Genomic DNA, 115,343 nt, shown 5'->3' with positions numbered 1-115,343 from the left:
GACCTGCAACATGCCGAACTCGTCGAGGTGGGCGATCGAGCCGCCGCCGGCGCCGAGGGTCTCCACCTGGATCATCGGCACGCCGATGCGCTGGCGCAGGAAGTCGACGTCCTTGCTGAAGTTGGTGCGTCCGGCATTGGTCAGGGTGATGTCGAACGAGGTGCCGCCCATGTCGACGGTGATCACGTTGTCGATGTCGAACGGTTTAGCCACCGACAGGCCGGCCTGCGGCGCCGAGGCCGGGCCGGAGTTGATCGCGTTGACCGCGCGCTCGCGCATCATGCCGCCCGGCGCCAGGCCGCCGTTGGACTGGAAGTAGCGCACCGGCTGCTGGGCGCCGAGCTCCTCGAACAGCGCGTCGATGCGCTCGACGTAGCGCGCCATCACCGGGCTCAGGTAGGCGTTGACCACGGTGGTGGAGGTGCGGGTGTACTCGCGGATCTGCGGGAACACCTCGACGCCGGTGCAGACGAACACCCCGGGCAGGGCGGCGCGCACCATCTCGGCGGCGCGCAGCTCGTGGGCCGGGTTGCGCACCGACCAGACGAAGGAGATCGCCACCGCCTCGACGCCCTCGGCGCGGAAGTACTCGATGGCCTCGCGCACCGCGGCCTCGTCCAGCGGGCTGTACTCGCGGCCGTCGCTGAGGATGCGCCCGCCGACCGGGCGGCGCAGGTGGCGCGGCACCAGCATGTGCGCCGGCGGGTAGTGGGCGTCGTAGCGGTGGCCTTCCTCCTTGTGGCCGAGGCGGATCTCCAGGCTGTCCTCGTGGCCCTCGGTGCACAGCAGGCCGACCTTGACCCCGGTGCGCTCGATCAGCGCGTTGAGCGCCACGGTGGTGCCGTTGATGCACAGGTCGCAGTCGGCAATGATCTCGGCCGGCGAGCGGCCGACGGCGTCGGCGATCTGCGCCAGACCGGCGCGGATCGCCAGGGTGCCGTCCTGCGGGGTGGACGGCGCCTTGAACAGCTGCACGCCGCCGTCGCGGTCGGCGAGGATGAAGTCGGTGAAGGTGCCGCCGGCGTCGATGCCCAGACGATATTGGTTACGCATGTCGATGTTCCTCAGCAGTGCTCAGTGGGGGGCGCGGGCGGCGCGGGTGGCGGCTTCGTCGAGATGGCCGTCGGCGTCGACGATCACCCCGTACTCGAGGCGGGCGCCCTCGGCGGAGACCAGGCCGTTGCGCAGGTCGTCGAGGACCGCGGCGACCGGGCGGCGCAGCGGGTCGCCGTAGCCACCGCCACCGGGGTTGACGTTGATCACCCGCTCGCCGGGGCGCACGGTCAGCACTGGGTTCTGGATGTAGTGGGTTTCCTCGCCGTCGGCGCGGCGGTGGATCAGGCGGCCGAGCTTGGGCTCGATCAGCGCGTTGCGCGCGCCGGCCGCGCCGGCGGTGGCCAGCTGGCGGCCCTCGCCGAAGCCGACCACGGTCATCTCGTGCTCCAGCGGTTCGATCTCCAGGCGGGTGCCGGAGCCGCCGCGGAATTCGCCGGCGCCGCCGCTGTCGCTCATCAGGCTGTAGCGGTGGATGACGATCGGGTAGGAGTACTCGAGCAGCTCGATGTCGCCGCTCATCAGCGCGCCGAAGCAGCACAGCGGGCCGCAGGCGTGCCAGCCGTCCATCACCTTGTTGGCGCCGGCGCCGGAGATGATCGAGGCGAGCACCATGGTCACGTACTCGTCGCCCTCGCGGCGCGGGTCGTGGCCGGCGATGTTGATGCCGCTGGCGTGGCCCCAGGAGGCGGTGACGCGCTCGGGTGCGGCCTGCTCCAGCGCCTGGCGCACGGCGTCGGCCAGGGTTTCCATCGGCGTGGTGGTGCAGTTGACGTGCGGCGCCGGCTCCTCGGCGTTGCACAGGGTGCCCTTGGGCCCGAGGTCGACGCTGACGCAGCGGTACAGGCCCTCGTTGTAGGGCGGCGGCACCTGGGCGAACATCATCAGGCCCAGGTAGACGCCGGACACCGAGTTGCCCTCGTAGGAGTTGATGAAGTAGGGCACCTGCGGCGGGCTTTCGATGCGCACGTGGGCCTCGTCGCCGCGGATCTCGACGTGGGCGGTGATCGCCAGCTCGCCGAGGCCGTGGCCGGAGTCCTCGAGGATCGCGGTGCCGCTGTAGTGGCCGTCCGGCACGTCGCGCAGCAGGGCGCGCATGTGGCGGTCGGCCATGTTCTTCAGCTCGGCGATGCAGGCGCGCACCTGGGCGACGCCGTACTTCTCGACCAGCTCCAGCAGGTGGCGCTCGCCGACGCAGCAGGCGCCGTACTGGGCGTTGAGGTCGCCCTCCTGGTAGGGGCGGGCGCGCATGTTGGTGAGCAGCAGGTTGAACACGTCCTCGCGGCGCTTGCCGCCGGCCCACAGCTTGACCGGCGGGATGCGCAGGCCCTCGGCGTAGATCTCCTTGGCGTCCGGGTTGTAGCCGGCCGGCACCGGGCCGCCGATGTCGGTGAGGTGGCCCTTGCACACCGTCCAGAACACCAGCTCGCCCTGGTAGAACACCGGCTTGTACATGCAGCAGTCGAGGATGTGGCTGCCCTTGTAGGCCGGGTCGTTGTGATAGATCACGTCGCCTTCGGCGATGTCGCCGTCGAAGAACTCGGCCACGCATTTCATCGCCGGGATCAGCGAGCCGAGGTGGATCGGGATGTCCTGGCCTTGCAGGATCATTTCCGGGAAGTGGTCGAACAGCGCGTTGGAGTAGTCGTGGGCCAGGTTGAACACGCTGGAGCGGCCGGTCTTCTCCAGGGTCAGGGTCATCTCGCGCTGGGCCGTTTCCAGCGCCCCGCGCACGACCGCGAGGGTGATCGGATCTACTGTACTCATGGTTCACCACACATCTTGTTGTTGTCGGAGAGGCGGCCCCGCAAGGCTCCGCCCTGGCTTACAAGCTACGCGGCGCGCGGCGGGCGGGCTTGTCGCGGGGCGCACCCTTTGTTGCGTCTGCGTGCACTCGGCCGTGCGTGGGTTGCCGCTGGTGCAGACGAAAAAAAGGCCAGCGCGAGGCTGGCCTGAACAGGGGGCTAGATTTACACAACTAGGGGTTGGCGCTGCGGTGGCTCAGAAGTAGTAGCCGACGTTGCTGTACACCTGGTTTTCCCAGCGGTCGCTGCCGCCGGCACCGAGGCTCTGGGTGTAGCTGCCGCCGCCGATGTACGGGTCGTGCTTGCCGTGCAGCCATTCCAGGGCGATCCACAGCGGGCCGAAGGTGAACGAGCTGCCGGCGATGAAGCGCTGCGAGTCCTCGAAGCCGCTGGCGTCCTTGGTGAAGTGGCTGTAGTTGGCATAGAACTTCACCCCGGAGAACCAGCCGTACTGGCCGGGCAGGGCGTAGCTGAGGTCGGCGACGTACAGGTTGCCCTTGGCGGCGACGTTGAAGGTGCCGTCGAAGCTGCCGAAGGACACCAGGCGGTCGCTGCCGGGGTTCTCCGGGCTCATCGACTGGCGCGCGGCGAGCAGCTGCACGCCCCACGGGCCGTTCTGGCCGAGGTAGTGCACGGCGAAGGCGCGGCGGTCGCCGTCCTTGCCGGTGTCCTGGTTCTCCAGCGTCGAGGCCAGCGCCGACACGCCGACTTCCGAGGCCCAGTCGCCGAGCTGCAGGTTGCGCGCCAGGCGGGCGACGACGATGTTCTCCTCGTGGTTGTCGCTGCCGTCCACCACGTAGGCGTCGGCCGTCGCCACGCTGGTGCCGTAGGTGCGCCCGCCGCGGCTGGTGCCCTTGCCCTGTTCGGCGGGCATGGCGAACCAGGCGGCCTGCAGGTCCCAGTCGGCGTTCTTCTGGGTGTACTTGATGCCGATGTCCTGGGTGTCCTCGAGGCCGATCACGTTGCCCAGCGACTCGAAGAAGGTGCTGCCGAAGTAGGGCTGCAGGCCGAACGGAATCGGCATCAGGCCGGCCTGCACCTGGCGTTCGGCGTCGAACTTGTAGCCCAGCCAGGCGTACTCGGCGAAGGAGATGTCGCCGATCTTGTCGGTGTAGTCGAACGGGCGGTGCTTGCCGTAGAAGCGGTACTTGGCCGCGCCGATCCAGCTGTCCGAGGTGTAGGTGGCGGTGAGAAAGGCGGTGTCGAAGCCGAACTCGGCGATGTCGCGGTCCGGGTCGTAGTCCAGGCGGCCGCGGATCGCGCCGCCGAGGTCGAGGTTGTCGGTGACCTGCACGGCGGCGGCCGGCAGGGCAAAGGCGGTCAGCAGCGGCGCGGCCAGCAGCGGGCACAGCAGCAGGGAAGTGCGGCGGGTGAGCGGGTGACGCATCGGGTGTCTCCGGGTGTTGTCGTTGTTTTGCGGGCACACCGGAAGCGCGCCGCCGGCAGCGGCGCGTTCCGTGATGGGGGAGTCGGGCAGGCGGCGCCTGCGCGGGCTCAGAGGCTGTCGGCGCCGGCCGACCAGGCGCGCCGCCGGCCGCTGGCCAGCAGGCGGTAGCCGGCGAAGGCGACCACGAAGGTGACCGGCGCCGAGAAGGTCGCCAGGGTCGCGTCGCCGACCTTGAGCAGGACGATGCCGGTGGCCGCGGCGGCGAACCAGGCCAGCAGGCCGCGGGCGTTGAACGCCGGCAGGCTGGCGTCGGCGGCTGGCGGTGCGCCGCGGGCGGCGAGGATGTGCGCCAGGGCGATGGCCACCCAGGCGACGATGAAGATGCTCTGCCAGGCCAGCGCCTGCAGGATGTAGCTGAACACGTCGAAGCGCATCAGCAGGTAGACCGTGAGGCCGGTGAGCGCCGCCCACACCATGTAGGGTGCGCGGCCGCCGAGGCCTGCGCACAGTGCCTGCAGGTTGGTGGCGCCGAGGAAGAAGTTGCCGGTGTTGATGCGCGTCTGGGTGACCCAGACGAACAGCAGGCCCCAGAGACCCATCAGCTGGACGATCGACAGCACCACCGACACCTCGCTGACACCGCCCTCGGTGGGGATGGTGGCGGCGAGGAAGATCCCGGCCAGGCCGTTGAGCAGGAAGGCCACAGCGTAGAACGGCATGCCGAAGTTGAAGCGGGCGTGGTAGTCGCTGTCCTCGGGGCGGCCGAAGCGGGCGTAGTCCCAGGTGTACATCATCAGCACCCAGACACCCATGAAGTAGGTGAAGCAGTTCCACCAGCCGTACGCGGGCGCGCCGCCTTCCGGCGCCAGCTCCAGCCAGGCGGCGGAGTAGCCGTACTGGTCGACCGCCACCAGCAGCGCCGCGACCAGGCCGAGCAGGTACAGCGGCAGCAGCACGCCGTTGAGCTTGTCCAGCCAGCGCATGGCGCGGCCGAAGATCAGCAGCACGCTGTACACCACCACCAGCAGGTAGGCCTGCTCCAGGCTCACCGCGCTGGCGTAGTGGTTGAGCGCCACCGCCATCACCGAGCCCTCGAAGGCCGCGTAGTAGATGGCGGTGGCGCTGAACAGCAGGGCCGCCAGCGCCGCGCCGGCGCGGCCAAACAGATGGCGCGAGAACTGCGCCACCGACAGTCCGCTGGCGATGGCGTAGCGGCTGATCACCGCGTTGATCGCCCCGTAGCAGACCACCGACAGCAGCAGGCCGACGATCGCGTTGCGCGTGCCGAAGCCCATCGCCAGGGCGGCGCCGACCACCAGGTAGAACATCGCGCTGCAGATGCCCCACCAGGCCATGGTCAGCGAGCCGCGGCTTAAGCGTTGATCGAGCGGTACCGCGCTATCGGTACCCGAATGCTGGTTTGCAGGTTTTCCGGCCATGACAGATCTCTTGTTGTTGTTGGAAGAAACGAGAGGTCATGACAGTAGAAAAAACGCCGCCGCCGGGCTTGCCGCAGCGGGGCCGGGTTTTTGTCGAAGGGTGCACAGCGGCGGCGCGGCGCCTGCCGCGCCGGGGGTCAGCGCGGATACAGCGGCGGCAGCGAGCCGGCTGGCGGCGGGCCGGCGTTGCCGTTGCTGGCCGGCGGCAGGCTGCCGACGGCCTGCCACAGCGCCTCGCCCTGCCAGGAGTGGCCGCTGGCGCTGTACAGGGCGCCGTTGAGGCCGTCGAGGGCGTCGGAGAGCGGCACATAGCGCGCGGCCATGTCGGCGAGGGTCTCCGGCTGCTGGCGCGCCCAGGCGTCCAGCGCCTGGCGGGTGGCGTGGGGGTCGTTGCTCTGGCAGGCGCGGCGCAGGTCGTCCTGCAGGGTGCGCGGGCTGGGGCCGCTGGCGGCGGCGCGGATCACCGCCGGCAGGCGCCGCGCGCGCCACCACAGGCCGAAGCCGAGCGCGGTGGTGAGGGCGAAGATGGCGGTGGCCAGCTGCCAGGGCCACAGGCGCGCCTCGCGGCTCGCCAGCTCGCCGGGCACCACCGGCGGGGTATCGACCAGGTTCGGGTTGTCCTCCACCACCAGGGTGCGGCCGGGCAGGCGGCTGCGCATCAGGCGATCCTCGACGGTGTTCCACCACACCACCTCCAGCGCCGGCAGCTCGATGCGCCCGGGGGTGGTCGGCACCAGCGCGCTGCTTTCCTCGCGGCTGCCGGTCAGGCCGTGCTCGCCGACGCGGTTGTGCAGGCGCGGCTGCTCCGGGTAGCGGCGCAGCCAGTGCTCCTGCACCGGCATGTCCAGCACCGGCAACTGGGCGCTGGCCAGGCCTTCGGCGCGCACCAGCAGGTTGCGGGTCAGCGAGTCGCCGACCTGCACCCGCTGCTCCTCGGGACTCCAGTGCTCGCTGACGGTCAGCACCCGCGCCGGCAGCCAGGGCGTGCCGGCCGGATAGTCGGCCGGCTTGGGCTTGACCTGCAGGGTCAGCTCCGGCGAGCGCACCTGGACCGGCCGCCCGCTGCGCGGGCCGAACGGCTGCGCGCCGGCCTCGCCCGGGGCGAGGGCGGTGGCGCTGAACAGCAGGGCGGGGATGCGCAGTTCGCCGCTGTGCTGGGGGAACAGCGCGTAGCGGGTCTCGATCACCCCGTGGCGCACGCCGTCGAGCAGGGTCTCGTAGGTGCGCGTGGCGCCCAGCGGTTCGACCCGCGCATCGGCCAGCTCCAGCGGGCTCAGGCGGCTGTCGTCGTACAGCGCCAGCGAGTGGTAGACGCGCAGGGTGAGGATGGCCTGGGCCTGCACATAGACGCTGTCCTCGTCCAGGTGGGCATCGACGAACACCGGCGCCAGGGCTTCGCTGCCGGCGCGGGGGGCGGCTTCGTGCACCTCCAGCTCGATGGCGGGGGAGAACGCCTCGCCGACCTGCAGCGGCGGGATGCGCAGGCGCCCGGCCAGCTTCGGCTGCAGGCCGATCACCAGCAGGCTGTCGAGGTCGCCCGGCGCGCCGTTCTCGGCCGGCCGGGTCAGCAGGCGGGTGTCGAGCACCTCGAACTGCGCCTGCAGGACGCTCAGGTCGGGGCGGCCGAACAGGGTCGGGTCGTCGCTCTGCAGGGTCAGTTCGACGATCTCGCCGACCGTCAGCTCGTGGCGATCGACCTGCGCGCGCAGCTCGGCGGCCAGGGCGCCGCGGGCGAGCGACAGCAGGGCCAGCGCGGCGAGCAGGATCAGGGCGCGCAGGGCGCGGGGCGTCGGAAAGGTCATCGCGGTTTTTCCTGGTGGCGCTGCTGTTCGTACCAGAACTTGCGCCGCAGCAGTTCGGCCGGGTCGTCGGGGATCTGCCGCAGCCACTGCTCGAGGGCCTGGCGCTGCTCGCCCTGAATGGGGAGGGCGGGTTCGCCGACGGCGGCGGGCGTGGCGCCGGCGGACTCGAGCAGCTCCTCTTCGGCGCTGCCGCTGCCGAAGGCGCCGGCACTGGGCACGGCGCTGGCGGCCGGGCCGGCCTCGGCGGCGGTTGCGCCGGGCCCGCGCTCCTCGCCGGAGCGCTCGGCCCCGGCCTCGGGTTGCACGGGGCGCAGGCCGGCGGCCGGCTGATCGGGGCGCTCGGCCTCCGCGCGGCGCGCCGCGGCCTCCTGCTCGGCGCATTCGGCGGCCGCCTGCCGCTCGCTCAGCGCCTGCCCGACCAGTGCGCGGTTGCGCCGTGCCACGGCCAGCTGCGGGTTGCGGCGCAGCGCCTCGCCGTAGGCTTCCAGCGCGGCCTCCAGTTCGCCGCCGCGGGCCAGGGCGTTGCCGCGGTTGAAGTGGGCGGCGGCATCGTCGCCGGCGGCGAAGGCGGCCGCGGCGGCCGCGTAGTCGCCGGCCCGGTAGAGGGCGATGCCGCGCCACTGCGGGTCGCGGAAGCGCTGCGCGGCGGCGGCCGGCTGGTCGGCCTCGAGCAGGCGCATGCCCTGCTGGTCGGGGCGCCGCCAGAGGTCTTCGAGTTCGAAGGCCATGGCCGGCGGCGGCTGCACCAGCAGCAGGGCGAAGGCGAACAGCCAGCCGCGCCGGCCGGCGCAGGCGGCCAGCAGGAGCAGCGGCAGCAGCAGCCAGTGGCCCTGGTCGGCCCAGCCGGACAGCGGTCGCAGGCCCTCGGCCTGGTCAGCGCGCGTGGCGCGGCGCGCCAGCAGGCCGAGGCTGGCGAGGTCGCCGTCGTCCAGGCGCAGGGTGCTGTAGCCGCCGCCGAGTTCGGCGGCGAAGCCGGCCAGCTGCTCGCCACGCAGGCGCGGCAGCAGGATGGCGCCGCTGGCATCGCGCAGGAAGCCGCCGTCCTCCAGCTGCACCGGAGCGCCCTGCGGAGTGCCGACGCCGAGCAGCAGCAGCGGGTTGGCACGGCCGTCGAGGGCGGCGTGGATGCCGTCCTCCTCGCTCGGGCCGAGGGCGCCGGTGAGCAGCAGCAGGCGGCCGTGGCCGTTGGCGCCCTGGTCGAGCAGGGCCAGGGCGCGCTGCACGGCGAGGTCGGCGCGCTGGCCGGGTTCGGGCATCAGCGCGGGAGTCAGCGCGGCCAGCAGGTTCTGCGCGGTGGCCAGGTCGTTGGACAGCGGCACCAGCACGTGGGCGCTGCCGGCGTAGACGACGATGGCGGTGGGCGCCTCGCCGCGCGCGGCGAGCAGGTCGAGCAGCTTGCGCCGCGCCGCTTCCAGACGGTTGGGGGTGATGTCCTCGGCGAGCATCGCCGGAGTCAGCTCGAGGATCGCCACCAGCGGGTCGCCGCGGCTCTGCGCCGGCTGCTCCTCGGCGCTCCAGCCGGGGCCGAGCAGGGCGAGCAGGGCGAGCAGCCAGGCCAGGCCGAGCAGCAGCCAGGGCAGACGATCCTGGCGGCCGCGCCCGCCATGCAGCAGCCACGCCTGGAAGGCCGGCGGCAGCAGCGCCTGCCAGCGCCCGAGGCGGCGCTTGCGGTGCCACAGGCGCCACAGCAGCCAGGCCAGCAGCGGCACCAGCAGCAGCCAGGCGGGACGGGCCAGGTGCGGCAGCAGGCTGCTCATGGCCGCCTCCGGCGCAGGGGCGGCGGGCCGTGCGGCCACAGCTCGTGGGCCACCAGCAGCAGGCTGAGCAGCACAGCCGCGGCCAGCGGCCAGGGATACAGCGGGGTGGCGCGGTACACCGTGGTCGGCGTCTGCAGCACCGGCTGCAGGCGGTCGAGGGTCTCGGCGATGGTGCGCAGCTCGTCCTGGGAGCGGGCGCGGAAATACTGGCCGCCGGTGACTGCGGCCAGCTCGCGCAGCAGCGGCTCGTCAAGGTCGAGGCCGGGGTTGAGGCCGTACAGGCCGACCGCGCCGGCCTGCTCGGCGTCGGCGCCGATGCCGATGGTGTACAGGGTCACCCCCTCGCCGGCGGCCAGCCGCGCGGCGGTCAGCGGCGCCACCTCACCGCCGGTGTTGGCGCCGTCGGTGATCAGCACCAGCACGCGGCTGTCCGCCGGGCGCTGGCGCAGGCGCTTGACCGCCAGGCCGATGGCGTCGCCGATGGCGGTGTTCTTGCCGGCGATGCCGACCACCGCTTCCTCCAGCCACTGGCGCACGCTCTGGCGGTCGAAGGTCAGCGGCGCCTGCAGGTAGGCCTGGCTGCCGAACAGGATCAGGCCGATGCGGTCGCCGCTGCGCCCGGCGACGAATTCGCCGAACAGCCGCTGCACCAGGGTCAGGCGGCTGACCGTCTCGCCCTGCCAGTGCATGTCGCGGTAGTCCATGGAGCCGGACACGTCGACGGCGAGCAGCAGGTCGCGGCCGCTGGAGGGCAGCGGCAGCGGCTCGCCCAGCCACTGCGGGCGCGCCGCGGCCAGCACCAGCAGCAGCCAGAGCAGGGCGAACGGCGCCTGGCGCCGCCAGCCCGGCAGGCGCGGCCGGGCGCGCTTGCCGCCGAGGTTCTCCAGCTCGTCGAGGAAGGTCACCCGCAGCGCCGCCTCGCCGCTGTCGGCCGGCGGCAGCAGCAGGCGCAGCAGCCAGGGCAGCGGCAGGAGCAGGGCGATCCACGGCCAGGCGAACTCAAGCATGCTTGCGGATCCAGGTTTCCACCGCCTGCTGCAGGCCGTCGATGGCCTTGTCGTCGAGGCGGCAGTCGGCGCGGTAGGTGCCCTCGACGAGGATCATCCAGCGGGTCAGGCCGGCGGCGGGGCAGCGGTTGTCGAGGAAGGCCAGCCAGGCGCGCCCGCTCAGGGTGTGGCTGTGGCTGTCGGGATAGTGGGCGCGGCACAGGCGCTTGAGCAGGCCGTTGAGCGCCTGCAGCCAGGGGCCGGCCGGTGCGCGGTCGTAGGGCCGCGGCAGGCCGCGCAGTTCGTCGAGCGCCGCCTGGCGCTGCGGGTCGATCTCGCCGGCCGGCGACGGCGGCGGGGCGTCGAGGTCGCGCCACCAGGCCCGCAGGCGCCGGCGCTGGCGCCACAGCAGGGCGAACCCGCCCAGCAGCAGGGCGACGAGCAGCCACCAGCCGGGCGCCGGCGGCCAGAACGGCGGCGGCGCCGGCAGCAGCGGTTCGGCCAGGCGGTCGAGGGGACTCATGCCGGCTGCGCCTGCGGGTGCGGCAGGACCTGTTCGCGCAGCTGCTCGATCAGGTCGCGCTGGGTGGACAGCGGCAGCAGCAGCACGCCGAGCTTCTGCGCCAGGCGCTGCCAGCGCAGCTGGCGCGCCTCGCCGCGCTCGCGCCAGGCCTGGCGCAGCTCGGCGTCAGAGGTGTCCAGCTCCAGGCGCGCGTGCTCGTCGGTGAAGCGCAGCAGGCCGGCGGCCGGCAGGGCGTGGTCGAGCGGGTCGGACAGCGGCAGCAGGATCAGGTCGCAGTGGCGGGCGAGCAGGGCGAACTGCTGCTCGGCGCTGTCCACCAGGCTGCGCTCGTCGCAGATCGCCAGCACCAGGCTGCCCGGGCGCAGCACCTCGCGGGCGCGGCGCAGGGCCAGGCCGAGGCCGTCGCCGGCGGCGGGCTCGCTGCCGCGCGAGGACAGCTGCTGGTTGGCGCGCACCACCCGGCCGAGCAGCTGCAGCAGGCTCTGCTTGCTGCGCCGCGGGCGGATCTCGCTGCTGCCGGCATCGTCGAACACCAGGCCGCCGATGCGGTCGTTGTGGGCCAGCGCGGCCCAGCCGAACAGCGCGGCGACCTGGGCGGCGAGCACCGACTTGAAGCACAGGCCGCTGCCGAAGAACAGCCGCGGGCTCTGTTCGACCAGCAGGAACACCGGGCGCTCGCGCTCCTCGTGGAACAGCTTGGTGTGCGGCTCCTGGGTGCGCGCGGTGACCCGCCAGTCGATGTTGCGCACGTCGTCGCCGGCCTGGTAGACGCGCACCTGGTCGAAGTCGACGCCGCGCCCACGCAGCTTGGAGTGGTGCAGGCCGACCAGCGGGCTGCGCCGGCCGGGGCTGGAGAACAGCTGCACCTCGTCGAGGCGATGGCGCATCTCCAGCAGTTCGGCGAGGCTGACCATCACTCCCGGCGGCAGCATGTCGGCGTACATGGCCAGCGCCTCAGGCCACCGCGACCTGGTCGAGGATGCGCTGTACCACGCGGTCCTGGTCGACGCCGGCGGCTTCCGCCTCGAACGACAGGATGACGCGGTGGCGCAGCACGTCGAACAGCACCGCCTGGATGTCCTCGGGGCTGACGAAGTCGCGCCCGGCCAGCCAGGCGTGGGCGCGCGCGCAGCGGTCGAGGGCGATCGAGCCGCGCGGGCTGGAGCCCCAGGCGATCCACTCGGCCAGTTCGGCGTCGAAGCGCGCCGGGTGGCGGGTGGCCATGATCAGCTGCACCAGGTACTCCTCCACCGCGTCGGCCATGTACAGGCCGAGGATCTCGCGCTGGGCGGCGAAGATCGCCTCCTGGCTGACCAGCTGCTCGGGCTGCGCCTCGCCGCCGATGGCCTCGCCGCGCGCCTGCTGGAGGATCCGCCGCTCGACGCTGGCGTCCGGGTAGCCGATCTTCACGTGCATCAGGAAGCGGTCGAGCTGCGCCTCGGGCAGCGGGTAGGTGCCTTCCTGCTCGATGGGGTTCTGCGTGGCCATCACCAGGAACAGCCCGGGCAGCTCGTAGGTGCTGCGGCCGATGCTGACCTGGCGCTCGGCCATCGCCTCGAGCAGCGCCGACTGCACCTTGGCCGGGGCGCGGTTGATCTCGTCGGCCAGCACCAGGTTGTGGAAGATCGGCCCGCGCTGGAACTCGAAGGTGGCGGTTTCCGGGCGGTAGATCTCGGTGCCGGTGATGTCCGCCGGCAGCAGGTCGGGGGTGAACTGGATGCGGTGGAACTCGGCCTCGAGGCCGGCGGCGAGGTCCTTGATCGCCTTGGTCTTGGCCAGCCCCGGCGCGCCCTCGACCAGCAGGTGGCCGTCGGCGAGCAGGGCGATCAGCAGGCGTTCGACCAGCCGCTCCTGGCCGAGGATCTGGCTGGAGAGGTACTGGCGCAGGGCGATCAGCGCATCACGATGGGGCATGTCCGGACTCGGCAGGGGGTTATCGGCGCAGGGCGCCGGCTCGGCCTCCACTTTAATCCATCTGCCCCCGCCTCGACCAACGCCGCGCGGTCGCCGGCCGAACGGGTGTGCCGGCGCCGGCAGCCCTGCTAACGTGTCAGAAGGCAGCGGCCGGTGGCGGCCAGCGGAGAACAGTCATGGGTTTGTTCAGTGCAGTGGACCGGGACGATTTCCATCGCCAGTTGCACGAGGTGCTGGCGCGCCAGGTCGAGGAGCGCGGGCTCGGCCAGGTGGACCTGTTCGCCCGCCAGTTCTTCGCCAGCGTGGCCCTCGACGAGCTGGCCGAGCGGCGCCTGGCCGACCTGGCCGGCGCCTGCCTGTCGGCCTGGCGCCTGCTCGAGCGCTTCGACCCGGGCGAGCCGCAGGTGGTGCTGTTCAGCCCCGACTACGAACGCCACGGCTGGCAGTCGCCGCACACCGTGCTGCAGATGCTGCATGCCGACATGCCGTTCCTGGTCGACTCGCTGCACATGGAGCTGCGCCGCCGCGGCCACGCGGTGCACAGCCTGCAGAACTGCGTGCTGAGCCTGCGCCGCGGCGCCGACGGCGAGCTGCTCGAGCTGCTGGAGGCCGGCGCCGAAGGGCCGGAGGTGCGCCGCGAGGCGCTGCTGTGCCTGGAGATCGACCGCTGCGCCAACGCCGGCGAGCAGCACATGCTGGCCAAGGCGCTGCACGAGGTGCTCGGCGACGTGCGCCTGGCGGTGGGCGACTTCGCGCCCATGCAGGCGCGCGTGCGCGCCCTGCTGGACAATCTCGAGCCGGCCTGCCTGGCCGCGCACGTCGAGGACTGCGCCGAGGTGGCCGCGTTCCTCGACTGGCTGCTGGACAACCACTTCACCTTCCTCGGCTACGAGGAGTTCACCGTCGAGGCGCAGGCCGACGGCAGCGGCCTGCTGGTCTACGCCGAGGATTCGCTGCTCGGCCTGTCGCGGCGCCTGCGCCCGGGCCTGCCGGCGGCGCAGCGCTGGGTGTCGGCGCAGGCCATGGCCTGGCTGCGCGCGCCCTGCCTGCTGTCGTTCGCCAAGGCCGACCAGCCGGCGCGGGTGCACCGCGCGGCCTACCCGGACTACGTGTCGCTGCGCCAGTTCAGCCCGGACGGCCAGGTGCTGCGCGAGTGCCGCTTCATCGGCCTGTACACCTCGCCGGTGTACGTCGAGAGCATGCGCCACATCCCCTGCGTGCGGCAGAAGGTGGCCGAGGTGATCCGCCGCGCCGGCTTCGCCCCCGGCGCTCACCTGGGCAAGAGCCTGGCCCAGGTGCTCGAGGTGCTGCCGCGCGACGACCTGTTCCAGACCCCGGTGGAGGAGCTGACCGCCACCGCGGTGGCGATCGTGCAGATCCAGGAGCGCAAGCGCCTGCGCGTGTTCCTGCGCCGCGACCCCTACGGCCACTTCTGCTACTGCCTGGTCTACGTGCCGCGCGACATCTACTCCAGCGAGATCCTCCAGCGCATCGAGCGGGTGCTGCGCGAGCGGCTGGGCGCCAGCGACTGCGAGTTCTGGACCTGGTTCTCCGAGTCGGTGCTGGCGCGCGTGCAGTTCATCCTGCGCGTCGACCCGCAGCGCCCGGCGGCCATCGAGGCGCGCGTGCTGGAGCAGGAGGTGATCCAGGCCTGCCGCGGCTGGCAGGAGGAGTTCGCCAGCCTCTTGGTGGAGAGCCTCGGCGAGGCGCGCGCCACCGACCTGCTGGCCGCCGGCGGCTTCCCGGCCGGCTACCGCGAGCGCTTCGAGCCGCACGAGGCGGTGGTCGACCTGCGCCACCTGCTCGAACTGTCGCGCGAGCGGCCGCTGGTGCTGAGGTTCTACCAGGCGCCGCTGGAGCGCGGCCGCAACCTGCACTGCAAGATCTACCACGCCGAGACGCCACTGGCGCTGTCGGACATGCTGCCGATCCTCGAGAACCTCGGCCTGCGCGTGCTCGGCGAGTTCCCCTTCCGCCTGCGCCGCCACGACGGCAGCCAGTTCTGGATCCACGACTACAACTTCACCTACGCCGAGGGCATCGACGTCGACCTGGTGCAGCTCAACGACATCCTCCAGGACGCCTTCATCCACATCGTCCAGGGCGACGCCGAGAACGACGGCTTCAACCGCCTGGTGCTCGGCGCCGGGCTGCCCTGGCGCGAGGTGGCGGTGCTGCGCGCCTATGGCCGCTACCTCAAGCAGATCCGCCTGGGCTTCGACCTCGGCTACATCGCCGCCACCCTGAGCAACCACGCCGACATCGCCCGCGAGCTGATCCGCCTGTTCAAGACCCGCTTCTACCTGGCGCGCAAGCTGCCGGTCGAGGAGCTGGCGGACAAGCAGCAGCGCCTCGAGCAGGCCATCCTCGGCGCGCTGGAGCAGGTCCAGGTGCTCAACGAGGACCGCATCCTGCGCCGCTACCTGGAGCTGATCCGCGCCACCCTGCGCAGCAACTTCTACCAGAGCGGCGCGGACGGCGCGGCCAAGGACTACCTGAGCTTCAAGCTCGACCCGCACCTGATCAGCGAGATGCCGCGGCCGGTGCCGCGCTACGAGATCTTCGTCTACTCGCCCAGGGTCGAGGGCGTGCACCTGCGCGGCGGCAAGGTGGCGCGCGGCGGCCTGCGCTGGTCGGACCGCGAGGAGGACTACCGCACCGAGGTGCTCGGCCTGGTCAAGGCGCAGCAGGTGAAGAACGCGGTGATCGTGCCGGTCGGCGCCAAGGGCGGCTTCGTGCCGCGGCGCCTGCCGCTCGGCGGCACGCGCGACGAGATCCAGGCCGAGGCGATCGCCTGCTACCGCATCTTCGTCAGCGGCCTGCTCGACCTGACCGACAACCTGGTGGAGGGCGCCGTGGTGCCGCCACCGGGGGTGGTGCGCCACGACGAGGACGATCCCTACCTGGTGGTGGCCGCCGACAAGGGCACCGCGACCTTCTCCGACATCGCCAACGCGCTGTCCGCCGACTACGGCTTCTGGCTGGGCGACGCCTTCGCCTCCGGCGGCTCGGCCGGCTACGACCACAAGGGCATGGGCATCACCGCGCGCGGCGCCTGGGTCGGCGTGCAGCGCCACTTCCGCGAGCGCGGCATCGACGTGCAGCGCGATCCGATCACCGTGGTCGGCATCGGCGACATGGCCGGCGACGTGTTCGGCAACGGCCTGCTGCGTTCGGAGCAGCTGCTGCTGATCGGCGCCTTCAACCACCAGCACATCTTCCTCGACCCGAATCCCGATCCGGCGGCGAGCTTCGCCGAGCGCCAGCGTCTGTTCGCCCTGCCGCGCTCGAGCTGGGCCGACTACGACGCGGCGCTGATCTCGCCCGGCGGCGGGGTGTTCCCGCGCAGCGCCAAGAGCATCGCCATCAGCCCCGAGGTGCGCGCGCGCCTGGCGATCGACGCCGAGCAGCTCCCGCCCAACGAGCTGATCAGCGCGCTGCTGCGCGCGCCGGTCGACCTGCTGTGGAACGGCGGCATCGGCACCTACGTCAAGTCCAGCCACGAGAGCCACATGGACGTCGGCGACAAGGCCAACGACGCCCTGCGCGTCGACGGTCGCGAGCTGCGCTGCCAGGTGGTGGGCGAGGGCGGCAATCTCGGCATGACCCAGCTGGGGCGGGTCGAGTACTGCCTGCGCGGCGGCGCCTGCAACACCGATTTCATCGACAACGCCGGCGGAGTGACCTGCTCGGACCACGAGGTCAACATCAAGATCCTCCTCGGCGAGGTGGTGCGCGCGGGCGATCTGACCCTCAAGCAGCGCAACGAGCTGCTGCGCGAGATGACCGAGGCGGTGGCCGGCCTGGTGCTGGGCATCAGCTACCGCCAGGTGCAGGCGCTGTCGCTGGCCCAGCGCCACGCGCGCGGGCGCCTCGGCGAGTTCCGCCGGCTGATGCTCGACCTGGAGAGCCGCGGCCGCCTGGACCGGGCCCTGGAGTTCCTGCCCGGCGACGACGAACTCAACGCGCGGGTCGCCCAAGGCCAGGCGCTGACCCGCCCGGAGCTGGCGCTGCTGCTGTCCTACAGCAAGTTCGACCTCAAGGAGGCGCTGCTGCACTCGCCGCTGGTGGACGATCCCTACCTGCGCGAGGAGCTCGACCACGCCTTCCCGCCGCAGCTGCTGGCGCGCTTCCCGCAGGCCCTGGAGCACCACCGCCTGCGCCGCGAGATCATCAGCACGCGCATCGCCAACGACCTGGTCGACCACATGGGGGTGACCTTCGTGCAGCGCCTCAACGAGTCCACCGGCCTGTCGGCGGCGCACATCGCCGGCGGCTGGGTGGTGGTGCGCGACCTGTTCGACCTGCCGCACTGGTGGCAGCAGATCGAGGCGCTCGACCATCAGGTCGACGCCGAGCTGCAGCTGGCGCTGATGGAGGAGCTGATGCGCCTGGGCCGCCGCGCCACCCGCTGGCTGCTGCGCAACCGGCGCAGCGAGCTGGACATGGCGCGCGCCGTCGAGCACTTCGCGCCCTGCGTGAAGGTGCTGATCGACAACCTCGAGGAACTGCTCGAGGGGCCGGCGCGCGCCGCCTGGCTGGCGCGCCGCGAGGAACTGGAAGGCGCCGGGGTGCCGGCCGGACTGGCGCGCCGGCTGGCCAGCTGCGGCGACCTGTACACCCTGCTGCCGATCATCGAGGCCGCCGACGTCACCGGCCAGCCGCCGATGCGGGTGGCCGCCTGCTACTTCGCGGTGGGCGCCGAGCTGGAGCTGGGCTGGTACCTGCAGCAGCTCAACGCCCTGCCGGTGGAGAACAACTGGCAGGCGCTGGCCCGCGAGTCGCTGCGCGACGACCTCGACTGGCAGCAGCGGGCGATCACCATCGCCGTGCTGCAGATGGCCGAGGGGCCGGTGGAGATCGACAACCGCCTGACCCTGTGGCTGGCCCACCACCAGCCGCTGGTGGGGCGCTGGCGCCACCTGCTGGCCGAGCTGCGCGCCGCCAGTGGCAGCGACTACGCGGTGTACGCGGTGGCCAACCGCGAGCTGCAGGACCTGGCGCAGAGCGCCCAGGCGGGGGTAGGTATCCCGTAGGGCGAGAGTGGTTGAAATTGTGCACGGGCAGTGAGAGATTCTGCACGGATGAGGGTGGTGATGCACAGGGCATCGGTGTCGAGGCGTCAGGGAGGGAAACGATGAAGAGTCCGGAAGAGTTGCTGCAGTTCGCCGAGCGTCTGGCGGCGGTCGAGGAAATCGAGTGCGTGACGCCGGACCTCAACGGCATCCCGCGCGGCAAGGTGATGACCGCCGAGGGCTTCCTCTCCGGGCGGCGCCTGCAGCTGGCCCGTGGCGTGCTGCTGCAGTGCCTGATGGGTGGCTATCCGCCGGCCAGCTTCTACGGCGGCGACGACGGCGACCTGGCGCTGCGCGCCGACCCGCAGCAGGTGCACATCCTGCCGTGGAGCGACACGCCGCGCGCGCTGGCGATCTGCGACGCGCTGGAGGTCGACGGCCGGCCCTGCGGGCTGTCCACCCGCGGCCTGCTGCGGCGGATCCTCGCCGAGTACGCGGCGCTGGGCATCACCCCGGTGGTGGCCACCGAGCTGGAATTCTTCGTCTTCGCTCCCAACCCCGATCCGCGCGAGCCGTTCCTGCCGCCGGTGGGCCTGGACGGACGCCGCGAGGTCGGCGCCTCGGCGTTCAGCGTCGCCTCCAGCAACGGCCTGCGGCCGTTCTTCGCCGAGGTCTACCGCTGCATGGCGGCGCTCGGCCTGCCGCGCGACACTTTCATGCACGAGATGGGCGTCAGCCAGTTCGAGATCAACTTCCCCCACGGCGACGCTTTGCGGATCGCCGACCAGACCTTCCTGTTCAAGCACCTGCTGCGCGAGGTGGCGCTCCGCCACGGGCTGATCGTGGTGTGCATGGCCAAGCCGCTGGGCGGCGTGCCGGGCAGCTCGATGCACATCCACCAGAGCCTGGTCGACGAGCGCGGGCGCAACCTGTTCAGCGATGCCGCCGGCGAGCCGACCGCGGCCTTCGCCCAGTTCATCGGCGGTCTGCAGGCGGGGCTGGCCGAACTGACCCTGCTGCTGGCGCCCAACGTCAACTCCTACCACCGCCTGGCGCACCCCTACGCCTCGCCGAACAACGCCTGCTGGGCCTACGACAACCGCGCCGCCGGCCTGCGCATCCCGGCCAGCGGCCCGGAGGCGCGGCGGGTGGAGAACCGCCTGCCGGGCGCCGACGCCAACCCCTACCTGGCGCTGGCCGCCAGCCTCGGCGCCGGCCTCTATGGCCTGCTGCGCGGCCTGCAGCCGTCGCTGCCGGCGCGCGGCGAGTTCCAGGTGCCCGATGCGCTGCGCCTGCCCACCAGCATGAACGAGGCGCTGCACCGCCTGCAGCGCAGCGGCCTGGCCCGCGAACTGTTCGGCGACGAGTTCATCGACGGCTACCTGGCCAGCAAGACCCTGGAGCTGGCCGATTTCCTCGCCGAGATCACGCCCTGGGAGCGCCGCGTGCTGGCGCCGCAGTTGTGAACCCCGGCGGCGGGGCAGGGCGGCGCTGCTGCCGATCCCGCCCGCCGCCCGCCGGCGCGCCGGCCAACCCCCGGAGGATGCATGCCCCGCTCGATTTTCGCCTTCCCCTCGCTGTTCACCGCGACCCTGCTGATGCTGCTCGGCTCGGGCCTGCTGACCACCTACCTGGCCCTGCGCATGGCCGCCGAGGGCGCCGCCGGCCAGGCCGGCTGGCTGATGGCGGCGCACTATGCCGGCCTGGTGCTGGGCGGCAAGTTCGGTCACCTGATGATCAGCCGGGTGGGCCATGTGCGCGCCTATGTGGCGGCCGGCGGCATGGTCAGCGCCGCGGTGATCGCCCATGGCCTGCTGCCCTGGCTGGCCGCCTGGCTGCCGCTGCGCTTCCTGATCGGCCTGGGCATGATGACCCAGTTCATGGTGGTGGAAAGCTGGCTCAACGAGCAGGCCGAACCGCGCAAGCGCGGCCGGGTGTTCTCCATGTACATGACCGCCAGCTACCTCGGCCTGGTGCTCGGTCAGCTGGTGCTGGTGGTGCGCCCGGCGCTGGGCCTCGAGCCGCTGCTGCTGGTGGCGCTGTGCTTCTCGCTGTGCCTGGTGCCGGTGGCCACCACCCGGCGCATCCACCCGGCGCCGCTCAAGCCGGCGCCGCTGGAGCCGCGCTTCTTCCTCAAGCGGGTGCCGCAGTCGATGACCACGGTGGCCATGGCCGGCCTGGCGATCGGCGCCTTCTACGGCCTGGGACCGGTCTACGCCGGCGCGCAGGGCCTGGAAACCCGCGAGGTCGGCCTGTTCATGACCACCTGCGTGCTCGCCGGGCTGGTGGTGCAGGCGCCGCTCGGCCGCCTGTCCGACCGCTTCGACCGCAGCCTGCTGATCCGTCTGATCGCCGTCGCCCTGGCGCTCAGCGTGCTGCCGCTGGGCCTGCTGCCGCGTCCGCCGCTGGCGCTGATGCTGGCGGTGGGCTTCGTGGTCAGCCTGCTGCTGTTCGCCCTCTATCCGCTGGCGGTGGCGCTGTCCAACGATCACGTCGAGCAGGAGCGCCGCGTCGCCCTGTCGGCCATGCTGCTGCTGGTGTTCGGTGTCGGCGCCTGCCTCGGCCCGCTGATCGCCGGCGAGCTGATGAGTCGTGGCGTGCCCCGGCTGCTCTACCTGTTCATCGGCGCCTGCGCGCTGGTGCTGGTCTGGCGGGTGCGACCGCAGGATGTGCATGGCCTGCACCGTGTCGAGGAGGCGCCGATCCAGCACGTCGCCGTGCCGGTAGCGATGGCCGGCTCGCCGCTGTCGGTGGCGCTCGACCCGCGCGTCGACGAGGCGGTGGTGCAGGAGCAGATGCAGGGCGGGGCCGCCGGCGCCGGCAGCCCGCCGGAGCAGGAGGATGCAGCCGCTGTGGATACAGCCGCCGTGGATACGACCGACGTGGATACGGCCGCCGGGGATGCCGCCACCGGGGAGTCGGCGGGCAAGGGGGATGACGGAATATCGACGCAGCGCGAGGCGGCTAGCTAGCGGCTCGCAGTCTCGGGGTGATGGGAAAACGCCACATAAAATTGACTGACGTCAGTCTTTTGGCTTTACTGCGTGCAATTTTCCGGTGCCAGCACCGGCGGGGTGCTTCGTTTTCGTCCCCGTGGCCTCTTTCTGCCTCCCCAGCCGAGCAATCATGTGGCGTGAATCCCGAATCCTGCTGATCGACGACCTCCCCCAACGCCGCCATGATCTGGCGGTGATCTTCGACTTCCTCTGCGAGCCCTGCAGCGCTTGCACCAGCAGCGACTGGGCCGTCCAGCTCGAAGCGCAGCCGGATGTGCGTCTGTCCTGCGTGCTGCTCGGTCAGATCGACAGCAAGGGCGGCGCTCCGCGCCTGCTCAAGCAGCTCGGCGCCCGGGTGGATAACCTGCCGCTGCTGCTGTTCGGCGAGCAGAGCTGCGCCGACTGGCCGGAGGAGATGCGCCGCCGCGTGCTGGCGCGTCTCGACATGCCGCCGAGCTACAACCAGCTGCTCGACGCCCTGCACCGCGCCCAGGTCTACCAGCAGGCCTTCGACGCCGCCCGCGAGCGCGGTCAGCAGCGCGAGTCCAACCTGTTCCGCAGCCTGGTCGGCACCAGCCGGGCGATCCAGCAGGTACGCCAGCAGATGCAGCAGGTCGCCGGCACCGAGGTCGGCGTGCTGCTGCTCGGCGAGCCCGGCAGCGGCAAGGAAGTGGTGGCGCGCAACCTGCACTACCATTCCAGCCGTCGCGAGTTTCCCTTCGTGCCGATCAGCTGCACGGCCATCGATCCGGAGCTGCTGGAAAGCGAGCTGTTCGGCTGCGAGGCCGGCGCGCTGCCCGGCGCCATCGGCAGCCGCCAGGGTCGCCTGGAACTGGCCGCCGGCGGCACCCTGTACATCGACGAGATCGCCGACCTGCCGGCCGAGCTGCAGGTGCGCCTGCTGCGCGTGCTGCAGGAGGGCAGCTTCAAGCGCACGGGCAGCGACCTGGCGCGGCCGGTCGACGTGCGGGTGATCGCCGCCACCCGGCACGACCTCGAGCAGCGGGTGGCCGAGGGGCGGCTGCGCGACGATCTCTACTACCGGCTCAACCAGTTCTCCATCGAGCTGCCGCCGCTGCGCGAGCGGGTCGAGGACATCCCGCTGCTGATCAACGAACTGATCGCGCGCATGGAGCACGAGAAGCGCGGCTCGATCCGCTTCAGCTCGGCGGCGCTGATGTCGCTGTGCCGCCACGACTGGCGCGGCAACGTGCGCGAGCTGGCCAACCTGGTCGAGCGCCTGGCGATCATGCATCCCTACGGGGTGATCGGCGTCGCCGAGCTGCCGAAGAAGTTCCGCCACCTCGACGGCGAGGAAGGTCAGGCCGAGGAGGGCCCGCAGCGCGAGCCGGGCGGCGCCCTGCCGGGCATCGACGCCCCGGCGCTGCTGCCGATCGGTGGCCTGGACCTCAAGGACTATCTCAACAGCCTGGAGCGCTCGCTGATCCAGCAGGCGCTGGACGATGCTGGCGGGGTGGTGGCGCGCGCCGCCGAGCGCCTGCGCGTGCGCCGCACCACCCTGGTGGAGAAGATGCGCAAGTACGGCATGGGCCGGCGCGACGACGAGGAAGGGGGCGAGCTGTGAGCCCGCACATCGCGTCGCTGCGCGCGCAGCCGAGCGCCGTCGCGCCGGTACAGGTGATCGCGGTCGCCAGCGGCAAGGGCGGCGTCGGCAAGACCCAGGCGGCGATCAATCTGGCCTGGGCGCTGGCCGCCCGCGGCCGGCGGGTGCTGCTGCTCGACGCCAGCTTCGCCCTGCCCAACGTCGATGCGGCCCTGGCCCTGAACCCGCCGCGCACCCTCGCCGACGTGCTGGCCGGGCGCTGCCGCCTGGCCGATGCGCTGGTCGGCGGACCGGGCGGCATCCAGCTGATCGCCGGCTCGCCGGGCGAACCCCGCGAGCCGGACGCCCTGCAGCTGGGCGGGTTGATCCGCGCCTTCAGCGAGCTGCCGCGCGCGCCGGACGTGCTGCTGGTCGACTGTGCGCCGGGCATCGGCCGCGGCGTGACCACCCTGCTGCATGCCGCCAGCGAGGCGCTGCTGGTGGTCAACGATGAGCCGGCCGCCCGTGCCGATGTCCTGGCGCTGATCACCCGGCTGAACCGCGAGCACGGCATGAACCGTTTCCGCCTGCTGGCCAGCATGACCTTCGCCGCCCAGGAAGGGCCGGCCCTGCACCAGCAGCTGCTGCGTCTTACCGAGCCGCTGGGCGGGGTGTCGCTCGACTATGTCGGCGCCATTCCCTTCGACGACTCGCTGCGCCGGGCGGTGCAGCGCCAGCGTCCGCTGCTCGAGGTGTTCCCGCGCAGCCGTGCCGCCCAGGCCTACACGGCGCTGGCGGAAAAGATCGACGGCTGGCCGTTGCCGGCCAATCCGCGCGGCCATCTGGAGTTCTTCGTCGAGCGGCTGGTCGCGGCGCAGGGGCAGGGGCGTCAGCCCCGGCCTTGAAGTCGGGGCTGCGACAGCCGGTCGCATCTCCTCCTTAAGCCGGTCATAAGCTGTCGAAAATACGATCCACGGCCCTTCGGGGGCATATGTATAATGCCGCCCGACCTGGCCGGGACTAGTCCCGGCCGACGTTTTCGATCGCTCTGCCGACGGGTAGCCATGCAGTGACCAGTCCCTTCCTCGAAGCCGTTGCGCTCGCCTGCGAGCGGGACCTGCGCATGCTGTTCGAGCGGCTCGACTTCGCCCTGCATCCCGGCGAGATGCTGCAGATTTCCGGCCCCAACGGCAGCGGCAAGACCAGCCTGCTGCGCCTGCTGGCCGGGCTGATGCAGCCGACCGAGGGCGAGATCCGCCTGGCCGGCAAGCCGCTGAGCGAACAGCGCGGTGAGCTGACCCGCAACCTGCTGTGGATCGGCCATGCCGCCGGCATCAAGGGCCTGCTCAGCCCCGAGGAGAACCTCGCCTGGCTGTGCGCCCTGCACACCATGGAAACCCGCGACGCCATCTGGCAGGCGCTGCACGCGGTCGGCCTGCGCGGCTTCGAGGACGTGCCCTGCCATACCCTGTCCGCCGGCCAGCAGCGCCGCGTCGCCCTGGCCCGCCTGTACCTCGATCCGCCGCCGCTGTGGGTCCTCGACGAGCCCTTCACCGCCCTCGACAAGCACGCCGTGGCCCAGCTCGAGGAGCATCTGGCCCGCCACTGCGAGCAGGGCGGCATGGTGGTGCTGACCACCCACCACAGCCTGACCCGCAAGCCGGCCGGCTACCGCGAGCTGGACCTCGCCCGCGCAGGAAGCGTCGCCGATGAGTAACGTGTTCACCCAGCTGTTCACCCGCGAGGCGCGCCTGTTGTGCCGCCGTCCGGCCGAGCTGCTCAATCCGCTGGTGTTCTTCGGCATCGTGGTGGCGCTGTTCCCGCTGGCCGTCGGCCCGGAGAGCAAGCTGCTGGAAACCCTGTCGCCCGGCCTGGTGTGGGTCGCCGCGCTGCTCGCCGTGCTGCTGTCGCTGGACGGCCTGTTCCGCAGCGACTTCGAGGACGGCTCGCTGGAACAGTGGGTCCTTTCGCCGCACCCGCTGCCCCTTCTGGTGCTGGCCAAGGTGCTGGCACACTGGCTGTTTTCCGGCCTGGCGCTGGTCCTGCTGGCGCCGCTGCTGGCGCTGATGCTCGGCCTGCCGGCGCGCTGCCTGCCGGTGCTGCTGCTCTCCCTGCTGCTCGGCACGCCGATCCTCAGCCTGCTCGGCGCGGTCGGCGCGGCGCTGACCGTGGGGCTCAAGCGCGGCGGCCTGCTGCTGGCGCTGCTGATCCTGCCGCTGTACATCCCGGTGCTGATCCTCGGCAGCGGCGCCCTGCAGTCGGCCCTGCAGGGCCTGCCGTCGGCCGGCCACCTGCTGTGGCTGGCCAGCCTCACCGCCCTGGCGGTGACCCTGACCCCCTTCGCCATCGCCGCCGGCCTGAACATCAGTGTCGGCGAATAAGAAGTGAGCATCCTTCGATGAACTGGACGTGGTTTCACAAGCTTGGCTCGCCCAAATGGTTCTACGAGATCAGCGGCCGCTGGCTGCCCTGGCTGAGCGTGGCCGCGGCGCTGCTGCTCGCCGTCGGCACCGTGTGGGGGCTGGCCTTCGCGCCGCCGGACTACCAGCAGGGCAACAGCTTCCGGATCATCTACATCCACGTGCCGGCGGCGATCCTCGCCCAGTCCTGCTACATCATGCTGGCGGTGGCCGGGGTGGTCGGCCTGGTGTGGAAGATGAAGCTGGCCGACGTTGCCCTGCAGTGCGCCGCGCCGCTCGGCGCCTGGATGACCTTCATCGCCCTGGTCACCGGCGCGGTGTGGGGCAAGCCGACCTGGGGCGCCTGGTGGGTGTGGGACGCGCGCCTGACCTCGATGCTGATCCTGCTGTTCCTCTACTTCGGGGTGATCGCCCTCGGCCAGTCGATCAGCAACCGCGACAGTGCGGCCAAGGCCTGCGCCGTGCTGGCCATCGTCGGCGTGATCAACATCCCGATCATCAAGTACTCGGTGGAGTGGTGGAACACCCTGCACCAGCCGGCGACCTTCAAGATCACCGAGAAGCCGGCGATGCCGCCGGAGATGTGGGTGCCGCTGCTGATCATGGTCATCGGCTTCTACTGCTTCTTCGCCGTCAGCCTGCTGCTGCGCATGCGCCTCGAGGTGCTCAAGCGCGAGTCGCGGGCCAGTTGGGTCAAAGCCGAAGTGGAGCGCAGCCTGTGAGTTTCGAGTCCTTCGCCGATTTCCTCGCCATGGGCAAGCATGGCCTGTACGTGTGGACTTCCTATGGCATCAGCCTGGCGGTCCTGGCCCTCAACGTCGCGCTGCCGATCCTGGCGCGCCGCCGTTACCTGCAAGACGAGGCGCGCCGTCTGCGCCGGGAGAGCAAGCAATGAATCCTGTCCGCAAGAAGCGCCTGTTCATCATCCTCGGCATCCTCGCCGGCGTCGGCGTGGCCGTCGGCCTGGCGCTCAGCGCCCTGCAGCAGAACATCAACCTGTTCTACACGCCGACGCAGATCGCCGCCGGCGAGGCGCCGCAGGACACCCGCATCCGCGCCGGCGGCATGGTCAAGGAGGGCTCGGTGAGCCGCTCGGCCGACTCGCTGGACGTGCAGTTCGTGGTCACCGACTATGCCAAGGACGTGACCATCCAGTACCGCGGCATCCTTCCCGACCTGTTCCGCGAGGGGCAGGGCATAGTCGCCCTCGGCCGCCTCAACGCGAGCGGCGTGCTGGTCGCCGACGAGGTGCTGGCCAAGCACGACGAAAACTACATGCCGCCCGAGGTGACCAAGGCGCTCAAGGACAGCGGCAAGCTGCCGGCCGGCATGCCGCCGGCGGCCATGGGTAGCGCGGAGGGCAAGCAATGATTCCCGAGCTCGGCCATCTGGCCATGATCCTCGCCCTGTGCCTGGCCGCGGTGCAGGCGACCCTGCCGATGATCGGCGCCTGGCGCGGCGATGCGCAGTGGATGAGCCTGGCCCGCCCGGCGGCCTGGGGCCAGTTCGCCTTCCTGCTGTTCTCCTTCCTGTGCCTGACTCAGGCGTTCCTGGTCGACGACTTCTCGGTGGCCTACGTGGCCAGCAACTCCAACAGCGCGCTGCCCTGGTTCTACAAGTTCAGCGCGGTGTGGGGCGCCCACGAGGGCTCGCTGCTGCTGTGGGCGCTGATCCTCGCCAGCTGGACCTTCGCCGTGTCGGTGTTCTCCCGCCAGCTGCCGGAGGTGATGCTGGCCCGCGTGCTCGGCGTGATGGGGATGATCAGCGTCGGCTTCCTGCTGTTCCTGATCGTCACCTCCAACCCCTTCGCGCGCCTGCTGCCCAACGCGCCGCGCGACGGCGGCGACCTCAACCCGCTGCTGCAGGACTTCGGCCTGATCGTCCACCCGCCGATGCTGTACATGGGCTACGTCGGATTCTCTGTGGTGTTCGCCTTCGCCATCGCCGCCCTGCTCGGCGGCCGCCTCGACGCCGCCTGGGCGCGCTGGTCGCGGCCGTGGACCATAGTCGCCTGGGCCTTCCTCAGCATCGGCATCGTGCTCGGCTCCTGGTGGGCCTACTACGAGCTGGGCTGGGGCGGCTGGTGGTTCTGGGACCCGGTGGAGAATGCCTCGTTCATGCCCTGGCTGGTCGGCACCGCGCTGCTGCACTCGCTGGCGGTGACCGAGAAGCGCGGCGTGTTCAAGAGCTGGACGGTGCTGCTGGCCATCGCCGCCTTCTCGCTGAGCCTGCTCGGTACCTTCCTGGTGCGCTCCGGCGTGCTGACCTCGGTGCACGCCTTCGCCGCCGATCCCGAGCGCGGCACCTTCATCCTGATCTTCCTGCTGTTCGTGGTCGGCAGCTCGCTGACCCTGTTCGCCCTGCGCGCGCCGGTGGTCAAGAGCGTCATCGGCTTCGGCCTGTGGTCGCGCGAGACCCTGCTGCTGGCCAACAACCTGATCCTGGTGGTGACCTGCGCCATGATCCTGCTCGGCACCCTCTATCCGCTGGTGCTCGACGCCCTGTCCGGCGCCAAGCTGTCGGTCGGCCCGCCGTACTTCAACGCGCTGTTCCTGCCGCTGATGGCCATCCTCATGGTCGCCCTGGGCGTCGGCGTGCTGGTGCGCTGGAAGGACACCCCGCTGGGCTGGCTGGGCGGCATGCTGCTGCCGGTACTGGTCGCCAGCGGCGTGCTGGGCGTCGCTGCCGCCTTCCTGCTCGGCGACTTCCACTGGGCGGTGCTGGCCGCCTGCCTGCTGGCCGCCTGGGTGGTGCTCGCCGGGCTGCGCGACCTGCTCGACAAGACCCGCCACAAGGGGCTGGTCAAGGGCATCGCCGGCCTGTCGCGCAGCTACTGGGGCATGCAGCTGGCGCACTTCGGCATCGCGGTGACCGCCCTCGGCATCGTGCTGTCCAGCCAGTACAACGTCGAGCGTGACCTGCGCATGGCGCCCGGCGAGTCGGTGGAAGTCGGTGGCTACCGCTTCGCCTTCGACGGTACCCGTCACCACGAAGGCCCCAATTTCACCTCCGATCGCGGCACCGTGCGCGTGCTGGAGGATGGCGAGGAGATCGCCGTGCTGCATCCGGAGAAGCGTATCTACCAGGTGCGCGGCATGCCGATGACCGAGGCCGGCATCGATCCGGGCTTCACCCGCGACCTCTACGTCGCCCTCGGCGAGCCGCTGGAGAACGGCGCCTGGGCCGTGCGCCTGCACGTCAAGCCGTTCGTGCGCTGGATCTGGCTGGGCGGCCTGCTGATGGCCTGCGGCGGCCTGCTCGCCGCGCTCGACCGTCGCTACCGGGTCAAGGTGACCACCAGGGCCCGCGAGGCGCTGGGCATGACTGGAGTGCAAGCATGAAACGGGCAATCCTGCTGCTGCCGCTGCTCGGTTTCCTGGTGCTGGCCGGTTTCCTCTACAAGGGCCTGTTCCTCGATCCGCGCGACATCGGCACGACCATGATCGGCAAGCCGCTGCCCGGCTTCGCCCTGCCGTCGCTGGAAGACCCGACGCGCACCGTCAGCTCCGGCGACCTCAAGGGGCCGGCGCTGGTCAACGTCTGGGCGACCTGGTGCCCGACCTGCCGCGCCGAGCACGCGATGCTCAACCAGTTGGCCGGGCAGGGCGTGGTGGTCTACGGCGTCAACTACAAGGACAACGGCGAGGCGGCGCGCAAGTGGCTCAACGATCTGGGCAACCCCTACCGCCTCAACGTCGAGGACCCGCAGGGCAGCCTGGGCATCAACCTCGGGGTCTACGGCGCGCCGGAAACCTTCCTGATCGACAAGGACGGCATCATCCGTCACAAGTACGTCGGCGCCATCGACGAGCGCGTCTGGCGCGAACAGCTGGCTCCGCTGTACCAGCAACTGGTGGACGCGCGCTGATGAAACGACTGCTCTCCGCAGCCCTGCTGGGCCTGACCCTGTCGCTGGGCGCCCAGGCGGCCATCGACACCTACGAGTTCAAGGACGAGGCGGCGCGCGAGCGCTACCGCACCCTCACCGAGGAGCTGCGCTGCCCGAAGTGCCAGAACCAGAACATCGCCGACTCCGACGCGCCGATCGCCATGGACCTGCGCCGCGAGATCCACCGCATGCTCGGCGAAGGCAAGAGCAACCAGGAGATCGTCGACTTCCTGGTGGCCCGCTACGGCGACTTCGTGCGCTACAACCCGCCGGTCGATGCGCGTACCTGGCTGCTCTGGTACGGCCCGTGGCTGCTGCTCGGCGGCGGTCTCGGCGTGCTGGCGCTGATCGTCCTGCGTCGCCGCCGTCCCGCGGCATTCGGCCAGGGCGCCGACCTCTCCGCCGAGGAGCGCACGCGCCTCGACCAACTGCTGAAGAACGCTTCCGACAAGAGCAAGGCTGACCAATGACCGCTTTCTGGCTTGCTGCCGCGGTGCTGCTGCTGGCAGCGCTCGCCTTCCTGCTGATTCCGCTGCTGCGCGGCCGCCGCGCCCAGGCCGAGGAAGACCGCACCGCCCTCAACGTCGCCCTGTATCAGGAGCGCATCGCCGAGCTGGACGCCCAGCATGCCGCCGGCAGCCTGGATGCCGCCCAGCTGGAGGCCGGGCGCAGCGAGGCCGCCCGCGAGCTGCTGGACGACGCCGAGCAGGCCGAGGCGGCGCGTCGCCCGCTGGGCCGCTGGCTGCCGCTGACGCTGGCCGTGCTGGTGCCGGTCGCCGGCCTCGCCCTGTACCTGCACTGGGGCGCCAGCGATGCGCTGAAGCTGCGCGAACAGCTGGCCGTGGCGCCGAAGAACATGGACGAGGTGATCGCGCGCCTCGAGGAAACCGTGCGCCTGCAGCCGGACCAGGCCGAGGCCTGGTACTTCCTCGGTCGCAGCTACATGGCCCAGCAGCGTCCCGGGGACGCCGCCCCGGCCTTCGCCCGCGCCGCCGAACTGGCCGGCCGCCAGCCGGAGCTGCTCGGCCAGTGGGCGCAGGCGCTGTACTTCGCCGAGGGGCAGAAGTTCACCGAGCAGGTGCGCAGCCTCGGCGAGGAGGCGCTCAGGCTCGATCCGCAGGAGGTCACCACCCTCGGCCTGCTCGGCATCGCCGCCTTCGAGGAGCAGCGCTATGGCGACGCCATGGGCTACTGGCAGCGTCTGGTGGCGGTGCTGGAGCCGAACGATCCGTCGCGCCAGGCCATCGAGGGCGGCATCGAGCGTGCCCGCGAGCAACTGGTCGCCCGCGGCGAGAAGGTGCCCGAGGCACCGGTCGCGCCGGCCGCGGTGGAACTCAAGGTCCGGGTCAGCCTGGCCCCGGAACTGGCCGGCAAGGTGCAGCCGGACGATACGCTGTTCGTCTTCGCCCGTGCCGCCTCCGGTCCGCCGATGCCGCTGGCCGCCAAGCGCCTGAAGGTCTCCGACCTGCCGGTGGAAGTCAGCCTCTCCGATGCCGATGCGATGATGCCGCAGCTCAAGCTGTCCAACTTCGCCGAGATCCAGCTGGTGGCGCGCATCTCCCGTGCCGGCAGCCCGATGCAGGGCGAGTGGATCGGCCAGAGCGGCGTGCTGAAGACTGCCGAGGCGGGCGAGCAGGCGCTGGTGATCGACAAGGCGGAGCAGCCCTGACCGCCACGGCCGCTCCCCTCGGTGGAGCGGCCAGGCTCCCTGCGGCCGTCCTGGCCGGCTCGCGGCACTGCAACCAGTGGTCGGACCCGTTGTCTGAAGGATGACCCGGCTGCGACTGTCGCGCCGGGCGTCGACCAATGTCCGAGCAGGCCCGCGCCTGCCGTGGAGGCTAGCAAATGAGGCGTTGTGCCGTGGGGATCCTGATGGCCCTGATCCTGCCGCTGACGGCCTGCACCGTCGTCGAGGGGGATTACGGCTACGACGACTATCCCCGCTATGGCGACTATCCCCGCCATGGCGGCTACTACCCGCCGCCCCGCCATGGCCACTGGCGCTGGGACGACGACCTGCGCGTCTATGTGAGCACGGGCTATCCGCGCACCTACTACCATGACCACACCTACTACCGCTGGAACGACAACCACTGGTCGTCGGGACGGCAGTTCAACGGCCCGTGGCGGGTGATCGAGCATCGCCATGTCCCGCCGCGGCTGGGGCAGCGCTACCATTCGCAGCCGCGCTACGACAATCGCCACTACGACAACCGCCGCCACGACTACCGTGGTGACGGCCAGTGGGAGCGCCGCGACCAGGGCCGCTACTACGGCCCCGGCACGCCGCAGCGCGAATGGCGCAACCCGAGCGAGGGCGAGCAGCGCCTGCGCGCATGGCAACAGGAGCAGGAGCGGGAGCGGGACTGGCGCCGCCAGCGCGAACTGCAACAGCAGCAGCGTCAGTGGCAGCAGCAGCGTCTGGACGTCCGCCAGGAGCGCCAGTGGCCGCAGCAGCGCATCGAGACGCGCCCGCAGCGGCAGTGGCAGTCGCAGCGCCCCGAGCGCCAGCAGGAGCACCAGTGGCAGCAGCGTCCGCAGCGTCAGTGGCAGCAACGCGAACCGCATCGCCAGCAGCAGGTAGGCGAGCAGCGCCATGAGCGGCGCATGGCTTCGCCGTCCTCCTCGTCGCCGGATGACGCGGGTGGTCAGCGCATGGGGCCGGCGCGTCAGCGCGACGGCGGCCGTCAGTGGCAGGAGCGGGGCGAGAGTCGCGGTGAACGCTGAGGCGCTCCGGCGGTGGAACGGGCGCGGCGGCCTGCGGGCCCCGCGCCCTTCTTGTGCGGGCGGCGCCGGGGCTCAGTCCGCACGAGGGAACAGCGGGTGACCGCAGCGGCAGCAGAAGCTGGCACCAGCCTCGTGGCTGGGCTTGCCGCAGGTCGGGCATGGCCGCTGCAGGCCGCCCTCGCCGCTGCGCATGGCGCTGGCCAGCTCGGCGGTGAAGATGCCGGTCGGCACGGCGATGATCGAATAGCCGGTGATCATGATCAGGCTGGCCAGGCCCTGGCCCAGCGGTGTCTTCGGCGTGATGTCGCCGAAACCGACGGTGGTCAGGGTCACCACCGCCCAGTAGATGCTGGTGGGGATGCTGCTGAAGCCGTGGGCCGGCCCCTCGATCACGTACATCAGGGTGCCGAACACGATGACCAGGGTGCTGACGGTGAGCAGGAACACGATGATCTTCTGTCGGCTGCCCCGCAGCGCCACCAGCAGGAAATTCGCCTGGCTGAGGTAGGGCGTCAGCTTGAGCACGCGGAACACCCGCAGCATGCGCAGCACGCGGACGATGATCAGGAACTGGGCGTCGGCGAAGACGAGGGCGAGGATGCCGGGCAGCACGGCGAGCAGGTCGATCAGCCCGTAGAAGCTGAAGGCGTAGCGCAGCGGCCGGGGCGAGCAGTACAGGCGAGCCAGGTACTCGACGGCGAACAGGGCGGTGAAGCTCCATTCCAGCATGCCGAGCAGGGCGCCGTGCTCGCGGCCGACCGACTCCACGCTGTCCAGCATCACCACCACCAGGCTGGCGAGGATGGCCAGCAGCAGGAACTCGTCGAAACGCCTCCCGGCCGGGGTGTCGACCTGGAAGATGATCACGTACAGGCGGTGGCGCCAGCCGGACGGCGGGGGAAGGGACATGGGCTGCTCCTTGGTCTGTCGCCAGATTAGCAGCGTCCCCGGCGCCCTGTCCGCGTGCCGTGGCGCACACATCCGCGCGAGGTCGGCGGCGCTCCGTCCGCGCCCCTCCTGAGCCGCCCGGCCCCTGTGCTAGACTGCCGCGCCGCGCAACCCCGGTCAGACGCCCGCCCATGATTCCGCCGTCCGCCCCTCTTCGTCGCCCGTCTGGCCGCCGTGCCCGGAGCCTCCCGCCATGCGCCTGAAGTGCATCCGCCTGGCCGGCTTCAAGTCCTTCGTCGACCCGACCACGGTCAGCTTCCCCAGCAACATGGCCGCGGTGGTCGGTCCCAACGGCTGCGGCAAGTCCAACATCATCGACGCCGTGCGCTGGGTGATGGGCGAGAGCTCGGCGAAGAACCTGCGCGGCGAGTCGATGACCGACGTCATCTTCAACGGCTCCAACACCCGCAAGCCGGTGGGGCAGGCGTCCATCGAGCTGGTGTTCGACAACGGCGACGGCAGCCTGGGCGGCGAGTACGCGAGTTGGAGCGAGATATCCATCCGCCGCCGGGTGACCCGCGAAGGGCAGAACACCTATTTCCTCAACGGCACCAAGTGCCGTCGGCGCGACATCACCGACATCTTCCTCGGCACCGGCCTGGGGCCGCGCAGCTACTCGATCATCGAGCAGGGGATGATCTCCAAGCTGATCGAGGCGCGCCCGGAGGATCTGCGCAACTTCATCGAGGAAGCGGCGGGCATCTCCAAGTACAAGGAGCGCCGCCGCGAGACCGAGAGTCGCATCCGCCGCACCCAGGAGAATCTCGAGCGCCTGGCCGACCTGCGCCAGGAGCTGGAGCGCCAGCTCGAGCGCCTGCAGCGCCAGGCCCAGTCCGCCGAGAAGTACCAGCAGTACAAGGCCGAGGAGCGCCAGCTCAAGGCCGAGCTGGCCGCCCTGCGCTGGCTGGCGCTGGACGAGCAGGCGCGGGCGCGGCAGAGCGTGATCGGCGACCAGGAAGTGGCCATGGAGGCGCTGGTCGCCGAGCAGCGCAACGCCGACGCCAGCATCGAGCGCCTGCGCGACGGTCACCACGAGCTGGCGGAAACCTTCAACCAGGTGCAGGCGCGCTTCTACTCGGTGGGCGGCGACATCGCGCGCATCGAGCAGAGCATCCAGCACGGCCAGCAGCGCCTGCGCCAGCTGCAGGACGACCTGCGCGAGGCCGAGCGTGCCCGCGCGGAAACCGAGGCGCACCTGGGCAACGACCGCGACCTGCTGGCCAGCCTGGCCGAGGAACTGGCGATGCTCGAACCCGAGCAGGAGCTGGCCCGGGCCGCCGCCGAGGAGGGCGCTTGCGCGCTGGAGGAGGCGGAGGCCGCCATGCACGCCTGGCAGGAGCAGTGGGACGCCTTCAACCAGCGCAGCGCCGAGCCGCGCCGCCAGGCCGAGGTGCAGCAGGCGCGCATCCAGCAGCTGGAGCAGAGCCTGGAGCGCTTGGTCGAGCGCCAGCGCCGTCTCGAGGACGAGCGCCGCCAGCTGGCCGGCGATCCCGCCGATGCGCGCATGGAGGAGCTGGCCGAGCAGCTGGCGGCCGGCGAGCTGGAGCTGGAGGAGCTGCAGGCCGGCGACGAACAACTGGCCGAGCGCCTGCAGCAGCTGCGCGACGAGCTGCAGCAGGCCGGGCGCGAGCAGCAGCAGGCGCAGGGTGAGCTGCAGCGCCTCAACGGCCGCCTCGCCTCGCTGGAGGCGTTGCAGCAGGCCGCGCTGGACCCGGGCGCGGGCGCCGCCGCCTGGCTGCGCGAGCAGAACCTGCAGGGTCGGCCGCGCCTGGCCGAGGGCCTGCGCGTCGAGTCCGGCTGGGAGCTGGCGGTGGAGACCGTGCTCGGCGCCGACCTGCAGGCGGTGCTGCTCGACGACTTCGCCGGCCTGGCGCTGGACGAATTCGAGCAGGGCGAACTGCGCCTGGCCTGCGCCGCGGCCGGCGGAGCGCTGCCCGGCAGCCTGCTGGACAAGGTGCAGGCACCGCTCGACCTTTCCCCCTGGCTGGGCCGGGTGCGCCCGGTCGAGTCGCTGGGGGCCGCGCTGGCGGCCCGCGACGGGCTGGCCGAGGGCGACAGCCTGATCAGCCGCGACGGCTACTGGGTCGGCCGGCACTTCCTGCGGGTGCGCCGTGGCGGCGAGACGGACGGCGGCCTGCTGGCCCGCGGCCAGGAGCTGGAGCGCCTGGCCGGCGAGCGCGCGGAGCGCGAGGCCGCTCTGGCCCTGCTGGAGGAGCGCCTGCTCGAGCTGCGCGAGCGGCAGCAGACGCAGGAGCAGGTCCGCGAGCAGCAGCGCCGGCGCATCCAGGACGAAGGCCGCCGCCAGGGCGAGCTGCGCGCCCAGCTGTCGGCGCTGCAGGCGCGCCACGAGCAACTGGCCCTGCGCCGCCGGCGGCTGGAAGAGGAACTGGCCGAGCTGGCCGAGCAGCGCGCCCTGGAAGTGGAGCAGCTCGGCGAGTCGCGCCTGTACCTGCAGGACGCCCTGGACGCCATGGCCAGCGACACCGAGCAGCGCGAACAGCTGCTGTCCGCCCGCGATGCCCTGCGCGAGGGGCTCGACCGCATGCGTCAGGAGGCGCGCCGGCACAAGGACCATGCCCACCAGTTGGCGGTGCGGTTCGGCGCGCTGCGTGCCCAGCACGACTCCACCCGCCAGGCCCTGGAGCGTCTCGAGCTGCAGGCGGCGCGCCTGTTCGAGCGCTGCGAGCAGCTCGCTCTCAACCTGGAGGAGGGCGACGAGCCGCTGCAGGAATTGCGCATGCAGCTGGAGGGGTTGCTCGAGCGGCGCATGGCGGTGGACGAGGAAATGCGCCTGGCGCGCCTGGCCCTCGACGACGCCGACCGCGAGCTGCGGGAGGCCGAGAAGCGTCGCGGCAGCGCCGAGCAGCAGGCCCAGCTGCTGCGCAGCCAGCTCGAGCAGCAGCGCCTCGACTGGCAGACCCTCAGCGTGCGCCGCAAGGCGCTGGAGGACCAGCTGGCCGAAGACCGGCACGAGCTGTCGACCCTGCTGGCCGAACTGCCCGAGGCCGCCGCCGAGCGCGAGTGGGAGAGTCGGCTGCAGCAACTGGCCGCGCGTATCCAGCGCCTGGGGCCGATCAACCTGGCTGCCATCGAGGAATACCAGCAGCAGTCCGAGCGCAAGCGCTATCTGGATGCGCAGAACGACGACCTGGTCGAGGCGCTGGACACCCTGGAAAACGTCATCCGCAAGATCGACAAGGAAACCCGCAACCGCTTCAAGGAAACCTTCGAGCAGATCAACGCTGGCCTGCAGGCGCTGTTCCCCAAGGTGTTCGGCGGCGGTCAGGCCTATCTGGAACTTACCGGCGAGGATCTGCTCGATACAGGGGTGGCGATCATGGCGCGCCCGCCGGGCAAGAAGAACAGCACCATCCATCTGCTGTCCGGCGGCGAGAAGGCGCTGACTGCACTGGCCCTGGTATTCGCGATCTTCCAGCTCAATCCGGCGCCGTTCTGCATGCTCGACGAGGTGGATGCGCCGCTGGACGACGCCAACGTTGGCCGTTATGCGCGGCTCGTCAAGGAAATGTCGGAAAAGGTGCAGTTCATCTATATCACCCATAACAAGATCGCCATGGAAATGGCGGATCAATTGATGGGCGTGACCATGCACGAGCCGGGTTGTTCGCGTCTGGTGGCGGTAAATGTCGAGGAGGCCGTCGCATTGGCTGAAGCCTGACAGGAGCAACGGTGTATAGTTTGTGTCGACATGTTAATTTATGGGCTATTACAAGCCGCTCCGGTATATAAACGGTTCCAACCGACTGGAATGGCTGCAAGGCAATTGATTTACCCGGATTCTGATTAGGGGATTGTGTCTTTCATGGACATCGGTTTGCGCGAATGGCTGATCGTCATCGGCATCATTGTGATCGGCGGTATCCTGTTCGATGGCTGGCGCCGCATGCGCGGCAGCAAGGGACGGCTGAAGCTCAAGCTCGACCGCAGCGTCGCCAGCCTGCCGGATGACGACGAGGATGATCCGAGCCTGCTCGGCCCCTCTCGCGTGGTCAACAAGCACCAGGAGCCTTCGCTCGACGAGGAGGAGATCCCCGCCCCGCGCGCGCAGCGCCGCGAGGAGCCTTCGGCCGGCGACCTGGAGCTCGACCTCGACGAGTCGGGCCTCGCCACCGAGCCGGCGGGCTTGCGGGGCGAGGAGCGCGAGGCGCCGCGCGGCCGGGACAAGAGCCGCGACAAGGCTGCCGAGAAGACCGGCGAGAAGATCGTGGAAAAGCCGCTGGAGAAGAGCGGCAAGGCGGCCGACAAGGCCCCGGCGGCCAAGGCCGAGCCGCGCGAGCTGCCGCCGTTCGACGAGGTGCTGGTAATCAACGTGGTCGCCCGCGACCCCAACGGCTTCAAGGGCGCGGCGCTGGTGCAGAGCATCCTCGAGAGCGGCCTGCGCTTCGGCGACATGGACATCTTCCATCGCCACGAGAGCATGACCGGCAACGGCGAGGTGCTGTTCTCCATGGCCAACGGCGTCAAGCCGGGCACCTTCGACCTCGAGGACCTCGACCACTTCAGCACCCGTGCGGTCAGCTTCTTCCTCGGCCTGCCCGGTCCGCGCCATCCCAAGCAGGCCTTCGACCTGATGGTCGCCGCCGCCCGCAAGCTGTCCCACGAGCTCGACGGCGAGCTGAAGGACGAGCAGCGCAGCGTGATGACCGCGCAGACCATCGAGCACTACCGCCAGCGCATCGTCGAGTTCGAGCGCCGGGCGCTGATGAAGCGTTGATCTTCGTGTCTTGAGAAGCAGCCCTGCGTTCCGCGCAGGGCTGCTTTTTTCGTTTTATGGAACCCTGCCATGACCACTACCGCCGCCCAGCGCATCGCCGAACTGCGCGCCGAGCTCAACGAGCACAATCACCGCTACTACGTGCTCGACCAGCCGAGCATCCCGGATGCCGAATATGATCGCCTGTTCCACGAACTCAGGGCGCTGGAAGTCGAGCATCCCGAACTGGTGACGGCGGACTCGCCGACCCAGCGCGTCGGCGGGCAGGCGCTGGCCGAGTTCGGCCAGGTGCGTCACGAGATTCCCATGCTCAGCCTGGGCAACGCCTTCGCCGAGGACGACCTGCGCGACTTCGACCGCCGGGTGCGCGAGGGCCTCGGCGAGCTGCTGCCGGCCGGCGCCCTGTCCGGCGACCTTGCAGGCGACCTGTTCGGCGGCGGCGCCGAGGTGGAGTACGCCTGCGAGCCCAAGCTCGACGGCCTGGCGGTCAGCCTGCGCTACGAGGACGGCGTGCTGGTGCGCGGCGCCACCCGCGGCGACGGCAGCACCGGCGAGGACATCACCGTCAACGTGCGCACCGTGCGCAACATCCCGCTGCGCCTGCACGGTGCGGGCTGGCCGCGGGTGCTGGAGGTGCGCGGCGAGGTGTACATGTCGCGTGCCGGTTTCGAGGCGCTCAACGCGCGTGCCATCGAGAGCGGCGGCAAGACCTTCGCCAACCCGCGCAACGCCGCCGCCGGCAGCCTGCGCCAGCTCGACCCGAAGATCACCGCCAGCCGCCCGCTGGAGTTCTGCGCCTATGGCGTCGGCCAGGTGGAAGGCGAGCTGGCCGGCACCCAGGTCGGCGTCCTCGAGTCGCTCAGGGGCTGGGGGGTGCCGATCAGCCGCGAGCTCAGACTGGCGCGCGGCGTCGAGGCGGCGCTGGCCTACTACCGGGCCATCGGCGACAGGCGCGACGCGCTGGCCTACGAGATCGACGGCGTGGTGTTCAAGGTCAACCGCATCGACTGGCAGCGCGAGCTGGGTTTCCGTGCCCGCGAGCCGCGCTGGGCCATCGCCCACAAGTTCCCCGCCCGCGAGGAGCTGACCGAGCTGCTCGACGTCGAGTTCCAGGTCGGCCGCACCGGCGCGGTGACTCCGGTGGCGCGCCTCAAGCCGGTGCAGGTGGCCGGCGTCACGGTGTCCAACGCCACCCTGCACAACATGGACGAGGTGGCGCGCCTGGGGCTGATGATCGGCGACACCGTGATCATCCGCCGCGCCGGCGACGTGATCCCGCAGGTGGTGCAGGTGGTCGCCGAGCGTCGCCCGGTCGACGCGCGGCCGGTGAGCATTCCCGAGCATTGCCCGGTGTGCGGCTCGCACGTCGAGCGCACCCGGCTGATCAGGCGCGGCAAGGGCAAGGCGCAGGTCAGCGAGGGCTCGATCTACCGCTGCGTCGGCCGCCTGAGCTGCCAGGCGCAGCTCAAGCAGGCGATCATCCACTTCGTCTCGCGCCGCGCCATGGACATCGACGGCCTTGGCGACCGGATCGTCGAGCAACTGGTCGACGTCGGCCTGGTGAAGTCGCCGGCCGACCTCTACACCCTGACCTTCGACCAGGTGGTGGTGCTGGATGGCTTCGCCGAACTGTCGACCCGCAACCTGCTGGCCGCCATCGAGGCCAGCCGGCGACCGCCGCTGGCGCGCTTCATCTTCGCCCTCGGCATTCCCGACGTCGGCGAGGAAACCGCCAAGCTGCTGGCGCGCGCCCTGGGTTCGCTGGCACGCATCCAGGTGGCGCTGCCCGAGGTGCTGACCTGGCTGCCGGACGTCGGCCTGGAAGTGGCCCACGAGATCCACAGCTTCTTCGAGGATGAGCACAACCGCACGGTCATCGCCCGCCTGCTCGAGTGCGGCGTGGAGCTTGAGGAGGAGGGCGAGCTGCACGCCGAGTTCGCGGCCTGCGCGACCCTCCCCGAGCTGATCGACCGGCTGAACATCCCGGGCATCGCCGCCACCGGGGCGAAGAACCTCGCCGCTGCTGCGGGCGACAGCCTCGAAGGGGTGATCGCCCTCAGTCAGGACTGGCTGAGCCTCAAGGCCGCCAAGGGCCTCACCGAGAAGGCCCGCGAGGGCCTGCGCGCGTTTTTCGCCGAGCCGGCCAGCGTCGAGCGGGCCCGTGCCATCGAGGCGCAGCTGCGCGCGTTCGGCATGCACTGGCAGAGCGCGAAGGCCGTGGTGGCCGGCCTGCCGCTGGCCGGGCAGACCTGGGTGCTCACCGGCACCCTCGAGGCCATGAGCCGTGACGAGGGCAAGGCGCGGCTCGAGGGGCTCGGCGCCAAGGTCGCCGGCTCGGTGTCGGCCAAGACCCACTGCGTGGTCGCCGGTCCCGGCGCCGGCTCCAAGCTGGCCAAGGCCAACGAGCTGGGCGTGAAGGTGCTCGACGAAGAGGCTTTCCTCGCGCGGCTGGCCGAGCTCGGCGGTTGATCACACTCGATCGTGCCCATGCTCCGCGTGGGCACGTGCGTTCAGCCGCTCCTGCGGCTGGACGCGGAGCGTCCATGGCTCGGACTCCCACGCGGATCGCTCGTCGTTATACACAAGTTCAGTCACCATCTTAGGTTTTCCGAGGGAGTACAGGGATGTCATCCGCGAGCTGGGCTGAGGAAGAGATGCGCACGGCAAACCTGGGCGATGAGCGATTGAATGCGCGTGTCGCCAAACTGCTGGAGCAGTTGGGTGCACATCCACGCAACAGCATTCCTACCGCTTGCCGGAGCTGGGCAGAGACGATGGCGGCCTACCGTTTCTTCGATAACGAGAAGGCCACTTTCGAAACAGTTTTGGCCCCCCATCGGGATGCCACCTTGCAGCGCATGGAGTGCTGCCCCGTGGTGCTGTTAGCCCAGGACACGACCGAGCTAGACAAGTGGGTGAATCTGGGCCCCAAGGGAGTGGGCACCATCAAGGAGAGGCAGAAGCATCCCCGCCGACTCCATCCGACCGTGGCATTCACACCGGAGCGGGTTTGTCTGGGCGTGGTGGCGGCCGAGTGGTGGCAGCGTGATGAGCCAAGCCCACGCAAGGAGCGGCGCGGAAAAGGAGTGGACGAGAAGGAAAGTCGACGCTGGATCGACAGCTACCAGAGCAGTTGTGCGCTACAGGGGCAGCTCCCGCAAAGCCAGGTCGTCAATCTCGCCGACGCCGAAGGTGATCTGTACGAGTGGTTCGTCGAGTATGAAGACGTCGCTGCGACGACACGGGCGCAATGGATTGTGCGCGCAGCACAGGATCGCCGCGTGCTGGGCGGTGCTGCCGACAAGCTGTGGGCCTCTGTGGCGGCGACGCCAAGCCTGGGGCAAGTCGAGGTTGAGGTACGGGCGCGCCCGAAACGTCCCGCCCGCCTGGCGCAGGTCACTCTGCGCTCTGCCAGTCTCACGCTGCAACCACCGCCCCGCGTCGGGCATCGCTTGCCTGAGGTCATGATCAATGCCGTCCTGGCATGCGAGGAGCACCCGCCGGAGGGCGTTGAGCCGTTGGAGTGGTTGCTGCTGACAAGCCTGCCGGTGGGAAGCCTGGCCCAAGCCGTTACAGTCGTCGAATGGTATGCCGTGCGTTGGTGTATCGAGGTTTACTTCCACGTTCTGAAGAATGGTTGCCAGATCAATCGATTGCAGCTGGAGACCGAGGAACGACTACTGCCTTGCATCGGGCTTTACCTGGTCGTGACATGGCGGGTGCTGTACAGCCTGATGTTGGGGCGAAGCTGTCCAGATCTGAACTGCGAGCTGGTGTTCGAGGCTCGGGAGTGGCGGGCCGCCTACATGGTGGCCAAGCGTTGCATGCCGCCACAGACGCCCCCCTCGCTGGGTGAAGTCGTGCTGCTGATAGCCAGCTTGGGCGGCTATTTGGGGCGCAAGCACGATGGGCCGCCCGGCCCCAAGGCAATGTGGACCGGGCTGCAACGGTTGCGGGATTTTGTTATCGCTTTTGAAGCTCGCGATGCGCTCACCGAGACTTGTGTATAACGATGAGCGCGGAGCGTGGGAGCCATCAGGTCCTGTGCTTTGTCGCGGCGCTGCTGCCAGCGCGCGCCGACTGACGTATACTTTTGCGCTTTTCTCCAGTTCCGCCCGCGAGTGACGCCAGCCATGGAAATCAATCCGATCCTCAACGCCATCAAGGACCTGACCAGCCGCACCCAGTCTATTCGGGGGTATCTTTGACTACGATCAGAAGCATGACCGTCTGACCGAAGTCAACCGCGAGCTGGAAGACCCGAACGTCTGGAACAATCCGGAGTACGCCCAGAATCTCGGCCGTGAGCGCGCCATGCTGGCGCAGATCGTCGAGACCCTCGACGAGCTGACCGGCGGCCTGGCCGACTGCAGCGACCTGCTGGAGATGGCCGTCGAGGAGAACGACGAGGGCGCCGTGGCCGACGTCGAGGCCGAAGTGGCCCGCCTGCGCGAGATCCTCGAGAAGCTCGAGTTCCGCCGCATGTTCAGCGGCGAGATGGACGCCAGCAACTGCTACCTGGACATCCAGGCCGGCTCCGGCGGCACCGAGGCCCAGGACTGGGCCAACATCCTGCTGCGCATGTACCTGCGCTGGGCCGACAAGCACGGCTTCGACGCCGAGATCGTCGAACTGTCCGAGGGCGAGGTCGCCGGCATCAAGAGCGCCACCGTGCACGTGCGCGGCGAGTACGCCTTCGGCTGGCTGCGCACCGAGATCGGCGTGCACCGCCTGGTGCGCAAGAGCCCGTTCGACTCCGGCAACCGCCGCCACACCTCGTTCTCCGCGGTGTTCGCCTCGCCGGAGATCGACGACAACATCGAGATCGACATCAATCCGGCCGATCTGCGCACCGATACCTACCGCTCCTCCGGTGCCGGTGGCCAGCACGTCAACACCACCGACTCGGCGGTGCGGATCACCCACATCCCGACCAATACCGTGGTCAGCTGCCAGAACCAGCGCTCCCAGCACGCCAACCGCGACACCGCGATGAAGATGCTGCGCGCCAAGCTGTACGAGCTGGAGATGCAGAAGCGCCGCGAGGCCTCCCAGGCGCTGGAGGAAACCAAGTCGGACATCGGCTGGGGCCACCAGATCCGCTCCTATGTGCTCGACCAGTCGCGGATCAAGGATCTGCGCACCGGCGTCGAGCGCAGCGACTGCGACAAGGTGCTCGACGGCGATCTGGACGAGTATCTGGAAGCCAGCCTCAAGCAGGGCCTGTAATGCACGGCGCCCCCGCCGATCGCGGGGGCGTTCGATCCACCGCGCAAATCCCGGATGTGGCGCGAGCCACGCCAAATTTGGAAAGACGACGACCATGAGCGAACAACCGCTGAACGAGCACGCCATCCACGAGGAAGAGAACAAGCTGATCGCCCAGCGCAAGGAAAAGCTTGCCGCCGTGCGCGAGAGCCAGGCGATTGCCTTCCCCAACGACTTCCGCCGCGACAGCCAGGCCGGCGACCTGCAGAAGCAGTACGCCGAGGCCGGCAAGGAAGAGCTGGAAGGCAAGCAGATCAAGGTCAGCGTGGCCGGTCGCATCATGCTCAACCGCGGCGCGTTCATGGTCCTGCAGGACACCAGCGGGCGCATCCAGCTGTACGTCAACCGCAAGACCCTGGCGGCCGAGACCCTGGAAGCCATCAAGCACTGGGACCTGGGTGACATCGTCGGCGTCAGCGGCGTGCTGGCGCGCTCCGGCAAGGGCGACCTCTACGTCGACATGCAGGAAGCCCGCCTGCTGACCAAGTCGCTGCGTCCGCTGCCGGACAAGTTCCACGGCCTGACCGACACCGAGACCCGCTACCGCCAGCGCTACGTCGACCTGATCGTCAACGAGGAGGTGCGCGAGACCTTCCGCGTGCGCTCCCAGGTGATCGCCCACATCCGCCGCTTCCTCAACGACCGCGGTTTCCTCGAAGTGGAAACCCCGATGCTGCAGACCATCCCCGGCGGCGCCGCGGCCAAGCCGTTCGAGACCCACCACAACGCGCTGGACATGCCGATGTTCCTGCGCATCGCGCCGGAGCTGTACCTCAAGCGCCTGGTGGTCGGCGGCTTCGAGAAGGTCTTCGAGATCAACCGCAACTTCCGCAACGAAGGCGTGTCGACCCGGCACAATCCCGAGTTCACCATGCTCGAGTTCTACCACGCCTACGCCGACTACGAAGACAACATGGACCTCACCGAGGAACTGTTCCGCGAGCTGGCGCAGGCGGTGCTCGGCACCACCGACGTACCCTACGGCGACAAGGTGTTCCACTTCGGCGAGCCGTTCGCACGCCTGTCGGTGTTCGACTCGATCCTCAAGTACAACCCGGAAATCAGCGCCGCCGACCTGCAGGACATCGACACCGCCCGCGCCATCGCCAAGAAGGCCGGCGCCAAGGTGCTCGGCTTCGAGGGCCTGGGCAAGCTGCAGGTGATGATTTTCGAGGAGCTGGTCGAGCACAAGCTGGAGCAGCCGACCTTCATCACCAAGTACCCGTTCGAGGTGTCGCCGCTGGCCCGCCGCAACGACGAGGACCCGAGCGTCACCGACCGCTTCGAGCTGTTCATCGGCGGCCGCGAGATCGCCAACGCCTACTCCGAGCTGAACGACGCCGAGGATCAGGCCGAGCGCTTCCACGCCCAGGTGCGCGACAAGGACGCCGGCGACGACGAGGCCATGCACTTCGACGCCGATTTCGTGCGCGCCCTCGAGTACGGCATGCCGCCGACCGCCGGCGAAGGCATCGGCATCGACCGTCTGGTCATGCTGCTGACCGATTCGCCGTCGATCCGTGACGTGATCCTGTTCCCGCACATGCGTGCCGAGCAATAAGATGCTGGCGTGAGCGCACGTTGAATCAGGCGCCGCCTGCCGTGGTCGAACCCGGCAGTGCGGCGCCCGCGTGCGTCGTCACCACCTGCCCTGGCCGGGTCGCTGGCAGCAGGAACTTCAGTCGAAACAAGGAGTGCTCGATGAACGCAATGCGTGTGCTTGTTGTGCTGTCCTTCCTGCTGCTCGGCGGCTGCCTTGCCACCTTCAAGGAGCCGATCCCGGTCGGCGAAACGGCGCCGAAACACCTGCTCGGCACCTGGGCCGGCATGGACGAGTGGGGCGAGGAGCGTTTCCTCGAGATCACCCGCAAGGCCGATGGCGGCTACCACGCCGAGGCCTGGCGCGAGCGCCTGGACAACCGCGCCAAGGCGCGCGGCTACGACTTCACCGTCGCCCGGCATGGTCGCCGCTGGTACCTGTCGGTAGCGGCTCCGGAGCGCCTGGGCGGCAACTTCGCCTTCGGCGGCTTCGAGCTGACCGACGATGACGAACTGGTGCTCTACAGCCTGGACATCGAGCAGCTGCAGGACGCCCTGGCGCGCGGCGAGCTCGAGGGCCAGACGGTCGATACCGCGGAGGGCGATGGCGTGCTGATCGCCAGCGCGCTGCCCAGGGTCTACCGTTTCCTCGACGATCCGGCCAACAGCGACGTGTTCAGCGAGGTCGCCCGCTTCGCGCGGGTCACCGAGTAACGGGGCGCAGCGATGAGCCGCAGCAAGGCGAATACCGAATACCGGCAGACCATCCGCGCGCTGTCCGACCGCCTGGTCGAGGCGCAGACGCCGATCCGCGTGCTGGATGCGATCAAGTGGGACGACGGCATCCGCGAGGGCTTTCTCAAGGCGCGCGGGCAGAAGCTGCCGGCGGTGGACCGGGCCTACTACCAGGGCCGCCCGCTGTCGTTCGATCCCGACGACAAGAAGCAGCAGTTCCAGCAGATCGAGCGCGACATCACGCGCCAGCTCGGCCAGTTCAGCCCGGTCGGGCAGATCATGCGGCGCATGTGCAAGGAATACCGCATGGTGATCCGCATGCTCGAGGCGCGCGGCACGCCCGACTTCGGGCTGATCTCCCAGGAGCTGTACGGCTCGGCCTCCGATGCCTTCCATGCCGGCGACCCGACCCTGGCCGACCTCGGCGTGATGTTCTCCACCTACCTGGACAACATCGCCGACCGCAGCGACCTCAAGGACGAACCCAAGACCCTCAACGCGACCGAGGCGGTGGCCCTGCTGCAGGGCCAGCTCAACGGCGTGTTCGGCGACGAGGCGGTGGTGCGGGTGTTCGAATCCGACGGCATCCTCGCCGATGCCGCGGCCGGCGCCGACTACATCAAGATCCGCGCCGACGCGCTGTTCAACCAGCGCGACATCCGCGCGCTGGCGGTGCACGAGGGGCTGGTGCACGTCGGCACCACCCTCAACGGCCTCAACCAGCCGATCTGCACCTTCCTGGCCAAGGGCCCGCCGTCGTCGACCATCACCCAGGAAGGTCTGGCGATCCTCATGGAGGTGATCGCCTTCGCCTCCTACCCGACCCGGCTGCGCAAGCTGACCAACCGCACCCGCGCCATCCACATGGCCGAGGAAGGCGCCGATTTCCTGCAGATCTACGAGTTCTACCGCGAGCAGGGCTACACGGCCGAGGACAGCTATTCCAACGCCATCCGCGTGTTTCGCGGCTCGACGCCGGACGGCCTGCCGTTCACCAAGGACCTGTCCTACCTCAAGGGCTTCATCCTGATCTACAACTACATCCAGCTCGCGGTGCGCAAGGGCAAGCTGGAGCAGATCCCGCTGCTGTTCTGCGGCAAGGCCACCCTCGAGGACATGCGCACCCTGCGCCAGCTGGTCGACGAGGGCCTGGTGGTGCCGCCCAGGTACCTGCCGCCGCAGTTCAGCGACCTCAACGCGCTGTCGGCGTGGATGTGCTTCTCCAACTTCCTCAACCACCTGAGCCTGGATCGCGTCGAGGCCGACTACGCCAACATCCTCTGACGGGCCGTGCCGGCCCGTCGTGCCTTTCCTCCCGATTGTTCCGGAACCATCTGCATGAGCGAGCGCAATCCCATCCCCCTGATCCTCACCGCCATCGGCAGCGTCGCCGGCACGGTCGCCGTGCTCGGCTACTACGGCTACCTGCACATCGCCAAGCCCGAGGACGCGCTGCTGCTGAGCGACTACACCATGCTCAAGACCATCCCCGGCGAGGACTACAAGGTGTCGCTCAAGCCGGCCGACCAGGTCGCCCAGTGCATCGACGGCGTGCTGGTGCTGTTCGACATCAACCAGAAGGGCCTGACCGGCGTGCTGGTCGACAACAAGAAGCGCGCCGTGCGCTGCATGGGCCAGGAGACGCCGCAGGCCGAGTGAACCCCGCGCGCTGGTCTATCCTTGCCCGGACCAGCAGGAGCGGGAGGGTGGCGCGGTGATCGTCTGCAAGCGGGTCTATCAGCCGGCGGCGGCGGATGACGGCTATCGGGTTCTGGTCGACCGGCTGTGGCCGCGCGGCTGTCGCAAGGCCGAACTGGCGCTGGATGCCTGGCTGCGCGAGCTGGCACCTTCGGACGGCGTGCGCCGCGCCTTCGCCCACGAGCCGCAGCATTTCGACGCCTTCCGCGCGGCCTACCGGGCCGAGCTGGCGGCTGCGCCGGCGCTCTGGCAACCGCTGCTGGAGCGGGCGCGCTCCGGCACCCTGACCCTGCTGTACGCCGCCCACGACGAGCGGTTCAACAATGCGCAGGTGCTGGCCGAGTTTCTTGCCGAGCGGCTGGCCGCCCCCGCCCCCTGACAGGGAGAGGTTCGATGAGTGTTCGTGCATCCATCCTGCGCGCCGCCGGAGCGCTGTGGCTGGTCGCGCTGCTGGAGACCGCGCAGGCCGCTCCGCTGCCGGACAGCGAGCATGGCCCGCTGGTGCTGGCGGAGGTCGCCGGCGGCCTCGAGCACCCCTGGGCGCTGGCCTTCCTGCCGGACGGCCAGGGCATGCTGGTCACCGAGCGCCCCGGCCGGCTGCGCCGGGTGAGCGCCGCGGGCGAGTTGTCGGCACCGCTGGCCGGAGTGCCGGCGGTGTTCGCCCAGGGGCAGGGCGGCCTGCTCGACATCGCCCTGTCGCCGCAGTTCGCCACGGATCGCCTGGTCTATCTCAGCTACGCCGAGCAGGGCGTCGATGGCCGCGCCGGCACCGCGGTCGGTCGCGGGCGGCTGTCCGCCGACCTCGGGGCGCTGGAGGATTTCCAGGTGATCTTCCGCCAGCAGCCCAAGCTGTCCTCCGGCATCCACTTCGGCTCGCGGCTGGTGTTCGATCGCGCCGGCTACCTGTTCGTCACCCTCGGCGAGAACAACCAGCGCCCCACCGCCCAGGACCTCGACAAGCTGCAGGGCAAGGTGGTGCGCCTGCACCCGGACGGCCGTATTCCGGCGGACAATCCCTTCGTCGGCCGTCCCGGCGCGCGGGCGGAGATCTGGTCCTACGGCCACCGCAACCCGCAGGGCGCCGCGCTCAACCCGTGGACCGGCCGGTTGTGGATCCACGAGCATGGGCCGCGTGGCGGCGACGAGATCAACATCCCCCAGCCGGGGCGCAACTACGGCTGGCCGCGGGCCACCCACGGCATCAACTACAGCCTGCTGCCGATCCCCGAGGCCGAGGGCGAGAGGGTGCCCGGTACCGAGCCGCCGCACCACGTCTGGAAGAAGTCGCCGGCGCTCAGCGGCATGGCCTTCTACGACGCCGAGCGCTTTCCGGCCTGGCAGCACAGCCTGTTCATTGGCGCGCTGGCCCAGCAGGCGCTGATCCGTCTGAGCCTCGATGGCGACCAGGTGGTGCGCGAGGAGCGCCTGCTGGAGGAGAAGAACTGGCGCATCCGCGACGTGCGGGTGGGGCCGGATGGCTGGGTGTATGTGCTCACCGACGAGAGCGACGGCAAACTGCTGCGCCTGGGGCTGGCGCAGCCATAGAGTTCAGCGGCGAGGCGGCTTCAGAAGCGCTCGCTGGCGCCGAGGTAGCGCCACTGTACCGGCTGCAGCCTGGCCATGGCCAGGCGGCCGATGCGGATGCGGCGGATGCCCAGTACCTGCAGGCCGACGCTGCGGCACATGTGGGCGATCTGGCCGGGCTGCGGTGCCTTGAGGGCGAAGCGCAGGCGGGTTTCGCTCTGCCAGCTGACCTTGCACGGAGCCAGCGCCCGGCCCTGATAGCTCAGGCCGTGATTGAGCAGTGCGAGCTGCTGTGGCTCGAGGGTGCCGGTGACCTCGACGATGTATTCCTGCTCGATCTTGCTGAAGTCGTCGGTCAGCTTGCGGATCACGCCCCAGTTCTGGGTCAGCACCAGCAGGCCGGAAGCCTCAGGCTCCAGGGGCAGTGGCACGCTCAGGCGCTGCAGGTGGCGCCTGAGCAGGCGCACCCCGGAGGCATCGTCCGCCGCGCGGCTTTCGGCGCCGAGCAGTTCGCTGGCCTGCTCGGCATCGACGCCGGCCGGCTTGTGCAGGATCAGGGTGACCGGCGGCTGGGATTCCGCCCGGGCGCCCTCGAGCAGGGCGATGGCCTGCGCCTGCACCTTGAACTGCGGCTCCTCGACCACCTGACCGTCAACCGTCACCCAGCCGCCCTCGATGTACAGCTCGGCCTCGCGGCGCGAGCAGGGCAGCAGTTCGGCGAGGCGCTTGGACAGGCGGACGGGATCGGTCATGGGGTCACTTCTTGCTGATGGTGATCTGGCGCGAGCTGCCGTAGGTCTGGCCGCTGACGCCGCGGGGGATCTGCTGGACCTCGCCGCCGGCCTTGAGGAAGGCGGCCATCTGCTCTTCGAGCGCACGGCGGGCTTCGGCGGAGGGGACGGGGGCGACCTTCTGCTTGGACGAACCGGGTTTGCTTTGCATGAGGATTCTCCTACCTGCAGCGAAAAAGGCCGCCCATTATACATGAATCGGCGATCAAATTTTGTTCAATTGGCCGGGATCTGCGAAGTATTTGACGGAAATCAGTAGGTGAAAATCGCGGAAGTCGCGATTTTCACCGGCACGACTCAGCGTTTCGCGGCCAGCAGACGGTAGCTGTTCAGGCGGTCGGCGAAGCTGTGGGTCACGGTGACCAGGCCCAGTTCGTCGAGCTGGTAGTCGCGGGCGTGGGCGTGAAACTGCTCCCAGCACTGCTCCGGGGTGCCGACCACCATGGCGTCGCGGGTGGCGTCCAGCTCGGCCAGGTCGCTGGGGCTGAGCTGGCGGCGGCGCTGGTCGATTTCCTCGGGGCTGAGCAGCGGCTCGCGGGCGCCGCGGCCGGTCATCATCTTGCGCCAGGCGGCGGTACTGGCGATGCGCCTGGCCTCTTCCTCGGTTTCTGCACAGATCACCGCCAGCGCCAGCATGCGCGCGGGCTTGTGCTCATGCCCGGCCTCGCGGAAGTGGCGCTCGTAGTTGGCGAAGATCGCCGGCGAGCAGGCCTGCGGGGCGATGAACTTGGCCACCGACAGGCCCATGCCCAGGTAGCCGGCCAGCGACGAGCTGCCGCCGCCGGAGCCGAGCATCCACAGCTGCGGCGCCGGATCGTTGTCCGGCAGGCAGCGCAGGCGGCTGTAGGGATGGCGCTCGGGATACTCGTTGCGCAGGAAGGCGCACAGCTCGGCGGCCTGCTGCGGGAAGGTGTCTTCTTCCAGCTGCTCGTAGGGTGCCGCGAGGGCCGCGGAGGCCAGCGGCGTGCCGCCCGGGGCGCGGCCGATGCCGAGGTCGATGCGCTCGGGGAACAGGCTGGCGAGCATGCGGAACACCTCGGCCACCTTGTACGGGCTGTAGTGGGTGAGCATCACGCCGCCGCTGCCGATGCGCATGTTCTGCGTGGCGCTGGCCACGCGGGCGACCATGATTTCCGGGCAGGGATTGGCGAACTGGATGCTGTTGTGGTGTTCGGCCAGCCAGTAGCGGTGGTAGCCCAGCTCGTCGCAGGCGCGGGCCAGCTCGACCGAGCTGTTGGGCGCCTCGCGGGCCGGGCGGTCGCCGTGGACGGGCGTCTGGTCGACGATGGTGAGCTTCAGCGACATGGCGGGTCTCTCGGGAAAGCGGCGGGTGGCGCAGTATAAAGTCGGAAAAGCAAAAGCCCCGCACTGGGCGGGGCTTTTGCGAGGCGGGAAGCCGGATCAGATGATCTGGACTTCGTCAGCCTGCAGACCTTTCTGGCCCTGGACGACCAGGAAGGAAACGGCTTGGCCTTCCTTCAGGGTCTTGAAGCCGTCGGCCTTGATGGCGCGGAAATGCACAAACACGTCCGGACCGCTCTGCGGGGTGATGAAGCCGAAGCCTTTTTCATCGTTGAACCACTTGACGGTACCGGTTTGGCGATTAGACATGGTTGTCTCCTTGGACAGTGTTGACTACGGCACCGGAACTGCCCGGGGCCGGAACTGAGTGCAAGGAGCCAGGAAAACCGAAATATGATTGGATCAAGATCTAAACCAGTCGATTACGATGACACAAGCAACACAGTGGGGAGCACCCTACTTGGTAATGCGGTCCGGTGCAAATCCTTTCTGCAGGTCGTGCCTCCGCCTTTTGGCGGATGGCGTTTCTCGGTGCGGCGCGGCACGTCGGCCCTGCAGCAAGCAGCCCTTTCGAATCAATGAGTTACGAGGCCCCTCCGGGCCGTCGTGCAGTCCCGGGCATCCGTCGGGAAAGGACGGGGAAATCCGCGGCCGTGTTGCATCAGCCGGCCGCGTGCCGGCGGGCGATCTCGGCTAGAATGCCTGCCCTGGCAATCAAGGTACGCGACATGGCACTCATCGGGCGGTTCAACTCTCTGCAGGTGGTCAAGCACACCGACTTCGGCCTCTATCTGGATGGCGGGCCGGACGGGGAAATCCTCCTGCCCAGGCGCTATGTGCCCAAGGGCGAGCCCTGCGAAGTCGGCGACTGGCTCAACGTGTTCGTCTACCTCGACAGCGAAGACCGCATCATCGCCACCACGCAGAAGCCCAGGGTGCAGGTGGGCGGCTTCGCCAGCCTCAAGGTGGTGGCGATCAACCACGTCGGCCTGTTCCTCGACTGGGGGCTGCCCAAGGACCTGTTCCTGCCGCATTCCGAGGAGAAGCGCCCCCTGCAGGTCGGCGACTACGCCGTGGTGCACGTCTATCTCGATCCGCGCACCCGGCGGATCACCGCCACCGCGCGGCTGGACCGCTACCTGGACAACACGCCGGCCAGCTACCAGCCGGGTCAGGCCGTCGACCTGCTGGTGGCCGAGCGCACCGACCTGGGCTTCAAGGCCATCATCGACGGCAAGCACTGGGGGCTGATCCACAAGAACGAACTGTTCAAGTTCATCCGCCCGGGCATGCAGGAGACCGGCTACATCAAGGAAGTGCGCGCGGACGGCAAGATCAGCCTGAGCCTGCAGCCGGTCGGCCGGCAGGCGGGCGACCAGCTGGGCGAGCAGATCCTCGCCCAGCTGCGCGCGGCCGGCGGCCGCCTGGCGCTCTCCGACAAGAGCCCGCCGGAGGAGATCGCTCGCCTGTTCGGCGTCAGCAAGGGCAACTTCAAGAAGGCCATCGGCGGCCTGTACAAGCAGGGCCTGATCGTCATCCACGAGCAGGGCATCGAACTGCGCTGAATCCTCAGCGTGGCGTGCCCCACAGCTCCTGCAGGCGGGCGTCGCGGCCGCAGCGGCTGCGGTAGAAGTGGTAGCGCAGCGGATTGCGACGCGCGTAGTCCTGGTGGTACTCCTCGGCCGGATAGAAGGTGCCGGCGGGGAGTATCTCGGTGACGATGGGCCGGTCGAAGCGCGCGGAGGCCTGCAGCGCCGCCCTGGAGGCCTCGGCCTGGCGTCGCTGCTCGGCGTCGGCATAGAAGATCGCGCTGCGGTACTGCGCGCCGATGTCGCAGAACTGGCCGGTGGCGGTCAGCGGGTCGATGTTCGGCCAGAAGGCCTCCAGCAGCCTGGCGTAGCTGGTCCGCGCCGGGTCGTAGCGCACCAGCACCGCCTCCAGATGGCCGCTGCCGCCGGCCGAGACCTGCTCGTAGCTCGGGTTGGCCAGCGTGCCGCCGGTATAGCCCGAGGTGGTGGACAGCACTCCCGGCACCTTGTCGAAATCTGCTTCCAGACACCAGAAGCAGCCGCCGGCGAAGATCGCCGTGGCGTCCGCCTCGGGCGTCGCCGTGGGCGTCTCGCCTGCGCTCGCCAGCGACAGGGCACCGAGCAGGGCGGCTCCCGTCAGCAGGGCGCGCAGCCCCACCCTGACCTGTCTGCGCATGCTCAGCTCCTCAGCTCCGGCAGGGGTTCCTCGCGCGGCACGAAGTGCAGCGCCAGGCCGTTGTTGCACCAGCGCTCGCCGCGCGGCGGCGGGCCGTCGTCGAACACATGGCCCTGATGCCCGCCGCAGCGCGCGCAGTGGTATTCGCTGCGCGGCCAGAACAGCCTGAAATCGCGCCGGCGGCCGATGTGCGCGGGGTCGAGCGGCTGGGTGAAGCTCGGCCAGCCGGTGCCGCTGTCGTACTTGTGGCGGCTGTCGAACAGCGGCAGGTAGCAGGCGGCGCAGACGAAGGTGCCGTCGCGGTGTTCGTCGTTCAGCGGGCTGCTGCCGGCCGGCTCGGTGTCCTCCTCGAACAGCACGCGCCAGGCTGCCGGCGGCAGCAGGGCTCGCCACTCCTCGGGCGGCTTGTCCAGCCGGGCAACCGTGGCGAGGGGCGTTGCCCGCGCCGGGCGGATGCCGCGCTCCAGCAGTGCCCAGGCGGGCAGCAGGGCGATGGCCCGCAGCAGATGGCGGCGATGCATGGCGACACCTCCGGGAGGATGCTCTGTGCAAATATTAGACAGCCTGGCGCGGCGCCGTTCCCGCTTGCGGGCCGGCGGCATCCTCGGCTGCCGATGGACGGTCGCCGACCGGGCCGAGATTCGCCCGGCAGCGCGACGCTCGCCGTGATTTGTGCAAGCCGTCCCGGGAGGAGGCCCGTCAGCGCCTGGCCGGATGTGCAGCCCTGCAACCATCTCGTGCGAAATCAGCTGCTTGCGGCGGGATCGCAGACGTTTCCACCTGCCCCGCTGCGTGGTCGAAGGGCCGGCAGGTGTCGGGCGATTCCATGAAAAATGCAATCTTGTCTATGAAAGGTGCATTCTGTCACCGTCGATGCCATCACATAATGCCCCCCGGATTGCTGGAAGCGCGCAGGCAGAGTGCCTGCGGATCGACCAGACTGAATTGATCCTGGCAGTTGGGCATTTGCCGCGACCCGCAGGTGGCGGCAGACACAATAAGTATCGACCGGTATAGACAGACAGCCATGAAAAGAGCGAACCCCCTTCTCGAGAAACTGCAAACCATCCTGCCGGCCATCGCAGCCAACGCCGCCCGCGCGGAGCTCGAGCGCAAGGTCCCGGACGAGAACATCGCTCTGCTGAAGAGCATCGGCATGCACCGCGCCTTCCAGCCCAAGGCCTATGGCGGTCTGGAAATCTCCCTGCCCGAATTCACCGACTGCGTGGCCGCGCTGGCCGGCGCCTGCGGCGGCACCGCCTGGGCCTTCAGCCTGCTGTGCACCCACAGCCACCAGCTGGCCATGTTCCCCAAGCAGCTGCAGGACGAGATCTGGGGCGACAACCCGGATGCCACCGCCAGCAGCAGCATCGCGCCGTTCAGCACCATCGAGGAAACCGAGGGCGGCGTGCTGCTCAGCGGCGAGATGGGCTGGAGCAGCGGTTGTGACCACGCCGAGTGGGCCATCGTCGGCATGCGCCGCAAGAATGCCGAAGGCGAGCTGGTGTACAGCTTCGGCGTACTGCCGCGCAGCGACTACGAGATCCGCGACGACTGGTTCTCCGTCGGCATGCGCAGCAGCGGCTCGAAGACCCTGGTGATCAAGAACGCCTTCATCCCCAACCACCGCATCCAGGCGGCCAAGGACATGATGGAAGGCAAGTCCGCCGGCTTCGGTCTGTATCCGGACAGCAAGATCTTCTACACCCCGTACCGCCCGTACTTCGCCTGCGGCTTCTCCGCCATCAGCCTGGGCATCGCCGAGCGCATGCTGGTCGCCTTCAAGGAAAAGCAGAAGAACCGCGTGCGCGCCTACACCGGCGCCGCTGTCGGTGCCGCCACCCCGGCGCTGATGCGTCTGGCTGAGTCGACCCACCAGGTCGCTGCCGCCCGCGCCTTCCTCGAGAAGACCTGGGAAGAGCACGCCGAGTACGGCGAGCGCCACGAGTACCCGAGCCGCGAGAAGCTGGCCTACTGGCGCACCAACCAGGCCTACGCGGTGAAGATGTGCATCGCCGCCGTCGACCGCCTGTTCGAGGCCGCCGGCGCCACCAGTTGGTTCGAGAACAGCGAGATCCAGCGCCTGTTCCGCGACTCGCACATGACCGGCGCACACGCCTACACCGACTACGACGTCTGCGCGCAGATCCTCGGCCGCGAGCTGATGGGCCTGGAGCCGGACCCGAGCATGGTCTGAGTCGCTCCGCAATGAACAAAGGGGGATTGCCGCAAGGCAATCCCCCTTTTGCTTGCCTGCGCCACCCGCGGGTGGCGCCGCCCCAAGGTTCAGTCTATGCGGGTGAAGGTGGCGGTGCCGATGCCTTCGATCTGCTGGATCAGGGTGTCGCCGCCGTCCTCGACACGGGCGTGCAGCAGGGTATTGCCCTTGCCGTCGCGGGCGGTGACGTAGCCGTCGCGGTGGATCCATTCGGCGATGGCCAGCTTGTTGTCGCCCTCGCGGATGTACTCCGGGGTCAGCTCGACGGTCGTGCTGCGGACCTTCACGCCCATGGCCTCGGTGGTCATGTCGTAGGTGCCCTCGACGACATTGCCAGCCACGGCCGAGCCGGCCAGGGCCGCCAGCAGGAGGGAGAGGGGGGCGAGGGTGCGAATGTGCATGGGCGTACCTTCCTGGTCGTTGGCATCTCGTGTCGTGCGGCCCGCCAGCGGGCAGCGGCGACTGACGAGTCCAGACTAGGCAACGCCATGCAGGGTTTTGTTGATGCAAGTCGTGAAAAAGCCTGCAGTTCGATGAATTTTCCGTGACAGTCGCGTTTCTTCGGCCAAAGAAAACCCCGCGCAGCCTGGCTGGGCGGGGTTTCGGGGCGATCCGCGGCTCAGGCGCTCGCGGAGCTCTCGCGGTTGCGGATCATGTCGGCGATGGCATGCATCGGCCGTTCGAGCATTTCCTTGACCTCGTCGCTGGCGCCGACCCGCTCCAGCGCCCGGTTCATGCACAGCAGCCACTGGTCGCGCTCCTTCGGGCCGATGGCGTACGGGCGGTGCGGGCCGGTCATGCAGATGCTGCCGTACTTCTGCGCATACAGGGGCGGCCCGCCCAGCCAGCCGGAGAGGAACTCGAACAGCTTCTGGCGGATCCCCGACAGGTCCTCGCCGTGCATGCGCCGGATGTCCGCCGCCTCCGGCAGCTGATCCATGCAGTCGTAGAAGGCATCGCACAGGCGGCGCACGCCTTCCTCGCTGCCGAGCAGTTGGTAGGGGGTATGGTTCATGGCACGACTCCGCCGGGTTGTTCTTGTGGACGGAGCCGATGGTGCCTGAGTGCCGTGCTGGGGATTTGACCCAGATCAGTGGCCGGCATGCCGCCGCGGAGCGCCCGCGCCCTGGTTGCGCGCGGATGTCCCTGGCGGGCGATCGAGGCAGCTACTGCTGCGCCGGCAGCCTGCGGGTCATGGGCACCGCCAGCAGATAGCCGATCAGCATGCCGGTCACGTCCGCCAGCAGATCCTGGTATTCGCCGAAGCGGTAGCCGGTCATCAGCTGCAGGTTCTCGATCAGCACGCCGTAGCCCAGCAGGCCGAGCAGCAGGAGCAGGCGCTGTCCGGGAAAGGCCATGCGCCCGAGGAAGGTGAGCACGGCGAAGGCCAGGACATGATTGCCCTTGTCCCAGCCGGTGCTGAACATTGCCGAAGGATTCTTCATCAGCGCCAGGACCAGCACGCTCGCCGTGCAGACGGCGAAGGCCAGGATCCAGAGCGCGCGGGGAATACGGAAGAGCATCGTGTACCAGTCGGTTGGTGGAGGAAGGGATGTTCCTTATACTGCCGTGCCTTTTTCAGACCCTGGCAGGTCGGCGAACGAGCCGGCCGCCGCGTACGGATGATCCCGCACAATGCTTCAGAATTCCAATCGCCTCGAGCGCGTCCTGGTCGCCTCGGTCCTGATCCTGCTGGTGTGGCTGCCGCTGCCGCTGGGCAGCAATCGCGACTGGTCGATGGGGCTGCTGGCGGCACTGGTCGGCCTGATCGGCTGCGTCTGGGGTGTCGCCCTGTGGCGTAACGCCCTGCCGGCGAGCAAGGCACTCAGACCGGCACTGCCGATGTTCGCTTTGTTGCTGTCGAGCCAGGCCTGGGTGGCGGTGCAGTGGCTCGGCGGGCTGACGGTGGATGTCGGTGCAACCTTCCAGTACCTGATGCTCGGCCTCGCCTACAGCCTGCTGTTCCTGATGGTCGTCAGCCTGTTCCATACCCGCCGGCGCCTGACCCTGCTGCTCAGTGTCGTGGTGATCAGCGGTACCTTCCAGGCCTTCTATGGCGCCTTCATGACACTGTCCGGCAGCGAAGGCCTGCTGGCCTCCATGGGGCTCGGTCATGCGGAAGTGACCAGCGGCACCTACGTCAACCGCAACCACCTGGCCGGCTATTTGGAGATGACCCTGGCCTGTGGCATCGGCCTGCTGCTGGCGCTGCGCGATGGCCAGCCGTTCCGCTGGGTGAACCTGCTCGAGCTGCTGATGGGGCCGAAGGCGCGCCTGCGCCTGGCGCTGGTAGTGATGGTGATCGCCCTGGTGATGACCCGCTCGCGCATGGGCAACATGGCCTTCTTCGCCAGCCTGATGGTGGTCGGTGCGGTCTTCATCCTGCTCAACCGCGAGCATCGGCTGCGCAACGGCCTGATCCTCGCCAGCCTCGTCCTGATCGACATGCTGGTGATCAGTCAGTACTTCGGTTTCGACCGCCTGAGGGATCGCCTGGTGGAGACGCGCCTGAACGACGTGGTGGTCGAGGGGCAGGTAGTCCAGCGGGCCAACGAAATCCGTGACGACGTATTCGCCTACACGGTGCCGCTGATGATGGACAAGCCGCTGGTCGGGCAGGGCGCCGGCAGCTTCGAGGCAGTGTTCCCCAGGTATGCGGGCGAGGACGTGCGCAACCACTTCGATCACGCCCACAACGACTACATCCAGTTCGTCATCGAGTACGGCCTGATCGGCACGCTGCCGCTGGCGGCGTTCGTGCTGCTGGCGCTGTGGCGTGCCCTGCAGGCCCTGTGGCGGCGCGAGTCGCTGTACCGCAGCGGCGTCGGTTTCGGTGCGGCGATGGGCATCGTCGCCATCGGCATCCACTCCAGCGTCGACTTCAACCTGCAGATTCCCGCCAACGCCGCCAGCTTCGTGGCGCTCTGCGCGATTGCCGTGCTGGCCAACCAGCACAGCAACCCGCGGCGCCGGTCCGCAGCGTTCGAGTGAGGCGCGGCGGGCGGCATGCGCACGGCTACGCGCATCCGGACTGCAGGGTCTGCGTGGCAAAGCCCTCCACGCTGCGGCTGTCGCGGCTGAATTCCACGCCGATCAGATAGCCCACCTCGCGGAAGGTCTGGATGCCGATGGGCAGTTTCTTGAGTTGCATGATCAAGACCGGGGCAGGAAGCGATTGTCGCGGTTGTAGTCCTTCCCGCAGGTCCGGCCGAGCGCCACGCCGCAAACGCAATGGCCGCCGGCAGCGGTTGCCCCTGCCTGCGGCCATGCGTCTGCGCGGCGAGCGCGGGGGCCGTCAGCCCGGCTCGCCGCCGATCAGCTCCAGCAGTTCGGTGGTCCTGGCCTGCATCAGCGCGCTGTCGCCGCGGCTTTCCACGTTGAGGCGGATCACCGGCTCGGTGTTCGAGGCACGCAGGTTGAAGCGCCAGTCGGCAAAGGCCACGCTCAGGCCATCGGTGTAGTCCAGCGCGGCGCCGTCGGTGGCGTAGACGGACTCGACGCGCTGGATCACCTCGGCGGCGTCGGCCACCTTGCGGTTGATCTCGCCGGAGGAGGGGAAGGCGGCGATGCATTCGCCGACCAGGCTGGACAGCGACTGGCCGCAGCTGCACATCAGTTCGGCCACCAGCAGCCAGGGGATCATGCCGCTGTCGCAGTAGGCGAAGTCGCGGAAATAGTGGTGCGCGCTCATCTCGCCGCCGTAGATGGCGTCGACCTCGCGCATCTTCTGCTTGATGAAGGCGTGCCCGGCCTTGCACTGCACCGCCTCGCCGCCGTTGTGCTCGACGAGGGCCAGGGTGTTCCAGGTCAGGCGCGGGTCGTGGATGATGCGCGCGCCGGCTTCCTTGCGCAGGAAGGCCTCGGCGAGCAGGCCGACGATGTAGTAGCCCTCGATGAACTGGCCCTGCTCGTCGAACAGGAAGCAGCGGTCGAAGTCGCCGTCCCAGGCGATACCCAGATCGGCACCGTGGGCCAGCACCGCATCGCGGGTGGCGGCGCGGTTGTCCTCCAGCATCGGGTTGGGGATGCCGTTGGGGAAACTGCCGTCCGGCGTGTGGTTGACCTTGATGAACTCGAAAGGCACGCCGCGCGCCTGCAGGGCCGCCTCGATGGCGTCCAGCGCCGGGCCGGCGGCGCCGTTGCCGGCGTTGACCACCAGCTTCAGCGGCTTGAGCGCGCCGCAGTCGATGTAGGACAGCAGGTGCTCGACGTAGGCGGGGCGGCAGTCGACCTGCTGCAGCTCGCCCGGCTGCGCGGCCGGGGCGGCGAACTCGGCCTTCTCGGCGAGCAGGCGGATGTCTTCCAGGCCGGTGTCGCGGCTGATCGGCTGCGAGCCATCGCGCACCAGCTTGAAGCCGTTGTAGTCGATCGGATTGTGCGAGGCGGTGACCTCGATGCCGCCATCGGCGCCCAGTTGCCAGGTGGCGAAATACACTTCCTCGGTGCCGGTCATGCCCAGGTCGAGCACCTTGACGCCGGCCTCGGTGAGGCCGCGGGCCAGGGCCGCCTTGAGGACCGGAGAGGTCTCGCGGATGTCGCCGCCGAGCACCACGGTCTGCGGCTTGAGCCATTCGGCATAGGCGCGGGCGATGCGATAGGCAATGTCTTCGTTCAGCTCGCGGCCCAGCTGGCCGCGGATGTCGTAGGCTTTGAAGCAGGTCAGTTTCGTCATGAGCGTCGATTCGGCGGCTTCCTGCCGCATGGGGGAATGATCGGGCGCGGGATTATCCGGCAGCACGGGAGATTGCTGCATGAGAATTTCGCGGTCGGTCGCAGGGCTGTGAGGGCTGTGAGGGCTGTGGGGGCTTTGAGGGCGGTGTGGCGATGGCCGCCGTTGCGGCGCCGCGCGGCGACCTGGGTACCTCCGGAGGGGCGTAACTGAGGGGATGCGTGTCCCTGCGGAGACCGATGCTCAAAGCCCCTTCAGATATAGGTTGTCGAAGCAGTAGTTGGTCGCCTCGACGTAGCCCTCGGCGCTGCCGCAGTCGAAGCGCTGGCCCTTGAACCTGTAGGCCAGCACGCAGCCGCTCTGCGCCTGCTTCATCAGCGCGTCGGTGATCTGGATCTCTCCACCCTTGCCCGGCTCGGTGTCGGCGATCAGGTCGAAGATGTCCGGGGTGAGGATGTAGCGGCCGATGATCGCGAGGTTGGACGGCGCGTCCTCCGGCCTGGGCTTCTCGACCATGGTGTTCACCCGGTAGATGTCGTCGCGGATCATCTCGCCGGCGATCACACCGTACTTGTGGGTCTGGTCGCGCGGTACTTCCTGGATGGCGACGATTGAGCAGCGGAACTGCTTGTACAGCTTGACCATCTGTTCAAGCACGCCGTCGCCGCCGAGGTTCAGGCACAGGTCGTCAGCCAGTACCACGGCGAACGGTTCATCGCCGATCAGCGGTTGGCCGCAGAGGATGGCATGACCGAGGCCCTTCATCTCCACCTGGCGGGTATAGGAGAAGGTGCACTCGTCGATCAGCTCGCGGGTGCCGGCCAGGTACTTCTCCTTGTCAGTACCCTTGATCTGATGCTCAAGCTCGTAGCTGATGTCGAAGTGGTCTTCCAGCGCACGCTTGCCGCGGCCGGTGACGATGGCCATGTGCTGCAGCCCGGCGTCGCGGGCCTCCTCGACCGCGTACTGGATCAGCGGCTTGTTGACGACAGGGAGCATTTCCTTGGGCATCGCCTTGGTGGCCGGGAGGAAGCGGGTGCCGTAGCCGGCGGCGGGGAACAGGCATTTTCGGATCATGGGGAGTCCTTGCATGGCGGCAGGGGCATTAAAGATAAGGAGTTTCGTGCAGGGCTTAGCATGGCGCTTGGGTAAGGGGGCTGCTGTGGCGAGGAACGTCGGGGGCACGGCGGAGCTGCTATATCGCACCCTGTTTGGGAGCAGCGATCAGCCTGCGTATCCCCTCGGGTTGGTCGACTGCCAGCGCCAGGTGTCGGCCATCATCGTGTCTATGCCATGCTCAGCCTTCCAGCTCAGCTCACGCTCGGCCTTGCCCGGATCGGCCCAGCACTCGGCGATGTCGCCGGGACGGCGCGGAGCGATGTGGTAGGGCACCGGGCGACCGGATGCCTGCTCGAAGGCCCGTACCATCTCCAGCACGCTGTAACCGGTTCCGGTGCCCAGCAGGTTCCAGACGTGCACACCGCTCCCCTCCGAGGTCGCCTGCAGCGCCTTGAGGTGGCCGTCGGCGAGATCGACCACGTGGATGTAGTCGCGCACCCCCGTACCGTCGCAGGTCGGATAGTCGTCGCCGAACACGGCAGGCTCCCTGAGCTTGCCGATGGCGACCTGAGTGATGTACGGCCGCAGGTTGTTGGGGATGCCGTTCGGATCTTCGCCGATCAGCCCGCTGTGGTGAGCGCCGACCGGATTGAAGTAGCAGAGGAGGGCGATGCTCCAGCGTGAATCGGACTTGGCAAGATCGCGCAGCACCTCCTCGACCATCAGCTTGGAACGGCCGTAGGGATTGGTGGGGATGCCGGTGGCGAAGTCCTCGCGAATGGGCATCTGGCGAGGCTCACCGTACACGGTGGCCGAGGAGTTGAATGGCGTGGGCCATGGCCTGACAGAGCGTCACGCTGCCGGCGACATTGTTCTCATAATAGGCTAGCTGTGTAAACCCAGTACGTTGTTCAGTGAAAGTACGACGCGGCTGATCGGCGAGTTATATGCGAGGCTCGCATGCGGCCTATGCCAGTTGTAGTGATGCAGCCAGGCAGGCAAGTGCGCGGCTCTCTGCTCGGAGCTGTCATAGCTCCGGGCGTAGACCCACTCACGCAAGGTCGTCTGGATGAAACGCTCGGCCTTGCGTTGGTGCGTGGCGTATAGGGCTTGGTGCGGATGTGCCGTAGCCCAAGGCGAGCGCATAAGCGCTGGAACGCCCGGGAACGGTAGCAGGAGCCATTGTCCGTCATGACCCGTCGGAAGCGGATGCCCAGCCCACGATAGTAACGCAGGGCCTGCACAAGCACTGCTGCCACGCTCATCCGGGTGCAGGCTGGTGAAGGCCGGGAAGCATCGTCGATGGCCACATGGACGAACTCCCAGCCGGCGCCGTCGGAGCACTGCTGACGGTCGCTGGTGACCCGATGCCCGGGCTTCCAGAAACGACCGAGTTTCTTGATGTCCAGGTGCAGGAGATCGCCAGGGTTGGCGTACTCGTAGCGCACCACCACCGGGGCTGGTTCCAGCTCGGCCAACCGGTGAAAGCCGGCCTGCTTGAGATGGCGGGCGACAGTGCTGACGGCCAGACCGAGCATCTGGGCGATCTGCCGGTAGGTCTTGCGCGACCGGCGCAGCTTAATCAGTTGCTCGATCATGGTTGCTGCCGTGGCATGCGGACATGAGTGCGGCCGTGACGAACGATCCATCAAGCCGATTTCACCCTCCTCGCGAAAGCGTCTGAGCCACTTGTAAGCCGTGCGGACACTCACCCCTGCGGCTTGCGCAGCATCCTCGACACGCAAGCCGTTGAGCATGCGCTGAACCAGAAGGGCTCGACCTCGTGGGGTAAGACGGGCATGTTTATGCAGGTTCACCCGGGGCTCCTGGAAGGCTGTGTTGGTCGCGCTTCCAGAATTCCGGGAATGCCCCGGATGAACAACCTACTGAGAGATCACAGCTAGCGGTTCTCGCACGCTCTCGCCGACGGCCTTGAGGCCGGCGAAGTGGAGTACGGCGTCAATGTTGTAGTTGGCGAATATCTCGTCGAGCAAGGTGCGATCACGAATGTCGCCCTGTATGAAGAGCGGCGCCCTGCCGCAGATGCCTTCGATGCGGTGCAGCGATTCGACCGAGCTGTTGCAGAGGTACCACCACGTCGAAGCCGGCTTCGAGCAGGGCGAGAGTGGTATGCGAGCCGATATAGCCGGCCCCGCCGGTCACCAGGATTTTGTTGAACACGGGCAATCGTCCATGAGCTGAGTTGAGGGAAAACTGCGCGGGTGGATCGAGCTTCGATGGGAGGAAGCTCCTACGATGCCTTGTGCGCTACCACCTGCGGACGGGGAGTCACCAACGGAATCTGCGGGATGGCCGCAGCCCCGCCGCGCTGGCGGTAGATCAGGTCGACGATCTCGGCTTCCGGGGTATAACCGCTGACCATCTGCAGCAGCAGCTCGCGCACGCCCAGGAAGTCATCGGCCTTGATGGCATCGACCAGCGCACGCAGCAGTACCTTCAGCTCGTTCCAGGAGATGTAGTCCTCGTTGGCGCGCATGATCATCGGATGATCGGTGGGCAGCACGTTGTCGCCGATGAGCAGTTCCTCGTAGAGCTTCTCGCCGGGGCGCAGGCCGGTGAACTCGATGGCGATATCGCCCGCCGGGTTGTCCTTCGAGCGCACGCTGAGGCCGGAGAGATGGATCATCTTCTCCGCCAGCTTGGCGATCTTCACCGGCTCGCCCATGTCCAGCACGAACACGTCGCCGCCTTCGCCCATGGCGCCGGCCTGGATCACCAGCTGCGCGGCCTCGGGGATGGTCATGAAATAGCGGGTGATTTCCGGATGGGTCACGGTGATGGGGCCGCCGCGCTTGATCTGCTCGCGGAACAGCGGGATCACCGAGCCGGACGAACCCAGCACGTTGCCGAAACGCACCATGGTGAAGCGGGTACGGTTGGTCACCGGAGCCTCGCCCGGCACCTCGTAGAGCGCCACCTGCTTTTCCCGTGCCAGCGCCTGCAGCACCAGCTCGGCCATGCGCTTGGTGCTGCCCATCACGTTGGTCGGGCGCACCGCCTTGTCGGTGGAGACCAGCACGAAGTTGGGCACGCCGGCGCGCAGTGCCGCCTGCGCCGTGTGCAGGGTCCCCAGGGTATTGTTCAGCACGCCCTCGGCGATGTTGTGCTCGACCATCGGCACATGCTTGTAGGCCGCAGCATGGTAGACGGTATCCACGCGCCAGCTGCGCATGACGTCGAACATGCGCCCGGCATTGCGTACCGAGCCGAGGATCGGCACCAGCCGCAGCTTGAGCCCCTCGCGACGGATGCGCTGCTCCAGTTCGGTATGGATGCTGTACAGGTTGAATTCCGAGTGCTCGTAGAGAATCAGCGTGGTCGGTTCGCTGCCGACGATCTGCCGGCACAGCTCCGAGCCGATGGAACCGCCGGCGCCGGTCACCATCACGGCCTGGCCACGGATGCAGCGTTCGAACAGCACGGCCTGCGGCGCCACCGGGTCACGACCGAGCAGGTCGGCGATGTCCACTTCCTGCAGATCGGAAACATTGACCTTGCCGCTGGCCAGGTCCATGAAGCTGGGAATCGAGCGCACGTGTACCGGCAGCGGCTCGAGCATCTCGAGAATCTCGCGACGCCGCACGCGCGAAGCCGAAGGAATGGCGAGGAGAATCTCCTCGGTGCCGGTTTCCTCGAGCATGCGCTGAATCTGCCGCGGGCGGTACACCGGCAGGCCGGCGATCACCCGCTTGGCCAGGCTGCGGTCGTCGTCGATGAAGGCTACCGGGCGCATGGTGCGATCCATGCGCAGCGCCTTGACCAGCTGGTTGCCGGCAATGCCGGCACCGTAGATCGCTACCTTGGGCTGGTCGCCATCCTGTGAGCGGAAGGAGAGGCTGGCCAGGTTGAACCAGTCGCCGGTGAAGTACTGGCGCATGGCCACGCGCAGGCCGCCGATCAGCAGCAGGCTGAGCCACCAGTAGTTGAAGACGATGGAGCGCGGTACCAGTGCCGGAGTGTCGCCCCAGAGGACGATCACCAGAGCCAGCAGCAGGGCGGAAAGGGTCACCGCCTTGCCGATGGAGACCAGCGCCTCGTTGCCCAGGTAGCGCATCACCGCGCGGTACATGCCCAGGCGCACGAACAGCGGCAGGCCCACCGCCGGTGCGGCGAGGAACAGCCAGGCATGGTGTCCGAACGGCTCCACCTGGCTCATGTCGTCCAGTCGGATGGCGAAGGCCAGCCAGAGGGCCAGCCAGAGCAGCAGTACATCGACCGCTACCTGGAGGAGGCGTTTCTTGGCACGCGGAAGATCAAGCAACTGCTGACGCAGGGCAGGTAGATTTCCTTTCATTGGACGATCCCTGAAGAGTCAAGCCGGATGCGAGCAAAGCCCAGATGAAGCCTGGGTCGTCGCCATTGAAAACTCGGGCAACATTTTGCCATCAGTGCCTTACGATATGGAATGAACGCGACAGATGTCACGCAAGGGAAACAGACGGGTGGTGTTCTCTTGCACCGGCGCGGGATTCAGGCGTTGCATTGACTTCCAATATTTGACCGGGCGGCATAATGGCCCCATCGGGTACAACGACGTTGTATCCGGCACAGCAGCCAGCTTGCAACCAGGTCCGAGAGCCAATCTGCACCCCACCAGCAATCTGTACACCAACCCCCAGATGGGCAAAGTCGCCCAAGCTGGCATCATGGTCCACCGTGGCATTGGCGTTGATGATCGCGCCTACGCCAATGTGCACGTCGACGCCGACCATGGCCAAAGCCATTACCGCCGTGCCTTCTCCGATTCTTGCCGAGGGGCTGATACAGGCGAGTGGGTGAGTCACTGTTGCCACGCTTAGCCCGGTCGAGCGGATCTCGGAGAGCCATTGTTCGCGTAAGGCATTGTTACCCACTGCCGGAATGGCGGCATCTGCCTCTCCGGCCACCCCGGCTAGCGTCGCGATATTGGCAACCACCGGCAACCCGAAGGACTCACTGAGCAGTGGCCAGCGGTCGTCAACAAAACGTACCTGCTGCCATTCGCCTGACAGCAATGCGGCTTCGGCCACTGCCTTGCCATGTCCGCCGGCACCCAATACCAGCAAGGTACGCTTCCGCGTCTCCGGCTTCTCCAGTTCTCCTGCGCGGAACTTGATTGCCAGCAGTACCAGCGGCAGATAGGCGATCAGCACACCCAATACTGGCTCAACGCCACCGAGACCGACCCACAGGGCTATCGGCAGCAGCCAGAACAGGTTGATCGCGCCTACAGCCAGTGTTACTGGCAAATGCCGACCAAACTGGCGAGATGCATACTGATAGGCATGGCTGCGGTGGGCCTCATAGACCTTGTCGCCGCGCAGCAGTCGACGGAGCAGGGTGAAGGTGGCATCGACGATAAAAACGCCTAGCAGGATCACCCAGCTCCACAACAACTGCGGTGCTACCCACGCAGCCTGCAGCGACAGGATGCCCAGGGTAATACCGAGAAAGCCGCTGCCGGCATCGCCCATGAAGATCCGTGCCGGGGGGAAGTTCCAGTACAGGAAGCCCGCTACCGCCACCGCGAGCAGTAGCGGCGCCACGGCTGCCGAGGATGCACCAAGCAAGGCATACAGCAGGACGCCGCCGAGGCAGACACTGATGGCCTCGACGCTGGCAATACCGTCAATGCCATCCATGAAGTTGTAGAGGTTGAGAATCCAGACCAGATAGACCGCGGCGAGCAGATGACCCGCCCAACCCAGGTCGAGGGAGTAGCCGAAGATCATCAGCGGAGGAAGTCCGCCCAGCCAGAACAGCGCCCAGATGGCTCCGGCGAAATGCCCCAGCAGACGCCAGCGCGCGGCGATATGTCCATGGTCATCGAGAAAGCCGAGTATCGCGATGCCTGCACCCGCCCCCAGCAGAGCCCACACTTGATCCCAACTCGCCAGCTTGGCTAGTCCCAGCAACGGCAAGGCAAGTAGAAAGCTCAGCACAATCGCCACTCCACCACCACGGGGGGTTGGAACACTATGCGAGCTGCGTGCATTGGGAATATCCATGATGCTGCGTGCCAATGCATAGCGACGCAAGCCACCAGTCAGCGCAAGAGACAGGCCGGCCAAGACCGGTAAAAGGAGCCAAAACGACATCGTAAGAATCTCTGGAGGAAAGTCAGATGCGGGATGCAAGAAGCTTTTGGTAATCTTGCCCAGCTCTGAATAGAGCCTGTTCAGGTGTTAAACGTGGAGTCCAGCCAAGCTGATTGCGAGCCTTGCTGGAGTCGATGGCCAGCGAGCCACAGAGTTGTGTGTAAATCGGCCTCTTGCCTAGCAAGTTCGCGCCATAGCGCATCAATGCCACTGGCACCGGTAGAAGGCGACTTTCATGCCCCATGCCGGCGGCCAGATGCCTAACGATGTCTGGAGTGGAGACATCTATGCCATCCGAAATCAGGAAAAGTTCATTGGCTGCAGCAGGATGAGCAACGCAGTGCGCAATGAAGTCAGCAAGATTCTCCAGCGCCACCATGCTGCGGCGGTTTTTTATCCTTCCCAGAGGCAGGGGGAGGCGAGCAGAAACCAGTTTAAGCAGACGCTGGAAGTTGCCTGGTGCGTGGGCACCATATACCAATGGAGGTCGTATGATGACTAGTTCCATGGCGCTGTCACTCAGTAGTGCCTTCAAGCGCAACTCTGCTTGGTGTTTTGAAATGGCATAATCAGCGTGAGGTGTTGGAATGGAGTGTTCGCTGAAGCAGGAGCTTTCTGTGGTTTGGGCGCCATTTACACCAATCGAGCTAATGAAGATGAAGCGCTTTGCGCCCGCGCGCAGGGCCTGTTGCGCAAGGTTGAGCGTGCCTTCTACATTCACGTTCTGGAAATGCTGGCGTAAATCGGGGCCGTCTTTTCCAAGCCGATGTGCAATACCAGCCGTATGGATGACCACATCGATGCCGCTGAGAAGATTTCCCCAGTCAGCTGTTGGTCCCAAGTCTGGAGATTTGGCCCAGCCTGGTTTCGCGGTGTCAACATTGCGAGCACATGCCAACACCTCTAGATTCCGGAGTTGACAGGACTCCAAAACCTGCCTGCCAAGAAATCCATTGGCGCCAGTCAACAATACTTTCATTTCTTGGCCTCAATGACGGAGTTCATGCATGCGATGAACTTATCTAGTGCGGCAGATTCCGAATACTTTTCTTGAAGAACCTTGCGGGGATGTCCATGCATGCTGGAGATATGCGCTTGGCAGATGTTGTCGATCAGGGCAGCTAATGCTGCCGGATCGTCAGGGGCGCAACTCCAGCCGATGGCTTCCTCATGGATCATGCGTGCGATTTCAGCCGTGTCCTCCATTACTGCAAGCAATGGCTTGTCTGCAGCCATGGAAAAATATGCCTTACTGGGAACGCCGAGTCCCAGCATCCCCTTCTCGAGGGTGATCAGCGCTACATCGCAGGCGGCAAGGCCAAGTTTTTTCTGACTCTGATCGAGAGGTCCAATATATGCAATATTGTCACCGGGATGGTTTTCGATGAACTCCTTGACTGTCTTTGCTGAGCTGCCATCTCCAATGAAGAGAAAGGCGGCTTTCGGGCTTTTCACCAACTTGATGGCTGCCAGGATATTATCGATTCCCTGGACGCGGCCAATGTTTCCGAAGAACTGGAAGATTATCCGATCCCGCCAATCCAATCGGTTGAGTATTTCTGAGTCGGCTCGGCTCTCGGGGTAAACGTCATGATCACTGACCCAGTTCTGGATGACAGTGATGTTGGTATCGCTTCCCGTTTTTTTGCTCATGAGTTCTTTCATGTCTCGTCCGATCACAATCAAATGGTCGGCGCGGGAGTAAATCAGGTTGAAGAGTCTGCTGAATAAGCGATAGGAGGGGCTGCTTTTTCTAAGTATTCCTGCAGGAACAAGATTTTCTGGAAAGACGTCATGAACCAATAGGCACCAGCGAAAACCTGTGAACTTTTTCATGATGGGGATCAGGAAAAGCAGGAGGGCGGGGTTGGTTCCTGATAGAACGATGTCGCCACGTCGAACGTGGCGAAGCATGTGGCGTAAAAAACCCACGCATTGGCGGGATTGGCCAATTAGGCGTGAGGCTAGCTTGTTCTTGTTGAATTTTATGGCGTCGAACTCTAGGTAGCTTACGCCTGGAACTTTGCTCTTTGTGCAGTCTTGCTCGCTTGAAGTTGGCGTGACGACGCTAATTCCTCGAAAGTGCTGGCCGGCCTTGTCGATGACTTTGGACCAGAAATAACCAGTGGAATTTTGAGCTGAATAGACATATTCAGAAACTACGAAAACTTTTGTCATGTTAGCGTCGCCAGCATCCCGATAGTCAGTATTTTTTCCAGACAGTACGCATCACATAGTCGCGATAGCTATGGATGATCCGTACTACCTTGTCGGCCACGTTGGGCATGCTGTAGTCGCCGACCAGGCGCAGGCTACGCTCTTCACCGCGGGCCTGGCTTTCCAAGATCTGCAACGCCTGCATCACGCGTTCGACCTCCAGCCCGACCATCATCGCTGCGGCTTCCTCCATGCCTTCGGGGCGCTCATGGGCCTCGCGCAGGTTGAGGGCCGGGAAGTTGAGGATCGAGGACTCCTCGTTGATGGTTCCGCTGTCGGACAGCACCGCCTTGGCGGTGAGCTGAAGCTTGTTGTAGTCCTTGAAGCCCAGCGGCTTGAGCAGACGCACGTTCGAGTGGAACTGCACCCCCATGGCATCCACGCGCTTCTGGGTGCGCGGGTGGGTGGAGACGATTACCGGGTAGCCGTAGTGGGCGGCAACGCTGTTGAGCACCTCGACCAGCTTGAGGAAGTTCTTGTCGGAGTCGACATTCTCCTCGCGGTGGGCGCTGACCACGAAGAACTTGCCGGCTTCCAGGCCCAGGCGTTCCAGTATGTCCGCAGCTTCGATGCCATCGCGGTAGTGATTGAGCACCTCGAACATCGGACTGCCGGTCTTGATTACCATGTCCGCCGGCAGGCCTTCGCGCAGCAGGTAGTCGCGGGCGATGGTGCTGTAGGTCAGATTGATGTCGGCGGTGTGGTCGACGATGCGGCGGTTGATTTCTTCCGGTACCCGCATGTCGAAACAGCGGTTGCCGGCCTCCATGTGAAAGGTCGGAATCTTGCGACGCTTGGCCGGAATCACCGCCATGCAGCTGTTGGTATCGCCCAGCACCAGCAGGGCTTCCGGCCGCACTTCGGCGAGCACGCGATCCACGGCGATGATCACGTTACCAATGGTTTCCGCACCGCTGGCACCGGCGGCATTGAGGAAGTGGTCCGGTTTGCGGATGCCCAGATCCTGGAAGAAGATCTCGTTCAGCTCGTAGTCGTAATTCTGTCCGGTATGTACCAGCACGTGCTCGCAGTGCTCATCCAGCTTGGCCATGACCCGCGACAGGCGGATGATTTCCGGTCGAGTGCCGACCACGGTGACAACTTTCAGCTTTTTCATTGCAAGTCCTGATTCTTGAACAGTAGCCAAAGCCGCTCAGGCTTCGGTGCCGACCGGCCGGGCATAGGTGTCCGGGTGTTCGCGGTCGAAGATCTCGTTGGCCCACAGCATCACGATCATTTCCTCGTCGCCGACGTTGGTGATGTCGTGGGTCCAGCCGGGCACGGTCTCGACGATTTCCGGCTTGTCGCCGCTGGTGAACAGTTCGTGGAACTCGCCGGAGTCGATGTGACGGAAGCGGAAGCAGGCCTGTCCCTTGATGACCAGGAACTTCTCGGTTTTCGAGTGGTGGTAGTGGCCACCGCGGGTGATGCCGGGATGGGCGGTGAAGAAGGAGAACTGCCCGGAGTCGCGGGTCTTGAGCATTTCCACGAACACGCCACGCTGGTCGCCATACTTGGGCACTTCGTAGGTGAAGCGCTCGGGCGGCACATAGCTGAGATAGGTCGAGTACAGCGCGCGTACCAGTCCGCGGCCCACCGGCTCGGTGACCAGAGTCTTGCGGCTGTCACGGAAAGTCTCCAGTTGCGCGGCCAACTCGCCAACGGTGATGCTGTACTGCGGCTCGACGGTGACGAAAGGCTCACCGGCCAGCTTGCCGTCCATCACCGCAATGAAATGAGCGATCACGTCATCGATGTAGACGAGGTTGATGCGCGCCTGCGGATCGTTGATCTGGATCGGCAGGTCGCGTGCGATGTTGTGACAGAAGGTCGCCACTGCCGAGTTGTAGTTGGGGCGTGCCCACTTGCCGAACACATTGGGCAGGCGGAACAGATGCACGGCTGAGCCATGGCTGGCAGCCAGATCCAGCAGCGCTTCTTCGGCGCCGCGCTTGCTGGCGCCGTAGGGATTGTCCAGCTCGGCCTGGATCGAGGAGGTGTACAGCAGCGGAATCTGCCGGCCACTGGCGACTATCGACTCGCACAGTGCCCGGGTCAGATCGGTGTTGCCGCTCACGAACTCCTGGGGATCCTGAGGGCGATTGACGCCGGCCAGGTGGAACACGAAGTCAGCCTGAGCCACCAGGGCTGACAGACTTTCCAGCGGCTCAGTCCGGGTGAAGCGCAGAACTTCTACATCGCTCCGCTCGCCCAGATGGGCAACCAGGTTCTTGCCGACGAATCCGTTGGCGCCGGTGATCAGTACCTTCATCCCTTATTCCTCGGGGGTCGCGTGTTCGCCGCGCTGGATGGCGCGCATGAAGTCCAGCTTCAGCAGCAGTTGCTGCATGCCCTCGACATCCAGACGCTCGGTGTTGTGTGAGTTGTAATCCTCGGTGTGGGAAATCTTCTCCTCGCCCTGCTCGACGAACTTGGAGTAGTTGAGGTCGCGCAGGTCCGGCGGCACACGGAAGTAGTCGCCCATGTCCTCGGCGCAGGCCATCTCCTCGCGGCTGAGCAGCGCTTCGTAGAGCTTCTCGCCATGGCGGGTGCCGATCACCTGGATGGGGTGATTCATCTGGTCCATCAGGCGGGTGAGCGCGCGGGCCAGGGTCTCGACGGTAGCAGCGGGGGCTTTCTGCACGAACAGATCGCCGTTGTTGCCGTGCTCGAAGGCATACAGCACCAGATCCACGGCATCCGCGAGGGTCATCATGAAGCGGGTCATGTTCGGGTCGGTCAGGGTCAGCGGCTTACCGGCACGGATCTGCTCGATGAATAGCGGGATCACCGAGCCGCGCGAGGCCATCACGTTGCCGTAGCGGGTGCCGCAGATCACAGTCTTGCGCTCGTCGACGTTACGCGACTTGGCGACCATGACCTTTTCCATCATCGCCTTGGAAATGCCCATGGCGTTGATCGGATAGACGGCCTTGTCGGTGCTCAGGCACACCACGCGCTTGACCTCGTTCTGGATGGCTGCCTCCAGGACGTTCTCGGTGCCGATCACGTTGGTCTTGACCGCCTCCATGGGATGGAACTCGCAGGACGGCACCTGCTTGAGCGCTGCGGCATGGAAGATATAGTCAACCCCACGAGTTGCATTCAGTACGCTCTGGTAATCGCGCACATCGCCGATATAGAACTTCAGCTTGGGATTAGCATAGCGCTTGCGCATGTCATCCTGCTTCTTCTCGTCGCGGCTGAAAATGCGGATTTCTGCGATGTCAGTGTCGAGGAAGCGCTTGAGGACGGCGTTGCCAAAGGAGCCGGTTCCACCAGTTATGAGGAGGTTTCTTTTGTTGAAAGACATGGGTTTTTAAAATGCTCTCGGGTGATTTTTGTTTATTGATTCTTGAAGTATTGAATTGAATAGGGAGATATTGTCTTGGATGATTTCAGGGTCTGATATTATGGCGATTGCTGATTGCTGGACTTTTTTTCTTTGTTCGCTTCTTTCTTTTTGGTTTAGCGCAGAAAGTTGCTCAATCTTTTCTGAAAAAACTATTTTTTCGGTTAGTGGGAGTTCCCACCCAAGATTTTTTTCGCCCAAATTTTTCCATGGTGTTTGATCGCTTATTAGTACTGGTGTTCCGCATATTAGCGACTCGGCAATGACGTGGCCATAGTTCTCGCCGTGCGTTGGGAAAAGAAATAAGTCATATTTGGAGAATGTGCTTTTCACTAGGTTTGGGTGGATGCTGCCTTTGTATTCGGCTTTTATGTTTTCAGGGAGCTGACTTATTAGTTTTTGGCACTTCTCCCAGTATTCAATATCTTCTTTGGGGCCGTATATGTCAAATATGATTTTAGATTTTACGTGCGAGAGTATATTGATAGCGAAGGCTAGGTTTTTTTTAGGGGTGATGCGGGATAAGAAAACTACCCTTAGGGTTTTTTCGGTGAAGGGTGTTTGTGCGCACTCTGGGAGTGATATGTCTGGGATGTTTTTGGCGACTTTGACTTTTTTCGGCGGTAAGCTTAATGCTTTTCTGATGTCGTGCGCTTCGTGCTCGCTTGAGGCTTGAAAGAAAACATTTCTATAAAGTCCTGTTATTTTGCTTGTTGTTATGTATATCGCTTTCTTGGTTTTTTTAAACTGTAATGCTCCTGGTGAAAACTCGCCGCGCGGCGCAACCAGTATCGGTTTTCTTGTGGGTTTGTAGAGTTTTGCTCCAATTAATGGGATTATGGAGTATCTTAACGAAAAAAAGCTATTTATATATATTATGTCGTGGTCTGTAGATGATATTATATTTGATATTTTTTGTGGGGTCATGTCCTTCTTTGGCGTGTAGTATACGTTCGATCCATACAGGTTTTGCCAAGTATTTATTTCGATTGACGGATATCTTTTTGTATCGCCAAGGTCGCGATCTGAGGTGATAATCCAGAACTCAAACGCATCGCTCAAAGATTTTACCATATTCGATATGGTGCGCAGTGGTCCCCCCCCTTTGTATCCTGGTAGATAATATTCACTGAAAGTCAGTATTTTTATTTTCCCTTTTTTATTGACCATGGAAGCCGTTTCCATAATTAATTATGTTTCCTAGAAATAAAAATCCTTTCACTCCGAAATAAAAGGATGTGGCAAGTACACCTATGTTTATGCCCTTGTTTGTTTTTAGGGAGTAGAGCATGAAGATGAAGTATGAGAATATTACTATTCGATCTTCACCAACTACGAGCGACGCCGCAATGATCGGTGCATGCATTAATGCTGCTTGGGTCTTTTCTTTTTTTGCATAGAAAAGAGTAAGGAGTAAGAATACGATGGGCTTTATAAGGTTTTCTAGTGATGCGCCACTGTTGGCTGATGAGTAAAAATTGAGCTTTCCCTGTATGTGGTCCTTTAGTAAAAATACTGTTATGGTTGCTGTTGCTATGGCTAGTATGTGGTTGGTGTATTTTTTGAGTGTGTTTTTGTTTTTTTCTTCAATGCCTTGTTGGGCTGTTTTCGATAGTAAAAGGCTTGCTGCTAGCAACATGAATTGTGTATGTGTGAGCACTGCAAGGATCGCTGATATGATTCTTTTTTTGTTTTCGCTGATTACTGCCAGAAAAAACAGAATTGCTCCAAACTTAAGTCTTTCCGCAGAAAATAGCAGAACCATAATGTAGAAGTTTGGGAGTAGGGTTAGTGCTACAATGATCGATGCGTTTCTTTTAAGTAAGGATGCTATAAGTAGGTATCCAAGGATTCCGTTTGCTGTTGCAATAAGCCAGTCTTTTTGAATTATTGGGGAAAATGTGTATGCCAGGATGAAGTATCCTGGCTCTTTTGAGCCTAATACTGCAGTGTAGGTGTTGAATCCGTCTGAAAAGCTAAGATTTTTTGCAATTTCATAGACTAATCGATAGGCTATTTGGTCGCCATTTGTGTAATAAGGTAATATGTAGAGGCTTAAAGCGAACCAGGCTGTTGCTAATAGCGCGGCAGTTGCTTTTTTAGTAGTTGACTGCATTTTTAGATTTCTTTCAATTTTGATTGCCTGGTCGGGGAATTTGCTGTTTCTTAATGTGGTTCGATATTTTTATTTTTGCAGCTTTTAGTGTTTTTTTCATGGAGAGTGTGGCTATTAATCCTATTGTGATCCATATGATGAATATGAATTCATTGTGAGCTTTGTGGAGGCTTGTTTGAGCGATGGCGGAGATCAGGCATGTTAGGGTGAGTGCATATAGCTTGAGTCTTCGGAATTTTCGCCATGCGAAGCATGAGAGTTCCGTGCGACAAACAAGAAATATCCAGAATGCAATTGCTGTGGAAATGGCAGCACCTTCTGCGCCATAGATTGGTACCAGTAGGTAGTTGCCAATAAGATTGGTAAAAGCTGAAGTCAGTGACGCCAGCATGGCATAGGTGCTTTTTCTCGTTATTCCAATACCAATTGATGTCGTCTCTGATAGTGTGTAAAAAAGCGGGTAGGCTATGCATGCTACGAGGATGTGCTGCACGCGATCATATTTTTCTGGGAGAAGATACGTGACGACCCATGAAAAAAGACCAGCAAAAGCGAAAGCAAACACAACGACAGCCAATACGTACTCGGTTACCTGATCGATCTTTTCATTTTTTATACCCTCAGCGGCCCATTTGTAAGCTGTTGGAGCCCAGACGGTTGAGAATACACTCTGAAAGATGATCGCAGCGGCGGCAAAATTCGAGGCAACTGAGTAGATGCCCAATTCCTCGAAAGTGGAGAAATTGCGTAGGAACAATTTGTCCATCGTAGTCAGCCCCCAGTAGGCGATACCGCCTATGATAAGGGGCATACCGAAGCGCAGCATTTTTTTAAGTTGAATGAAGTCTATGCGCTGGTTGAGCATGACCAGCCATTCCGTGCGGGTGTTCCAAGCAAGCACCAGGGTTGCTGCCAGAATTGATATCGTGTGGGCAATAACCAGATGGAAGAAGTCAAAGCCGAGTGTCAGCAAATAGTAGCTGCCGATGACCATGAGAAAGAGGGCTTTGGGCAAGACCTGACTGATGGAAAACGCCAGCCCTTTCTCCTGCATCCGCAAAACCAGGGAAAGGAACCTGGAGGCAAAGCCAGCCAGCAGACATACACCGACCAGCCAACTAATTTCAGAACTGTCGATGGAGAACAGTACCTTAGAAACTACGCCAGGGATCAGCAGGGTAATACCCAGAGTAATCGTCAATAGCAAAAGGCCTGGCGTGAGTGTTGCTTTGAGCAGCGCGGGCTTCTGTTCAGCTTCGTAGTACTCCCGTACATAGGCCTGATCTAATCCGAGGCTAAGTAGCAAGATGCAGAGGCTGGATATCACTTGAAGCATGGCTATTCGGCCGATATCTTCGGCCGAATAGAACCAAGTGATGATCGGCAGGGTAACGAAACCAAGGGCGGCACTGCCGATAGGGCCAATTGCGAATTGAGCAATCTTTCTGATATTCAAGCGAAGAACTCAAAGACAGACTGCACGACTTTCTGCACGTCTCCAGTGGACATGCCATGCCAGATGGGTAGGCGGATTAGTCGCTCACTTTCTGTTGTTGTAAAATTATCCTCTCCATGGAAGCGGCTGAATTTGGGGCCGACGGTCGCAGAGTGCAGTGGTATGTAGTGGAAAACAGCAAGCACGCCATTGTTCTTCAGGTGATCCAGCAGGGAAGTGCGCTCGTCAAGGTTTTTGACCTTGAGATAGAACATGTGGGCATTGTGAATACATTCGACTGGATGATTGGGCAAGACTATTTTGCAATCTCTGGCGAGAGACACCAGTGCCTTCTGGTAATAGTTCCAGGTTCTCAGGCGGTTCGAGTTGATTTCTTCCGCCTTCTCGAGTTGCCCCCATAGATAGGCGGCCTGTATTTCGCTCGGAAGGTAGCTGCTGCCAACATCTACCCAGCTGTACTTGTCGACCATGCCGCGGAAAAATTGGCTACGGTTTGTGCCTTTCTCACGGATGATTTCTGCACGATTGATGAATCGCTCATCATTGATAAGCAGCAATCCACCTTCGCCACCGCTGGTATAATTCTTGGTTTCATGGAAGCTGTAAGCACCCAGATGGCCAATGCTGCCCAGTTGGCGGCCTTTGTAGCTGGACATCATACCTTGTGCGGCATCTTCGATGACGAAAAGCTGATGACGCTCAGCGATTGCCATAATCGTATCCATTTCACAGGCTACGCCGGCATAGTGCACGGGAACGATGGCTTTGGTCTTTTCTGTGATTGCAGCTTCGATCAAGTTTTCATCGATATTCATGGTGTCCGGGCGGATATCGACAAAAACTATTTTAGCACCACGCAAGACGAACGCATTTGCCGTACTAACAAATGTATAGCTGGGCATGATTATCTCATCGCCGGGCTGTACATCGATCAGGATGGCTGCCATTTCCAAGGCGTGCGTGCATGAGGGGGTCAGCAATGCCTTCTGGCAACCGGTTCCGGCTTCAAACCATCCCTGGCAGCGCTTGCTGAACTCACCATCGCCGCTGATCTTGCTGCTGCGCATGGCGGCGAGTACGTGCTGATCTTCGTTACCAGTGTAAGGGGGCTTGTTGAATGGGATCATTGGCTCTGCTCTTCCATGAATTGTCTTTCCAGTTCCAGGAGGTCTTTTTTTCTATCTTTCAGTCGGCGAGCCGGGTTCCCTACATAAATCCCCCAAGGTTGTGTGCTTTTGTTTACAAGAGACATAGCACCGACTGAGCAGCCTTCAGCTAAAGTGACCCCTGGGAAGATTATCGATCCTGCGCCAATGATTACATGTTTTTCGAGCTTGATTGAACTAAATTTTTCAGATTTGTATTTTTTTGGTATCAGAGAGTTTGTTAATGTTTCTCCGCTGTAATCATCTGATTGGGAGAAAACTTTCACGCCATATGCGAGGGTGCAGAAGTCCGATAGGAATACTCCGGGCTCGCCGCCCGCAATAAGGCACATAGGGGTTATGTGGCAATATGAGCCTATTTTTATTTTTCCAGAAATTACGCAAAAGTCGTCTATTCTGGAGTTATCCCCTATCTCTATTGCCTCGGTGTTGTAGATGCTGGCTTTGTCGCTAATCTTGACATTTTTCCCAAGACTCTTGAAGCCCATGCTCAAAAGTTGATCTTCTGTGTAGTAGGTCATGTTAGCTCTCGAAAACTTCTTTTAGCTGGAGTGCAAGTTTTTCTCTTGAAAAGTGTTCCCTGATGAATTCCTGGTTTTTCTTGCTGATTTCTGTATCCATTGGCGATATATCGAAGTCTTCTATGTCGTATACGGTGATCTTATTTTTCTTGAACATTTTCCAAGGCGTTACGTCGCTGCGAAGAAAAACTTTCTTGCCGAGCCCTAGAAGGGTTATTGTGTTTCCCATGGCTTGCTGGCGTCGGTGGTTGAACATGGCAATATCAATATCGCCAAGCAGTTCGAGGTACTCTTCAAGTGGCATGAAGTCGGTGAGTGGCTTGAGTTTTTCACCAAACCATTCTGAGCCTTGGCGAATGACGGTGCTTGCATATGCTTGGTCGCCATATGAAAGCGGCACATGAATCTTGATGTCGCTATCTTTGTATGGCAAAAGTTTCTTCAGAGCTTCGATGTGGTTGTTGCTTGGGTCTGCCGAGTTTCCAACCTGTATATTGATTGTTTTTTTATGGCTACTTATTGCGTTTGGATCGCTGTACAGGTTGCTTGTGTACATCAGGCATTCATGATGCTTACCTGTTGCGCCGTACCATTTCCTGGCTAAATCCACGTCTCCTTCAATGTAAGTTACCAAGTGGCCAATTCGCTTTATTACAAAGGAGCGAAAAAGCTCTCCGAGATGCCACTTCCAGTTTTTTTTTTCTAGGTTGCGGACGTAAAGGTCACCACCCCAGATAATCCAGTAACAATTCCTGAGCAGCCAGGGCATGCTGCTTAATATAATAATTATTTTTGGATCAAAAAGTCCGTGAAGAATTACCTTTTCTGCTCTATTTAATTCCATCGCAAGCCGAAGATAAGCCGTGGCCTCTCCAAGGAATCCAGGCTTTACTTGGTATGTGCTCGTATTGTCTTGGTAGGGGTATCGATTTCTATCACCGTTAAGCCAGAAACGATGCTGAGAAGAGTCAAAGTTCTTGGCTAGAAAATCAATGAACGGAGGAATGAACTTGTCGAGGCTTGCTACATGAAGTATCACGGTGCACCCTGCACGGACTGGATCAACGACAGAAGGTACTGGCCATAACCGTTCTTGCTCAGCGACTGGCCGATGCGTTGCAGGTCATCGGCGGTCAGCCAGCCGTTGTAAAAGGCGATCTCTTCCAGGCAGGCGACCTTGTAGCCCTGGCGCTTCTCGATGGTTTCGACGAAGTGCGCGGCTTCCAGCAGGCTTTCATGGGTGCCGGTATCCAGCCAGGCGAAGCCGCGACCGAGCAGTTCGACGTTGAGGTCGCCTCGCTCCAGGTAGGTCTGGTTGATGCTGGTGATTTCCAGCTCACCGCGTGCCGAGGGCCTGACCCTCTTTGCCATCGCCACCACGTCGTTGTCGTAGAAGTACAGACCGGTGACTGCGTAGTTGGACTTGGGCTTGAAGGGTTTTTCCTCGATGGAAATGGCGCGCTTGTCGGCATCGAACTCGACTACGCCGAAGCGCTCGGGATCTTTCACCTGGTAGCCGAACACGGTGGCGCCTTTCTCGCGCTGGGCTGCCTGGTGCAGCATGGGGCTGAAGCCCTGACCGTAGAAAATATTGTCGCCTAGTACCAAGCACACCGAATCGTTGCCGATGAACTCTTCGCCGATGATGAAGGCCTGGGCCAGGCCGTCCGGGCTGGGCTGCACGGCGTAAGTGAGGCTGATACCGAATTCGCTACCATCGCCGAGCAGGCGCTTGAAGGCGCCGATGTCTTCCGGAGTGCTGATCAGCAGGATGTCGCGGATACCGGCGAGCATCAGTACCGATAGCGGATAATAGACCATCGGTTTGTCGTAGATGGGTAGCAACTGCTTGGATACGCCCTTGGTGATCGGATACAGGCGTGTGCCGGAACCTCCGGCGAGGATGATGCCTTTCATTGTGTGTCAATTCCTTATGCAATGGCGCCGAGGCGCTCGCGCTGGTAGCTGCCGTCCTGCACGCGACGGCACCAGTCTTGGTTGTTCAGGTACCACTCGACGGTCTTGCGGATGCCGGACTCGAAGGTTTCCTCCGGCGTCCAGCCCAGTTCGCGCTGGATCTTGCTGGCGTCGATGGCGTAGCGCAGGTCGTGGCCGGGGCGATCCTGGACGTGAGTGATCTGGCTGCGGTAGGAGTGGCCATCGGCTCGCGGGCGCAGTTCGTCAAGCAGGTCGCAAAGGGTGTGTACCACTTCGATGTTTTGCTTCTCGTTGTGGCCGCCGATGTTATAGGTCTCGCCGATCTCGCCTTCAGTGAAGACCTTGTAGAGAGCTCGGGCGTGGTCCTCGACGTACAGCCAGTCACGCACCTGGTTGCCCTTGCCGTAGACGGGCAGCGGCTTGCCTTCCAAGGCGTTGAGGATCATCAGCGGGATGAGCTTCTCCGGGAAATGGTAGGGGCCGTAGTTGTTCGAGCAATTGGTGATGAGGGTCGGTAGGTCGTAGGTGCGCCGCCATGCGCGCACCAGATGGTCGGAGCTGGCCTTGCTGGCACTGTAGGGGCTGCTAGGCGCGTAGGGGGTTGTTTCGGTGAACAAGTCTTCCGGATCTTCCAGGTCTCCATACACCTCGTCGGTGGAGATGTGGTGAAAGCGGAAGGTCCTCTGGCGTGCTTCGCTCAGCCCTTGCCAGTAGTGGCGAACGACCTCCAGTAGGGTATAGGTGCCGATAATATTAGTTTCGATGAATGCAGCTGGGCCGTCGATGGAGCGATCAACGTGTGACTCGGCGGCAAGGTGCATTACTGCATCGGGCAGGTGCTCACGGAATACCCGCTCGACTTCGGTGCGGTCGCAGATATCCACCTGCTCGAAGGCATAGCGCGTGCTGCCGCTGGTTTCCGCGAGGGATTCGAGGTTGCCAGCATAGGTCAGTTTGTCTAAGTTGATCACGCTAGCAGCAGTATGGCGGATGATGTGACGAACGACTGCCGAGCCGATAAATCCGGCGCCGCCGGTAATGAGGATTTTCATCGGTTATTCCTTATCAATCACTACCGAAAAGGTCACGGGTATACACTTTTTCTTCGACGTCTTTCAGTGTTTCCGCGTTTCGGTTGGCAATTATTACATCACAGCCTTGCTTGAATTCTTCCAGGTTGCGAATGACTCGTGAGTTGAAGAAAGTATCTTCTTTCAATGCTGGCTCATAAATCACCACCTCGACGCCTTTGGCCTTGATACGTTTCATTACACCTTGGATAGCCGAGGCACGGAAGTTATCAGAGCCGGATTTCATGACTAGACGGTAGATGCCCACCACTTTTGGGTTACGCTTGAGAATGGACTCGGAGATAAAATCCTTGCGTGTAGTATTGGCGTCGACAATGGCTCGAATCAGAGTGCTGGGAACGTCGGCATAGTTGGCCAGAAGTTGCTTGGTGTCCTTGGGCAGGCAATAGCCGCCGTACCCGAAGCTTGGGTTGTTATAGTGCATGCCGATGCGCGGGTCGAGGCAGACTCCTAGGATGATCTGGCTGCTGTCCAACCCGTGGGTTTCGGCGTAGGTGTCCAGTTCATTGAAGTAGGCAACGCGCATTGCCAGATAGGTGTTAGCGAACAACTTGATGGCTTCGGCTTCGGTGCTGTCGGTGAAAAGGGTGGGGATGCCTTGCTTTAGGGCACCCTGTTGCAATAGGCCGGCAAAGATTTCAGCCCGCTCGGAGAGTTCGCCGACGATGATCCGCGAGGGGTAGAGGTTATCATGTAAGGCCTTGCCTTCGCGGAGGAACTCAGGGGAGAAGAGGATGTTTTCGGTGTCGTACTTCTCTCGCACGTTTTTCGTGTAGCCGACCGGCACCGTGGATTTGATTACCATCACCGCATTGGGATTGATCGCCAGTACGTCCTCAATCACCGCTTCGACGCTACGGGTGTTGAAAAAGTTGGTCTGGGGATCGTAGTCGGTGGGGGTGGCAATAATCACGAAATCAGAGTCGCGATAAGCTTCTTCCTTGTCAAGAGTGGCCTTGAGGTCGAGAGGCATCTCGGCAAGGTAGTGTTCGATTTCGCTGTCCTCGATGGGGGACATACGGTCGTTAATCAGGTCCACCTTCGCTTGGACGATATCTATGGCGATTACTCGATTGTGTTGCGCGAGTAGAACGGCGTTGGAAAGACCGACGTAGCCGGTGCCGGCAATGGTGATGTTCATTTCTTGATCAGGTTCCTTGGCTTTAGCCTGATGAACTCTTTCTGGGTCTTACAGACAAATTTTTCTTGCAGTTTTAGTTTCATTGCTCAGGCTTGCGCACAGCTCCTCGGTCATGCTGGTTTGTTCGGCAATCGTCAGCAGATTTCGCGCCTCTTGCGTGCTGTAGGCGACGATCCGGCGTGAGGACTCGAGGACGCGTTCGCGCTCTGCAGCATCCAGTTGCGGCCAAGTAATGAAGCCGATCTCCGCCAGACGGCGATTGATGTCCGCGTGCGAAGGGCCTAGCTCATGCGCGCGGCGTAGTGCAGTGTGAAACTCGGCGTCGAATTCCAGCAGGTAGAGCTTGGCGTAGGCTAGGGAACTCCAGTGCTCCGGCCAGGTGGGCCGTGCTTCGGTGGCGCTGCGGAAGGCTGCCAGTGCTGCGTGGCGCGAAGCCTCCGCCTTCGGCTCGCCGAACGGCTGGCGGAATTGCTGCCACTGATCAATCAGGCCTAGTCGGTGCTGGTAGGCGCCGTTGGCAACGGGGTAGAAGTCGATGGCGCGCTGGGCGGCGTCGTGGGCGATCTGCCAGGCGCGTTCGCCGGGCTCTTCCCCTTTCCTTTCCCAGTCGCTCAGGAAGGCGCTGGCCTGGTGGCTGGCGATGCCAGCGAACAGGAGGCTGGCGCCGGTGTAGAGCAGCGGCAGGCAGATCGCGACTGCCAGCAACAGGCCGAGGCGTTGCGTGGTCCTGCTCGCTGCTTGTGAGGCGCCACGCGAGCGGTTGCGGCGCCGGCTGCTGGCGTGGGTAGTGGTCGAGGTCATGAGGGGGGTCAGGCGAAGTGGCTTTGGGCGATCAGCCAGGGCGTGTCCTTGACCAGGCGCTCGGCCTGGCTGTCGCCGACGATACGTGCGGCGTGCTCCATTCCTTCGGAGAGTCGGGGCGGGCGGTGCTGCTCGTTGTGGGCGTCGCTGGCGAGGATGGTCACCAGGCCCTGCTGCAGCAGGGTATGGGCGATGTCCTGGGCGGTACCGCCGAAGTGGCCGGCTACGGCTCCGGCAGTGACCTGCAGCAGGCAGCCCTGCTCGATGAAGGGCTTGAGCTTGTTCGGCGCGCGCATGATGCCCTTGTTGCGTTCGGGGTGGGCGATCATCGGCACGACATTGCGCTGCAGCAGCCAGGCGGTGAGTCGCTCCGCGCCGAAGGGGACTTCGCTGTGCGGGAACTCCAGCAGCAGCACCTTCCTGTCCTGCCAGCGGCCGAGGAAGGGGAGGGCGCCTTCGGCGAGGCTGGCCATCAGTTCCATGCCGAAGCGTACCTCGGCGGCCCAGCTGATCTGCAGCGCGATGCCTGCCTCGGCCAGGCCGGTGGTGAGGGTGTGGTGGGCCTGGTGGATGCTCTGGCGGTCGTTGTCGTAGCGGCCGGGGTGGATGTGCGGAGTGCAGACGATGTGGGTGATGCCGTCCTGTACCGCGATGCGCGCCAGTCGCAGGGCGGTTTCCAGGTCGGGTGCGCCGTCGTCGATGCCGGGGAGCAGGTGGTTGTGCAGGTCGATCATCGGTGTGTTCTGGTATCACGGTATGGCCGCAGAGCGGCTGGTGATGCGTTCCCACGCGGGAGCGTGGGAATGATCGGGATTGCAGCAGGGCCGCGGAGCGGCTGGTGATGCGCTCCCACGCCGGAGCGTGGGAGCGATCGGTTCGTGGCGAATGAATTCGCCCCTACGGCGGGCTCGGCGATTTATGCCTTCTGGGCGTCGTTGCTGTAGCCGTAGTAGTCGTAGTAGCCGCCGTAGCTGTAGCCCTGTTTCTTGGCCTTCTGGATGTCGACCTGGTTGAGGATGACGCCAGTGACCGGGGCGTTGTTCTGCAGCAACTGGCCGACGCCTTTTTGTGCCAGTGGAACGGGCGTGGCTTCGGACTTGATCACGTAGAGCAGGGCGTTGGCATGGGTGGCGAGCACGGTGGCGTCGCTGACTGCCTGGGTCGGCGGCGAGTCGATCACCACGCGGTCGTACTTGCTGCGCAGGAATTCGAGGACCTTCTCGAAGCGCGACGACGACAGCAGCTCCAGCGGGTTCGGCGGCACGGCGCCGGCGCTGAGCATGTCGATGCCGTCGACGTGCTTGATGCACTCCTCCAGCTTGGCAGTACCGGCGATCAGGTTGGCCAGGCCGGGGGTGCCGACCGCGAAGTCGAAGTTTTTCGCCAGGGTCGGGCGGCGCATGTCGGCGTCGATCAGCAGCACCTTTTCCATCTGGCCGAGGGCCATGGCCAGGTTGGCGGCCACGGTGCTCTTGCCTTCGCCGGGAACGGAGGAGGTGATCACCAGTACCTTGTGCGGATCGTCCATGCCGGAGAGCACCACGCCGGTGCGGATGGTACGGATCGATTCGCTGAAGCTGCGATCCTTGTTGTCGCTGAACAGGTGGGCGACTTCCGCGCGCTGCTTGTTCTTGACCAGCGGCAGGATGCCCAGCACCGGCAGGTTCAGCTTGTTCTCCACCTGCTCGGTGCTTTTGAAGGTATTGTTCAGCGCCTCCAGCAGCAGGGTCAGGCCGATACCAACGAACAGGGCGAGCAGGCCGGCGATGGCGACGATCAGCGGCTTCTTCGGCTTGACCGGGATGGTCGGAACTACGGCCTGGTCGACCACGCGGGCGTTGGCGCTTTCCAGGTCGGAGGTGGCGCTGGTTTCCTTCAGGCGGCTGAGGAAGGTGTCGTACAGGGCGCGGTTGGCTTCAACCTCGCGCTGCAGTTCGCGCAGCTTGAATTCCTTGCGCGAGATGTTCTGGATCTGTGCCTTGTTGGCGTCCACCGAAGCGCGCAGCGAGCCTTCGTTGGCCACGGCCAACTGGTAGTTGCGCTCGATGCCTGCGACCACCTGTTCGACCTGGCCACGCAGGCTGGCGGATGCGGCGGCCAGCTCGGTGCGCGCGGCCTCCATGGTCGGGTGGCGGGCGCCATAGCGCTTGGACAGTTCGTCCACCTTGGCCTGGGCCTTGGCCTGGTTGGCCTTGAACTGCTGGATCAGCGGGTCGCCCAGTACTGCCGGGATGCTGGCGAGCTTTTCCCAGCCGCCGCCGCGGCTGGACTGGATCTGCCGGTACATGCTCTCCGCCTCGGCGCGCTGGCGGCGGGCGTCGACCATGCGATCGCTGGTGGCCGACAGCTCGGCAGCGCTGATGGTCGCTACGCCGTCGATGTCCACCAGGTTTTCCTTCTCGCGGAAGGCCTGCAGCTTGTCCTCGGCATCCTTGAGCTTGATGCGCAGCTCGGAAAGGCGGCTGTTCATCCAGTGGGTGGCGGTCATGGACATTTCCATGGTCGCTTCCAGCTGGCCTTCGATGAAGCCGTTGGCCAGGGCATTGGCGGCCTTGGCGGCCATGCGCGCATCGGCCATCTCGACCTCTACGCGCACCAACTGGCTCTTGCCTTGCGGGGCGACGCTGATGCGTTCCATGAAGGCCTTGGTGACGCTGTCGAAGATCATCGCCTCAGTCGGGTCGACGCCTTCCTCCAGGTCTTCCGGCAGGGTGGCGGGCACGACCTGGCTGAGCTTGAAGTTGGCCAGCAGGCCGCCGATGTCTATCAGCGGCTCGGGCTGCTGGCGCGGGTCGAATTCTGGGTGGGTGGTCAGGTTCAGCTGCTTGACCACGCGCTCGGCGAGGGCGCGCGACTTGAGCAGCTCGAACTGGGTCTGCAGGTATTCGCTGCTGGTACCGTCCAGGCCGTAGACCTGTTCGATGGACACCACGTTTGCCTGCTTCTGCTCGATCAGCAGGGTGGCGCCGGCGCGGTAGATGGGCGTGATGTTCAGCACGGCGAGCACGGCCACCATTGTGACCACCAGCACCAGGGTGATGATGCTCCACTTGCGCCGCCAGATTGTCTGCCACAGCTGCAGCAGGTCGATCTCGTCATCATCCTCGTCGACGCGCTGGGCGATCAGGTTGCGCTCGTTAATCTGGGTGTTGCTTTCCATTCTTAGAAGAAACCCTGGTCAATGGTGATGGTGTCGCCGGGCATGACGATGGTGTCGAGGGTGGCCGGTTGCGGAGTACGGCTGGAATCCTGGTCGCGAATGATGGTGATGCGACCGGTCGAGGCGCGTTCGGTCAGGCCGCCTGCCAGGGCCACGGCGCGGCGCAGGGTGAGGCCGGGCTGGAACTTGTAGCCGCCGGGGGTCTTGACTTCGCCGCTGATGAAGAACTCGCGATACTCCAGCACGCTGACCGAGACGCGCGGGTCGACCAGGTAGTCGCCCTTGAGGCTTTCCGTGAGCACCTTTTCGATTTCCGTGGCGGTCTTGCCCTTGGCGCGCACTTCGCCGATGAAGGGGTAGGAGAAGATGCCGGCATCGTTGAGGCGTACTTCCTCGAAGCTGAGGTCGGGTTCGCCGAAGACACTGATGCGGATGACGTCGCCGGAGGCCAGCTTGTAGGTAGAGTTGCCTTCAGCCATGGCCATGCTGCTGTTCAGCAGGATCAGGCCGAGGATCAGGCGGAGGAAGTAACGGATGACCATGTGGCTCGGGTTCTCTGTTGGTGCGGTGCAGATGGGAGGGGGCGTTCGCCCCCTCCTGGCCGGCTGCAAGGGATTACAGGCTGGCGTTGAGCGTCAGGGCGTAGATGTTGCGCTTGTAGCTTTCGTTATTTCTCGGCGTAGCATCGGAGTCGTTCTCCGAGTACTTGTAGCCGATGCCGACGTCCAGCCAGCGACGCATTTCGTAGGTCAGGCCGATGCCGAAGCTGTCGAGCTTGTCTTCGCGGGTGATGTCCTGGTACTTGCGGTCGCTGCGGGTGTAGCTGACGTTGGAGGTCAGACGCTCGGCCCAGTCATGTTCCCAGCTCAGGGTAGTGGTCTGGGTCTTGATGGTGGATGCGTTGTCCTCGCCCTCGTCGAAGCCGCGGCGGGTGTTCAGGTTGAAGCGCGAGTAGGTACGCGGCTCCCAGGTGGCGCCGACTTCCCACATGCCGGTGGACTTCTCGCCGACGCGCGAATCGTCGAAGTCCTTCTTCTCGCGACCGAACTTGGCGGTACCGGTGGTCTTGGCGGTGGCTTCCCAGGTCAGACCGGCAAGCAGGCCGGTGTTGTCACTGTTCTTGCCGCGGCCGCGAGTATCGGTGTAGTCGTAGTCGGTGTAGCGACCCTCCAGCAGGGCCTTGGTTTTCGGCGCGATGCGGTAGTAGAAGGTGCTGCGCAGCGCGGTGGTGTCGCGCTCCTTGTCGGCATTGAGGCCGTTGCTGTTGGTGTAGCGCAGTTCCTCGTAGTTGGTACCGAAGTCGATCTGCGCGCGGGCGCTCTGGGCGCCGAAGGTGTACACGCCACCGACGCTCTTGGTGTTGTACATGTCGTTCTCGACATTCTGGTCGACCGAAGCGGTCTCCTCGATGTCGTGGTAGCCGGCGTTCAGCTTCAGGCGGTTGCGCGCATCGAACTCGAAACCGGCTCCGGCGGTCAGGTGATGGTCGGTGTTGTTGTCCTTGTGGCTCGAGTGAAAGGTGTCGCTGACTGCGGTGTAGCTCAGCTTGTAGGCGCTCTTGCGGCCTTCGGCGCCGAGGCTGAAGGTCGGGGCGATGGTGGTGATCCAGGACGACTCCTCGTTGCGTTCCACTTCGCGGAAGTTGTCGTCGTAGCGCTCGCTGACCTGCAGGGTCGGGGTGAACTCGAGGCCGTCGGCCAGCTTGATGCTCGCGGCCTCCAGGGCCAGCACGCTGCTGCTGGCGGCGGAGACGGCCAGCGCCAGCAGGCTGATGTGCAGTTTCTTGCTCATTGAAAAAAGTTCCTTTCCTGCAAGGGGCAGGGGATGATTACCAAGATGGCGACGGGAGCATGTCGCCATCGGGGGGGGATTCAGTCTGTGTGCGGATCAGCTACCGCTGGCAGTGCCGCCGCTGCCGCCGGAGCCGCTCGGGATGCTGCCAGTGGTGGTCGAAGTGATGCCGCCGCCGGCGCCGCCGTTGTCGTTGCTACCGCCATCAACGCCTGTAGTCGCGACCGCCTTGCCGTTCTCGCCGATGCTCACGCTCAGGCCGAACTTGGTGCCCGCTTGGTTGGCGGCGGAGGCGACGTCGCCCTGGCTGGCCGCCGGAGCGTTGTCAACAGCTGCCTTGGCGACTGCCTTGGCTACCTCGGCGCTCGGTGCAGCGGCTACGGCGGCGCGGGCGATGGCTGCTGCCGCCTGCGGTGCTGCTTGGACTGCTGCCGCGATGATTGCCTCTGCGGCTTCCGGAGTTGCGGCGGCAACCAGGGCAGCGACGGCTTCGGCAAGAGCCTCGTCGGTGGTGGCAGCTGCGATGGCCTGGGCCTGCTCTGCGGTCACGACGCCTGCGGCGACCATCTTGTCAGCGGTTGCTTGATCCGCCATGGCCTGGCCAGAGGCCAGTGCCAGGGCGATGGAGAAGGCGGTAAGGGTTTTACGCATGTTCAACGTCCTCGTTGTTTACAGCTGGTGAACTTGCCGATATCGGTGTGGCAAGGAGATATCAGAGGTGCAGCGCAGGCCTGCAGAATGTGCGCATGAGCTGCAGATTGTATCTATCGGCAGTTCAGCGGCTTTCTACAGACCGGTCTCGATCGTCACTGTGCGCGCATTTTGCCTGTATTGCTCTTGCAAGGCACGGGCCAATTGCCGTTTTGCGATGTCTTCGCCATGCACCAGGCGGATTTCGCTCGGCCAGTGGCGCATGCGGGTGACGAAGCTGACCAGTCCCTGCTGGTCGGCATGGGCGGAGTAGCCGCCCAGGGTTTCGACGCCGGCGCGGATGTCGATGCGCTCGCCGTCGAGGTCGACGTAGCCGCCGCGCGGGCCGTATTGCTGGATGGCCTGGCCGGGCGTGCCCTTGGCCTGATAGCCGACGAACACCACATTGTGCCGTCTGTCGCCGAGCATTGCCTTGAGGTAGTCGACGATCCGGCCGCCGGCGCACATGCCGCTGGCGGCGATGACGATGGCCGGGCGGCCGCTCTGTGCCAGGTGGCGCACCATGCTCAGGTGGTCGCTGTGGCTGTCGACGGTGATCAGGTTGGCGAATCCCAGCGGGTTGCGGCCCTTGCCGACGCGGCGCAGCGCTTCCTTGTCCCAGTAGGGTTGCAGCTGCTGGTAGACCTCGGTGAAGCGGCTGGCCAGCGGCGAGTCGAGCACGATCGGCAGGCCGGGCCAGGGGTTGTCCTGCGGGGCGCCGCTCTTCTCCGCGGCGGGGAGCTTCATCCGCTGGATGATGTCTTCCAGTTCGTACAGCAGTTCCTGGGTGCGGCCGATGCTGAACGCCGGGATCAGCACGCTGCCGTTGTCGGCCAGGGCCTTCTCGATGACCGCCTGCAGTTGCCGGCGGCGGTTGGCGCGCGAGGCGTGGCGGCGGTCGCCGTAGGTGCTTTCCAGCACCAGGGTGTCGGCCTTCCACGGCGACTTCGGCGCCGGCAGCAGGGGCGTATGGGTGGCACCCAGGTCGCCGGAGAAGACGATGCGCCGTTTTTCGCCGCTGCCGCGATAGTGCAGGTCGCACTCCACATAGGCCGAGCCGAGGATGTGGCCGGCACGTTGCAGGCGGATGCGCGCGTGCAGTTGCGGATCGTCGACTATGCTGAACCAGGTCTTGTACGGCAGCGCAATGGTGCGCATCCCGATCAGGCTGAGATAGCGCTCGAGCAGTTTCGCGTCGCGGCTGACGCCGAGGCGGAAGGCGTCTTCCAGCACCAGCGGCAGCAGGCGGGCCGAGGGCTCGCTGCACAGGATCGGTCCCTTGAAGCCCGCGGCGAGCAGTTGCGGCAGGCGGCCGATGTGGTCGACGTGCACGTGGGTGGCGACGAGCGCCCGGATGTTCCGGGTGTCGAAGCCGATCTGCAGCTGCTCGGCGTTGCCCAGGCCGTCGGCGGAGGTTTCCGCTCCCTGGAACAGTCCGCAGTCGATCAGCAGGCTATGCTGGTTATCCAGCAGCAATTGGTGGCAGGAGCCGGTGACGCCGTGGGCGGCGCCGTGATGCAGGATTTGCGGGTAGGCCATGATGTCAGTCCGTTAACGGGGCCGTGGTTGCCGCACTTCGGGCACGCTACCGCCCCAGGATTTTCCGTCATATCCTGAGAACGTGGCTTTGTGCATATGCATGCCAGCCGGCTACACGCAGCTTGCGTGTCCGGTTCGGCAGTCGAGTCGAGATTATGGGGGGTGCTACTGGGGTAGCCCTGTTCCCTGGGTCCGTTTATCAGCCATTTATTGTGTGGTCTGTCACAGGCTCCTGTCTGTAAGCTTTTTTCCCTATTCCGGTTATTCGGCCTTGCGAATGCTTGATAGCGGCACGCGGACTTTCTGTTCCCGGTGCAGTATGTTCATCAGCAGTACCACGCGTTCGTTACCGTCCATGGACAGGAAGATGGCTTCCAGCTCGGCGAAGGCGCCGTCGTTGAGGCGCACCCTGTCGCCGGCTTCGAGCAGCTGTTCGGTGGGGACGGCGCAGCAGCGCTGCTGCAGGCAGTCGATCAGTTCCTGGCTGACGGGCAGGGGCTGGTTGCCGAAGCCGACCACGCGGCTGACGCCGCGGGTGGAGCGCAGCGGTGCCCAGTTGTCGAGCTGGCTGAGCTGGATGAACAGGTAGCCGGGAAACAGCGACTCTTCGAGCATCTGGCGCTGTCCGCGCAGCAGGCGTTCGCGGGTGTGGCGGGGGCGGTAGCAGGTGTAGCCCTGGCGCTGCAGATTTTCTTCGGCGCGCTCGTCCTGGCGCGGCTTGCACTGGATGAGGTACCAGGCGGGCTGCGGGCTGGATGCTTGCTGCTCGGGCGTGAGGCTGCTGCTCATGCGGTTTTCGTCCTTGTCTTGCGATCGGTCGGCGCCTTCGGCGACGCCCACCCTGCAAGTTTTTTACGTATACCCGGATTCTGCCATGTGTCGGCGCTTTTGACATCCACATGGCATCCACTTGGCATGCAGCATGTCGGATGACGGCTTGTTGGCGAGCCTGATCGGGGCTCCGCAGTCCCGGTAATGCTGAAGTGACCACCCGACGGCGAAGTGCCGCCCGGTGAACTACCTTTGCAGAAAGGCTTAACCTTTTATATGGGCAATGGTGGTGTTCATGAGCGCGAACCGGGCTTCTCTCCGTTATCGGCTGTTGCGCCTCCCTTCAGGCCACAAGCGCCTGCTGCAGCTCGCGACCGATGTGCCGCTGATCTGGCTGGCGTTGTGGCTGGCGCTCCACGGGGGGCTGGGCGATGCCGGTCTCGTCGAGCCCTTCGGCCACCATGCCTGGCTGTTCCTCGTCACCCCCGCGCTGGCCGTGCCGGTGTTCATTCGCCTGGGGATGTATCGGGCGGTGATGCGTCGCCTCGGCAATGCCGCGCTGTTCGCCATCGCCAAGGCAGTGAGCCTGTCGGCCCTGCTGCTGGCGCTGGTCGTCCTCCTGGCCGGCGAGGCTGCCGCCGCGGTGCCGCGCTCGCTGGTCTTCCACTACTGGCTGCTGAGCCTGCTGCTGCTGGGCGGGCTGCGCATCGCCATGCGCCAGTACTTCACCGGCGACTGGTTCAACCTGCGCGCGCCGTCCCTGCTGCGTCAGTCCGGGCTGCCCCGGGTGGCGATCTACGGGGCCGGCATGGCCGGCAACCAGTTGGTCCATGCCTTGATCGCGGGGCGCAGCCGGCGTCCGGTGGCGTTCATCGACGACGACCTGCAGCTGGCCCACCGGGTGATCGCCGGGCTGCCGGTGTATCCGCCCAACCTGCTCGAGCGCATGCTCAAGGAAACCGGCGCCGAGGAGATTCTGCTGGCGATTCCCTCGGCCAGCCGGGCGCGGCGACGGCAGATCCTCGACATGCTCGAGTCCTGCTCGCTGCCGGTGCGCACCATGCCGAGCATCGCCGACCTGGCCGGCGGGCGGGTCAAGGTCGAGGATCTCAAGGCGGTGGACATCGCCGACCTGCTGGGGCGCGATCCGGTGGCGCCACGGCCCGAACTGCTGGAGCGCTGCATCCGCGGCCAGGTGGTGATGGTGACCGGGGCGGGCGGCTCCATCGGCGCCGAGCTGTGCCGGCAGATCCTCGACGGCGGGCCCACCGTGCTGATCCTCTTCGATCACTCGGAGTTCAATCTCTACACCATCCAGAACGAGCTGGAGCAGCGCATCGCCCGGGAGAGCCTGCCGGTGCGCCTGTTGTCGACCCTCGGCTCGGTGCGCTATCCGGTGCGCATGCTCGAGGTGATGCAGATCTGGAAGGTCGACACCGTGTACCACGCGGCGGCCTACAAGCATGTGCCGATGGTCGAGCACAACGTGGCCGAGGGCGTGCTCAACAACACCCTGGGCACCCTCTACGCCGCCCAGTCGGCCCTGCGCGCCGGCGTGCGCAACTTCGTGCTGATCTCCACCGACAAGGCGGTGCGCCCGACCAACGTGATGGGCAGCACCAAGCGCATGGCCGAGCTGGTGCTGCAGGCGCTGGCCTGCGAGCCGCAGGTGGTGCTGTACGGCGAGCCCGACCTGCCGGCGCAGCCCAACCGCACCCGCTTCGTGATGGTGCGCTTCGGCAACGTGCTGGGCTCTTCCGGCTCGGTGATCCCGCTGTTCCGCGAGCAGATCCGCCGCGGCGGGCCGATCACCGTGACCCATCCGGAAATGACCCGCTACTTCATGACCATCCCCGAGGCCGCGCAGCTGGTGATCCAGGCCGGCTCCATGGGCGACAGTGGCGACGTGTTCGTGCTGGACATGGGCGAGCCGGTGAAGATCGCCCAGATGGCGGAGAAGATGGTGCATCTCTCCGGGCTGACGGTGCGCTCGGAGGCGAATCCCGATGGCGACATCGACATCGAGTTCACCGGCCTGCGTCCGGGGGAGAAGCTCTACGAGGAGCTGCTGATCGGCGACAACGTGCTGCCGACCGAGCACCCGATGATCATGCGCGCCAACGAGGTGCACATGCCGTGGGAGGAGCTCAAGGCGCTGATGGTCGATATGGTCCAGGCGATCCGCGTCGACGACTACCCGCGGGTGCGGGAGCTGCTGTGCCGGATCGTCAGCGGCTACACGCCGGATGCCGATGTCGACTGGCTGCACGGCCAGGAGGAAGCGGCCCCGTCCGCGGCCCGGGAGCTGGGCGACGAGGTGAGCGAGGCGGTGGGGTCGGGAGGGCGCGGGCGCTAGCGCCGCGGGCTGCCGCCGGGCCGGAGCGGCGGCGGCGGGCTCAGTCGTTGAGGTGGCGCAGGAACAGCGCCGTTCTGAGCAGTCGGGAGGGGGTCCGGCAGACGCGCAGGAAGGGTTGCTGGATGGCACCGAAGGCGCGGAAGAAGCGCTCCACGGGTTCGAGCATCGAGCCCTCGAAATCGAAGCGCCGGGTGACGGTCGCCGCGAAGCGGATCGCTTCCCACATGCACAGGCTGGTGGCGCCGCTGTTGCGCAGCTGGGGATCGCCGCCGCCCATCAGGTAGTAGGCGCTGTTCTCGTCCCAGATCAGATAGACCCCCGCATGGTGGCGTCCCTGCTCGTCTTCGGCGATGAAGATCCGGCGTGCCTGGCGGGCGCTGCAGGTGCGGTCGAGTCGCTCCATCAGCGATTCGCTGTGGGGCGGTGGCAGGCCCTGGCGATCGAAGGTCAGGCGGTTGAGGGCCAGGAATTCGGCGAGGCCGAGATCGTCGCGGATGTGGATCCCGAAGCGCTGCTGGGCCTTGCGGATCTCGCGGCGGATGTTGTCCTGCAGGTCGTTCCACAGCGCCTGCGGGTCGCTCAGGTCGGGCAGGATGTAGGTGTAGCGGGTGGTCTGCCGGAAGCCCTTGCCCGCCGGCAGTCCGCCGCTCTGGCTGTAGTGCCAGTTCTGGGCGTAGTGATGGCAGTCCGGCAGGCGCTCGATCAGGGCCTGCACCAGGCCGTCGCGCCGGGTGCAGGTCGCGGCCGGCCCGCCGTCGTCTGGCCGCAGCCAGGGGCCCAGCGTCTGGGTGAGGGCGGGCTGGGTGAGCAGGGTCAGACCCAGGCGCCTTTCCGTGTAGTAGGGCAGGGTCGCCACTATCCTGCCGTGCCTTTCCACGAGGGCGACATCCCAGTTGTCCTCCCCCGCGGTGGCGTCGAGCCACCAGGGCTGGCTGAACAGGGGAATCGAGCGTTCGGTTGCGCACAGGCGTCGATAGGCATCTTTGTCGTTCACGATTGGCTTCGCACGAGGCTGATTCGGTTTCGAGGGGCTGCGGCAGCCTCCTCAGTTGCTGGTCTGGGTCTGCCTCCGGGCATCCGGCGAGGGGCAGGCGAATATGTTCGGCAAGGCCCGTTCCAGCTTCTCGTCCAGCTTCTCGGTCAGCGACAGCACGTAGGGGACGTTGAGGTGCTCGGCGTCGCGGTACATCAGGTGGTCGTTGGTCACGGTGATGCAGGTCCGCGGCGTGCAGAAGTACTCCGACATGTCGATCAGGCGCAGGTTGCCGAGGCTGCGCAGCAGGGCCAGGGAGGGATCGGTTCCGGCCAGGGCCTGCTCGCGCGGCTTGGAGCAGGCCAGCGCATTGGCCGGGTGCCGGGCTATGCAGGTGGCGGCGTCGAAGTCGAACGCGGGGTTGTCGCGGATGGCGATCACCGGAATGCCGAGGCTGTCCAGCTTCTTCCATTGCTCCACGTAGGACGGCGGGACGTGTTCGGGCGACTCGGGGCGGGTCGCTCGCGTCGAGTTGGTGACGACCGCCACGGGCCTGAGCAGGGTCAGTTGCTCGATCAGCAGGCGGTTCCATTCGATGCACGAGGGGTCGGAGTCGGCCAGCGGGCCGAGCGGGCAGGAGCTCTTGGTGATGTTGAGGATCTTCACGCGGCTTTCCTTGCCGATGGCGTCCAGCGCCGGCAGCCACTGGGCTGCGTGCGAGCCGCCGACCAGGGCGACCGAGGCCTGGGCGCTGGTGTCGCCGTAGGCGCAGATATTCACTTCCGGGGAGGTGATGTCCTGGTGGCAGCCGTCGGCGTAGGCGTCGGGCAGCAGATCCTTCACGGCGATCAGTTCGTCATGCGGGATCTGGCTGGCGTCCTGCTGCTCCGCGAGGCTGGTGAAGTCGTCGCTGTGGGCCTGCTGCAGACTGTCGTGCATCCGGGCGGTGATGGTGTGGTGGATGTAGTAGTGCCAGGAAGCGGCGGTGGCGAGCACCGGAGCGAGGAAGGCGACGCCGATCAGATAGGGAGCCCAGGTCCTGCCGGGCTCGAACTTCTTTTTTCGGAGGGGTTCCTCGATGTAGCGGTGCGTCGCCAGCGCCAGCACGACGGCGAGCAGGATGATCGCCAGCCCCAGGAGCAGGCTCGGGCGCCGGCTGCCGGTGTACTCGAGGGCGAACACCAGCAGCGGCCAGTGCCACAGGTAGATGCCGAAGGACACCTTGCCGATGGCGGTCAGCCAGGGATGGGCCAGCAGGCGGTTGGCCGCAGGCCTCGCGCCCCCGGCGCCGGCGACGATCAGTAGGACGGCGGCGCCGACCGGGATGGCGGCGATGTAGCCCGGGAACCGCTGGGTGGCCGGCACCAGCACGCCGCACAGCAGCAGGGCCAGGAGGCCGGCGGCGCCCATGCCGCCGCGCAGCGCGGCGCCGGGCTTGAGGTGCGGCAGCAGGAAGGCCAGCAGTGCCCCGGCGAAGAACTCCCAGGCCCGGGTGGCCGGATCGAAATAGGCGCTGGCCGGACTCCTGGCGGTTTCGAGCAGCGAATAGATAAAGGAGGCCGCGACTATGGCGGCCATGGCCGCGATGCCGGGCAGGGGCGAGCCGGACGCGGTCGAGCGCCCGAGCAGCGGGGCCAGGATCAGCGGCAGGAGGACGTAGAACTGCGCCTGGATGGACAGCGCCCAGAACTGCTGGACCGGGCTGGGGGGCAGGTCCCGCGCCAGGTAGTCCACCGAGGACTGCATCAGGCCGAGGTTCTCGATCTGCAGGGCGCTGTAGATGACCTCGCGGATGAACTGGGTCCACAGCGGCTCCGGCACGAAGAAGTAGCCGAGGAGCAGGGTGGCCAGCAGCACGGTGCAGGCGGAGGGGGCGATGCGCTTCACCAGGTTGCCCCAGAACCGCAGCGGGCTGATCCGCGCGCTGCTCTCGAGCTGGCGGATCAGCACCCCGGTCATCAGGAATCCGGAGATGACGAAGAACACGTCGACTCCGCCGGACACTTTGTTGATCCAGATGTGGTAGATGGCGATCAGGATCGCCCCCAGGGCGCGTACGCCCTGGATGTCGTCCCTGTAGGTGTCTCGTGCGTCGATCCAGTGGGCGGCGCTCATGGGCAGTCTCCTGGCTTGGCGAGGCGGGGCTCGGCGATCACGGCATGACCCAGCGGACGACCTCGAAGCTCTCGGCATACTCGGCGCCGATCTGCACGCCGCGCGTCCGGGCCAGGGCGAAGATGAACTCCTCGGAGGTGTAGTCCTTGCCCCGCTGCGACTGGTAGTGGCGGAGGGCCTCCACCTTGCGGCCGAGCTGTTCGGCCGAGACCTTGACGAAGACGGTGGTGTCGAAGGACAGGTTGTTCCACACCAGCTCGTAGCCGAGGATGGTGGTGCCCTTGAAGGCGCGCAGGCCTTCCCGGGCCACCGTCTGGTGGTCCTGGTGGATGTCCTTGAGCGAGGGCATCAGCACCAGGTCGAAGGCGTTGGCGCGGCGCAGGGCGATCAGCCCCTCGAGGATGTCCTGGCGCGCGAAGTTCAGCTTGCGGACCTCGTGACCGAGGACGATCAGGTTTTCCGGCGCGATGCCCAGGCTGGCGGTGGCCTGGCGTACCTCGGTCTTCAGGATGTCCCTGGGCAGGCCTTCGGGCACCGACTGCTCGGCGATGGAGAAGGCCACGTAGGTCACCCGCGCCCCCTGGTCGACCAGCCGGGCGATGGTGGCGCCGGCGCCCAGTTCGCCGTCGTCGGTGTGCGGTGCCAGGACGAGTGCATTCTTGAACGGCAGCATGGTGGTTCTCCTGTGGTCTGCGAGAGGGCCGTCAGTCGGCCCGGTCCCGGGCGGTCCCGGCCTTGAGGAGCCGGGTGCGGCCGGCGGCGCGGGCCTGCGCCTGCCCGTCCCCGGCAGCGACCAGTTGGCACAGCTCGCCCATGTTCAGCGACTGCAGCTCGTGTCGCTCGTGCAGCTGCCGGTAGTGGGCGAGGATCCGCTCCAGGAACGCGATGTTCTTCCCGGTGTGCGCGCCGAAGTTGTGCGGGTGCCACCAGAGGTGGAACAGCCGGTGGCGCAGCGCCGCGTCGGTCATCGCGTCCTTGATGCGCGCCAGGCGCAGCCCGTCGAACGGCGCCAGGCGCGGCGACCAGGGGCGCAGGAAGCGGCTGGCCGGAAAGTCGAAGGGGGGCTCGCGCGGGCCGTCCAGGGCGTGGGTGTTGTGGCCGCAGAGGTTGAGGTAGGCGTCCAGCAGGCGCAGCGCGCGGTCCGTGCGGTTGTTGGCGGCCTCCTCGCAGGCCCGGTAGATGCGGCCGTCCTCGTTGCCCCGATAGCAGAGGATGCCGTGGCGGAGGAGGATGTCGCGGTACTCGGGGTTCCACTGGTTCCTCGGCAGCACCAGGCTTCTCAGCTCGATCCCCCGCTGCCTGGCCAGGGCCACGGCGGCGCGCAGGTCCGCCTCGAACTCGGCGGGCGACTGGCCGGCTTCCAGGCAGTAGTAGTGGGAGAAGGTGTGCGAGGCGATTTCCTGGTGCTCGTGCCGGCCGATCAGCTCGATCAGCTCGGGGGCGAAGTGATAGGCCGGCTCCAGCTCCGGCGTGCGTGCGAGGTAGGCGTAAGGCGAGAGCGTCTCGTCGCGGTAGCGGGGCAGCAGGGCGGGCCGGTTGCGCTCCAGCTCGTCCCGGTCGCGGCAGAACAGGAAGCCGACCGTCGCCCAGGTGGCGTGGATACCGCGCTCGCGGAACGCCCGCAGCATGGCCGGGATCGCCTGCCGGACGCCGTCGAGGTTCTCCCGGTACTGCGCGATGCTGCGGTTGTCGCGCACGCCCCAGTACAGCTCGAAGTCGAGCGAGATGGTGAATACGCCGTGGCTGGGATGCATGGTGCGGCTCGCAGCAAGGGTTGGCAGGGCAATCGTTTCCGGCCGGTAGGGGCGAATTCATTCGCCGAAATGCCCCGCAAGGCGAATGAATTCGCCCCTGCAGCGGATCATTCATGCGCTGCCCCGGCAGGGGCGACGGCAGCGGTGCACGTGTTCAAGGAGTATGGTTCGAGGATGCGCCGCGGGGCTGCGGTTTCTTCCAGAAGCGCCGGACCAGGCGATGGAGCAGCTGCGAAGTCCGCTCCGGGACCAGGCCGAGGATGAAGCTCTTCAGCAGGCCGGGATAGACCGACAGCCGCGTGTCCGGGCGCAGCAGGAGGGGCAGGTTGCGGACGGCGAACAGCAAGCCGCGCTGCAGATAGCGGTTGAGGAACACCATGCCGACGATGGCCTGTTCCGGCGTCTCGATGCCGAACAGCAGCTCGGCGAACAGCGGCTGGTTGGCCAGGGCGAGTTCGAGCGAGGCCCAGAACTTCGCGTTGACCTCCATGAACACGTAGTCGTCGCGCTTCGGGCAGTACTTGAACTCGACCAGCCCCCAGCCGGAGTAGCCGAGCTGGGCGATGATTCTCCGCGCGTACTCGTCCAGCCTGGGGTCCGCGATGCTGCGCAGGGCGACCGCGGAGCCGCCGCTCGGCGGGATGCTGATGGCCTCGAAGTGCGCATGGCTGGTCAGGATCTCGCCCCGGCGGGCGATGAAGCCGACCCCGTAGGTGCCGGGGGAGTCGATGTATTCCTGGTAGATCAGCTCGTCCCGGCCGCTGGCGGGGATCTCCGCGGGCTGCCGGGCGATGCCGCGCCTGCCGCCGCCGCGCTCGCGCAGCTCCTTGAAGAAGGCCGGGTAGTCGCCGATGTCCTCGACCCTCAGCCAGGTTGTCGGCGTCGGCACCCGGCAGGCGGCCGCCAGGGCGATGATCCAGGGCTTGTCGAAGACGCGCAGCGCATCGCGGGTGAGCACCACGCTGCCGCAGGTCACGTCCCCGCGCTCCAGCATGAACTGGGTGGACCTGGCGCCGGTCGGCAGGATCAGGCCGTCGCCGGGCAGACTGTCCAGGTCGTGGTAGGAGACGAACCCGTCGATGTTGCGGCTGATGAAGCGTGTCTCGTCCTCGAAGAGCACGCCGACGATCCGGTGTTGCGTGTATTGCCTGAGCAGCCTGGCCAGCGTCTGCGACTGGTCGGAGCCCGGCGAGCAGAGGTAGATGGTCATTGGTAGCTCTGGCGGAACAGCTGGAAGTAGCGGATGCCGCAGAGCACTGCGGCGAGGGCGAGGAACGCCAGCCAGGCGAGGCCTTCGGGGAACAGCGTCAGGCCGATCGGCAGGGGCAGGGTGCAGGCCAGGGCCCACAGCAGCGCGCGGACGGTCGGCCTGAGCAGGCTGCCCGGCGAGATGCCGGCGCTGCCGCAGACCCACACCAGCGCCCCGCACCAGCACAGGGCGCTGCCGAGCGCGAACAGCGCGATGGTCAGCTCCAGGTCGCCCAGCATCGCGCCGGTCGCGATGGCGCCGATGCGGGTAGCCAGCAGCACGGCATGGAACAGCAGCTCGCGTTTCTGCTGCTCCAGCACGTCGAACAGCGAGCTGAGCGGCGAGGCCACGAAGGTCACGTACAGCCAGGGCGCCATCCACTGGGCGAAGTGGCCGGCGTCGTGCCAGCGTTCGCCGAACACCAGGGTGAACATCTGCGGCGCGGCGAACAGGATGATCAGCGCCGGCGGCATGGCGATCTGCGCCAGGCGCTCGTGGACGCTCGCCACCAGCGGCGCCAGCCGGCCTTCGCGGCGGGCCTCGGCGGCGTTGGCGAGGAACACGCCGCCGATGGCGGTGCCGATGACCGCCATCGGCGCCCCCAGCACGCGCTGCGCCAGGGTATACAGGCCGGCGGCGACCGGGTCGAACAGCGCGGCGAGCATCAGCGGCGGCAGCTGGCTGCCGGCGGTGTTGAACAGCCCGGTCCAGGTCGAGAACAGCGGAAAGCGCCGGTAGCGCCGGGCGGCGGCGAGGATGCCGGCGGCGGACACCTGGCGCAGCTGCGGGCTGTGCAGGAGGTGGCGGCCCAGGGCGAGAAAGCCCATGCCGTGCCCGCTGGCGTGGCCGAGCAGCAGGGCGAGGGGGCCCAGCTTGAAGCCCAGCAGCTGCACCGCCAGAGTGGTGACGACCTGCTTGATGCGCGTGCCGGCGATGTCGGCGAAGCGCTTGTGGCGGACGGCCCAGTAGTGCACGGCCAGGTAGAGGCTGCCGCAGAACACCCCGACCGGCAGCAGCCAGAGATGGCCGGCCAGGGCCGGCACGCCTAGCCGCGCGGCGATGGCATCCCCGGCGCAGAGCACCAGCACGGCGGTGAGCAGGCTGGTCAGGCATCCGGTCAGCAGGCTCAGCACGGTGACGTCGGTGGCCGTCTGCTCGTCCTCCGGCAGCGGGATGGCGATCTCGTAGCGCAGATTGGCCACCACCAGGAACACCGCCAGCAGGCCGCCGTACACCGCCAGCAGGCCGAAGTCCTCGGGGCTGAACAGACGGGTCAGCAGCGGTGCGGCCAGCACCATCAGCATCTGCCCGCTGGCGGTGCCGCCGACCAGCACGCTGACGCTGCGGGCGAACGGCTGGCGGGGCAGCAGCCGCCCGGCGCTGACGCTCAGCTGGCGGATCATCTTCATGCGCTCCGCAGGGCGGCGACGATCTGCAGCTGGTCGCCCTCGCCCAGGTAGGGATGCATCGGCAGGCTGAGCACCTGCTCGGCCAGCAGGTCGCCCACCGGCAGCACGGCGTCCGGATCGGCCACCGCCGGCTGGCGGTTGAGCGGGATCGGATAGTGCACCGCGGTGGGCACGCCGGCCGCTTCCAGGCGCTGCTGCAGGGCGCTGCGCTCGGCCACGCGGACGGTGTACTGGGCCCAGGCGCTGCGGTTGTGCGGCGCGACGTGCGGCATGGCCAGCAGCGCCGAGCCTTCGCGGCCGCAGCCGGCCGCGGCGAGCAGGCGGTCGTAGCGCGCGGCCACCTGCTGGCGCAGCTCGATCTCCTCCTCGAGGATGTCCAGCTTGGGCAGCAGGATGGCCGCCTGCAGGGTGTCCAGGCGGCTGTTCACGCCGACCCGCACGTGGTGGTAGCGGCGATCCTGGCCGTGGCGGGCGATCTGGCGCAGCACCCGGGCCAGCTCGTCGTCGCCGGTGAAGATCGCCCCGCCGTCGCCGTAGCAGCCCAGCGGCTTGCTGGGGAAGAAGCTGGTGCAGGCGATGGTGGTCAGGCTGCACGAGCGGCGGCCCTTGTAGCTGGCGCCGAAGCTCTGCGCCGCGTCCTCGATCACCGGCAGGCCGTGACGGGCGGCGATGGCGTTGATGGCGTCGAGGTCGGCGCACTGGCCGTACAGCGACACCGGCACCAGGGCGCGGGTGCGCTCGGTGATGGCTGCCTCCAGCAGCGCCGGGTCGAGGGTGCCGGTGTGTGGCTCGATGTCGACGTACACCGGCCGCGCGCCGAGCAGGGCCACGGTTTCAGCGGTGGCGACGAAGGTCAGGGCGGGGGTGATCACCTCGTCGCCCGGGCCGACGCCCAGCGCCATCAGGGCGATCTGCAGGGCGTCGGTGCCGTTGGCGCAGGTGATGCAGTGGCGGGCGCCGGAGAAGGCGCTCAGGCGCTCCTCCAGTTCGGCCACTTCCGGGCCGAGGATGTACTGGCCGTGGTCGAGGACGCGACGGATGCCGGCCTCGATGCGCTCGCGGATGCGCTGCTGCTGGGCTTGCAGGTCGATGAACTCGATCATTTCCGTGCCCTCTGGCGGGGGATGGGGCCGCTCCGGGTGGAGCGTGTCAGTAGGCGGCCTCGTCCATCACCTCGCCCAGCACGGCGCAGGTCTTGTCGATCTCGGCGTCGGTGAGGGTCGGGTGGACGAGGAACATCAGGCTGGTCTCGCCCAGTTCGCGGGCCACCGGCAGGCGCTCGGCCGGGCGCCAGCGGGTGTCGTCGAAGGCCTTTTCCAGGTAGACCTCCGAGCAGGAGCCGTAGAAGCAGGGCACGCCGCGGGCGTCGATCGCGGCGAGGATGCGGTCGCGGTCCCAGCCGGCGGCGAGCTGGCCGGGCTCGACGAACAGGTAGCACTTGTAGGCGGCGTGCACGAGCTCGGCGGGCAGGCGCGGCACGCGCAGGCCGCGCAGCTGGCGGGCGCAGTCCCAGATGCGCTCGGCGTTGGCCAGGCGGCGGGCGTGCCAGGCATCGAGGCGGCGCAGCTGGATGCGGCCGATCACCGCCTGCACCTCCATCATTCGCCAGTTGGTGCCGAAGCGTTCGTGCAGCCAGCGGAAGCCCGGCCCGGTGTGCGGGCGGTGCACCGCCTCCCAGCTCTTGCCGTGGTCCTTGAGCGACCACATGGTCGACCACAGCTCGCGGCTGTTGGTGGTGACCATGCCGCCCTCGCCGCCGGTGGTGATGATCTTGTCCTGGCAGAACGACCAGGCACCGACGTGGCCGATGGTGCCGACCGAACGCCCCTTGTAGCGGGCGCCGTGGGCCTGGGCGCAGTCCTCGATCACCTTGAGGTCGTGCTCGGCGGCCAGCGCCATGATCGGATCCATGTCGCACGGCCAGCCGGCCAAGTGCACGCAGATCACCGCCCGGGTGCGCGGCGTCAGCACGGCGCGGATGGTCTCGGCGGTGATGTTCTGCGAGTCGCGATCCACCTCGGCGAACACCGGCACCGCGCCGGCGTTGACGATGCTGGATACCGAGGCGAGAAAGGTGCGCGGCGTCACCACCACCTCGTCGCCCGGGCCGATGCCGAGGCCCTTGAGGGCGACGTCCAGCGCCACGGTGCCGTTCTCCAGGGCGATGGCGTACTCGGCGCCGGACCACTCGGCGAATTCCTTCTCGAACAGGTGGCATTCCTCGCCGGTCCAGTAGTTGACCCTGTTGGACAGGATGACGTCGCGCACCGCGTTGGCCTCTTCCTCCGTGAAGCACGGCCATGGCGAGAAGCTGGTGTTCAGCATGGTGAACCCCTCCGTGACGGTCAGGCTGGCAGAGCCCGGTAGCATGGAAAGTAGTGGGTCTGGTTCGGCATCCTGGCCGACAGTCGCTGGTATTCCTCGGGATCGAGGATCTTGCGGATCAGGCAGAAGTCGCGGGTCTGGCGCGAGAAGCCGGCCTTGAAGTTGAACAGCGAGTCTTCCCGGCAGCCCAGTCCGCCGCCCAGGCAGAAGTGGCGGCGGCCCTCCCGCGCGGCGTCGCGGCGCACGCTATCGAACATCAGCTTGGTGGGCGCCAGCGCGGCGAAGGCCGGCGCGGTACCGCCCAGGTGGTACTGCACGAAGTCGCCGCAGAAGATGAACAGGCCGCTGCAGATCGCCTGGCCGTCGAGCCGGCAGGTATACAGGCGGGCGTCGAAGCTCGGCGCCGCCAGCAGTTCGCGGTAGTAGCGTGGCGCGAAGAAGTAGTAGGGCTCGGCCTGCAGGTTGCGCATGGTCGCCTCGTAGTTGGCGACGAACTCGGCCAGCGCCTCGCCCGGCGCCTCGGCGTGGCAGGCGACGCCCAGGCGGGCGAGCTTGCGCAGGTCGCGACGGTGGTTGTCGCGGTAGTCGCCGAGTTGCTCCTGCTCCGGCCGGTCGAGGTCGATGAGCACCACCGGCCCCGAGCGCTGCAGCGTCTCGCCCGGCAGGGCCGGGGTGAGCAGCGGGTGGCAGCGCGAGAACAGGCTGACGTAGTCGCGCCGGGCCAGGTGGGCGAGCAGTTGCTCCCAGAGTCGGGCGAGCGCGTCGGCCGTCAGCTCGCCCCAGGCCAGCGGCGAGGGGTAGCCGTATACCGAGGTCAGGTCGCGGCGCGTGGAGCCGGCGACCGCCCGCTCCAGCAGCGGCAGCAGCAGGCCGCCGCGCGACGTGCGCACGGCGAACAGCAGCGGCTCGCCCTCGCCGCTGCCCTGGGCGATGCGGTGGTACTCCCAGGTGTGGTAGCAGTCGTGGCGCGGCGCCTGCGTGAGGGCCGTTGCCCAGTCGGCCGGGGTGCGGATCTCGTCGATATCCATGGCGATGCCCTCCGGGGGGAGCTACTTGCTGCCGGTGAACTTGGGCATGGTCGCCTCGCCGGCGGCGCTGATGCCCTCGCGGGCCAGCACCTTGGCGAGGGTCAGGGCGAGGATCTTCAGGTCGAGGGCGAACGACTGGTGGTCGACGTACCACAGGTCGAGGCGGAACTTCTCCTCCCAGCTCAGGGCGTTGCGGCCGTTGACCTGGGCCCAGCCGGTGACCCCGGGACGCACCGCGTGGCGGCGGAACTGCTCGGCGTCGTACAGCGGCAGGTACTCCATCAGCAGCGGGCGCGGGCCGACCAGGCTCATGTCGCCCCTGAGCACGTTCCACAGCTCGGGCAGCTCGTCGAGGCTGCTGGCGCGCAGCCAGCGGCCGAAGGGGGTCAGTCGCTCGTGGTCGGGCAGCGGCTCGCCGTGCGCGTCGACGGCGTCGCGCATGGTGCGGAACTTGACGATCTCGAAGGGCATGCCGTTGCGCCCCGGGCGCAGCTGGCGGAACAGCACCGGCGCGCCGAGGCGGCGGCGTACCTGCCAGGCGATCAGCGCCAGCAGCGGAGCGAGCAGCAGCAGGGCGGTGGCGGAAACCAGGAGGTCGAACAGGCGCTTGCTCATATCCCCATCTCCTGCAGCATCACCGCGTTGACGCGGTGCACGTCGTACTTGTCCTCGGCCACCTGGCGCGCGCGCGCGCCCATGCGCCGGGCCAGCCCCGGCTCCTCGATCAAGCGCAGCATGGCGGCCTCGAGGGCGTCGACGTCGCGCACCGGCACCAGGAAGCCGTTGTCGCCGTCGACCACCGTCTCGCGGCAGCCGGGGGCGTCGCTGGTGACGATGGCGCGGCCCATGGCCATGGCCTCCAGCACCGTGCGCGGCGTGCCCTCGTGGTAGGAGGGCAGCACGTAGACGCTGCAGGCGGCGATAGCCGGGCGCACGTCGCTCTGGCGACCGAGGTAGGCGAGGGTGCCGTCGGCCACCCAGGCGTCCAGCTCGCGCTGCTCGATGGCATCCGGGTTGTCGTCGATCCAGCCGACCAGGCTGCACACCACCTGCGGATGGCGCGCGCGCACCCGGCGCGCCGCGGCGGCGTATTCGCGCACGCCCTTGTCGCCGAGCAGGCGGGCGATCAGCAGGAAGTGCGGGGTCGCCGGCAGCGGTGCGACCCGGTACTCGCTGACGTCCACCCCGGAGCCGTTGACCACGCAGGAGGGGGTGGCCGGCGGCAGGATGCCGAGGTTGCGGAACAGCGCCTGGTCGTCGGGGTTCTGCAGGAACACCTTGTGCGTGCAGCGCAGCGCCAGGGCATACAGCGGCTGCACCAGCGAGCGCAGCGCCAGGTGCCGTTCGCCCTCGGCGGCGTTCTGCTGGAACACGTAGCCGAGGCCGGTGACCAGCGCGTAGCGCCGCGGCACATGGGCCAGCAGCGCCGCCAGCGAGCCGTAGATCACCGGCTTGATGGTGTAGCCCAGCACGAAGCTCGGCTGGATGCGCAGCATCAGCTGCCACAGGTAGAGCAGGGTGGCGGCGTCGGCCAGCGGGTTGGTGCCGGTGCGCTTGAGCGGGATGTCGTGCACGCGGATGCCGCGCGCCTCCAGGGCTCGGCGCACCGGGCTGTCCGGCGGCAGGTCCGGCGCGGCCACGTGCACGGTCAGGCCGCGCCCGAGCAGCGCCTCGAGCAGCGGGCCGCGGAAGCCGAGGATCGAATCGGCGAAGCTAGCGATGAGCAGAAAGTTCATGGCGCCGGGTCTCCGTGAGCCAGGCCTGGAACATCAGCACGTCCCAGAGCTGGTGCTGCCAGTTGTGGCGTCCGCCCAGATGCTCGTTCCACAGCCGGCGGATCGGTTCGGGATGGAAATAGCCGTCCTGACGCAGGCGGCCCTCGTCGAGCAGGTCCTCGGCCCAGTCGCGCAGCGGGCCGCGCAGCCAGCGGTCCAGCGGGATGCTGAAGCCCTGCTTGGGGCGCTCGATCAGCTCGCGTGGCACGTGGCGGTAGAGCACCTGGCGCAGCAGCCACTTGCCCTGGCCCTGGCGGATCTTCAGGTCCAGCGGCATGCGCCAGGCCAGCTCGACCACGCGGTGGTCGAGCAGCGGCACGCGGGTCTCCAGGCTGGTGGCCATGGCGGCGCGGTCGACCTTGACCAGGATGTCGTCGGCCATGTAGGTCTGCGCGTCCATGGCCATCATCCAGTGCTCGAAGCTGTCGCTGTGCGGCCAGGCGTTCGGGTCGGTCAGCCGGGTCTGCGGTTCGCGGGCGCCGATGACCAGGCTGGCCGGATCCTTCCAGTGGCTGGTCAGCTGGCGGAAGAACGCCTGGCTGTCGGACAGCTCGAGCACGTCGGCCAGCTTCTGCGCCTTGTCGCCGGGGATGGCCAGGTGCAGGCGCCGCGGCAGCAGCGGCCTGGCCATCTCGAACAGGCGGTCCCAGGTGGCCGGCGGCAGTGCACGCAGCAGGCCGGCGGCGGCCTGGCGGGCGAAGCCCGGCAGGTGCTGCATCTGGCTCCACACCTTGCGTGCGCTCAGGTAGCGGTTGTAGCCGCCGAACAGCTCGTCGCCGCCGTCGCCACTGAGCGCCACCGTCACGTGCTGGCGCGCCAGCTGGCTGACCAGGAAGGTGGGGATCTGCGAGCTGTCGCTGAACGGCTCGCAGTACATGCTCGGCAGGCGCGGGATCACCGCCAGGGCGTCCGCGGGGCTGGCGTACAGCTCGGTGTGCTCGGTGCCCAGGTGGCGGGCCACCGCCCTGGCATGCACGGCCTCGTCGTAGCCGCCCTCGTCGAAGCCGATGGTGAAGGTGCGCACCGGCTGGCTGCTCTGCGCCTGCATCAGCGCGGCGACCGTGCTGCTGTCCACGCCGCCGCTGAGGAAGGCGCCGAGCGGCACGTCGGCAAGCATCTGCGCGCCGATGCTGCGCGACAGCTGCGCGTGCAGCAGCTCGACCGCTTCCTCGGCGCTGCCGGCGAACGGCTCGGCCAGGCCGCGCTCCACCGCCTCGTTGAGGCGCCAGTAGGCGCTGGGTTCGGCGGTGCGGGCGGCGGTGGCATCGTGCAGCGGCAGGGTCACGAAGTGCCCGGGCGGCAGCTTGGATATGCCCTGGTAGATGCTGTAGGGCGCCGGGATGCAGTTGTGGCGCAGCAGCAGGGTCAGCGCGCCGCGGTCCACTCCGGCGCGGAACGCCGGGTGCGCCCTGAGCGCCTTGAGTTCAGAGCCGAACAGCAGGGTGTTGCCCTGCCAGCCGTAGTACAGCGGCTTCTCGCCCAGGCGGTCGCGGGCCAGGGTGAGCTGGCGCGCCTGGCGGTCCCACAGGGCGATGGCGAACATGCCGATGCAGGCCTTGAGGGTGCGCTCGACGCCCCAGGCGGCGAAGCCGGCGAGCAGCGTCTCGGTGTCGGAGTGACTGCGCCACGCCGGCGCGCGGTCTGCGGCCTCGAGCTGGCCGCGCAGCTCCAGGTGGTTGTAGATCTCGCCGTTGAAGGCGATCACGTAGCGCTCGCAGGCCGACTGCATCGGCTGGTGGCCGGCCGGCGACAGGTCGAGGATCGCCAGGCGGCGATGGCCGAGGGCCAGGTTGTGCGCCTGGTCCAGCCATACCCCGCCATCGTCCGGTCCGCGGCTGCGCAGGGTATTGGCCATGCGCCAGGCGATGCCCGGCGAGGCGCTGGTGTCGCTGACGCCCACCGACCAGAAACCGGCTAGACCGCACATGCTGGGGCAACCTCCCGTTGTTCCTTGATGTGCTGATAGAGCACGAACAGCGTGACCCAGAAGATCGGGTGGCGGGCCACGAAGTGGAAGAAGGTGAAGCCGATCAGGCCGGCGGTGCAGGCGAACACCAGGCGCTGGTCGAGCCGATAGACGTCGATGGCGCACTTGACCGGGAAGAAGTAGATGGCGAGCAGGCCGAGCAGGCCGCCGACGGTGAGGATGTCGATCGGCGTGTTGTGCGCCTCCCAGCCCTGGAAGGGCCCGTGCAGCCCCGAGAAGTTGCCGGCGCCGTTGCCCAGCACGAAGGTCAGCGGGTTGTCGAGCCAGGCCTGCAGGCCGTTGATGTACAGGGTGAGGCGCGAGCCGCCCTGGTCGGCCAGCGACCACTGCCTGCCCAGGGCGCTGGCGATGTCGGTGAGGAACCACAGGCCGAGCAGCAGCGCGAGCATCAGGGTCGCCGGCGCCACCAGCATGAAGAAGCGGCTGGGGACGATCAGGCTGAGCAGCAGCACGCCGACGGTCAGCGCCAGGTAGGCGAGGAAGGCGTCGGACTGGCTGGCCAGGCCGAAGAACACCAGCAGGCTGAAGCAGAGCGTCCTGAGCAGCGGCCGGGTGACGTGGATGGCGGTGATCAGGATCAGGCAGACCAGGTAGAGGGCCAGCTGGTTGGGGTTGCGCGCGCCGCCGGTGAAGCGGGTGGTGGCGTACCAGACGCTGACGTCGCCGAACAGGTACTGCAGCGACACCAGGGCGAGGGTGATGGCGAGGGTGAGCAGGGCGATCTGGCGGGTGCGCTCGGCCTGGGTGGCCAGGGCGAAGATGGTCAGCGCGCACAGCAGGTAGGCCAGCAGGTCGCGGAAGGCGATGCCGTAGGTGTCGTAGAGGGCGTTGAGTGCGGTGACCGGCAGCACGATCGCCAGCAGGTGGAGCAGGCTGAGCAGCGGCAGCGGGTGCTCGCGCAGCGACGGCGTGCGCGCTGGCGTGGCGAAGCATCTGGCGATGGCGTAGACGATGATCAGTGCCAGGCCGATCTCGCCGACGCCCAGTTCCGGGGACAGCCGGTAGTTGGTCTGCAGCACCAGGGAGATCGCCGTGGCGATCAGCAGGCTGGGGATGAGGTTCGTCATGGTGGCCGAGGCTCGATGGTGGCTGTGGACGGCCGGGGGGCCGGTGTTCCCTTCCGGTGCTGCGAGTTGACTCGGGACGGCGTGGACGGCGCTGGGCTACTGGGGCTGGCAGCAGCCCGCGGCATCGCGGTCGGGCGCGGCCAGGGTGCGCACGGCCGCGAGCAGTTGCTGCCGGGAGACGAGTGCGTAGTCGACCGGCTGCTGCTTCGGCAGGAGCATCCGCCCGTCGAGGATGCGCTCGAGGTCGTCGAGGCTCAGCCGGCGACCGTGCTGCTCGAGGACCCTGCTGATTTCCGAGTGCTGGTCGGGGCCGAGGGCCAGGATCGGCTTGTCGGTGGCGAGGTACTCGAACAGCTTGCCGGTCAGTACCCCGCGCGCTTCGGGGGCCGGCGACTCGAGCAGGACGAGGATGTCCGACTGGCGCTGCAGGGCGATGGATTCGGCCCGCGGCAGGGCGCCGCGGAAGTCGACGAAGCCCTCGGCGCCGAGCCGGTGGGCGACCTCGAGCAGGCTGCCCGGGTGGTTCGAGGCCACGCAGAAGCGCACCGCGTCCGGGGCTATCCGCCCATCCGCGCGCAGCGCCACCAGCCGCTGCAGCAGCGGCGCGGGATCGCGCCAGGCGTCGAACAGGCTGCCGGTGTAGCTCAGGGTCAGCGGCGCGCCGGCCGGCCGCGGCGCACCGGCGGCGGCATCGGCGCACTGGCCGGGGCAGTTGTAGATCAGCCGGGTGCGCGCGGCGCCGAGCGAGCGGTCGAGGGCCGCCTGCAGGCCCTGGCTGACCGTGGAGACGACCTCGGCGCGCGCCAGCGCGCGTTTCTCCAGGTAGCGCTCCAGCAGGGAGAACGGCGGCAGTCCGGTGGACTTGTGGTCGTCGGCCCACAGGTCGCGGAAGTCCACCCACAGCTTGGTGTCGGGATGGTTCAGGCAGTACAGCAGGGCCGTGACCAGGCTGATGTAGGGGCTGTGGGTGGCGATCACCAGCTCGGGACGGATGCTCTGCAGCGCCCGGTAGGCGGACGGCAGCCAGAGGTCGTGCAGGCAGGGCATGCGGTAGGTCAGCACGCCTGAGCCGACCTTGGCCGGGCCGCCGGCTGCCCTGGCCTGGCCGGCCTGCGCCACCGCCCGCTGCAGGCGGGCGCGCTTGCGCCAGGCGTTGAGCGTCTCGATCAGGGCGATCGCCCGCGAGCGGGTACGCACCACCCGGTAGGGGGCGGCGGCATCCGCGCTGGCGTCGCTTGGGCCGGCGCCGGCGGCGCGGGTGACCACGTGCACCTCGTGCTCCTCGGCCAGCCAGTTGGCCCAGTTCTCCGGGCGGATGGCGCCGACCGCCTCGTCGGGGCGGAAGTGGAAGGCCAGCAGGGCGATTCTCATCTCGGGCTCCGGGGGCGGTTCAGGCGCGGCTGAGGCGGACGGTCGCCGCTCGCGCGGGCGGCACGCAGGGGGCGGCGCCCTGCAGGATCTGCTGGTAGAGGGTGCGCTCGGCCTGGGTATCGAACATCGAGTTGTGCCAGAGCAGGGTGAAGCAGCCGCTGACCGCCTGGCAGCGCTCGCGCAGCTCGGCGAACTTGCGCAGGGCCTCCTCGCCGCGGCCCAGGCCCATGTACAGCGGTTCGAGGATGGTTTCCTCCATGGCGATCAGCGGGCGGATGCGCAGCTTCAGCGGCCGGCCGGCGACCGGGTCGAAGGCCGGGTACTCGAAGCAGGTGCCGCAGCGGAAGCCCGGCCGGTCGGCGTAGCCGAGGGTGCTGTCGTAGCTCATGCCGGCCTGCTCCCAGGCGCGCAGTGTGGTCGGGTTCTCCCAGCGCAGGTAGTGCATGCGCCCGCCCCAGGCGTCCTGCACGATGCCTTCCTCGGCGCACACCCGGCGCAGCCGCGCGGCCTCGGCGGCGATGGCCTGCGGGCGCTGGTAGGTGGCGTAGCTGGGGTGCAGGCCGATCTCGTGGCCGCGGGCGTGGATGCGTCGCAGCAGTTCGCGGATCGCCGGGTGCTCGGGCTCGTAGTCGGCATCGCGCCGCGCGTCGGTGCGCCCGCAGATGAAGTAGAAGGCGCTGGTCAGGCCGTGCCGCTCGGAGGTGTCCATCAGCCAGTCGAAGGTGTTGTCGAGGTCGGCGGGGTGCAGCATCAGCCGGCTGTTCAGGCGCACCCAGGGCGCCAGCCAGGCGCTGCGCAGGTAGCGGCGCTTGAGCAGGTCGCCGGCCATGACGCGCAGGATGGCGCGCGTCGAGCAGAAGCCGTAGCGGCTCGGCCGGTCGACGTCGTGGGACACCCTGATGGCGAAGCGGTGCTGGCGCAGCGGCAGGTGCGGCCACAGGCGCTGGATCACCTGGCCGAGCACGTGCAGCCACTCGTCGACCACCGGGCGCTCCAGGTAGCCGTGGCGGAACGCGTGGGAGGTGGTGCCCGGGAAGCGCTGGTGGACGTCGAGGTCGCTGCGGCCCACTTCCTCCTGGCGGGTGAGCATCCAGTAGGCGAGGCCGAGCAGGTCGTAGTGGATGCGGTAGCCGCCGGGCGTGGTCTCGATCAGCGGCCAGCGCAGCCGGCTGCCGCCGGGCGCCGGCAGCGGCTTGCCGAGCACCGAGTGCCAGCCTTCGCGGCTGGCCGCCCAGCTGGCATGCGGCAGGTTGGAGTCGGCGCGGGCGAAGGTGGTGGCGTCGGTGTCGATCTCGATGGCCGCCGGGCTGCCCGGCAGGCTCAGGCGCATGCTGGCGCCGCCGCTGTCCTGCAGGCTGAAGGTGTGGCCGTAGCGCTCGGCGAGCAGGTGCTCCAGCCAGTCGAGGACGGCGCGGGAGGGCCAGGTCTTGCGGGCGTTCATGGCGTGCCTGCCTTCAGGTCCCGGAGGAACAGGAAGGTCTTGAGCAGGCGCGACGGCGTGCGCGAGACCGCGAAGTAGGGCGTCTGGACCGCGCCGTACTGGCGGAACGAACGCTCCACCGACTCGATCATCGAGCCCTCGAAGTCGAAGCGGCGGGTCTTGTCGGCGACGTAGGCGATGATCTGCTGGTTGAGCAGCGAGGCCGCACCATGGGTGAGGTAGTCCGGGTCGATGGCGCAGATCAGCGCATAGGCGCTCATCTCGTCCCAGATCACGAACAGCGCGGCGTGCAGGTTGCCGTGGCGGTCGTAGGCGGCGATGGTCCTGCCGGCGCCGTGGGCGTAGCAGGCGTCGTGGATGCGCCGGAACTCCTCCCAGCCGTAGGCGATCTTCGCGCCCTTCTTGGCCAGGGTCAGGCAGTGGTGCTCGTAGAAGGTGCGCGCGGGAATGTCGTAGACCACCTCGATGCCGCGCTCGACGGCCTTGCGGATGTTGGCCCGCTTGGAGTTCTCGAAGCCCGCCACCACCTTGTCCATGTCGCCGAGGTCTTCGAGCAGGTAGGTGTAGCGGGTGGTCTCGCGGAAGCCGCGCCAGTAGAACGGCAGCCAGTTGGTCTGGCTGTAGTGCCAGTTCTGGTCGAAGTGGTCGTAGGCCGGCAGCTGGTCGATCAGCGCCTCCATCAGGTCCTTCTGCTGGCCCAGGCGCTTGGCGTACTTGGCGCTGCTCTCGCGCAGCCACGGACCGAGCATCTTGGTGAACGGCGGCAGGGTCAGCAGGGTGAGGCCCAGGCGCCGCTCGATGGCGTAGGGCAGCGCGGCGATCACCCGGCCGTTGTTCTCGACCAGGGCGACGTCCCAGCGCTCGGCGCCGGCGCTGGCGTCCAGCCACCAGGCGCGACTGAAGATCGGCAGGGTCTTCTCGCTGGCGGAGAACTCCCGGTAGAGGGCTTTCCTGTCCCGCACCGCGGGCGCGGCGGCGCGCGGTGCGGCGCTGGGCTGCCAGTCCTGCGCGGCCGGCAGAGGCGTTTCCCGGTAGTCGACTCGTTCGAGCATTTACCTGGCTTCCTGTTTGCTGACGGTGTTGCCTGCCAGGACGTAGCGCGCGCCGGTATGCGGACACTGCACCTCGCCCTGCCCCTGCAGCGGCAGCGCGAGCTGCTCGCCGAACTCGCTCATCCAGCCGATCTGCCGGGCCGGCACGCCGACCACCAGGGCATAGGCGGGCACGTCCCGGTTGATCAGCGCGCCGGCGCCGACGAAGGCGTATTCGCCGATGGTCACCCCGCAGACGATGGTGCAGTTGGCGCCGAGGCTGGCGCCCCGCTTCACCAGGGTGTCGCGGTACTGGTCCTTGCGCTCGATCAGCGAGCGCGGGTTGTAGACGTTGGTGAACACCATGCTCGGCCCGCAGAACACGCCGTCCTCGAGGGTGACGTTGTCGTACACCGAGACGTTGTTCTGCACCTTGCAGTGGTCGCCGATCACCACCCGGTTGCCGACGAACACGTTCTGGCCGAGCGACACGCCCTTGCCGATGCGGGCGCCGCCGCAGACGTGCACGAAGTGCCAGACCCGCGAGCCTTCGCCGATCTGCGCGCCCTCGTCGACGATGGCGCTGGGATGCTGGTAGTGGTTCATGACATGACCCTCAGGCAGGCGGGGGACTTGAGCAGCGGGTGGTAGTCGCCCTGGGCGCCCAGCGGCTTGGCGTTGCGGATGGCGGCGACCGTGGTGATGGCGGTGCGGTTGGCTTCCAGGCCGAAGCCGCGGCCGGCGAGGATCTCCTCGTAGCTGCGGGTGTGCAGGTCGGTGAAGCCGCCGGAGAACTCGATCTCCTCGCCATCCACGGTGATCGAGCGGTAGGTGCGCTGGCCGGCCTCGCGCACTGCGCGCGGCACGTCGTCGATGTCCACCGACAGGTACCAGCGCACCCGGGCGTGCTCGTACTCCAGGTAGCCGGCGGCCTTGGTGGCGGTGCACAGGTGCACGCGGTTTTCCTGCAGTTCGCCGAAAATGAAGTGCAGCATGTCGAAGAAGTGCACGCCGATGTTGGTGGCGATGCCGCCGGACTTGCGCGCATCGCCCTTCCACGAGCGCAGGTACCAGTGGCCGCGCGCGGTGATGTAGCTGAGGTCCACCTCGTGCTTGGTCGGGCACTGCTTGTTCAGCATCTGCTCGCGCAGGGCGATGATCGCCGGGTGCACGCGCAGCTGCAGGATGGTGTTGACCCGGTGGCCGGTGTCCCTCTCGATCTCCTGCAGCGCGTCGATGTTCCACGGGTTGAGCACCAGCGGCTTCTCGCAGATGGCGTCGGCGCCGCTGCGCAGGGCGAAGCGCATGTGCGAGTCGTGCAGGTAGTTGGGCGAGCAGATCGACACGTAGCTCACCTGGTTGTCGTGGTTGCGCCGGCGCAGCTTGTCGATGTGCCGGTCGAAGCGCTCGAACTCGGTGAAGAAGTCGGCCTCGGGGAAGTAGCTGTCGAGGATGCCGATCGAGTCGTTGGGGTCCAGCGCAGCCACCAGTTGGTTGCCGGTGGCCTTGATGGCCTGCATGTGGCGGGGGGCGATGAAACCGGCGGCCCCGATGAGAGCGAAGTTCTTCATGGGTTGGCTCTTCTGGTGCGTGGCGGTGGCTGGTCCTGCCGGCCCTGCGCGGGGCAGGGGCGGCCGGTTCCGGTTCAGGTGTGGGCGATGTACCAGGGCATGGCCGCGGCGATGCCGGCGGCGATGTCGAACTGCGGCGCGTAGCCGAGCAGAAGGCGCGCCTTGCCGATGTCGGCCTGCGAGTGGCGCACGTCGCCGGTGCGGAACTCGCGGTACACCGGGGCCGGCGCGTAGTGCACGCCGTGGCTGGCCAGGCTGCGGCGCAGCGCGGCGAACAGCTGGTTGAGGTCGGTGCGGCTGCTGAAGGCGACGTTGTAGACCTGGTTGCGGGCGCTGGCGGTGGCGCTGGCGGCGAGCAGATTGGCCTGCACCACGTTGGCGACGTAGCAGAAGTCGCGGCTGGTCTCGCCGTCGCCGTTGATCGCCACCGGCTCGCCGCGGATCATCGCCGCGGTCCAGCGCGGGATCACCGCGGCATAGGCGCCGTCCGGGTCCTGGCGCGGGCCGAACACGTTGAAGTAGCGCAGGCCGATGCTGGCGAAGCCGTAGCAGCGGGCGAACACCTCGGCGTACAGCTCGTTGACGTACTTGGTCACCGCGTAGGGCGACAGCGGGCGGCCGATGGCGTCCTCGACCTTGGGCAGGCCGGGGTGGTCGCCGTAGGTGGAGCTGCTGGCGGCGTAGGTGAAGCTCTGCACGCCGGCATCGCGGGAGGCGACCAGCATGTTGAGGAAACCGTCGATGTTGGCGCCGTTGCTGGCGAGCGGGTCGTCGATCGAGCGCGGCACCGAGCCGAGGGCGGCCTGGTGGAGGACGTGATCGACGCCCTCGCAGGCTTGGCGGCAGTCGTCCAGGTTGCGGATGTCGCCTTCGACGAAGCGGAAGTTCGCCCAGCGCTGCCGGCCGACCAGTTCCTGCACCTCGTCGAGGTTGCGTCGGTGGCCGGTGGCGAAGTTGTCCAGGCCGACCACCTGCTGGTCGAGCCCGAGCAGCGCTTCCAGCAGGTTGGAGCCGATGAAGCCGGCGACGCCGGTGACCAGCCAGGTCTTGTGGCTGCGGGCCAGCTCGTGCTGCAGGGCCAGATAGCGGGACATGGTGGGCGCTTCCGTGGTGGAGGGAGTCGCGGTGCTGGTTTGTGGGAGGTCGCCCGCGGCGCGCTGCCGGGTGCAACAGCAGCGCGGCAGACCGTGTCCGCCTAGCGGCGCGGGGCGCGCCTCGCACAATTCGGTGGCTACAGGCGCAGGTCGGCCTCGCTCTGGTCGAGCAGGTACTTGAGGTCGTAGAGCACGTGCTCGTCCTTGCCGTAGCGGCGGATGTTGGCGGCGCCCAGGCTGCGGAACTCGTCGTGGGCGACGGCGAGGATGATGGCGTCGTAGGCGGCGATGGCCGGTTCGCCGACCGGGGTGACGCCGTATTCGTGCTGGGCCTCGGCGATGTTCACCCAGGGGTCGTAGACGTCGGCGCTGATGTGGTACTCGGCCAGTTCGCGCAGGATGTCGACCACCTTGGTGTTGCGCAGGTCCGGGCAGTTCTCCTTGAAGGCCAGGCCCAGCACCAGCACGCTGGCGCCCTCGACGCAGATGCGCCGCTTGAGCATGGCCTTGACCAGTTGCGAGGCCACGTAGGCGCCCATGCCGTCGTTGAGGCGGCGGCCGGCGAGGATGATCTCGGGGTGGTAGCCGATGCTCTGCGCCTTGTGGGTCAGGTAGTAGGGGTCGACGCCGATGCAGTGGCCGCCGACCAGGCCGGGGCGGAACGGCAGGAAGTTCCACTTGGTGCCGGCGGCCTTGAGCACCGCCTCGGTGTCGATGCCCATGCGGTTGAAGATGATCGCCAGCTCGTTGATCAGGGCGATGTTGAGGTCGCGCTGGGTGTTCTCGATCACCTTGGCGGCCTCGGCGACCTTGATGCTGCTGGCCTTGTGGGTGCCGGCGGCGATGATCTGGCCGTACAGCGCGTCGACCAGATCGGCGACCTCCGGGGTGGAGCCGGAGGTGATCTTCCGGATGGTGGTGACGCGGTGCTCCTTGTCGCCGGGATTGATGCGTTCGGGGCTGTAGCCGGCGAAGAAGTCGACGTTGAACTTCAGGCCCGAC

At 66.6% G+C, this 115,343-nt stretch carries 97 protein-coding genes and 4 pseudogenes (2 of these 101 only partly in view); 30 read left to right on the top strand and 71 right to left on the bottom strand.

Features of this window, described 5'->3' with window-relative positions; genetic code table 11:
* The 10 genes from SK095_RS08780 to SK095_RS08735 form a co-directional block, all read right to left on the bottom strand.
* Positions 1–1,053, bottom strand: partial view of a hydantoinase/oxoprolinase family protein gene (locus SK095_RS08780; RefSeq protein WP_320548603.1) — the 5' portion only. Its footprint begins 1,032 nt before the window's first position; the window shows 1,053 of its 2,085 coding nt (coding positions 1–1,053); its start codon is at positions 1,051–1,053; the stop codon falls past the left edge of the window.
* Between the two features lie 21 nt (positions 1,054–1,074).
* Positions 1,075–2,820 carry a hydantoinase B/oxoprolinase family protein gene (locus SK095_RS08775; RefSeq protein ID WP_136488722.1) on the bottom strand — a complete coding sequence of 582 codons (1,746 nt, stop codon included), beginning with the start codon at positions 2,818–2,820 and terminating at the stop codon, positions 1,075–1,077.
* A gap of 234 nt (positions 2,821–3,054) precedes the next feature.
* Positions 3,055–4,245 carry a hypothetical protein gene (locus SK095_RS08770; protein ID WP_320548602.1) on the bottom strand — a complete coding sequence of 397 codons (1,191 nt, stop codon included), beginning with the start codon at positions 4,243–4,245 and terminating at the stop codon, positions 3,055–3,057.
* 107 nt (positions 4,246–4,352) lie between these two features.
* A complete protein-coding gene (locus tag SK095_RS08765) occupies positions 4,353–5,684 on the bottom strand; it encodes an allantoin permease (protein ID WP_320548601.1) in 1,332 nt (443 codons plus the stop codon).
* Positions 5,685–5,821: 137 nt separating this feature from the next.
* Positions 5,822–7,486 carry a protein BatD gene (locus SK095_RS08760; protein ID WP_320548600.1) on the bottom strand — a complete coding sequence of 555 codons (1,665 nt, stop codon included), beginning with the start codon at positions 7,484–7,486 and terminating at the stop codon, positions 5,822–5,824.
* Complete coding sequence (locus tag SK095_RS08755) at positions 7,483–9,243, bottom strand: VWA domain-containing protein (RefSeq protein ID WP_320548599.1); 1,761 nt, start codon at positions 9,241–9,243, stop codon at positions 7,483–7,485. The genes SK095_RS08760 and SK095_RS08755 overlap by 4 nt, the downstream gene beginning before the upstream one ends.
* Positions 9,240–10,250, bottom strand: a complete 1,011-nt coding sequence (locus tag SK095_RS08750) for a VWA domain-containing protein (protein ID WP_320548598.1) — start codon at positions 10,248–10,250, stop codon at positions 9,240–9,242. Before SK095_RS08750 ends, SK095_RS08755 begins: the two co-directional genes overlap by 4 nt.
* Entirely contained in the window at positions 10,243–10,752 is a 510-nt protein-coding gene (locus tag SK095_RS08745) for a DUF4381 domain-containing protein (protein WP_320548597.1), read from the bottom strand. The genes SK095_RS08750 and SK095_RS08745 overlap by 8 nt, the downstream gene beginning before the upstream one ends.
* On the bottom strand, positions 10,749–11,696 hold the full coding sequence (locus SK095_RS08740; protein WP_320548596.1) for a DUF58 domain-containing protein: 948 nt from the start codon (positions 11,694–11,696) through the stop codon (positions 10,749–10,751). The genes SK095_RS08745 and SK095_RS08740 overlap by 4 nt, the downstream gene beginning before the upstream one ends.
* 10 nt (positions 11,697–11,706) lie before the next feature.
* Positions 11,707–12,666: an AAA family ATPase gene (locus SK095_RS08735; protein WP_136487967.1), complete on the bottom strand. Its 960-nt coding sequence runs from the start codon at positions 12,664–12,666 to the stop codon at positions 11,707–11,709.
* A 176-nt stretch (positions 12,667–12,842) separates the two neighbouring features.
* Between SK095_RS08735 and SK095_RS08730 the strand changes: the two genes are divergently transcribed.
* The 15 genes from SK095_RS08730 (at position 12,843) to SK095_RS08660 (ending at position 31,256) form a co-directional block, all read left to right on the top strand.
* Positions 12,843–17,702, top strand: coding sequence for an NAD-glutamate dehydrogenase (locus SK095_RS08730; protein ID WP_320548595.1), 4,860 nt, complete (start codon positions 12,843–12,845; stop codon positions 17,700–17,702).
* Positions 17,703–17,803: 101 nt separating this feature from the next.
* Complete coding sequence (locus SK095_RS08725) at positions 17,804–19,147, top strand: glutamine synthetase family protein (protein ID WP_136487969.1); 1,344 nt, start codon at positions 17,804–17,806, stop codon at positions 19,145–19,147.
* 81 nt (positions 19,148–19,228) lie between these two features.
* Positions 19,229–20,653 (top strand): MFS transporter, encoded by a 1,425-nt coding sequence (locus SK095_RS08720; RefSeq protein ID WP_320548594.1) that lies wholly within the window; start codon positions 19,229–19,231, stop codon positions 20,651–20,653.
* A 154-nt stretch (positions 20,654–20,807) separates the two neighbouring features.
* Entirely contained in the window at positions 20,808–22,262 is a 1,455-nt protein-coding gene (locus SK095_RS08715; protein ID WP_320548593.1) for a sigma-54 dependent transcriptional regulator, read from the top strand.
* Complete coding sequence (locus SK095_RS08710; RefSeq protein ID WP_236574771.1) at positions 22,259–23,125, top strand: P-loop NTPase; 867 nt, start codon at positions 22,259–22,261, stop codon at positions 23,123–23,125. Before SK095_RS08715 ends, SK095_RS08710 begins: the two co-directional genes overlap by 4 nt.
* Before the next feature lie 218 nt (positions 23,126–23,343).
* Entirely contained in the window at positions 23,344–23,937 is a 594-nt protein-coding gene (gene ccmA / locus SK095_RS08705; protein WP_372239852.1) for a cytochrome c biogenesis heme-transporting ATPase CcmA, read from the top strand.
* The gene (gene ccmB / locus SK095_RS08700) at positions 23,930–24,601 is read left to right on the top strand and encodes a heme exporter protein CcmB (RefSeq protein WP_320548592.1); all 672 of its coding nucleotides are present in this window, start codon (positions 23,930–23,932) and stop codon (positions 24,599–24,601) included. Before ccmA ends, ccmB begins: the two co-directional genes overlap by 8 nt.
* 17 nt (positions 24,602–24,618) lie before the next feature.
* Positions 24,619–25,362 (top strand): heme ABC transporter permease, encoded by a 744-nt coding sequence (locus SK095_RS08695; protein ID WP_201487212.1) that lies wholly within the window; start codon positions 24,619–24,621, stop codon positions 25,360–25,362.
* On the top strand, positions 25,359–25,535 hold the full coding sequence (gene ccmD / locus SK095_RS08690) for a heme exporter protein CcmD (RefSeq protein WP_090347346.1): 177 nt from the start codon (positions 25,359–25,361) through the stop codon (positions 25,533–25,535). Before SK095_RS08695 ends, ccmD begins: the two co-directional genes overlap by 4 nt.
* Positions 25,532–26,011: a cytochrome c maturation protein CcmE gene (gene ccmE / locus SK095_RS08685; RefSeq protein ID WP_136487975.1), complete on the top strand. Its 480-nt coding sequence runs from the start codon at positions 25,532–25,534 to the stop codon at positions 26,009–26,011. The genes ccmD and ccmE overlap by 4 nt, the downstream gene beginning before the upstream one ends.
* Complete coding sequence (locus SK095_RS08680; protein WP_320548591.1) at positions 26,008–27,981, top strand: heme lyase CcmF/NrfE family subunit; 1,974 nt, start codon at positions 26,008–26,010, stop codon at positions 27,979–27,981. The genes ccmE and SK095_RS08680 overlap by 4 nt, the downstream gene beginning before the upstream one ends.
* Entirely contained in the window at positions 27,978–28,508 is a 531-nt protein-coding gene (locus tag SK095_RS08675; RefSeq protein WP_320548590.1) for a DsbE family thiol:disulfide interchange protein, read from the top strand. The genes SK095_RS08680 and SK095_RS08675 overlap by 4 nt, the downstream gene beginning before the upstream one ends.
* The gene (locus SK095_RS08670) at positions 28,508–28,999 is read left to right on the top strand and encodes a cytochrome c-type biogenesis protein (RefSeq protein WP_320548589.1); all 492 of its coding nucleotides are present in this window, start codon (positions 28,508–28,510) and stop codon (positions 28,997–28,999) included. Before SK095_RS08675 ends, SK095_RS08670 begins: the two co-directional genes overlap by 1 nt.
* Complete coding sequence (ccmI, locus tag SK095_RS08665) at positions 28,996–30,198, top strand: c-type cytochrome biogenesis protein CcmI (protein ID WP_320548588.1); 1,203 nt, start codon at positions 28,996–28,998, stop codon at positions 30,196–30,198. The genes SK095_RS08670 and ccmI overlap by 4 nt, the downstream gene beginning before the upstream one ends.
* Before the next feature lie 176 nt (positions 30,199–30,374).
* Positions 30,375–31,256, top strand: a complete 882-nt coding sequence (locus tag SK095_RS08660) for a hypothetical protein (RefSeq protein ID WP_320548587.1) — start codon at positions 30,375–30,377, stop codon at positions 31,254–31,256.
* A 72-nt stretch (positions 31,257–31,328) separates the two neighbouring features.
* On the opposite strand, the gene SK095_RS08655 is transcribed toward SK095_RS08660, so the two are convergent.
* Positions 31,329–32,165, bottom strand: coding sequence for an ion transporter (locus SK095_RS08655; protein WP_320548586.1), 837 nt, complete (start codon positions 32,163–32,165; stop codon positions 31,329–31,331).
* Positions 32,166–32,397: 232 nt separating this feature from the next.
* Here SK095_RS08655 and smc point away from each other — a divergent pair, with 232 nt between their 5' ends.
* From smc to SK095_RS08600, 11 genes are all read left to right on the top strand, one after another.
* Positions 32,398–35,883 carry a chromosome segregation protein SMC gene (smc, locus tag SK095_RS08650; protein ID WP_320548585.1) on the top strand — a complete coding sequence of 1,162 codons (3,486 nt, stop codon included), beginning with the start codon at positions 32,398–32,400 and terminating at the stop codon, positions 35,881–35,883.
* A gap of 144 nt (positions 35,884–36,027) precedes the next feature.
* Positions 36,028–36,939, top strand: coding sequence for a cell division protein ZipA (zipA, locus tag SK095_RS08645; RefSeq protein ID WP_320548584.1), 912 nt, complete (start codon positions 36,028–36,030; stop codon positions 36,937–36,939).
* Between the two features lie 69 nt (positions 36,940–37,008).
* Positions 37,009–39,408: an NAD-dependent DNA ligase LigA gene (gene ligA, locus SK095_RS08640; protein WP_320548583.1), complete on the top strand. Its 2,400-nt coding sequence runs from the start codon at positions 37,009–37,011 to the stop codon at positions 39,406–39,408.
* A 155-nt stretch (positions 39,409–39,563) separates the two neighbouring features.
* Positions 39,564–40,949, top strand: coding sequence for an IS4 family transposase (locus tag SK095_RS08635; protein ID WP_320548582.1), 1,386 nt, complete (start codon positions 39,564–39,566; stop codon positions 40,947–40,949).
* 123 nt (positions 40,950–41,072) lie between these two features.
* Positions 41,073–42,168 (top strand): peptide chain release factor 2 gene (gene prfB, locus SK095_RS08630; RefSeq protein ID WP_136487985.1). Its coding sequence is split into 2 segments (ribosomal slippage): positions 41,073–41,144 and positions 41,146–42,168, totalling 1,095 coding nucleotides; the frame shifts between segments, so codons are not numbered across the junction.
* Between the two features lie 94 nt (positions 42,169–42,262).
* A complete protein-coding gene (lysS, locus tag SK095_RS08625; RefSeq protein ID WP_201485974.1) occupies positions 42,263–43,768 on the top strand; it encodes a lysine--tRNA ligase in 1,506 nt (501 codons plus the stop codon).
* Between the two features lie 140 nt (positions 43,769–43,908).
* Positions 43,909–44,460 carry a hypothetical protein gene (locus SK095_RS08620; protein ID WP_201485975.1) on the top strand — a complete coding sequence of 184 codons (552 nt, stop codon included), beginning with the start codon at positions 43,909–43,911 and terminating at the stop codon, positions 44,458–44,460.
* Between the two features lie 12 nt (positions 44,461–44,472).
* Positions 44,473–45,765 (top strand): flavohemoglobin expression-modulating QEGLA motif protein, encoded by a 1,293-nt coding sequence (locus SK095_RS08615; protein WP_201485976.1) that lies wholly within the window; start codon positions 44,473–44,475, stop codon positions 45,763–45,765.
* A 54-nt stretch (positions 45,766–45,819) separates the two neighbouring features.
* Entirely contained in the window at positions 45,820–46,140 is a 321-nt protein-coding gene (locus SK095_RS08610; protein WP_136487989.1) for a hypothetical protein, read from the top strand.
* Positions 46,141–46,195: 55 nt separating this feature from the next.
* Positions 46,196–46,558 carry a DUF488 domain-containing protein gene (locus tag SK095_RS08605; RefSeq protein ID WP_136487990.1) on the top strand — a complete coding sequence of 121 codons (363 nt, stop codon included), beginning with the start codon at positions 46,196–46,198 and terminating at the stop codon, positions 46,556–46,558.
* Between the two features lie 14 nt (positions 46,559–46,572).
* On the top strand, positions 46,573–47,724 hold the full coding sequence (locus tag SK095_RS08600) for a PQQ-dependent sugar dehydrogenase (protein ID WP_320548581.1): 1,152 nt from the start codon (positions 46,573–46,575) through the stop codon (positions 47,722–47,724).
* 20 nt (positions 47,725–47,744) lie between these two features.
* Here SK095_RS08600 and SK095_RS08595 read toward each other — a convergent pair whose 3' ends face one another.
* The 4 genes from SK095_RS08595 to SK095_RS08580 form a co-directional block, all read right to left on the bottom strand.
* Positions 47,745–48,455: an rRNA pseudouridine synthase gene (locus SK095_RS08595; RefSeq protein ID WP_320548580.1), complete on the bottom strand. Its 711-nt coding sequence runs from the start codon at positions 48,453–48,455 to the stop codon at positions 47,745–47,747.
* 4 nt (positions 48,456–48,459) lie between these two features.
* The gene (locus tag SK095_RS08590; protein ID WP_320548579.1) at positions 48,460–48,645 is read right to left on the bottom strand and encodes a hypothetical protein; all 186 of its coding nucleotides are present in this window, start codon (positions 48,643–48,645) and stop codon (positions 48,460–48,462) included.
* Between the two features lie 146 nt (positions 48,646–48,791).
* A complete protein-coding gene (locus SK095_RS08585) occupies positions 48,792–49,799 on the bottom strand; it encodes an MsnO8 family LLM class oxidoreductase (RefSeq protein WP_320548578.1) in 1,008 nt (335 codons plus the stop codon).
* Between the two features lie 96 nt (positions 49,800–49,895).
* Entirely contained in the window at positions 49,896–50,105 is a 210-nt protein-coding gene (locus SK095_RS08580) for a cold-shock protein (RefSeq protein ID WP_090347369.1), read from the bottom strand.
* Between the two features lie 419 nt (positions 50,106–50,524).
* Here SK095_RS08580 and SK095_RS08575 point away from each other — a divergent pair, with 419 nt between their 5' ends.
* A complete protein-coding gene (locus SK095_RS08575; protein WP_320548577.1) occupies positions 50,525–51,361 on the top strand; it encodes a S1 RNA-binding domain-containing protein in 837 nt (278 codons plus the stop codon).
* A gap of 4 nt (positions 51,362–51,365) precedes the next feature.
* Here the strand turns inward: SK095_RS08575 and msrA are convergent, their stop codons facing one another.
* Positions 51,366–52,001: a peptide-methionine (S)-S-oxide reductase MsrA gene (msrA, locus tag SK095_RS08570; RefSeq protein WP_320548576.1), complete on the bottom strand. Its 636-nt coding sequence runs from the start codon at positions 51,999–52,001 to the stop codon at positions 51,366–51,368.
* A gap of 2 nt (positions 52,002–52,003) precedes the next feature.
* Positions 52,004–52,522: a peptide-methionine (R)-S-oxide reductase MsrB gene (gene msrB, locus SK095_RS08565; RefSeq protein ID WP_201485980.1), complete on the bottom strand. Its 519-nt coding sequence runs from the start codon at positions 52,520–52,522 to the stop codon at positions 52,004–52,006.
* 506 nt (positions 52,523–53,028) lie between these two features.
* Here msrB and SK095_RS08560 point away from each other — a divergent pair.
* Entirely contained in the window at positions 53,029–54,198 is a 1,170-nt protein-coding gene (locus SK095_RS08560) for a p-hydroxyphenylacetate 3-hydroxylase oxygenase component (RefSeq protein WP_320548575.1), read from the top strand.
* An 89-nt stretch (positions 54,199–54,287) separates the two neighbouring features.
* Here the strand turns inward: SK095_RS08560 and SK095_RS08555 are convergent, their stop codons facing one another.
* The 3 genes from SK095_RS08555 to SK095_RS08545 form a co-directional block, all read right to left on the bottom strand.
* On the bottom strand, positions 54,288–54,620 hold the full coding sequence (locus SK095_RS08555) for a hypothetical protein (RefSeq protein WP_320548574.1): 333 nt from the start codon (positions 54,618–54,620) through the stop codon (positions 54,288–54,290).
* 218 nt (positions 54,621–54,838) lie between these two features.
* Complete coding sequence (locus tag SK095_RS08550) at positions 54,839–55,234, bottom strand: group II truncated hemoglobin (RefSeq protein ID WP_320548573.1); 396 nt, start codon at positions 55,232–55,234, stop codon at positions 54,839–54,841.
* A gap of 151 nt (positions 55,235–55,385) precedes the next feature.
* On the bottom strand, positions 55,386–55,742 hold the full coding sequence (locus SK095_RS08545) for a VanZ family protein (protein ID WP_136488000.1): 357 nt from the start codon (positions 55,740–55,742) through the stop codon (positions 55,386–55,388).
* Positions 55,743–55,854: 112 nt separating this feature from the next.
* Between SK095_RS08545 and SK095_RS08540 the strand changes: the two genes are divergently transcribed.
* Positions 55,855–57,210, top strand: a complete 1,356-nt coding sequence (locus SK095_RS08540; protein WP_320548572.1) for an O-antigen ligase family protein — start codon at positions 55,855–55,857, stop codon at positions 57,208–57,210.
* 25 nt (positions 57,211–57,235) lie between these two features.
* On the opposite strand, the gene SK095_RS08535 is transcribed toward SK095_RS08540, so the two are convergent.
* The 31 genes and pseudogenes from SK095_RS08535 to rfaH form a co-directional block, all read right to left on the bottom strand.
* Positions 57,236–57,370 carry a hypothetical protein gene (locus SK095_RS08535; protein WP_320548571.1) on the bottom strand — a complete coding sequence of 45 codons (135 nt, stop codon included), beginning with the start codon at positions 57,368–57,370 and terminating at the stop codon, positions 57,236–57,238.
* 144 nt (positions 57,371–57,514) lie between these two features.
* Positions 57,515–58,891, bottom strand: a complete 1,377-nt coding sequence (locus SK095_RS08530) for a phosphomannomutase CpsG (RefSeq protein WP_320548570.1) — start codon at positions 58,889–58,891, stop codon at positions 57,515–57,517.
* Between the two features lie 240 nt (positions 58,892–59,131).
* Positions 59,132–59,965, bottom strand: a complete 834-nt coding sequence (galU, locus tag SK095_RS08525; RefSeq protein WP_320548569.1) for a UTP--glucose-1-phosphate uridylyltransferase GalU — start codon at positions 59,963–59,965, stop codon at positions 59,132–59,134.
* A 147-nt stretch (positions 59,966–60,112) separates the two neighbouring features.
* A pseudogene (galE, locus tag SK095_RS08520) lies at positions 60,113–60,836 on the bottom strand (UDP-glucose 4-epimerase GalE); the annotation flags it as partial.
* Positions 60,833–61,764, bottom strand: a pseudogene (locus tag SK095_RS08515) (IS481 family transposase). The pseudogenes SK095_RS08515 and galE, both read right to left, overlap by 4 nt.
* Before the next feature lie 84 nt (positions 61,765–61,848).
* A pseudogene (locus tag SK095_RS08510) lies at positions 61,849–62,128 on the bottom strand (SDR family NAD(P)-dependent oxidoreductase); the annotation flags it as partial.
* A gap of 70 nt (positions 62,129–62,198) precedes the next feature.
* Entirely contained in the window at positions 62,199–64,262 is a 2,064-nt protein-coding gene (locus SK095_RS08505; protein WP_320548568.1) for a nucleoside-diphosphate sugar epimerase/dehydratase, read from the bottom strand.
* A 127-nt stretch (positions 64,263–64,389) separates the two neighbouring features.
* Positions 64,390–65,004, bottom strand: a complete 615-nt coding sequence (locus SK095_RS08500) for an acetyltransferase (protein ID WP_320548880.1) — start codon at positions 65,002–65,004, stop codon at positions 64,390–64,392.
* Between the two features lie 30 nt (positions 65,005–65,034).
* A pseudogene (locus SK095_RS08495) lies at positions 65,035–66,045 on the bottom strand (MraY family glycosyltransferase); the annotation flags it as partial.
* 22 nt (positions 66,046–66,067) lie between these two features.
* Positions 66,068–67,024 carry an NAD-dependent epimerase/dehydratase family protein gene (locus tag SK095_RS08490; RefSeq protein ID WP_320548567.1) on the bottom strand — a complete coding sequence of 319 codons (957 nt, stop codon included), beginning with the start codon at positions 67,022–67,024 and terminating at the stop codon, positions 66,068–66,070.
* A complete protein-coding gene (locus tag SK095_RS08485; protein ID WP_320548566.1) occupies positions 67,021–68,223 on the bottom strand; it encodes a glycosyltransferase family 4 protein in 1,203 nt (400 codons plus the stop codon). The genes SK095_RS08490 and SK095_RS08485 overlap by 4 nt, the downstream gene beginning before the upstream one ends.
* Before the next feature lie 25 nt (positions 68,224–68,248).
* Positions 68,249–69,379: a non-hydrolyzing UDP-N-acetylglucosamine 2-epimerase gene (gene wecB, locus SK095_RS08480; RefSeq protein ID WP_320548565.1), complete on the bottom strand. Its 1,131-nt coding sequence runs from the start codon at positions 69,377–69,379 to the stop codon at positions 68,249–68,251.
* 36 nt (positions 69,380–69,415) lie between these two features.
* The gene (gene wbjC / locus SK095_RS08475; RefSeq protein WP_320548564.1) at positions 69,416–70,534 is read right to left on the bottom strand and encodes a UDP-2-acetamido-2,6-beta-L-arabino-hexul-4-ose reductase; all 1,119 of its coding nucleotides are present in this window, start codon (positions 70,532–70,534) and stop codon (positions 69,416–69,418) included.
* A 3-nt stretch (positions 70,535–70,537) separates the two neighbouring features.
* A complete protein-coding gene (locus SK095_RS08470) occupies positions 70,538–71,575 on the bottom strand; it encodes a polysaccharide biosynthesis protein (RefSeq protein WP_320548563.1) in 1,038 nt (345 codons plus the stop codon).
* A 6-nt stretch (positions 71,576–71,581) separates the two neighbouring features.
* Positions 71,582–72,784, bottom strand: a complete 1,203-nt coding sequence (locus SK095_RS08465) for a glycosyltransferase (RefSeq protein ID WP_320548562.1) — start codon at positions 72,782–72,784, stop codon at positions 71,582–71,584.
* A complete protein-coding gene (locus SK095_RS08460; protein ID WP_320548561.1) occupies positions 72,774–73,730 on the bottom strand; it encodes a hypothetical protein in 957 nt (318 codons plus the stop codon). The genes SK095_RS08465 and SK095_RS08460 overlap by 11 nt, the downstream gene beginning before the upstream one ends.
* Before the next feature lie 13 nt (positions 73,731–73,743).
* Entirely contained in the window at positions 73,744–75,186 is a 1,443-nt protein-coding gene (locus tag SK095_RS08455; RefSeq protein ID WP_320548560.1) for a lipopolysaccharide biosynthesis protein, read from the bottom strand.
* Positions 75,183–76,313, bottom strand: a complete 1,131-nt coding sequence (rffA, locus tag SK095_RS08450) for a dTDP-4-amino-4,6-dideoxygalactose transaminase (protein ID WP_320548559.1) — start codon at positions 76,311–76,313, stop codon at positions 75,183–75,185. The genes SK095_RS08455 and rffA overlap by 4 nt, the downstream gene beginning before the upstream one ends.
* Complete coding sequence (locus SK095_RS08445) at positions 76,310–76,873, bottom strand: acyltransferase (protein ID WP_320548558.1); 564 nt, start codon at positions 76,871–76,873, stop codon at positions 76,310–76,312. The genes rffA and SK095_RS08445 overlap by 4 nt, the downstream gene beginning before the upstream one ends.
* A gap of 1 nt (position 76,874) precedes the next feature.
* On the bottom strand, positions 76,875–77,912 hold the full coding sequence (locus tag SK095_RS08440) for a TDP-N-acetylfucosamine:lipid II N-acetylfucosaminyltransferase (RefSeq protein WP_320548557.1): 1,038 nt from the start codon (positions 77,910–77,912) through the stop codon (positions 76,875–76,877).
* Positions 77,909–78,790 (bottom strand): glucose-1-phosphate thymidylyltransferase RfbA, encoded by an 882-nt coding sequence (gene rfbA / locus SK095_RS08435; protein WP_320548556.1) that lies wholly within the window; start codon positions 78,788–78,790, stop codon positions 77,909–77,911. The genes SK095_RS08440 and rfbA overlap by 4 nt, the downstream gene beginning before the upstream one ends.
* A gap of 14 nt (positions 78,791–78,804) precedes the next feature.
* Positions 78,805–79,863: a dTDP-glucose 4,6-dehydratase gene (gene rfbB, locus SK095_RS08430; RefSeq protein WP_320548555.1), complete on the bottom strand. Its 1,059-nt coding sequence runs from the start codon at positions 79,861–79,863 to the stop codon at positions 78,805–78,807.
* A gap of 13 nt (positions 79,864–79,876) precedes the next feature.
* Positions 79,877–81,043 (bottom strand): nucleotide sugar dehydrogenase, encoded by a 1,167-nt coding sequence (locus SK095_RS08425; RefSeq protein WP_320548554.1) that lies wholly within the window; start codon positions 81,041–81,043, stop codon positions 79,877–79,879.
* 48 nt (positions 81,044–81,091) lie between these two features.
* On the bottom strand, positions 81,092–81,844 hold the full coding sequence (locus tag SK095_RS08420; protein ID WP_320548553.1) for a hypothetical protein: 753 nt from the start codon (positions 81,842–81,844) through the stop codon (positions 81,092–81,094).
* 8 nt (positions 81,845–81,852) lie between these two features.
* On the bottom strand, positions 81,853–82,578 hold the full coding sequence (locus tag SK095_RS08415) for a tyrosine-protein phosphatase (RefSeq protein WP_320548552.1): 726 nt from the start codon (positions 82,576–82,578) through the stop codon (positions 81,853–81,855).
* Positions 82,579–82,760: 182 nt separating this feature from the next.
* Positions 82,761–85,004 carry a polysaccharide biosynthesis tyrosine autokinase gene (locus SK095_RS08410; RefSeq protein WP_320548551.1) on the bottom strand — a complete coding sequence of 748 codons (2,244 nt, stop codon included), beginning with the start codon at positions 85,002–85,004 and terminating at the stop codon, positions 82,761–82,763.
* 2 nt (positions 85,005–85,006) lie between these two features.
* The gene (locus SK095_RS08405) at positions 85,007–85,546 is read right to left on the bottom strand and encodes a polysaccharide biosynthesis/export family protein (protein ID WP_136488020.1); all 540 of its coding nucleotides are present in this window, start codon (positions 85,544–85,546) and stop codon (positions 85,007–85,009) included.
* A gap of 73 nt (positions 85,547–85,619) precedes the next feature.
* Entirely contained in the window at positions 85,620–86,795 is a 1,176-nt protein-coding gene (locus SK095_RS08400; protein ID WP_320548550.1) for an outer membrane beta-barrel protein, read from the bottom strand.
* Between the two features lie 96 nt (positions 86,796–86,891).
* Positions 86,892–87,446, bottom strand: a complete 555-nt coding sequence (locus SK095_RS08395) for a hypothetical protein (protein WP_320548549.1) — start codon at positions 87,444–87,446, stop codon at positions 86,892–86,894.
* A gap of 135 nt (positions 87,447–87,581) precedes the next feature.
* The gene (locus SK095_RS08390) at positions 87,582–89,024 is read right to left on the bottom strand and encodes an MBL fold metallo-hydrolase (protein WP_320548548.1); all 1,443 of its coding nucleotides are present in this window, start codon (positions 89,022–89,024) and stop codon (positions 87,582–87,584) included.
* A gap of 261 nt (positions 89,025–89,285) precedes the next feature.
* Complete coding sequence (rfaH, locus tag SK095_RS08385; RefSeq protein WP_320548547.1) at positions 89,286–89,813, bottom strand: transcription/translation regulatory transformer protein RfaH; 528 nt, start codon at positions 89,811–89,813, stop codon at positions 89,286–89,288.
* A 277-nt stretch (positions 89,814–90,090) separates the two neighbouring features.
* On the opposite strand from rfaH, the gene SK095_RS08380 reads away from it, so the two are divergent.
* Positions 90,091–92,151: a nucleoside-diphosphate sugar epimerase/dehydratase gene (locus SK095_RS08380; RefSeq protein WP_320548546.1), complete on the top strand. Its 2,061-nt coding sequence runs from the start codon at positions 90,091–90,093 to the stop codon at positions 92,149–92,151.
* A gap of 40 nt (positions 92,152–92,191) precedes the next feature.
* Here SK095_RS08380 and SK095_RS08375 read toward each other — a convergent pair whose 3' ends face one another.
* The 20 genes from SK095_RS08375 to tviB all read right to left on the bottom strand — a co-directional run.
* Positions 92,192–93,145: a GNAT family N-acetyltransferase gene (locus SK095_RS08375; protein ID WP_320548545.1), complete on the bottom strand. Its 954-nt coding sequence runs from the start codon at positions 93,143–93,145 to the stop codon at positions 92,192–92,194.
* A 51-nt stretch (positions 93,146–93,196) separates the two neighbouring features.
* Positions 93,197–95,239 carry an acyltransferase family protein gene (locus SK095_RS08370; protein WP_320548544.1) on the bottom strand — a complete coding sequence of 681 codons (2,043 nt, stop codon included), beginning with the start codon at positions 95,237–95,239 and terminating at the stop codon, positions 93,197–93,199.
* Positions 95,240–95,276: 37 nt separating this feature from the next.
* Positions 95,277–95,912, bottom strand: a complete 636-nt coding sequence (locus SK095_RS08365) for a PIG-L deacetylase family protein (protein ID WP_136488027.1) — start codon at positions 95,910–95,912, stop codon at positions 95,277–95,279.
* 31 nt (positions 95,913–95,943) lie between these two features.
* Positions 95,944–96,993, bottom strand: a complete 1,050-nt coding sequence (locus tag SK095_RS08360) for a polysaccharide deacetylase family protein (RefSeq protein WP_320548543.1) — start codon at positions 96,991–96,993, stop codon at positions 95,944–95,946.
* A gap of 154 nt (positions 96,994–97,147) precedes the next feature.
* On the bottom strand, positions 97,148–98,203 hold the full coding sequence (locus SK095_RS08355) for a hypothetical protein (RefSeq protein ID WP_320548542.1): 1,056 nt from the start codon (positions 98,201–98,203) through the stop codon (positions 97,148–97,150).
* The gene (locus SK095_RS08350; protein ID WP_320548541.1) at positions 98,200–99,645 is read right to left on the bottom strand and encodes a lipopolysaccharide biosynthesis protein; all 1,446 of its coding nucleotides are present in this window, start codon (positions 99,643–99,645) and stop codon (positions 98,200–98,202) included. The genes SK095_RS08355 and SK095_RS08350 overlap by 4 nt, the downstream gene beginning before the upstream one ends.
* Before the next feature lie 2 nt (positions 99,646–99,647).
* Positions 99,648–100,754 carry a DegT/DnrJ/EryC1/StrS family aminotransferase gene (locus SK095_RS08345; protein WP_320548540.1) on the bottom strand — a complete coding sequence of 369 codons (1,107 nt, stop codon included), beginning with the start codon at positions 100,752–100,754 and terminating at the stop codon, positions 99,648–99,650.
* 46 nt (positions 100,755–100,800) lie between these two features.
* Positions 100,801–101,976 carry a DegT/DnrJ/EryC1/StrS aminotransferase family protein gene (locus tag SK095_RS08340; RefSeq protein ID WP_320548539.1) on the bottom strand — a complete coding sequence of 392 codons (1,176 nt, stop codon included), beginning with the start codon at positions 101,974–101,976 and terminating at the stop codon, positions 100,801–100,803.
* Positions 101,977–101,996: 20 nt separating this feature from the next.
* Entirely contained in the window at positions 101,997–103,004 is a 1,008-nt protein-coding gene (locus SK095_RS08335) for a GNAT family N-acetyltransferase (RefSeq protein WP_320548538.1), read from the bottom strand.
* A 21-nt stretch (positions 103,005–103,025) separates the two neighbouring features.
* A complete protein-coding gene (locus tag SK095_RS08330) occupies positions 103,026–103,619 on the bottom strand; it encodes a sugar transferase (RefSeq protein ID WP_136488033.1) in 594 nt (197 codons plus the stop codon).
* Entirely contained in the window at positions 103,616–104,740 is a 1,125-nt protein-coding gene (locus SK095_RS08325; RefSeq protein WP_136488034.1) for a glycosyltransferase family 4 protein, read from the bottom strand. The genes SK095_RS08330 and SK095_RS08325 overlap by 4 nt, the downstream gene beginning before the upstream one ends.
* Entirely contained in the window at positions 104,718–106,706 is a 1,989-nt protein-coding gene (asnB, locus tag SK095_RS08320; RefSeq protein ID WP_320548537.1) for an asparagine synthase (glutamine-hydrolyzing), read from the bottom strand. Before asnB ends, SK095_RS08325 begins: the two co-directional genes overlap by 23 nt.
* On the bottom strand, positions 106,694–107,833 hold the full coding sequence (locus SK095_RS08315) for a hypothetical protein (RefSeq protein ID WP_320548536.1): 1,140 nt from the start codon (positions 107,831–107,833) through the stop codon (positions 106,694–106,696). Before SK095_RS08315 ends, asnB begins: the two co-directional genes overlap by 13 nt.
* Positions 107,834–107,929: 96 nt before the next feature.
* Positions 107,930–109,204 (bottom strand): glycosyltransferase, encoded by a 1,275-nt coding sequence (locus tag SK095_RS08310; RefSeq protein ID WP_320548535.1) that lies wholly within the window; start codon positions 109,202–109,204, stop codon positions 107,930–107,932.
* Positions 109,205–109,223: 19 nt separating this feature from the next.
* Entirely contained in the window at positions 109,224–110,645 is a 1,422-nt protein-coding gene (locus tag SK095_RS08305) for a polysaccharide deacetylase family protein (protein WP_320548534.1), read from the bottom strand.
* Entirely contained in the window at positions 110,642–111,697 is a 1,056-nt protein-coding gene (locus SK095_RS08300; RefSeq protein WP_136488039.1) for a GNAT family N-acetyltransferase, read from the bottom strand. Before SK095_RS08300 ends, SK095_RS08305 begins: the two co-directional genes overlap by 4 nt.
* Positions 111,698–112,282, bottom strand: coding sequence for a UDP-2-acetamido-3-amino-2,3-dideoxy-D-glucuronate N-acetyltransferase (gene wbpD / locus SK095_RS08295; RefSeq protein WP_136488040.1), 585 nt, complete (start codon positions 112,280–112,282; stop codon positions 111,698–111,700).
* A complete protein-coding gene (locus tag SK095_RS08290; RefSeq protein WP_320548533.1) occupies positions 112,279–113,247 on the bottom strand; it encodes a Gfo/Idh/MocA family oxidoreductase in 969 nt (322 codons plus the stop codon). The genes wbpD and SK095_RS08290 overlap by 4 nt, the downstream gene beginning before the upstream one ends.
* Before the next feature lie 74 nt (positions 113,248–113,321).
* Positions 113,322–114,341: an SDR family oxidoreductase gene (locus SK095_RS08285; protein WP_320548532.1), complete on the bottom strand. Its 1,020-nt coding sequence runs from the start codon at positions 114,339–114,341 to the stop codon at positions 113,322–113,324.
* 137 nt (positions 114,342–114,478) lie between these two features.
* A protein-coding gene (gene tviB, locus SK095_RS08280) for a Vi polysaccharide biosynthesis UDP-N-acetylglucosamine C-6 dehydrogenase TviB (protein ID WP_320548531.1) crosses the window boundary here: on the bottom strand, positions 114,479–115,343 show its 3' portion. 413 nt of this gene lie beyond the right edge of the window; only the last 865 of its 1,278 coding nucleotides appear in the window; the start codon falls outside the window, past its right edge; it ends in the stop codon at positions 114,479–114,481.

The organism is Pseudomonas sp. AN-1, assembly GCF_034057115.1.
Classification (GTDB): domain Bacteria; phylum Pseudomonadota; class Gammaproteobacteria; order Pseudomonadales; family Pseudomonadaceae; genus Geopseudomonas.
Note: the sequence above shows the minus strand (reverse complement) of the source record. Positions and strands in the feature narration are given on the sequence as shown.

Coding starts and splice junctions, on each gene's coding strand:
- SK095_RS08300 (WP_136488039.1), bottom strand. CDS start 111,697: ATGCTCGAACGAGTCGACTACCGGGAAACGCCTCTGCCGGCCGCGCAG.
- SK095_RS08415 (WP_320548552.1), bottom strand. CDS start 82,578: ATGATCGACCTGCACAACCACCTGCTCCCCGGCATCGACGACGGCGCA.
- SK095_RS08635 (WP_320548582.1), top strand. CDS start 39,564: ATGTCATCCGCGAGCTGGGCTGAGGAAGAGATGCGCACGGCAAACCTG.
- SK095_RS08340 (WP_320548539.1), bottom strand. CDS start 101,976: ATGCTGAACACCAGCTTCTCGCCATGGCCGTGCTTCACGGAGGAAGAG.
- SK095_RS08290 (WP_320548533.1), bottom strand. CDS start 113,247: ATGAAGAACTTCGCTCTCATCGGGGCCGCCGGTTTCATCGCCCCCCGC.
- SK095_RS08365 (WP_136488027.1), bottom strand. CDS start 95,912: ATGCTGCCGTTCAAGAATGCACTCGTCCTGGCACCGCACACCGACGAC.
- SK095_RS08610 (WP_136487989.1), top strand. CDS start 45,820: ATGAGCGAGCGCAATCCCATCCCCCTGATCCTCACCGCCATCGGCAGC.
- SK095_RS08595 (WP_320548580.1), bottom strand. CDS start 48,455: ATGACCGATCCCGTCCGCCTGTCCAAGCGCCTCGCCGAACTGCTGCCC.
- SK095_RS08740 (WP_320548596.1), bottom strand. CDS start 11,696: ATGTACGCCGACATGCTGCCGCCGGGAGTGATGGTCAGCCTCGCCGAA.
- wbpD (WP_136488040.1), bottom strand. CDS start 112,282: ATGAACCACTACCAGCATCCCAGCGCCATCGTCGACGAGGGCGCGCAG.
- rfbA (WP_320548556.1), bottom strand. CDS start 78,790: ATGAAAGGCATCATCCTCGCCGGAGGTTCCGGCACACGCCTGTATCCG.
- SK095_RS08765 (WP_320548601.1), bottom strand. CDS start 5,684: ATGGCCGGAAAACCTGCAAACCAGCATTCGGGTACCGATAGCGCGGTA.
- SK095_RS08575 (WP_320548577.1), top strand. CDS start 50,525: ATGGCACTCATCGGGCGGTTCAACTCTCTGCAGGTGGTCAAGCACACC.
- SK095_RS08390 (WP_320548548.1), bottom strand. CDS start 89,024: ATGGCCTACCCGCAAATCCTGCATCACGGCGCCGCCCACGGCGTCACC.
- SK095_RS08445 (WP_320548558.1), bottom strand. CDS start 76,873: ATGACCTACTACACAGAAGATCAACTTTTGAGCATGGGCTTCAAGAGT.
- ccmA (WP_372239852.1), top strand. CDS start 23,344: ATGCTGTTCGAGCGGCTCGACTTCGCCCTGCATCCCGGCGAGATGCTG.
- SK095_RS08405 (WP_136488020.1), bottom strand. CDS start 85,546: ATGGTCATCCGTTACTTCCTCCGCCTGATCCTCGGCCTGATCCTGCTG.
- SK095_RS08490 (WP_320548567.1), bottom strand. CDS start 67,024: ATGAAAGTATTGTTGACTGGCGCCAATGGATTTCTTGGCAGGCAGGTT.
- SK095_RS08545 (WP_136488000.1), bottom strand. CDS start 55,742: ATGCTCTTCCGTATTCCCCGCGCGCTCTGGATCCTGGCCTTCGCCGTC.
- SK095_RS08770 (WP_320548602.1), bottom strand. CDS start 4,245: ATGCGTCACCCGCTCACCCGCCGCACTTCCCTGCTGCTGTGCCCGCTG.
- SK095_RS08590 (WP_320548579.1), bottom strand. CDS start 48,645: ATGCAAAGCAAACCCGGTTCGTCCAAGCAGAAGGTCGCCCCCGTCCCC.
- SK095_RS08615 (WP_201485976.1), top strand. CDS start 44,473: ATGAGCCGCAGCAAGGCGAATACCGAATACCGGCAGACCATCCGCGCG.
- SK095_RS08550 (WP_320548573.1), bottom strand. CDS start 55,234: ATGAACCATACCCCCTACCAACTGCTCGGCAGCGAGGAAGGCGTGCGC.
- smc (WP_320548585.1), top strand. CDS start 32,398: ATGCGCCTGAAGTGCATCCGCCTGGCCGGCTTCAAGTCCTTCGTCGAC.
- SK095_RS08725 (WP_136487969.1), top strand. CDS start 17,804: ATGAAGAGTCCGGAAGAGTTGCTGCAGTTCGCCGAGCGTCTGGCGGCG.
- SK095_RS08730 (WP_320548595.1), top strand. CDS start 12,843: ATGGGTTTGTTCAGTGCAGTGGACCGGGACGATTTCCATCGCCAGTTG.
- SK095_RS08395 (WP_320548549.1), bottom strand. CDS start 87,446: ATGCGTAAAACCCTTACCGCCTTCTCCATCGCCCTGGCACTGGCCTCT.
- SK095_RS08460 (WP_320548561.1), bottom strand. CDS start 73,730: ATGCAGTCAACTACTAAAAAAGCAACTGCCGCGCTATTAGCAACAGCC.
- SK095_RS08530 (WP_320548570.1), bottom strand. CDS start 58,891: ATGACGAAACTGACCTGCTTCAAAGCCTACGACATCCGCGGCCAGCTG.
- SK095_RS08735 (WP_136487967.1), bottom strand. CDS start 12,666: ATGCCCCATCGTGATGCGCTGATCGCCCTGCGCCAGTACCTCTCCAGC.
- SK095_RS08695 (WP_201487212.1), top strand. CDS start 24,619: ATGAACTGGACGTGGTTTCACAAGCTTGGCTCGCCCAAATGGTTCTAC.
- SK095_RS08715 (WP_320548593.1), top strand. CDS start 20,808: ATGTGGCGTGAATCCCGAATCCTGCTGATCGACGACCTCCCCCAACGC.
- SK095_RS08540 (WP_320548572.1), top strand. CDS start 55,855: ATGCTTCAGAATTCCAATCGCCTCGAGCGCGTCCTGGTCGCCTCGGTC.
- SK095_RS08585 (WP_320548578.1), bottom strand. CDS start 49,799: ATGTCGCTGAAGCTCACCATCGTCGACCAGACGCCCGTCCACGGCGAC.
- SK095_RS08425 (WP_320548554.1), bottom strand. CDS start 81,043: ATGAACATCACCATTGCCGGCACCGGCTACGTCGGTCTTTCCAACGCC.
- SK095_RS08350 (WP_320548541.1), bottom strand. CDS start 99,645: ATGATCCGCCAGCTGAGCGTCAGCGCCGGGCGGCTGCTGCCCCGCCAG.
- SK095_RS08360 (WP_320548543.1), bottom strand. CDS start 96,993: ATGCATCCCAGCCACGGCGTATTCACCATCTCGCTCGACTTCGAGCTG.
- SK095_RS08400 (WP_320548550.1), bottom strand. CDS start 86,795: ATGAGCAAGAAACTGCACATCAGCCTGCTGGCGCTGGCCGTCTCCGCC.
- SK095_RS08470 (WP_320548563.1), bottom strand. CDS start 71,575: ATGTCTTTCAACAAAAGAAACCTCCTCATAACTGGTGGAACCGGCTCC.
- SK095_RS08675 (WP_320548590.1), top strand. CDS start 27,978: ATGAAACGGGCAATCCTGCTGCTGCCGCTGCTCGGTTTCCTGGTGCTG.
- SK095_RS08285 (WP_320548532.1), bottom strand. CDS start 114,341: ATGTCCCGCTATCTGGCCCTGCAGCACGAGCTGGCCCGCAGCCACAAG.
- ccmB (WP_320548592.1), top strand. CDS start 23,930: ATGAGTAACGTGTTCACCCAGCTGTTCACCCGCGAGGCGCGCCTGTTG.
- SK095_RS08345 (WP_320548540.1), bottom strand. CDS start 100,754: ATGATCGAGTTCATCGACCTGCAAGCCCAGCAGCAGCGCATCCGCGAG.
- galU (WP_320548569.1), bottom strand. CDS start 59,965: ATGATCCGAAAATGCCTGTTCCCCGCCGCCGGCTACGGCACCCGCTTC.
- rffA (WP_320548559.1), bottom strand. CDS start 76,313: ATGATCCCATTCAACAAGCCCCCTTACACTGGTAACGAAGATCAGCAC.
- SK095_RS08775 (WP_136488722.1), bottom strand. CDS start 2,820: ATGAGTACAGTAGATCCGATCACCCTCGCGGTCGTGCGCGGGGCGCTG.
- SK095_RS08580 (WP_090347369.1), bottom strand. CDS start 50,105: ATGTCTAATCGCCAAACCGGTACCGTCAAGTGGTTCAACGATGAAAAA.
- rfbB (WP_320548555.1), bottom strand. CDS start 79,863: ATGAAAATCCTCATTACCGGCGGCGCCGGATTTATCGGCTCGGCAGTC.
- SK095_RS08325 (WP_136488034.1), bottom strand. CDS start 104,740: ATGAACTTTCTGCTCATCGCTAGCTTCGCCGATTCGATCCTCGGCTTC.
- SK095_RS08680 (WP_320548591.1), top strand. CDS start 26,008: ATGATTCCCGAGCTCGGCCATCTGGCCATGATCCTCGCCCTGTGCCTG.
- SK095_RS08655 (WP_320548586.1), bottom strand. CDS start 32,165: ATGTCCCTTCCCCCGCCGTCCGGCTGGCGCCACCGCCTGTACGTGATC.
- wbjC (WP_320548564.1), bottom strand. CDS start 70,534: ATGAAGGTACTGATCACCGGCGCCAACGGATTCGTCGGCAAGAACCTG.
- SK095_RS08745 (WP_320548597.1), bottom strand. CDS start 10,752: ATGAGTCCCCTCGACCGCCTGGCCGAACCGCTGCTGCCGGCGCCGCCG.
- ccmI (WP_320548588.1), top strand. CDS start 28,996: ATGACCGCTTTCTGGCTTGCTGCCGCGGTGCTGCTGCTGGCAGCGCTC.
- SK095_RS08660 (WP_320548587.1), top strand. CDS start 30,375: ATGAGGCGTTGTGCCGTGGGGATCCTGATGGCCCTGATCCTGCCGCTG.
- zipA (WP_320548584.1), top strand. CDS start 36,028: ATGGACATCGGTTTGCGCGAATGGCTGATCGTCATCGGCATCATTGTG.
- msrA (WP_320548576.1), bottom strand. CDS start 52,001: ATGCGCAGACAGGTCAGGGTGGGGCTGCGCGCCCTGCTGACGGGAGCC.
- SK095_RS08305 (WP_320548534.1), bottom strand. CDS start 110,645: ATGAACGCCCGCAAGACCTGGCCCTCCCGCGCCGTCCTCGACTGGCTG.
- wecB (WP_320548565.1), bottom strand. CDS start 69,379: ATGAAAAAGCTGAAAGTTGTCACCGTGGTCGGCACTCGACCGGAAATC.
- SK095_RS08760 (WP_320548600.1), bottom strand. CDS start 7,486: ATGACCTTTCCGACGCCCCGCGCCCTGCGCGCCCTGATCCTGCTCGCC.
- SK095_RS08420 (WP_320548553.1), bottom strand. CDS start 81,844: ATGACCTCGACCACTACCCACGCCAGCAGCCGGCGCCGCAACCGCTCG.
- SK095_RS08750 (WP_320548598.1), bottom strand. CDS start 10,250: ATGCTTGAGTTCGCCTGGCCGTGGATCGCCCTGCTCCTGCCGCTGCCC.
- asnB (WP_320548537.1), bottom strand. CDS start 106,706: ATGTGCGGTCTAGCCGGTTTCTGGTCGGTGGGCGTCAGCGACACCAGC.
- SK095_RS08310 (WP_320548535.1), bottom strand. CDS start 109,204: ATGAGAATCGCCCTGCTGGCCTTCCACTTCCGCCCCGACGAGGCGGTC.
- SK095_RS08335 (WP_320548538.1), bottom strand. CDS start 103,004: ATGGATATCGACGAGATCCGCACCCCGGCCGACTGGGCAACGGCCCTC.
- SK095_RS08315 (WP_320548536.1), bottom strand. CDS start 107,833: ATGACGAACCTCATCCCCAGCCTGCTGATCGCCACGGCGATCTCCCTG.
- rfaH (WP_320548547.1), bottom strand. CDS start 89,813: ATGAGCAGCAGCCTCACGCCCGAGCAGCAAGCATCCAGCCCGCAGCCC.
- SK095_RS08600 (WP_320548581.1), top strand. CDS start 46,573: ATGAGTGTTCGTGCATCCATCCTGCGCGCCGCCGGAGCGCTGTGGCTG.
- lysS (WP_201485974.1), top strand. CDS start 42,263: ATGAGCGAACAACCGCTGAACGAGCACGCCATCCACGAGGAAGAGAAC.
- SK095_RS08505 (WP_320548568.1), bottom strand. CDS start 64,262: ATGAAAGGAAATCTACCTGCCCTGCGTCAGCAGTTGCTTGATCTTCCG.
- ligA (WP_320548583.1), top strand. CDS start 37,009: ATGACCACTACCGCCGCCCAGCGCATCGCCGAACTGCGCGCCGAGCTC.
- SK095_RS08670 (WP_320548589.1), top strand. CDS start 28,508: ATGAAACGACTGCTCTCCGCAGCCCTGCTGGGCCTGACCCTGTCGCTG.
- SK095_RS08720 (WP_320548594.1), top strand. CDS start 19,229: ATGCCCCGCTCGATTTTCGCCTTCCCCTCGCTGTTCACCGCGACCCTG.
- SK095_RS08560 (WP_320548575.1), top strand. CDS start 53,029: ATGAAAAGAGCGAACCCCCTTCTCGAGAAACTGCAAACCATCCTGCCG.
- SK095_RS08485 (WP_320548566.1), bottom strand. CDS start 68,223: ATGACAAAAGTTTTCGTAGTTTCTGAATATGTCTATTCAGCTCAAAAT.
- SK095_RS08355 (WP_320548542.1), bottom strand. CDS start 98,203: ATGACCATCTACCTCTGCTCGCCGGGCTCCGACCAGTCGCAGACGCTG.
- SK095_RS08465 (WP_320548562.1), bottom strand. CDS start 72,784: ATGGTCAATAAAAAAGGGAAAATAAAAATACTGACTTTCAGTGAATAT.
- SK095_RS08755 (WP_320548599.1), bottom strand. CDS start 9,243: ATGAGCAGCCTGCTGCCGCACCTGGCCCGTCCCGCCTGGCTGCTGCTG.
- SK095_RS08555 (WP_320548574.1), bottom strand. CDS start 54,620: ATGCACATTCGCACCCTCGCCCCCCTCTCCCTCCTGCTGGCGGCCCTG.
- msrB (WP_201485980.1), bottom strand. CDS start 52,522: ATGCATCGCCGCCATCTGCTGCGGGCCATCGCCCTGCTGCCCGCCTGG.
- ccmE (WP_136487975.1), top strand. CDS start 25,532: ATGAATCCTGTCCGCAAGAAGCGCCTGTTCATCATCCTCGGCATCCTC.
- SK095_RS08370 (WP_320548544.1), bottom strand. CDS start 95,239: ATGAGCGCCGCCCACTGGATCGACGCACGAGACACCTACAGGGACGAC.
- SK095_RS08620 (WP_201485975.1), top strand. CDS start 43,909: ATGAACGCAATGCGTGTGCTTGTTGTGCTGTCCTTCCTGCTGCTCGGC.
- SK095_RS08380 (WP_320548546.1), top strand. CDS start 90,091: ATGAGCGCGAACCGGGCTTCTCTCCGTTATCGGCTGTTGCGCCTCCCT.
- SK095_RS08535 (WP_320548571.1), bottom strand. CDS start 57,370: ATGCAACTCAAGAAACTGCCCATCGGCATCCAGACCTTCCGCGAGGTG.
- SK095_RS08410 (WP_320548551.1), bottom strand. CDS start 85,004: ATGGAAAGCAACACCCAGATTAACGAGCGCAACCTGATCGCCCAGCGC.
- SK095_RS08330 (WP_136488033.1), bottom strand. CDS start 103,619: ATGAGCAAGCGCCTGTTCGACCTCCTGGTTTCCGCCACCGCCCTGCTG.